General features: G+C 48.9%; 112 protein-coding genes and 3 tRNA genes (1 of these 115 running past the window's edge). 53 read left to right on the plus strand and 62 right to left on the minus strand.

The genetic code is table 11. The features are described 5' to 3' along the window. Positions 1-551: hypothetical protein (locus OMP95_RS00005; protein WP_266324579.1), on the minus strand; the 551-nt coding region annotated here is incomplete at its 3' end. 165 nt (positions 552-716) lie between these two features. Between OMP95_RS00005 and OMP95_RS00010 the strand changes: the two genes are divergently transcribed. The 7 genes from OMP95_RS00010 (at position 717) to fdhF (ending at position 9441) form a co-directional block, all read left to right on the plus strand. After that, positions 717-2423 carry a diguanylate cyclase domain-containing protein gene (locus tag OMP95_RS00010; protein WP_266324581.1) on the plus strand — a complete coding sequence of 569 codons (1707 nt, stop codon included), beginning with the start codon at positions 717-719 and terminating at the stop codon, positions 2421-2423. 196 nt (positions 2424-2619) lie between these two features. Further along, positions 2620-3129, plus strand: coding sequence for a type 1 glutamine amidotransferase domain-containing protein (locus tag OMP95_RS00015; RefSeq protein ID WP_266324583.1), 510 nt, complete (start codon positions 2620-2622; stop codon positions 3127-3129). Positions 3130-3179: 50 nt separating this feature from the next. Next, the gene (locus tag OMP95_RS00020) at positions 3180-3509 is read left to right on the plus strand and encodes a hypothetical protein (protein ID WP_266324585.1); all 330 of its coding nucleotides are present in this window, start codon (positions 3180-3182) and stop codon (positions 3507-3509) included. A gap of 130 nt (positions 3510-3639) precedes the next feature. Continuing rightward, positions 3640-5103: a TrkH family potassium uptake protein gene (locus OMP95_RS00025; protein WP_266324587.1), complete on the plus strand. Its 1464-nt coding sequence runs from the start codon at positions 3640-3642 to the stop codon at positions 5101-5103. Then, the gene (locus OMP95_RS00030; protein WP_266324589.1) at positions 5100-5744 is read left to right on the plus strand and encodes a potassium channel family protein; all 645 of its coding nucleotides are present in this window, start codon (positions 5100-5102) and stop codon (positions 5742-5744) included. Before OMP95_RS00025 ends, OMP95_RS00030 begins: the two co-directional genes overlap by 4 nt. A gap of 276 nt (positions 5745-6020) precedes the next feature. Then, the gene (locus OMP95_RS00035; protein WP_266324591.1) at positions 6021-6497 is read left to right on the plus strand and encodes a YbhB/YbcL family Raf kinase inhibitor-like protein; all 477 of its coding nucleotides are present in this window, start codon (positions 6021-6023) and stop codon (positions 6495-6497) included. Positions 6498-6633: 136 nt separating this feature from the next. Further along, positions 6634-9441: a formate dehydrogenase subunit alpha gene (gene fdhF, locus OMP95_RS00040; RefSeq protein ID WP_266324593.1), complete on the plus strand. Its 2808-nt coding sequence runs from the start codon at positions 6634-6636 to the stop codon at positions 9439-9441. A gap of 509 nt (positions 9442-9950) precedes the next feature. Here fdhF and OMP95_RS00045 read toward each other — a convergent pair. Continuing rightward, positions 9951-10262 (minus strand): BON domain-containing protein, encoded by a 312-nt coding sequence (locus OMP95_RS00045; RefSeq protein ID WP_266324595.1) that lies wholly within the window; start codon positions 10260-10262, stop codon positions 9951-9953. A gap of 529 nt (positions 10263-10791) precedes the next feature. Here OMP95_RS00045 and OMP95_RS00050 point away from each other — a divergent pair. After that, the gene (locus tag OMP95_RS00050) at positions 10792-12228 is read left to right on the plus strand and encodes an AsmA family protein (RefSeq protein WP_266324597.1); all 1437 of its coding nucleotides are present in this window, start codon (positions 10792-10794) and stop codon (positions 12226-12228) included. A 197-nt stretch (positions 12229-12425) separates the two neighbouring features. Here OMP95_RS00050 and OMP95_RS00055 read toward each other — a convergent pair whose 3' ends face one another. Beyond that, on the minus strand, positions 12426-12710 hold the full coding sequence (locus OMP95_RS00055) for a glycine zipper domain-containing protein (protein ID WP_266324599.1): 285 nt from the start codon (positions 12708-12710) through the stop codon (positions 12426-12428). A gap of 437 nt (positions 12711-13147) precedes the next feature. On the opposite strand from OMP95_RS00055, the gene OMP95_RS00060 reads away from it, so the two are divergent. The 3 genes from OMP95_RS00060 to OMP95_RS00070 all read left to right on the plus strand — a co-directional run bounded on the left by OMP95_RS00060 (position 13148) and on the right by OMP95_RS00070 (position 15718). Next, positions 13148-14017, plus strand: a complete 870-nt coding sequence (locus OMP95_RS00060) for an alpha/beta fold hydrolase (RefSeq protein WP_266324601.1) — start codon at positions 13148-13150, stop codon at positions 14015-14017. Between the two features lie 233 nt (positions 14018-14250). Continuing rightward, on the plus strand, positions 14251-14985 hold the full coding sequence (locus OMP95_RS00065; RefSeq protein WP_266324603.1) for a DUF2726 domain-containing protein: 735 nt from the start codon (positions 14251-14253) through the stop codon (positions 14983-14985). A 313-nt stretch (positions 14986-15298) separates the two neighbouring features. Next, on the plus strand, positions 15299-15718 hold the full coding sequence (locus OMP95_RS00070; RefSeq protein WP_266324605.1) for a hypothetical protein: 420 nt from the start codon (positions 15299-15301) through the stop codon (positions 15716-15718). Positions 15719-15814: 96 nt separating this feature from the next. On the opposite strand, the gene OMP95_RS00075 is transcribed toward OMP95_RS00070, so the two are convergent. From OMP95_RS00075 to OMP95_RS00110, 8 genes are all read right to left on the minus strand, one after another. Then, positions 15815-15891: transfer RNA gene (locus OMP95_RS00075), tRNA-Arg, on the minus strand. A gap of 47 nt (positions 15892-15938) precedes the next feature. Beyond that, positions 15939-16028, minus strand: a tRNA-Ser gene (locus tag OMP95_RS00080). Positions 16029-16083: 55 nt separating this feature from the next. Next, positions 16084-16269, minus strand: coding sequence for a carbon storage regulator CsrA (csrA, locus tag OMP95_RS00085; RefSeq protein WP_266324607.1), 186 nt, complete (start codon positions 16267-16269; stop codon positions 16084-16086). A gap of 229 nt (positions 16270-16498) precedes the next feature. Continuing rightward, positions 16499-17725 carry an aspartate kinase gene (locus OMP95_RS00090; protein ID WP_266324609.1) on the minus strand — a complete coding sequence of 409 codons (1227 nt, stop codon included), beginning with the start codon at positions 17723-17725 and terminating at the stop codon, positions 16499-16501. Between the two features lie 2 nt (positions 17726-17727). Then, on the minus strand, positions 17728-20331 hold the full coding sequence (gene alaS, locus OMP95_RS00095; protein WP_266324611.1) for an alanine--tRNA ligase: 2604 nt from the start codon (positions 20329-20331) through the stop codon (positions 17728-17730). A gap of 6 nt (positions 20332-20337) precedes the next feature. Beyond that, positions 20338-20769, minus strand: a complete 432-nt coding sequence (gene recX, locus OMP95_RS00100; protein ID WP_266324613.1) for a recombination regulator RecX — start codon at positions 20767-20769, stop codon at positions 20338-20340. Then, positions 20766-21812 (minus strand): recombinase RecA, encoded by a 1047-nt coding sequence (gene recA / locus OMP95_RS00105; protein ID WP_266324616.1) that lies wholly within the window; start codon positions 21810-21812, stop codon positions 20766-20768. The genes recX and recA overlap by 4 nt, the downstream gene beginning before the upstream one ends. Before the next feature lie 383 nt (positions 21813-22195). Next, positions 22196-22705 carry a CinA family protein gene (locus OMP95_RS00110; RefSeq protein WP_266324618.1) on the minus strand — a complete coding sequence of 170 codons (510 nt, stop codon included), beginning with the start codon at positions 22703-22705 and terminating at the stop codon, positions 22196-22198. A 16-nt stretch (positions 22706-22721) separates the two neighbouring features. Between OMP95_RS00110 and mutS the strand changes: the two genes are divergently transcribed. Then, positions 22722-25289, plus strand: a complete 2568-nt coding sequence (gene mutS / locus OMP95_RS00115; RefSeq protein ID WP_266324620.1) for a DNA mismatch repair protein MutS — start codon at positions 22722-22724, stop codon at positions 25287-25289. Here mutS and OMP95_RS00120 read toward each other — a convergent pair. The 4 genes from OMP95_RS00120 to OMP95_RS00135 are packed head-to-tail and all read right to left on the minus strand — an operon-like array spanning position 25286 to position 28008. Beyond that, positions 25286-25567 carry a YcgL domain-containing protein gene (locus OMP95_RS00120; RefSeq protein ID WP_266324622.1) on the minus strand — a complete coding sequence of 94 codons (282 nt, stop codon included), beginning with the start codon at positions 25565-25567 and terminating at the stop codon, positions 25286-25288. The two genes, mutS and OMP95_RS00120, sit on opposite strands and share 4 nt — an antisense overlap. Further along, positions 25567-25959, minus strand: coding sequence for a VOC family protein (locus OMP95_RS00125; RefSeq protein ID WP_266324624.1), 393 nt, complete (start codon positions 25957-25959; stop codon positions 25567-25569). The genes OMP95_RS00120 and OMP95_RS00125 overlap by 1 nt, the downstream gene beginning before the upstream one ends. After that, positions 25959-27599, minus strand: a complete 1641-nt coding sequence (locus tag OMP95_RS00130) for a DUF885 domain-containing protein (RefSeq protein ID WP_266324626.1) — start codon at positions 27597-27599, stop codon at positions 25959-25961. Before OMP95_RS00130 ends, OMP95_RS00125 begins: the two co-directional genes overlap by 1 nt. Next, complete coding sequence (locus tag OMP95_RS00135; RefSeq protein ID WP_266324628.1) at positions 27589-28008, minus strand: OsmC family protein; 420 nt, start codon at positions 28006-28008, stop codon at positions 27589-27591. Before OMP95_RS00135 ends, OMP95_RS00130 begins: the two co-directional genes overlap by 11 nt. A gap of 119 nt (positions 28009-28127) precedes the next feature. On the opposite strand from OMP95_RS00135, the gene crp reads away from it, so the two are divergent. Then, a complete protein-coding gene (gene crp, locus OMP95_RS00140) occupies positions 28128-28814 on the plus strand; it encodes a cAMP-activated global transcriptional regulator CRP (protein WP_266324630.1) in 687 nt (228 codons plus the stop codon). Here the strand turns inward: crp and trpC are convergent. The 6 genes from trpC to rpe are packed head-to-tail and all read right to left on the minus strand — an operon-like array spanning position 28794 to position 34133. Beyond that, the gene (gene trpC / locus OMP95_RS00145) at positions 28794-29594 is read right to left on the minus strand and encodes an indole-3-glycerol phosphate synthase TrpC (protein WP_266324632.1); all 801 of its coding nucleotides are present in this window, start codon (positions 29592-29594) and stop codon (positions 28794-28796) included. The two genes, crp and trpC, sit on opposite strands and share 21 nt — an antisense overlap. Positions 29595-29608: 14 nt before the next feature. Then, positions 29609-30622 carry an anthranilate phosphoribosyltransferase gene (gene trpD, locus OMP95_RS00150; RefSeq protein ID WP_266324634.1) on the minus strand — a complete coding sequence of 338 codons (1014 nt, stop codon included), beginning with the start codon at positions 30620-30622 and terminating at the stop codon, positions 29609-29611. A 12-nt stretch (positions 30623-30634) separates the two neighbouring features. Then, on the minus strand, positions 30635-31213 hold the full coding sequence (locus tag OMP95_RS00155; RefSeq protein ID WP_266324636.1) for an anthranilate synthase component II: 579 nt from the start codon (positions 31211-31213) through the stop codon (positions 30635-30637). Between the two features lie 2 nt (positions 31214-31215). Next, positions 31216-32757 (minus strand): anthranilate synthase component I, encoded by a 1542-nt coding sequence (gene trpE / locus OMP95_RS00160; protein ID WP_266324638.1) that lies wholly within the window; start codon positions 32755-32757, stop codon positions 31216-31218. A gap of 9 nt (positions 32758-32766) precedes the next feature. Next, positions 32767-33435, minus strand: coding sequence for a phosphoglycolate phosphatase (locus OMP95_RS00165; protein WP_266324640.1), 669 nt, complete (start codon positions 33433-33435; stop codon positions 32767-32769). 5 nt (positions 33436-33440) lie between these two features. After that, positions 33441-34133, minus strand: coding sequence for a ribulose-phosphate 3-epimerase (gene rpe, locus OMP95_RS00170; protein ID WP_266324641.1), 693 nt, complete (start codon positions 34131-34133; stop codon positions 33441-33443). Between the two features lie 137 nt (positions 34134-34270). On the opposite strand from rpe, the gene OMP95_RS00175 reads away from it, so the two are divergent. The 8 genes from OMP95_RS00175 (at position 34271) to OMP95_RS00210 (ending at position 41778) form a co-directional block, all read left to right on the plus strand. Continuing rightward, complete coding sequence (locus OMP95_RS00175; protein ID WP_266324643.1) at positions 34271-35173, plus strand: DUF3530 family protein; 903 nt, start codon at positions 34271-34273, stop codon at positions 35171-35173. Further along, complete coding sequence (locus OMP95_RS00180; RefSeq protein ID WP_266324645.1) at positions 35173-35979, plus strand: spermidine synthase; 807 nt, start codon at positions 35173-35175, stop codon at positions 35977-35979. Before OMP95_RS00175 ends, OMP95_RS00180 begins: the two co-directional genes overlap by 1 nt. Continuing rightward, positions 35979-37169 (plus strand): cation:proton antiporter, encoded by a 1191-nt coding sequence (locus OMP95_RS00185; protein ID WP_266324647.1) that lies wholly within the window; start codon positions 35979-35981, stop codon positions 37167-37169. Before OMP95_RS00180 ends, OMP95_RS00185 begins: the two co-directional genes overlap by 1 nt. Before the next feature lie 2 nt (positions 37170-37171). Next, positions 37172-37606, plus strand: coding sequence for a CBS domain-containing protein (locus tag OMP95_RS00190; RefSeq protein WP_266324649.1), 435 nt, complete (start codon positions 37172-37174; stop codon positions 37604-37606). Then, the gene (locus OMP95_RS00195) at positions 37603-38166 is read left to right on the plus strand and encodes a L,D-transpeptidase family protein (protein ID WP_266324651.1); all 564 of its coding nucleotides are present in this window, start codon (positions 37603-37605) and stop codon (positions 38164-38166) included. The genes OMP95_RS00190 and OMP95_RS00195 overlap by 4 nt, the downstream gene beginning before the upstream one ends. Positions 38167-38297: 131 nt before the next feature. Next, positions 38298-40481 (plus strand): YgiQ family radical SAM protein, encoded by a 2184-nt coding sequence (locus tag OMP95_RS00200; protein ID WP_266324653.1) that lies wholly within the window; start codon positions 38298-38300, stop codon positions 40479-40481. A gap of 123 nt (positions 40482-40604) precedes the next feature. Further along, on the plus strand, positions 40605-41150 hold the full coding sequence (locus OMP95_RS00205; RefSeq protein ID WP_266324655.1) for a cytochrome b: 546 nt from the start codon (positions 40605-40607) through the stop codon (positions 41148-41150). A 52-nt stretch (positions 41151-41202) separates the two neighbouring features. Further along, the gene (locus OMP95_RS00210) at positions 41203-41778 is read left to right on the plus strand and encodes a YceI family protein (RefSeq protein ID WP_266324657.1); all 576 of its coding nucleotides are present in this window, start codon (positions 41203-41205) and stop codon (positions 41776-41778) included. Here OMP95_RS00210 and OMP95_RS00215 read toward each other — a convergent pair whose 3' ends face one another. Further along, entirely contained in the window at positions 41779-42018 is a 240-nt protein-coding gene (locus tag OMP95_RS00215) for a hypothetical protein (RefSeq protein ID WP_266324659.1), read from the minus strand. Positions 42019-42274: 256 nt separating this feature from the next. On the opposite strand from OMP95_RS00215, the gene tsaB reads away from it, so the two are divergent. From tsaB to cmoB, 3 genes are read left to right on the plus strand one after another with little or no spacing between them, the layout of a single operon-like run. Further along, the gene (gene tsaB, locus OMP95_RS00220) at positions 42275-42961 is read left to right on the plus strand and encodes a tRNA (adenosine(37)-N6)-threonylcarbamoyltransferase complex dimerization subunit type 1 TsaB (protein WP_266324661.1); all 687 of its coding nucleotides are present in this window, start codon (positions 42275-42277) and stop codon (positions 42959-42961) included. Beyond that, the gene (gene cmoA / locus OMP95_RS00225) at positions 42958-43692 is read left to right on the plus strand and encodes a carboxy-S-adenosyl-L-methionine synthase CmoA (protein WP_266324663.1); all 735 of its coding nucleotides are present in this window, start codon (positions 42958-42960) and stop codon (positions 43690-43692) included. Before tsaB ends, cmoA begins: the two co-directional genes overlap by 4 nt. Next, positions 43689-44660: a tRNA 5-methoxyuridine(34)/uridine 5-oxyacetic acid(34) synthase CmoB gene (gene cmoB / locus OMP95_RS00230; protein WP_266324665.1), complete on the plus strand. Its 972-nt coding sequence runs from the start codon at positions 43689-43691 to the stop codon at positions 44658-44660. The genes cmoA and cmoB overlap by 4 nt, the downstream gene beginning before the upstream one ends. Before the next feature lie 20 nt (positions 44661-44680). Here cmoB and OMP95_RS00235 read toward each other — a convergent pair whose 3' ends face one another. Both OMP95_RS00235 and OMP95_RS00240 read right to left on the minus strand, forming a co-directional pair. Then, positions 44681-45067, minus strand: coding sequence for a hypothetical protein (locus tag OMP95_RS00235; RefSeq protein ID WP_266324667.1), 387 nt, complete (start codon positions 45065-45067; stop codon positions 44681-44683). A gap of 293 nt (positions 45068-45360) precedes the next feature. Further along, entirely contained in the window at positions 45361-46128 is a 768-nt protein-coding gene (locus OMP95_RS00240; protein ID WP_266324669.1) for a zinc-dependent peptidase, read from the minus strand. A 407-nt stretch (positions 46129-46535) separates the two neighbouring features. Between OMP95_RS00240 and glgP the strand changes: the two genes are divergently transcribed. Then, positions 46536-48224 (plus strand): alpha-glucan family phosphorylase, encoded by a 1689-nt coding sequence (glgP, locus tag OMP95_RS00245; protein WP_266324671.1) that lies wholly within the window; start codon positions 46536-46538, stop codon positions 48222-48224. A gap of 48 nt (positions 48225-48272) precedes the next feature. Further along, positions 48273-49628: an MBL fold metallo-hydrolase RNA specificity domain-containing protein gene (locus tag OMP95_RS00250; protein ID WP_266324673.1), complete on the plus strand. Its 1356-nt coding sequence runs from the start codon at positions 48273-48275 to the stop codon at positions 49626-49628. A gap of 79 nt (positions 49629-49707) precedes the next feature. Here OMP95_RS00250 and OMP95_RS00255 read toward each other — a convergent pair. Next, positions 49708-49797: transfer RNA gene (locus tag OMP95_RS00255), tRNA-Ser, on the minus strand. A 160-nt stretch (positions 49798-49957) separates the two neighbouring features. Between OMP95_RS00255 and OMP95_RS00260 the strand changes: the two genes are divergently transcribed. From OMP95_RS00260 to OMP95_RS00275, 4 genes are all read left to right on the plus strand, one after another. Beyond that, positions 49958-50629 (plus strand): Bax inhibitor-1/YccA family protein, encoded by a 672-nt coding sequence (locus OMP95_RS00260; protein ID WP_266324675.1) that lies wholly within the window; start codon positions 49958-49960, stop codon positions 50627-50629. A gap of 74 nt (positions 50630-50703) precedes the next feature. Beyond that, positions 50704-50919 carry a DUF2892 domain-containing protein gene (locus tag OMP95_RS00265; protein ID WP_266324677.1) on the plus strand — a complete coding sequence of 72 codons (216 nt, stop codon included), beginning with the start codon at positions 50704-50706 and terminating at the stop codon, positions 50917-50919. Positions 50920-50934: 15 nt separating this feature from the next. Further along, positions 50935-51945: a GTP 3',8-cyclase MoaA gene (moaA, locus tag OMP95_RS00270; protein WP_266324679.1), complete on the plus strand. Its 1011-nt coding sequence runs from the start codon at positions 50935-50937 to the stop codon at positions 51943-51945. Continuing rightward, positions 51929-52744: a formate dehydrogenase accessory sulfurtransferase FdhD gene (locus tag OMP95_RS00275; protein WP_266324681.1), complete on the plus strand. Its 816-nt coding sequence runs from the start codon at positions 51929-51931 to the stop codon at positions 52742-52744. Before moaA ends, OMP95_RS00275 begins: the two co-directional genes overlap by 17 nt. 49 nt (positions 52745-52793) lie before the next feature. Here the strand turns inward: OMP95_RS00275 and OMP95_RS00280 are convergent, their stop codons facing one another. The 7 genes from OMP95_RS00280 to OMP95_RS00310 form a co-directional block, all read right to left on the minus strand. Next, the gene (locus tag OMP95_RS00280) at positions 52794-55247 is read right to left on the minus strand and encodes a heavy metal translocating P-type ATPase (RefSeq protein WP_266324683.1); all 2454 of its coding nucleotides are present in this window, start codon (positions 55245-55247) and stop codon (positions 52794-52796) included. A 34-nt stretch (positions 55248-55281) separates the two neighbouring features. After that, entirely contained in the window at positions 55282-55860 is a 579-nt protein-coding gene (locus tag OMP95_RS00285) for a DUF2231 domain-containing protein (RefSeq protein ID WP_266324685.1), read from the minus strand. Then, a complete protein-coding gene (locus OMP95_RS00290) occupies positions 55853-59008 on the minus strand; it encodes an efflux RND transporter permease subunit (RefSeq protein ID WP_266324687.1) in 3156 nt (1051 codons plus the stop codon). The genes OMP95_RS00285 and OMP95_RS00290 overlap by 8 nt, the downstream gene beginning before the upstream one ends. A 4-nt stretch (positions 59009-59012) precedes the next feature. Continuing rightward, the gene (locus OMP95_RS00295; protein WP_266324689.1) at positions 59013-60509 is read right to left on the minus strand and encodes an efflux RND transporter periplasmic adaptor subunit; all 1497 of its coding nucleotides are present in this window, start codon (positions 60507-60509) and stop codon (positions 59013-59015) included. Further along, positions 60502-61857: a TolC family protein gene (locus OMP95_RS00300; protein ID WP_266324691.1), complete on the minus strand. Its 1356-nt coding sequence runs from the start codon at positions 61855-61857 to the stop codon at positions 60502-60504. The genes OMP95_RS00295 and OMP95_RS00300 overlap by 8 nt, the downstream gene beginning before the upstream one ends. 116 nt (positions 61858-61973) lie before the next feature. Continuing rightward, a complete protein-coding gene (locus OMP95_RS00305; RefSeq protein ID WP_266324693.1) occupies positions 61974-62330 on the minus strand; it encodes a hypothetical protein in 357 nt (118 codons plus the stop codon). Positions 62331-62341: 11 nt separating this feature from the next. After that, positions 62342-62737: a hypothetical protein gene (locus tag OMP95_RS00310; protein ID WP_266324695.1), complete on the minus strand. Its 396-nt coding sequence runs from the start codon at positions 62735-62737 to the stop codon at positions 62342-62344. Positions 62738-63206: 469 nt separating this feature from the next. Between OMP95_RS00310 and OMP95_RS00315 the strand changes: the two genes are divergently transcribed. Next, positions 63207-63461, plus strand: coding sequence for a DUF5676 family membrane protein (locus tag OMP95_RS00315; protein WP_266324697.1), 255 nt, complete (start codon positions 63207-63209; stop codon positions 63459-63461). A gap of 255 nt (positions 63462-63716) precedes the next feature. On the opposite strand, the gene OMP95_RS00320 is transcribed toward OMP95_RS00315, so the two are convergent. The 8 genes from OMP95_RS00320 to OMP95_RS12490 form a co-directional block, all read right to left on the minus strand. Next, positions 63717-64337 carry a class I SAM-dependent methyltransferase gene (locus OMP95_RS00320; protein WP_266324699.1) on the minus strand — a complete coding sequence of 207 codons (621 nt, stop codon included), beginning with the start codon at positions 64335-64337 and terminating at the stop codon, positions 63717-63719. Between the two features lie 122 nt (positions 64338-64459). Next, complete coding sequence (locus OMP95_RS00325; protein WP_266324701.1) at positions 64460-64690, minus strand: DUF2933 domain-containing protein; 231 nt, start codon at positions 64688-64690, stop codon at positions 64460-64462. 115 nt (positions 64691-64805) lie between these two features. Then, positions 64806-65519, minus strand: a complete 714-nt coding sequence (locus OMP95_RS00330; protein WP_266324703.1) for a lycopene cyclase domain-containing protein — start codon at positions 65517-65519, stop codon at positions 64806-64808. Positions 65520-65678: 159 nt separating this feature from the next. After that, positions 65679-66170, minus strand: a complete 492-nt coding sequence (locus OMP95_RS00335) for a hypothetical protein (RefSeq protein ID WP_266324705.1) — start codon at positions 66168-66170, stop codon at positions 65679-65681. A 273-nt stretch (positions 66171-66443) separates the two neighbouring features. Beyond that, complete coding sequence (locus OMP95_RS00340) at positions 66444-67169, minus strand: hypothetical protein (protein WP_266324706.1); 726 nt, start codon at positions 67167-67169, stop codon at positions 66444-66446. Continuing rightward, complete coding sequence (locus tag OMP95_RS00345; RefSeq protein ID WP_266324707.1) at positions 67150-67452, minus strand: heavy-metal-associated domain-containing protein; 303 nt, start codon at positions 67450-67452, stop codon at positions 67150-67152. The genes OMP95_RS00340 and OMP95_RS00345 overlap by 20 nt, the downstream gene beginning before the upstream one ends. Before the next feature lie 173 nt (positions 67453-67625). After that, entirely contained in the window at positions 67626-68018 is a 393-nt protein-coding gene (locus tag OMP95_RS00350; RefSeq protein WP_266324709.1) for a hypothetical protein, read from the minus strand. Continuing rightward, positions 68011-68235, minus strand: coding sequence for a GDCCVxC domain-containing (seleno)protein (locus tag OMP95_RS12490; protein WP_323135095.1), 225 nt, complete (start codon positions 68233-68235; stop codon positions 68011-68013). The genes OMP95_RS00350 and OMP95_RS12490 overlap by 8 nt, the downstream gene beginning before the upstream one ends. A gap of 285 nt (positions 68236-68520) precedes the next feature. On the opposite strand from OMP95_RS12490, the gene OMP95_RS00355 reads away from it, so the two are divergent. Together OMP95_RS00355 and OMP95_RS00360 are read left to right on the plus strand one after the other, a co-directional pair. After that, positions 68521-68931 (plus strand): MerR family transcriptional regulator, encoded by a 411-nt coding sequence (locus tag OMP95_RS00355; protein ID WP_266324711.1) that lies wholly within the window; start codon positions 68521-68523, stop codon positions 68929-68931. A gap of 223 nt (positions 68932-69154) precedes the next feature. Further along, positions 69155-69649 carry a methylated-DNA--[protein]-cysteine S-methyltransferase gene (locus OMP95_RS00360; protein WP_266324713.1) on the plus strand — a complete coding sequence of 165 codons (495 nt, stop codon included), beginning with the start codon at positions 69155-69157 and terminating at the stop codon, positions 69647-69649. Between the two features lie 233 nt (positions 69650-69882). Here OMP95_RS00360 and OMP95_RS00365 read toward each other — a convergent pair whose 3' ends face one another. From OMP95_RS00365 to OMP95_RS00390, 6 genes are all read right to left on the minus strand, one after another. Further along, positions 69883-70242 carry a hypothetical protein gene (locus OMP95_RS00365; protein WP_266324715.1) on the minus strand — a complete coding sequence of 120 codons (360 nt, stop codon included), beginning with the start codon at positions 70240-70242 and terminating at the stop codon, positions 69883-69885. Beyond that, positions 70235-70978 carry a DnaJ domain-containing protein gene (locus tag OMP95_RS00370; RefSeq protein ID WP_266324717.1) on the minus strand — a complete coding sequence of 248 codons (744 nt, stop codon included), beginning with the start codon at positions 70976-70978 and terminating at the stop codon, positions 70235-70237. Before OMP95_RS00370 ends, OMP95_RS00365 begins: the two co-directional genes overlap by 8 nt. Positions 70979-71243: 265 nt before the next feature. Then, positions 71244-71663: a MazG nucleotide pyrophosphohydrolase domain-containing protein gene (locus tag OMP95_RS00375; protein ID WP_266324719.1), complete on the minus strand. Its 420-nt coding sequence runs from the start codon at positions 71661-71663 to the stop codon at positions 71244-71246. Between the two features lie 2 nt (positions 71664-71665). Continuing rightward, the gene (locus tag OMP95_RS00380) at positions 71666-72064 is read right to left on the minus strand and encodes an RNA-binding S4 domain-containing protein (RefSeq protein WP_266324721.1); all 399 of its coding nucleotides are present in this window, start codon (positions 72062-72064) and stop codon (positions 71666-71668) included. An 87-nt stretch (positions 72065-72151) separates the two neighbouring features. Further along, positions 72152-74116, minus strand: coding sequence for an acetate--CoA ligase (gene acs, locus OMP95_RS00385; RefSeq protein WP_266324723.1), 1965 nt, complete (start codon positions 74114-74116; stop codon positions 72152-72154). Positions 74117-74284: 168 nt separating this feature from the next. Next, positions 74285-75805 carry an aldehyde dehydrogenase family protein gene (locus OMP95_RS00390; protein ID WP_266324725.1) on the minus strand — a complete coding sequence of 507 codons (1521 nt, stop codon included), beginning with the start codon at positions 75803-75805 and terminating at the stop codon, positions 74285-74287. 156 nt (positions 75806-75961) lie between these two features. Between OMP95_RS00390 and OMP95_RS00395 the strand changes: the two genes are divergently transcribed. Further along, positions 75962-76885 (plus strand): helix-turn-helix domain-containing protein, encoded by a 924-nt coding sequence (locus OMP95_RS00395; RefSeq protein ID WP_266324727.1) that lies wholly within the window; start codon positions 75962-75964, stop codon positions 76883-76885. A gap of 244 nt (positions 76886-77129) precedes the next feature. Here OMP95_RS00395 and OMP95_RS00400 read toward each other — a convergent pair whose 3' ends face one another. The 4 genes from OMP95_RS00400 to OMP95_RS00415 form a co-directional block, all read right to left on the minus strand. After that, positions 77130-80267 carry an efflux RND transporter permease subunit gene (locus OMP95_RS00400; RefSeq protein ID WP_266324729.1) on the minus strand — a complete coding sequence of 1046 codons (3138 nt, stop codon included), beginning with the start codon at positions 80265-80267 and terminating at the stop codon, positions 77130-77132. 9 nt (positions 80268-80276) lie between these two features. Beyond that, on the minus strand, positions 80277-81506 hold the full coding sequence (locus OMP95_RS00405) for an efflux RND transporter periplasmic adaptor subunit (protein WP_266324731.1): 1230 nt from the start codon (positions 81504-81506) through the stop codon (positions 80277-80279). A gap of 3 nt (positions 81507-81509) precedes the next feature. Further along, on the minus strand, positions 81510-82787 hold the full coding sequence (locus OMP95_RS00410; protein ID WP_266324733.1) for a TolC family protein: 1278 nt from the start codon (positions 82785-82787) through the stop codon (positions 81510-81512). Positions 82788-82849: 62 nt separating this feature from the next. Beyond that, a complete protein-coding gene (locus OMP95_RS00415; RefSeq protein WP_266324735.1) occupies positions 82850-83173 on the minus strand; it encodes a hypothetical protein in 324 nt (107 codons plus the stop codon). A 246-nt stretch (positions 83174-83419) separates the two neighbouring features. Here OMP95_RS00415 and OMP95_RS00420 point away from each other — a divergent pair, with 246 nt between their 5' ends. Then, complete coding sequence (locus OMP95_RS00420; protein ID WP_266324737.1) at positions 83420-85144, plus strand: autotransporter assembly complex protein TamA; 1725 nt, start codon at positions 83420-83422, stop codon at positions 85142-85144. Further along, positions 85144-89166: a translocation/assembly module TamB domain-containing protein gene (locus tag OMP95_RS00425; RefSeq protein ID WP_266324739.1), complete on the plus strand. Its 4023-nt coding sequence runs from the start codon at positions 85144-85146 to the stop codon at positions 89164-89166. Before OMP95_RS00420 ends, OMP95_RS00425 begins: the two co-directional genes overlap by 1 nt. Before the next feature lie 132 nt (positions 89167-89298). Here the strand turns inward: OMP95_RS00425 and dksA are convergent, their stop codons facing one another. Continuing rightward, positions 89299-89721 (minus strand): RNA polymerase-binding protein DksA, encoded by a 423-nt coding sequence (gene dksA / locus OMP95_RS00430; RefSeq protein ID WP_266324741.1) that lies wholly within the window; start codon positions 89719-89721, stop codon positions 89299-89301. 109 nt (positions 89722-89830) lie between these two features. On the opposite strand from dksA, the gene OMP95_RS00435 reads away from it, so the two are divergent. From OMP95_RS00435 to OMP95_RS00460, 6 genes are all read left to right on the plus strand, one after another. Continuing rightward, the gene (locus tag OMP95_RS00435; RefSeq protein WP_266324743.1) at positions 89831-90601 is read left to right on the plus strand and encodes an HAD family hydrolase; all 771 of its coding nucleotides are present in this window, start codon (positions 89831-89833) and stop codon (positions 90599-90601) included. Beyond that, on the plus strand, positions 90582-91757 hold the full coding sequence (locus OMP95_RS00440; protein ID WP_266324745.1) for a pyridoxal phosphate-dependent aminotransferase: 1176 nt from the start codon (positions 90582-90584) through the stop codon (positions 91755-91757). The genes OMP95_RS00435 and OMP95_RS00440 overlap by 20 nt, the downstream gene beginning before the upstream one ends. A 371-nt stretch (positions 91758-92128) precedes the next feature. Then, entirely contained in the window at positions 92129-93004 is an 876-nt protein-coding gene (locus OMP95_RS00445; RefSeq protein WP_266324747.1) for a toll/interleukin-1 receptor domain-containing protein, read from the plus strand. Between the two features lie 65 nt (positions 93005-93069). Then, a complete protein-coding gene (locus OMP95_RS00450; RefSeq protein ID WP_266324749.1) occupies positions 93070-93504 on the plus strand; it encodes a hypothetical protein in 435 nt (144 codons plus the stop codon). 532 nt (positions 93505-94036) lie between these two features. Beyond that, entirely contained in the window at positions 94037-94675 is a 639-nt protein-coding gene (locus OMP95_RS00455; protein ID WP_266324751.1) for a dihydrofolate reductase family protein, read from the plus strand. Positions 94676-95314: 639 nt separating this feature from the next. Then, positions 95315-95929, plus strand: a complete 615-nt coding sequence (locus OMP95_RS00460) for a cation transporter (RefSeq protein ID WP_266324753.1) — start codon at positions 95315-95317, stop codon at positions 95927-95929. A gap of 4 nt (positions 95930-95933) precedes the next feature. On the opposite strand, the gene OMP95_RS00465 is transcribed toward OMP95_RS00460, so the two are convergent. Next, positions 95934-96143, minus strand: coding sequence for a hypothetical protein (locus OMP95_RS00465; RefSeq protein WP_266324755.1), 210 nt, complete (start codon positions 96141-96143; stop codon positions 95934-95936). A 317-nt stretch (positions 96144-96460) separates the two neighbouring features. Between OMP95_RS00465 and OMP95_RS00470 the strand changes: the two genes are divergently transcribed. Both OMP95_RS00470 and OMP95_RS00475 read left to right on the plus strand, forming a co-directional pair. Then, complete coding sequence (locus OMP95_RS00470; protein ID WP_266324757.1) at positions 96461-98572, plus strand: TonB-dependent receptor family protein; 2112 nt, start codon at positions 96461-96463, stop codon at positions 98570-98572. A 117-nt stretch (positions 98573-98689) separates the two neighbouring features. Beyond that, positions 98690-99196 (plus strand): glutaredoxin family protein, encoded by a 507-nt coding sequence (locus tag OMP95_RS00475; protein WP_266324759.1) that lies wholly within the window; start codon positions 98690-98692, stop codon positions 99194-99196. 22 nt (positions 99197-99218) lie between these two features. On the opposite strand, the gene OMP95_RS00480 is transcribed toward OMP95_RS00475, so the two are convergent. After that, positions 99219-100907 (minus strand): hypothetical protein, encoded by a 1689-nt coding sequence (locus OMP95_RS00480; protein ID WP_266324761.1) that lies wholly within the window; start codon positions 100905-100907, stop codon positions 99219-99221. Positions 100908-101246: 339 nt separating this feature from the next. Here OMP95_RS00480 and trhA point away from each other — a divergent pair, with 339 nt between their 5' ends. After that, the gene (gene trhA, locus OMP95_RS00485; RefSeq protein ID WP_266324763.1) at positions 101247-101903 is read left to right on the plus strand and encodes a PAQR family membrane homeostasis protein TrhA; all 657 of its coding nucleotides are present in this window, start codon (positions 101247-101249) and stop codon (positions 101901-101903) included. A 15-nt stretch (positions 101904-101918) separates the two neighbouring features. Here the strand turns inward: trhA and OMP95_RS00490 are convergent, their stop codons facing one another. After that, a complete protein-coding gene (locus OMP95_RS00490) occupies positions 101919-103277 on the minus strand; it encodes an alanine/glycine:cation symporter family protein (RefSeq protein ID WP_266324765.1) in 1359 nt (452 codons plus the stop codon). 254 nt (positions 103278-103531) lie between these two features. Between OMP95_RS00490 and OMP95_RS00495 the strand changes: the two genes are divergently transcribed. Both OMP95_RS00495 and OMP95_RS00500 read left to right on the plus strand, forming a co-directional pair. Next, the gene (locus OMP95_RS00495) at positions 103532-103681 is read left to right on the plus strand and encodes a DUF3096 domain-containing protein (RefSeq protein WP_266324767.1); all 150 of its coding nucleotides are present in this window, start codon (positions 103532-103534) and stop codon (positions 103679-103681) included. 72 nt (positions 103682-103753) lie between these two features. Continuing rightward, on the plus strand, positions 103754-103948 hold the full coding sequence (locus tag OMP95_RS00500) for a (2Fe-2S)-binding protein (protein WP_266324783.1): 195 nt from the start codon (positions 103754-103756) through the stop codon (positions 103946-103948). Positions 103949-104055: 107 nt separating this feature from the next. Here OMP95_RS00500 and cysZ read toward each other — a convergent pair whose 3' ends face one another. The 3 genes from cysZ to queF are packed head-to-tail and all read right to left on the minus strand — an operon-like array spanning position 104056 to position 106472. After that, entirely contained in the window at positions 104056-104790 is a 735-nt protein-coding gene (gene cysZ, locus OMP95_RS00505) for a sulfate transporter CysZ (RefSeq protein WP_266324785.1), read from the minus strand. 8 nt (positions 104791-104798) lie between these two features. Then, positions 104799-106079, minus strand: a complete 1281-nt coding sequence (locus OMP95_RS00510) for an FGGY-family carbohydrate kinase (RefSeq protein ID WP_266324787.1) — start codon at positions 106077-106079, stop codon at positions 104799-104801. Between the two features lie 3 nt (positions 106080-106082). Further along, on the minus strand, positions 106083-106472 hold the full coding sequence (queF, locus tag OMP95_RS00515) for a preQ(1) synthase (RefSeq protein ID WP_266324789.1): 390 nt from the start codon (positions 106470-106472) through the stop codon (positions 106083-106085). A gap of 366 nt (positions 106473-106838) precedes the next feature. Between queF and OMP95_RS00520 the strand changes: the two genes are divergently transcribed. Genes OMP95_RS00520 through yjgA form a run of 5 tightly spaced genes read left to right on the plus strand, consistent with a single transcriptional unit; the run spans position 106839 to position 111611 of the window. After that, on the plus strand, positions 106839-107609 hold the full coding sequence (locus OMP95_RS00520) for a cell division protein ZipA C-terminal FtsZ-binding domain-containing protein (RefSeq protein ID WP_266324791.1): 771 nt from the start codon (positions 106839-106841) through the stop codon (positions 107607-107609). After that, entirely contained in the window at positions 107593-109611 is a 2019-nt protein-coding gene (gene ligA / locus OMP95_RS00525) for an NAD-dependent DNA ligase LigA (RefSeq protein ID WP_266324793.1), read from the plus strand. The genes OMP95_RS00520 and ligA overlap by 17 nt, the downstream gene beginning before the upstream one ends. A gap of 2 nt (positions 109612-109613) precedes the next feature. Beyond that, on the plus strand, positions 109614-110660 hold the full coding sequence (locus OMP95_RS00530; protein ID WP_266324795.1) for an anthranilate phosphoribosyltransferase: 1047 nt from the start codon (positions 109614-109616) through the stop codon (positions 110658-110660). Continuing rightward, complete coding sequence (locus OMP95_RS00535) at positions 110660-111076, plus strand: secondary thiamine-phosphate synthase enzyme YjbQ (protein ID WP_266324797.1); 417 nt, start codon at positions 110660-110662, stop codon at positions 111074-111076. The genes OMP95_RS00530 and OMP95_RS00535 overlap by 1 nt, the downstream gene beginning before the upstream one ends. Before the next feature lies 1 nt (position 111077). Beyond that, positions 111078-111611 (plus strand): ribosome biogenesis factor YjgA, encoded by a 534-nt coding sequence (gene yjgA, locus OMP95_RS00540; protein ID WP_266324799.1) that lies wholly within the window; start codon positions 111078-111080, stop codon positions 111609-111611. Between the two features lie 29 nt (positions 111612-111640). Here the strand turns inward: yjgA and OMP95_RS00545 are convergent, their stop codons facing one another. The 5 genes from OMP95_RS00545 to OMP95_RS00565 all read right to left on the minus strand — a co-directional run bounded on the left by OMP95_RS00545 (position 111641) and on the right by OMP95_RS00565 (position 115032). Continuing rightward, on the minus strand, positions 111641-112993 hold the full coding sequence (locus OMP95_RS00545; protein ID WP_266324801.1) for an ATP-binding protein: 1353 nt from the start codon (positions 112991-112993) through the stop codon (positions 111641-111643). Beyond that, entirely contained in the window at positions 112980-113663 is a 684-nt protein-coding gene (locus OMP95_RS00550) for a response regulator transcription factor (RefSeq protein ID WP_266324803.1), read from the minus strand. The genes OMP95_RS00545 and OMP95_RS00550 overlap by 14 nt, the downstream gene beginning before the upstream one ends. 6 nt (positions 113664-113669) lie before the next feature. Next, positions 113670-113960: a PepSY domain-containing protein gene (locus OMP95_RS00555; protein WP_266324805.1), complete on the minus strand. Its 291-nt coding sequence runs from the start codon at positions 113958-113960 to the stop codon at positions 113670-113672. A 110-nt stretch (positions 113961-114070) separates the two neighbouring features. After that, positions 114071-114475, minus strand: a complete 405-nt coding sequence (locus OMP95_RS00560) for a c-type cytochrome (protein WP_266324806.1) — start codon at positions 114473-114475, stop codon at positions 114071-114073. An 11-nt stretch (positions 114476-114486) separates the two neighbouring features. Beyond that, on the minus strand, positions 114487-115032 hold the full coding sequence (locus OMP95_RS00565; RefSeq protein ID WP_266324808.1) for a glycine zipper 2TM domain-containing protein: 546 nt from the start codon (positions 115030-115032) through the stop codon (positions 114487-114489). A gap of 235 nt (positions 115033-115267) precedes the next feature. On the opposite strand from OMP95_RS00565, the gene OMP95_RS00570 reads away from it, so the two are divergent. Beyond that, a protein-coding gene (locus tag OMP95_RS00570) for a putative bifunctional diguanylate cyclase/phosphodiesterase (RefSeq protein WP_266324810.1) crosses the window boundary here: on the plus strand, positions 115268-115343 show its beginning. 2255 nt of this gene lie beyond the right edge of the window; only the first 76 of its 2331 coding nucleotides appear in the window; it begins with the start codon at positions 115268-115270; its stop codon lies beyond the right edge, outside the window.

Below are 115343 nucleotides of genomic sequence, written 5' to 3' on the forward strand. Positions count from 1 at the left end.
TTTTCTAATGCGTGTGAACACTGCAGATCAATCTCAACATGGCTGACAAACCCACACCTTAACATCATCACCTGTATATCGTTTTTCGGGTTGTAGTTTCTGAGGCAAAAATCTATTCCTTTATCAAAAAGCCGAGCAGCGTTCAAAACAGATTTATGGCAAACGCGTGTTGCCATTTTTTTTGTCGGTTGAATGCTGAGTATTATTTTGAGACCGCATTTTTTCAGTCGGCCGGCAAGTATAATCAAGTCGGTGATGTTCATATCAAGCGCGAGCATGGAATCAAGCAGGTTGAAAATAACTAACTTGTCAGATTGCGTTGAATAAGATTTGTTTATGTTGATTTCCATCAATGAAGCATGATGAATGAAGTCATTAGCTTCAAACTCCAAATTCGGCTCCACTAAATCCGGCTGGCAAATTGCTTGAGACAGTTCGGAATGTAAACTGGGGAAGTAGCTCCAGACATGTCCGGCCATATCACGATTTCGGTCGAAAAGCTCTTCACTCATGAGGATCATGTTGTTGATATTGTCGTGCTCTATACCCATGGCAATGGTCCTTATAATCCAAGATCTGGGATATTTCAGAAACAACATTATCAATCCTGATGAACTTATATCTTACATAGGCTTACATAACACAACATAACCGCTACTAATCAACTAGGTGAGCCAATTCGGCATATTATGTATTCATCCGGGAAGGTGAATAATATGCACAGACTGAATATTGAAGAAAAGCTGAATGTCCTGCATCGATGTGTCGATGCCAGTATTAATGGCGTCATCATTACCAAAACTACCGAAGAAGACTTTGAGATTATTTTTGCAAACAAACGCTTTTTAGCCATAACCGGTTATAGCATGGACGAAGTATTAGGAAGGAACGGTAAATTTCTTAATGGGAAGATGACCTCCAGAAAATCCTTAAAACAGCTCAAGCAGTCGATACTTGATGAAAAAGATATCGAGATAAGACTTATTAGTTATCGTAAAAACGGTGAACAATTCTGGAATAGTCTGTATGTGTCACCGGTATATGACTCTCATCAAGAACTGATTAATTACATTGGTATTATCAACGACATTACAGAAGATGTTGCGCTCCAGAATCGGCTTGAATTCAACGCAAAGTTCGATAGTCTGACCGAACTTGTCAACAGGCAGACACTCGAAGAAGAAATAGCTCAAACTCATAAGCAGGCTTTGAGTGAGAAATCGGCCTATTACATCATTTTTATTGATCTCGATGAGTTCAAATCTATCAATGATACGATGGGGCATTCTGTGGGCGATGCGGTTTTAAAGTCAGTTTCGGGCAGGTTAAAAAGCATAAGCCGGAACTTGGACATGATAGCGAGAATCGGCGGTGATGAGTTTGTCATGCTGCTCAAGAATGTATCCGAGAAGGCTGATGTTACGAAAATTGCAGAAAGAATTATAGAGAAGATTTCCGAGCCGATTAAAGTTAACAACCATACCCTACAGATTTCGGCAAGTTTAGGCATTGCCTCCAATCATCATGCTACTTATGATCCCGACGAAGTTCTGCGCAATGCTGATATGGCAATGTATAAAGCTAAGAACTCAGGCAGAAATCAGTATTGCTATTTCAATGATGAACTCAGTGACAATCTGAGACAGCGCCAACATGCAAAAAGCCTGATTTCCCTGTCACTCCTGGGCGACCACTTTCACCTTATATATCAACCGATTATTGAATGTGAAGAGCAGACCATTTTTGCCGCTGAGGCGAAACTTGGGCTGCAGGTAAACAATCAGACCTTGGCACATGGAGAAATATTCAAAGTTTCTGATACATCGGGACAACTATTTCGCGTCAATGAGATTCTGGTCAGCAAAGCTGTTCGCAGCTACTTCATTAACAGCAAAAATAGCCATGTTCCAATTCCGCTACTGATACCCATATACAAAAATTATTTCAAACATCATGATTTTTCAAAAAATGTCGGGCAAATTTTTGCGGATTATGCCAGTCAGGATCACCTGATTTATTTTGTACTGCCGGATGGGCTGCTCACTGACGATGAACTGGAAACCAGGTCGAAGATAAATACACTTCTCGACTTGGGTGTTAAAATCTGCCTCTGTAATTTAAGCAATTCTTTCGCAATTCTTCGAAACATGGATGAAAAGATCATTTCTGCAATTACTGTAACCAAAGCACTTACGAAGAATACGAGGGATAGCCTTATCGACCGGACAATTATGGAATCGCTGATAAAAATTGGCCGCCAGTTGTCGATCGATATTATTTTTAGTGGTGTTGATAAAAATCAGCAGCTGTCAGCGTTAAGAGATATCGGTGCTGAGCTGATTACCGGCAGAGTGTTCAAAGCCAGTACTAGTCTGGCAGTCCTGAAGGAGCACTATTCTCAACATTGTCAAAATGCCATATGAACAATGACGCCAGTTTGAAAATCCCGAGGTTATCCTCTGAGCGGTTGCTTTTGTTTATGTTAGATCGTGACCAAACCAAGTCGACGCCCCGGCTTTTGGGGAGCGGTGTGTAAAACTCGCTTATTGAGGCATACAATGGGATTGATCGTGCTGACCAGATGAGCGTTGGGTAGGCCGACAGCCAAGGGTGAAAGTTATGCGAGCTATCATGCTGAGTGAGGAAGCGTTCGAAGACAGCGAGTTGCAGCAACCATACGAGCGGCTGAAAGCGGCTGGCGTTGAAGTCGATATTGCCGCAACGCAGCGAGGTATCTTCCGGGGTAAGCATGGCTTGGAGGTCTCTGCCAATCTGACACTTGATGAAGTGAAGCCGGACGATTATGGTCTGTTGTTACTTCCGGGGGGTAAGGCGCCAGCCCGATTGCGTCAGGAACCGGCCGCAATTGAGATTGCCAGGCACTTCTTTTCAGCTGATAAACCGGTCGCGGCAATTTGCCATGGTCCGCAGATCCTCATTTCCGCGGGCTTGCTGACAGACAGGACCGCCACATGCTATCGCGAAGTTGCATCAGAATTACGTGAGGCAGGAGCGCATTATCTGGATCAGGCGGTGGTGGTTGATGGCAATTTGATTACATCAAGACACCCTGGCGATCTGGATGCTTTTATCAACGAAATATTGAAAACAATTAAAGTAGCTGGCTGAGGTTTGATTATGCGGTACAAGTCAGATTATCCAATACAGGAGATATAGCTATGAACAAGTACATTCTGACCTTGTTGTTTGTCCTCGCTACTGCTTTGTCATTTAACAGTTATGCTGAGCCGGGCAAGGGTGGTGGAAAAGACAAGGCCCAAGCCGAACAGGGCGAAATGAGCGGGCAAATGCGTGAAGAAAAAATGGAAAAAGGCGAGCAGATGAAGGAACAGATGCGAGAACATCAGGACGATGCCCAAGGAATGGAAAGACAACGAGAACTGAAAAGCGAGCAAGAACAGAAAGAATTGGGTAAAGGTTCGGAACAAGGACAGGAGTCACGCGAACAACGCAAAAAATGGTGGCAGTTCTGGAATGATGAAGAATAAGTCATTGGTTTTGTTATGATGATATCGGATAAACAGCCAGTCACGAGCAATGTGGCTGGCTGTTTTTTTGTGGCAGGGGTGCAGACTTTTTGATTCATGCCAGTATGACGGCATTACTGATGATGAGGAAATGGAAGCCAAGCTATCTACACTGACTTATGCGGTGCGACTGCCGGTTATCGCCAAGTACACCGGACAGCTGCTTTTTCTGCTCGCCATATTGAGTTTACCGCCAATGCTAGTCGGCGTGGTTTTTGGCGAATATGGCATTGCCTTACGCTATGCACTGGTCTGTTTGGTTTTGGTGCTTGTAACCATTCCGCTTTCGCGGCTTGCGGTTCCTACCCATATCCAGACAAATGAGGCTTTGGTGATTACCAGTCTGGCTTTTCTGTTTTCACCATTGATCATGACCTATCCACTGATGGCCAGTGGGCTGCCATATATCGATGTTTTGTTCGAGGCCGTTTCGGCTATCACCACTACAGGCCTGACCACCGTGACCGAATTACAGGCTCGTCCGGCGACATTCCTGTTTGCCCGTGCCTGGATGCAGTGGTATGGCGGTCTCGGAATTGTGGTGTTATCGATCGCCTTGTTGATGGGGCATCACCTGGCTGCACGGCAGTTGGCCGAGCCGCTCAGAAGTGAAACGATGGCAACTACAGCAAGCTATCATGCACGGCGCATGCTGGTGATATATCTGATTATGACGGTATTCGGCCTGGGACTGTTATGGGCCTTGATGGGAGATGGGTTCCACGCGTTGCTGCACGTATTAAGCGCGGTTTCCACTGGCGGTTTTGCCCCTCACGATGCCAGTCTGGCTGTATTCGATAGTCAAACCGTTCGTTTTGCAATTATCATGCTGGCGCTGCTGGGAGCGGTGCCGTTGCCGCTGTATTATTTCGGCTGGCGCAAAGGCTTCAGTGCTTTCGTTACCGATATCGAGTTGCGCGGTCTGCTGCTTATGACCATCATCATTTGTTTGCTGCTAGTGCTGCTGATGTATTTCAAGTCGGGCTTCAGTTGGCAGCAAAGCATTTCTCATGGCCTGTTACTGGGCATTTCTGCGCAGACGACCAGTGGTTTCAGTTCTATGGCTATCAACAACTTAGGCGATAGCGAAAAGCTGGTCATTGTGCTTGCGATGCTGACAGGCGGCGGGCTGGGCTCGACGGCCGGCGGCTTCAAAATCATCAGATTGTTGATTCTGATAAGACTGGTTCATCTTTTGATAATCCGGACTAGCATACCGAGCCATGCCATGGTGAAATCGAGTCTTGGCGGCCGAACGCTGGATAATGAGGATTGCCAGCGTGCCATGCTGCTGGTTTTCCTGTTTATCGTCACCGTTCTGTTATCCTGGCTTATATTTTTATGGTTCGGTTATCCGCCATTGAATGCTCTGTTTGAAGTGGTTTCGGCTACCGGTACTGTTGGTCTTAGCACTGGTATTACACAGCACGAACTACCTGCGTTGCTCAAGATGGTGTTGTGTTTCGATATGCTGTTCGGGCGTCTCGAGATTGTGGCGCTTCTGATCTCGCTGTATCCTCGTACCTGGATTGGAAAAAGGGCGAATTTAACATGAGAGCAGTGTTTATCGGAGGTTCCGCCCTCAGTGTCATGACAGCAAGCATCCTAACAAACCGCGGACATGAAGTAGTGATAATCGAACACGACAAGGAGCGTATTGATGCCCTGTCCGAAGATATGTCCTGCGGCTTCCTGCTTGGTGACGGTACTCGTCCCGCTTTGCTTAAGGAGGCCGATCCGTCCCAAACCGACATCTTATTCTGCCTGACCAGTAATGATCAGACCAATATCATTGCCAGCCTGGTCGGCTTGTCTCTGGGCTTCAAGCGAGTAGTGACCGGTATCGAAAATCCCGAATATGAACATATCTGTATCGAGCTTGGGCTTGAAGATACTATTATTCCGGCCCGTACCATAGGCAGTTATCTAGCCGACATGTTAGAAGGGCAGGATCCACTGGTATTGTCGACAATGATCCGTGATGAGGCGCGGGTATTTTCCTTTGTGATTCGTAAAGAGGATGCCGGTGCTATCAGTGAACTCGAATTGCCCTCGGAAAGCCGCGTGGTATGCCTGTATCGCAAAAACAAGTTTATCGTTCCCGAGGAAGACACCGAGCTCAAGGCGGAGGACGAAGTGGTGATCGTTACTCACAGGCGCAACCTGGCTGAACTCTCCCGGCGTTGGGGACTGTGAGTCAGGTATGAAGCACTTGCCTAATGTCCGACGCTGAACATTCCGGATCCAGAGCGGCACAAAACGAAGTCTGGATATAAACAGTTTGCAAACAATTTAGTTACTTGTTTCCCCAAAAGACTATGAGTGATTTGCCCTTGCCTGCCTTAGCCTTCAAGGTCGACAATATAACTGTAAGCAAGTCGGTTGCCTTGTCTGCTAAGACAAGTTCTCTTAACCACCCTCAGGCATATCAGTATTCTGCCTGTGAGTTTTATTGTCAGAGGGGGAGAGCCAATGTCTTTTAGTCTGAAATCATCCACCTTTACTCACGAAGCTCAAATGCCAGCGCTCTACACTTGTGAGGGAAAAGACATTTCACCACCGTTGTCATGGCAAGATGTGCCGGAAGGCACACGCAGTCTGGTTCTTATCGTCGATGACCCGGATGCGCCCGATCCCCGGGCACCCAAGATGACCTGGGTACACTGGGTTATCTATAACCTGCCAGTTGATATCGCAGAGCTTGCCGAGGGGGCAAGCCCGGATAATCTGCCTCCCGGTACACAGGAAGGCATCAATGACTGGAAAAGAACGGGTTACGGCGGTCCATGCCCGCCTGTGGGCAATCACCGTTATTTTCACAAGCTGTATGCGCTGGATATGCTATTGAATTTTAGAGGCTCGCCGGACAAACCTGCTGTCGAAGCGGCGATGGACGGCCACATTCTCGAGCAGGCCACCCTCATTGGCTATTATCAGAAATCCGGCTAATGATGATGCGCATTCTGCGCGCGAGGAAAGCTTGTAATTGAAGACGTTTTAGGCTGCTTGTAAGCCTTCATGAGCAGCCTGTTGCGATTTATTAGCGGCTGTTTTCATAGCCTTGTTGACGGGATGAGTTTGCTTTATGAGCGATAAATCTACTAGAAATAATCAGATCTTTATCAATGATCGGCCAGTTTCGGTGAAGGATGGAGAACTATTGATCGATGTGCTATATCGGGAAGGTATAAAAACACCGTCATTATGTTACAGCCCCGGTCTTAGCAAACCGGGATCATGCCGGGCTTGTCTGGTGGGAATCGAAGGAAGGCGTGGCTTTACCCCTGCCTGTGAAGTCAATGTTGAGAGAAATATGCGGGTCACAGCGCAGTCTGCGGAATTGGAGCAGGAACATAAAGCTGTTCTCTCCCTGTTGCTCGAGCATTATGTGGATGATGACTTTAATGCTGCTGGATGTGTCGATGAAACTGAGTTTGATTACTGGCTGCGACGTTATGAGCTGACACCAGCGACTTCCGCTAATCATGAGCCCTTGTTCAAAGCTGATAGCGATCCACATCCTGCCATACGTGTGGATATGAACAAATGCATTTTATGCACATGCTGTATTCGTGCCTGTGACGAAGTGCAAGGTCGCTTTGTATGGGGATTGGCTGACCGCTCTCGGGCCACACGGATAATTGCCGGAATAGATGAATCCATGCTGGAAGCAAGGTGTGAGTCATGCGGTGCCTGCGTTGCTTATTGTCCCACCGGCGCTTTGTCCGACCGTAACAGGCCGATTGGTTTTGTTGCAGATGAAAAAGTCATGACCACCTGTGCTTACTGTGGTGTCGGTTGTAACTTTGATATGCATATTAAAGATGGCAAATTGCATCATGTCACCTCCAATCCGCATGCGCCGGTGAACGGCATGCATCTGTGTGTGAAAGGACGCTACGGCTTTGATTTTGTCCATCACCCGGATCGTTTGACCCAACCTTTGGTAAGAGAATGGTTGTTAAATGACCGTGAAAGGCCTGGAGGCGGATCGCGCGGTGGCTGGGTGGCAGTCAGCTGGGAACAGGCGCTGGATATTGTTGTGCAACGCTTCAGCAGTATTATTGACGAGTCCGGGGCGGATGCGCTTTCCGTGTTTTCTTCCGCTAAATGCACCAATGAAGAAAACTATCTGATGCAGAAGTTCGCCCGCCAGGTTCTAGGCACGCATAATGTTGATCACTGTGCACGCTTGTGTCATTCATCCACAGTGGCTGGCCTTGCAGCGGCATTTGGTTCCGGTGCCATGTCCAATACGATGGCTGATGTGGCAGAGCAGGCCGAGGCACTGTTTGTTATTGGTTCCAACACGACCGAGCAGCATCCTGTTTTCGGCTCCATGTTGCGACAGGCTATTTATCAACGTGGGGTAAAACTGGTGGTCGCCGATCCACGCCGAATCGACCTCACTGAATTCGCAATACTGCATTTGCGCCATAAACCCGGGACCGATATCGCGCTGGTCAATGGCATCATGCACCTTATCGTGGAAAATGGCTGGCAGGATCATGAGTTCATTAACCAGCGTACGGAAGCCTATGCCTTGCTGCTTGAATCACTGAAAAAATACACCCCTGAGTATGTCAGTAACGTTACCGGGGTGACAGTCAAGCAACTTGTGGAAGCGGCCTCTATACTCGGTACCAGCAAACCGATGGCTGTGATCTGGGCCATGGGCATAACTCAGCATACTGTCGGCGTGCAGAATGTGTTCAGTCTTGCCAACCTGCAAATGCTGACCGGCAATATGGGCATAGCCGGTGGCGGCGTCAATCCGTTGCGAGGTCAGAACAATGTGCAGGGTGCCTGTGATATGGGCGGGCTGCCGAATGTCTTCCCTGGTTATCAGCAAGTGACAAATGCGGAGAGCCGTAACAAGTTTATGGAAGCCTGGGCACTGTCCCATCGCGTTCAAATGTACGGAAATACACCAGGACTCACGATTACCGAAATGGTCGATGCTGCTCTGGTTGGTAGCGTTCGTGGCTTTTATATCATGGGGGAAAACATGATGATGTCCGATCCCGACATCAACCACGTACGACAAGCAATGTCTAATGCCGAATTCACCGTTCTGCAGGAAATCTTCCCGTCAGAAACTGCTGACTATGCCGATGTATTACTACCCGGTGTGAGCTTTGCGGAGAAAGACGGTACTTTTACCAATACCGAGCGTCGCGTCCAATTGATTCATAATGCGGTTACCTCTCCGGGACAAGCCAGGAAAGACTGGGAAATCATTGCTGATCTCGCAAGGCGTATGCTTTCATACCGTTGTCAATCTCCCCAAGGCCCATATGCCGGCTGGGATTATGAAACAGCTGCCCAGATAATGGATGAGATTGCGGCATTAACACCTTCCTATGCTGGTGTTTCCCACGAACGATTGCATAATGGCGAGCAATTACACTGGCCGGTCAAGGACAAACAACATGCCGGTACTCCCATTCTGCATAAAGGGCAATTTACACGAGGCAAGGGCGTGTTTCATGTAGCTGAACACATGCCGCCCGAAGAGCTTCCTGACGCAGATTTTCCATTATGCCTGACGACGGGACGCGTACTTTATCATTGGCATGGCGCTGAGATGACTCGACGTTCGCAGCCACTGGCTGCGCTGTATCCGCAGACCTTGGTGGAAATTTCCCGGGAAGATGCCGTTCGGCTGGGTATAAAAGATTCGCAAGTCATTCGTGTCGTATCAAGGCGAGGCGAAATGATTGCAATGGCGGATATCAGCGAACGCGTCCCGCCAGGACTGATCTTTGGCAATTTCCACTTTCCCGATGAGGCCAACGTCAACAACCTTACGATTGGGGCCGTTGACCCTGTCGCCAAGATTCCCGAGTACAAGGTTTGTGCCGTCAGAATTGAAACTCAAACCGATAGCTAGCATGTTCCAAAAGAAGCAACTATCTCAGGGTCAGTAAGTTTGAGCGAAAAGGGGAACCGGTCACATACGGCTAGTGATTTTGCTACGTGCCCAGTCTGGTCTTCAGGTCGACACTATAATTGTAGAAAGTCATTTGCCTTGTCTGCCAACATAAGTTTTCTTAACTACCCTCAGGCATGGCAGCATTCTGCCTGTGAGTCTTATTGTCAGAGGGGGTGAGCCAATGTCTTTTAGTTTGAAATCATCCGCTTTTAGCCACGGAGACCAAATACCGGCAATCAATCCACAAAAATGTCGGGAGTTATGCTTCACTCCCGAACTACAACTTCCTACTCTATAAATAGCCTTTGGCCGTCAGGTTTCGTGATGATTTTATCGTTGCTAAAAAGAAGGGCTGCCTGTTGTTGGTTTCGATGTCGGATTCTGACACCTTCACAACACAGGCAACCCTCTCTTTTCCAATGGCAGTGTCAGATAGGTTCTGAGCGCATCCAGATAAACCGGCCAAGTCACTTCAGATGCATATCAGACTTGACGGCTCGCACACCTTCTACATTGCGAGCAATTTCTACTGCCGTGTCAATATTTGCCTGAGAACTGACGAAACCACTCAATTGAACGACACCTTTGAAGGTCTCGACGTTTATTTCTGATGCTTTTAACGAAGGTTCGTTGAATATAGCTGTCTTCACTTTTGTAGTAATAACTGTATCGTCAACATATTCGCCAGTACTCTCTTGTGTGGGCGTTGAGCCACAGCCCAATAGTGAGACAAATAAAATAGTGACTAAGAAACTAATGAAATATCTAGAGTTGGTCATGATGATGCTCCTTGTGTCTAAGGAATCGAACATCCCGCCTGTATAAACAAAGCGGGGCATAACCACTTGATTTAGCGAAAGGTCAGGCTGTCGCCTTGATCTTTAAGCAAGCGCAACAGAAATAACAAGCCGATGGCACCGATTATTGCGACGATCAAGGCATCGAGACCTTATTTGTCAGTGCATGATTTATGCTATTCCCTAAGTTGTTAATTGTAAATAGATTTTACCGATGCGCTCCCTGTGCTGGTCTACTGGCAATCTAAAGTTGCGTAAAACGGTAAGCGGGGCATATATTCCAGTGTAGTGGTCGGTGTTTCCTAACGGCCTGGCCGCCATGACCACATGAGTTGAGCAGTGATTATGATTCGACTCATTGAAGGCCTGATGTTCGTATAGATTCAACGGGGCTACTCAGCTGCGTAATGAGAACAGACATCGTGTTGTTCTATTTATATGATGATGCAGCGGTGAGAGTGGATGTTCGAGTCAGGTGCTTGCAGCAACAGCACCTCACAGGAGCAGCATCATGACCAAGCCAATTAAAATTATGCTCTTCTCCATCAGCGGCTTCTTGGGGCTACTCATTATCTGCACGCTGCTACTGATTTCTATTGTGGACATCAATAGCTACAAATCTGAGTTGGAAACAACCGCATCGAGAGCTTTAGGGATGGGGGTCAGCATTAACGGCGGAGTGGAAATTGGCTTGTTTCAGGGTTTGCTCATCACACTTGCTGACGTGCATATTCGCAATAATGAGGATCGGGATATTGCGTCTGTCAGTAAGATCAAGCTTGGAATTGACCTTTTACCTTTGTTGAAAAAAGAAATCAGGATCGTTTCAATCACGCTTAAGCAGCCCAGCATATCTCTGGAGACGGACTCGGAGGGCAATTTCAACTTCCGGCGCCAGCAAACAGCGGCAGCCAGATTGCCAGTGTTGAACCTGAAAGACATTTCCTTTTCAGACGGAACGTTTTACTACGCTAACAAGCAATCCGGGGATAAGTTTGAAGCCAGCGAGTGCAGCATGGACATGAGCCAGTTGCAGTTTGCGGGTGGGCAGTGGGCCGACCTGATGAAAAACCTTTACCTCACGGCAGAACTCGACTGCGAGGTGGCGCGAAGAAATGATTTTGCAATGTCCGATTTTAAGCTTAAGGCCGACGGCAATAACGGCATGTTCGATGTTGAGCCCATCACGATGCAGCTTTTCGGGGCGCAGGGGACGGGAAGTATTCAGGCGAATTTTTCAGATGCTGTACCTCGTTACGAGGTCAGCTTCTCACTGCCTAAGTTTCGCATTGAAGAGTTTTTCAAAACGCTGTCGCCTAATAAAAAAAAGGTTGCTGAAGGAGAAGTGGATTTCTCCGCAAACCTGTCGATGCAAGGTAAGGCAGTCGACCAGATGAAACAGACTATGGGAGGCCAGTTTTCATTACGGGGTGATAATCTGACCCTGTTTGGCAAAGATATTGACCAAAGCCTCTCACAGTTCGAGGCCAGTCAGTCATTCAATCTCGTTGATATGGGCGCCTTTTTCTTCGCTGGTCCCCTCGGCACGGTAGTCACCAAAGGTTACAGATTTGCCAGTATCTTTCAGGGAGATGGGGGCCGTAGTGACATCCGGACACTGATCTCCGATTGGAAAATGGAGCATGGCGTAGCGCAGGCCCAGGACGTCGCCTTGGCGACAAACGAGAATCGAATCGCGCTTCGAGGAGGACTCGATTTCATCAATCAGCAATACGATGACATGACTGTGGCGGTGATTGATGAAAAGGGGTGCGCTAAGGCTCAGCAAAAAATACGGGGCAGTTTCCAGCAGCCAGTGGTAGAGAAGCCGAGCATCCTTGAATCCCTCTCTGCACCACTAATCGACTTGTTGGAAAGAGGGCGGGATCTCTTTTCTGATGGGGAGTGCGAAGTGTTCTACGCCGGCTCGATAACCGTGCCGAAATGAGAATCCTGCAGCACAACCCCTACATCAGTAAAAGGTAAATGCTGCAGAGTGGGAATAACAGATTGGTTACACAACAGAGGCTAATCTGAGTTAAGCGACGTAAGACACGTTCGGCATTATCCACCAATCACTTTTCTTAGTGCATCAAATGGCGGAAATGGGAACTTAGGGTTCTCATGCGATGAGGCAATCGTCGATCAACAGTTGCCTTTTTTCGCTTGACCAGGCGGGCAGTGATAACCGTTAACTCTTCTCGGTCCGGAGTCATGATCATGGTGGTCATCAGTCGTAACGGCAGCCCCGACGGCTCCACCGAGCGCCCCGCCAACAATGGCACCATCACGACCGGCAACTTCATTACCAACGGCAGCACCGACCGCACCACCAATGCCACCGCCAATTGCGGCATCAAGTGTTGAACTGTCAGCATTCGCCTCAACAGCTAACAAAGCAGCCGCCAAAAAAAGATAGTGCATCTTCATAATATTTAAACTCCAGTAGGGGTTAATTAAACGCTCATATTATCGTTACTTACGCCGGTTAATATCGTGATGGTCATCACACCTGGATGTTAAATATCTGAGACCGGCTGGGAAGCTTTAAGGGATGGCATAAAGCAGTGGGAGCAGATCAAATAACCAACACTATGTTTCAATAAAGTTTTAGTAATGGCAGTATTTAAGCAACAAGATGTCAACCCTTTACCGAGGATGAATCATAATGAAAGTCTTGGGATTCTACAGTCTTGGCTTGACACAGCAATCACCGGACTTTGTTGAGACAGATGTAGTTGTTTTCCTTGCCCCTACAAGTATAAATAACCTCGACTCCATGGGGATTATCAAATCAGGAACAGGCTTATGAGTGGTAGTCCGGGCGTTAAAAACAGATAAGAAAATATCCCCTGAGATAGCTGCCTATGTCAGAGAAAGAGTATCGAATAAACCTGGATGATGGGCGTATGCTTGCCTGCCTGGAACTGGGTAATGCCAGTGGTGAGGCGGTCATTTATTGTCATGGTTACCCGGGCTCTCGTCTGGAAGCCAGGCTGGCCGAGCAGGCCGTCAAGCGCCTTGGACTGAGATTGATTGCGCCTGACCGTCCCGGCTTTGGCGAATCCAGCTTTCAAGCGGGGCGGACGATTGGCGCCTGGGCAAATGATATTAAGCAGCTGGCTGATCAGCTGGGGTTGGAGCGTTTCTCCATTCTTGGTGTTTCAGGCGGCGGGCCTTATACCCTTGCCTGTGCTGCAGGCATTCCCGAACGTATAAATCAAATCGCCCTAGTCGGTGCGCTTGCACCGTTGTCCGGGATGCACTCCACCCGGGATATGGTGGCATTTAATCGTATGGTGCTGACCCTCGGCACTTGGTATCCCGCTTTGGCGCGGCGTGTCGTTGGCTTGATGGCGCGATGGTTTCGCAGACAGCCGGAAAGTCTGTTTAAGTTTATGCTAGCCGGTGCACCAGAGGCCGATAAAAAGGTGATTGACGATCCGGGTTTTAAGGTGATTTGGCTTGCAAGCGTGAAAGCGGCTCTGCTTCAGGGAGGGCAAGGTGTCGCCTGGGAGCTGCCGTTGCTGGCTCAGCCTTGGGATTTCAATCTGGAGCAGGTGCTTGTCCCGGTTCAGATTTGGCACGGCTTGAGCGATACCGTGGTGCCGGCGACGATGGCTCGTTATCTGGTCGAGACATTACCACACAACAAGGTCCATTATCTTCAAGGCGAGGGGCACTTCTCACTGATGGTCCGTCACCTTGATACTGTGCTTGAAGACCTGTGTCGATAGTGAGAACTTTTTGTCCTTTTTTTGCGTGCGCGGTAAGGTTATAACCATCAGCCTCCTGGATCGTGGTTTGCACTGAAAATGATGAGTATTTTAATTAAAACAATTAGTTATGTGTGCGGAAAAATTATTTTTAGCCTACCAAGGATGATTTCTAATCCTATTGAACAATAGGTTGGTTATATATGGCTACATAAACTAAACTGCTAATATTCATTATTTTTGGAAGCTTGGAAATGGAATTTCTATTTATCATAATTTTTGTGGCTGCAATTGCAGTTTTTTTCATAAAGTCATTTCATGGCACATCAAAAGACTCAACTGAAGAACCTCAATACCCCTATTTCAAAAACTCATCACTTCTGACGCCAGCAGAAATATCCTTCAAACACGCTTTGAAAATAGCTGTTGCTGATCAGTATGAGATCAATATAAAAGTCCGGTTGGCCGATTTGATTTCTGTTCATAAATCACAATCAAAGTCTGAGTGGCAAAAATCATTCAATAAAATACAGTCGAAGCATGTTGATTTTGTCCTGACCGACAAAGACACCTCAGAAATTTTATGTGCAATTGAGTTAGATGATTCGTCGCACTCTAGAGCTTCCAGACAAAAGCGCGACAAGTTTCTTGATAATGCATTTAAATCAGCAAAGCTACCTCTGATCAGGTTTCCTGCTAATCGGGCTTATCAATCACAAACGATCGTCGACAACATCAAGGAGATGCTAGAACCTGTTACTATCATTGATGAGCAAAAGGCTGACTCAGATGCAATCAAAGTTTATCTGGAGCCACAGACTGAGTTTTTTGAAGCTGTTCAAGAAACGATCTCGGATAAATGCCCGAAATGTGGTTCCCTGTTAGTCGAGAGAGCTGCAACTAAAGGAAAATATGCCGGTATCAGGTTTCTAGGATGTTCAAATTTTCCTCAATGTCGTTATAGATCAGTTTCTGGTGAGAGTACCTAATTTGTAGCTTGCCATGAAACGGGGTGAATTTGTAATTAAAACAATTGCTTGTGGATACAACTTAAAATTCAAACCTTGCTACGGTTATAGATAAATTAGTGCTGTTTAGTTACGAATTCTCAATATGCCTCATGTAGTGGTTCATGCCTCCTCAAGGAGGGAGCTGATATTTACCGCAGCAATATAGGAAGGTGTCATGCAATGGCTTGGATATTCCTCCTTAGTAAAGACTTATCTATGTATATAGAAGAAAACTCGGGGTGATAACATCGTCTTGTCCGGGAAGGGCTGTAGAAATTAAAAGGAGTGAGGAATGAACATCAATATGGATGAGGACATCAGACAGGCCCATGCCAGAATCCCTGAAAGCAAGCCTTCGATATCATTATCGCAGTTACTTTTTATCATTGTTTTAGGGGTATTCATAGCCAATATGCTCTCGTGGGGGACTCAAAGAGGTATAGAGTTTGTAGTCGCCAAAGAAATGTTAAAACGAGCTACTAATGAGCTTGCAGAATTCAATGCTAAAAATAAGGCTAAATCAGATGAGACGAGAAGACTAAATGCCGCTATTGCAAAACAAAGACAACTAGAAAATGAAAAAAGGGAAGCTGGCCTAAGACAGGCTCTGGAAACGTGTAATTTTTGGCGTGATCAATATAGAAAAGGGAGTACCAGCCAGAACAAATTTCAGCGTGATCAGTCGTGTAATTTTGTGAATGAATTTAGATAAAAAGCGGATCTATGGGACAGTGGGGAGTCTACAGGGCAATACATAAAAAAAGCAGTTACCAAATTAATGATAACTGCTTGATTTATATGCTTTAAATGGCGCGCCCGGTACGATTCGAACGTACGACCGCCTGGTTCGTAGCCAGGTACTCTATCCAGCTGAGCTACGGGCGCTAAAACCGTGAATTATACTGACATTCAATGATGTCTGCAATAATTATTGGCGGAGAGCGAGGGATTCGAACCCTCGATAGGGGTAAACCTATACGCCCTTAGCAGGGGCGCGCCTTCAGCCTCTCGGCCAGCTCTCCATCAAAGCCGCCTATTATATCAGCTGATATTTATTTGGCTAGTGATATATAGCAATTAACCGGCATTCGGATGATCTTTTTCCGCTTGAATGCGGTCATAGATTTCTTCACGGTGGACGGAGACATCTTTAGGCGCATCGACACCAATTCTGACTTGGTTGCCTTTGACTCCGAGAACGTTGACTACGACGTTATCACCAATGATGAGTGATTCGCCGACTCGGCGTGTAAGTATTAACATTGTTTTTCCCCTTTACTCTCAAAATAAGGCTCGAGGATTGGTAGGAGAAAAGTGACTCCCTTCATGCGTGTAGGCCTCGTGCCTTTCCTGTTTTAATTCCTGTCAGAGCTCTTGTCGTCTCTTTGATCATGGACTATCGAAATGGATAGATCTATCCTCAGACCTCGATTTATTTTATCAGGAAGTTTAGTTGTCCGCGACAGTAATTGTTACAGCTTGGTAACAGGGCTTATATTGTCGGGCTTTGTTCCAGATGAAAGGCTTTGTGCAACGCCCTGACGCCGAGCTCAAGATATTTTTCATCCACGACCACGGAAATTTTGATTTCAGAAGTGGAGATCATGCTGATATTAATATTTTCCTGGGCCAGTGTAGCGAACATATTGCTGGCAATGCCTGCATGCGAGCGCATGCCTACACCCACAACTGAAATTTTGGCAATGTGTTCATCACCGTTGACTTCACGTGCCCCCAGTTTTTCAGCAATCTGCTGCAGAATTTTCAGCGCGGTTTGATAGTCATTACGATGAACGGTAAAAGTGAAATCTGTGGTAGCGTCATGACCGGTGTTTTGAATAATCATGTCGACTTCAATATTTTCAGCGGCGATCGGGCCAAGAATTTGCGAGGCCACACCCGGATGATCCGGAACACCCAGAATAGTGAGTTTGGCTTCGTCACGATTAAATGCAATACCTGAAATAAGAGCTTGTTCCATTGAGGGGTCCTCAGCCGCGATTAATGTGCCACCGCCTTTGGTAAAGGAGGAGAGCACACGTAACGGGACGTTATACTTACTGGCAAATTCAACAGAGCGAATTTGTAATACTTTTGCACCGAGGCTGGCCATTTCCAGCATTTCTTCGAAAGTGATATGGTCGAGGCGGCGTGCTTCCGGCACCACACGTGGATCGGTGGTATAAACACCATCAACATCGGTGTAGATCTGACATTCATCTGCTTTCAAGGCCGCGGCAAGTGCCACTGCGGTGGTATCGCTGCCGCCACGACCGAGCGTGGTGATATTACCGCTTTCATCACAGCCCTGAAAACCCGCGACCACAACCACTTTACCCTGGCTTAAATCATTATGGATTTTGTTATCGTCAATTTGCATGATACGCGCTTTGTTATGCGCGTTATCGGTAAGAATGCGAACCTGAGTCCCCGTATAAGAATTCGCAGGCATGCCCATTTGTTCCAGCGCCATACAGAGCAGGGCGATGGTGACTTGTTCACCGGTAGACAGCAACACGTCCAGTTCACGACCGCGAGGGTGGTCATTCAAGTCTTTCGCCAAAGCAATAAGACGGTTGGTCTCACCACTCATGGCAGAAACCACAATCACCATGTCATGGCCCTGATTACGGTGAGCGATGACTTTTTTGGCGACTTCTCTGATGCGCTCTACAGAGCCTACGGAAGTGCCGCCGTATTTTTGTACGATAAGTGACATGCTTACTTTTCCAGCTTAGATCCTACCCAGTCTGAAACAGAAGCAAGTGCTGCTGCCAGGTTCTGAGGTTCATTACCGCCGCCCTGAGCCATATCGGGACGACCGCCACCTTTACCACCGACCTGACTGGCCACATGGCCAACCAAATCACCGGCGCGGATTTTATCGGTAATGTCCTTAGTTACGCCAGCAATAATTGTAATTTTTTCGTCTTTAACCGAAGTCAGAACCACGGCAGCGCTTCCCAGTTTGTTTTTCAGTTGATCAACGGCTTCCCGCAAAGCTTTACCGTCAGCGCCTTCCAGGGTTGAAGCGAGTACCTTGATGCCGTTAATGTCTTTTGCTGAGTTTGCCAGGTCGTCGCCGGCACTGCTGGCCAGTTTGGCTTTCAGGCTTTCCAGTTCTTTTTCCAGTTCACGGCTGCGTTGAACCAGTTGTGATGCCTTGTCCTGAACATTTTCGGGTTTTGCCTTGAGTAACTCTGATACTTCCAGCAGGCGGGATTCGATGTTGTTGATGTAGTCGAGCGCAACATTACCGGTGACGGCTTCAATACGCCGTACACCTGAAGCAATACCTGTTTCCGAAATAATTTTAAATACGCCGATATCACCGGTATAGCTAACGTGAGTGCCGCCACATAATTCCACCGAAAAGTCGCTCATGCGTAAAACACGCACTTCTTCATCATATTTCTCACCGAACAGGGCGATGGCACCACTGCGTTTGGCTTCTTCAATCGCCATCAGTTTGGTTTCGACGGGATGATTAAGTCGGATTTGTTGATTGACCAGGCGCTCGATCTCGCGCAGTTGCGTTGGCGTCACGGGTTCAAAATGTGAGAAATCAAAACGTAACCGTTGCGGATTGACCAGCGAGCCTTTCTGGGTGACATGCTCACCGAGGATTTTTCTTAATGCGGCATGCAGCAAGTGGGTAGCTGAGTGATTGAGCGCAGTGGCCTGACGACTGTTTTCATCAATTTGAGCGGTGATTTGCTGATCGACCTGGAAACGGCCATGTTCACACACGCCGATATGCATGAAAGCCTTGCCTTGTTTGCGAGTGTCTTTGACGGTGAAGCTGGCTGAGTCGCTGGTGATTTCACCCTGATCCCCGACCTGGCCGCCTGATTCGGCGTAGAAAGGGGTGTGATCCAGCACAATAATGCCTTCCTGGCCTTCGGTCAGACTGTCAACGTGTTCACCGTCGACGATGATAGCGTTGATGGTGGCATCATCCTGAGTCAAGTCATAACCGCAGAACTTTGTTTGCGCATCAATCGTAATTTGTTCTGCCGGGCCGCCAGCAAACTGGCTGGCACTGCGGGCACGGGTGCGCTGCGCTTCCATGGCACGCTCAAAGCCGGCGATATCAATGGTTAGACCCCGTTCACGTGCTATGTCTGCTGTCAGATCAATCGGGAAGCCGTAGGTGTCGTAGAGCAGAAATACGGTTTCGCCCGGAATTTCCTTGTCAGACATTTCTTCAATGGCCTGATCAAGGATACGGAGCCCGTTATCCAGCGTATCAGCGAAGCGGTTTTCTTCCTGCAATAAAGCACGTTCAACCAGTGGCTGAGCTTGTGCCAGCTCCGGAAAGGCTTCGCCCATTTCTTCTACCAGTGGCGCGACCAGTTTATGGAAAAATGCGTCTTTTAGGCCAAGTTTATGACCGTGACGGATGGCGCGGCGGATAATACGGCGCAGTACATAACCGCGGCCTTCGTTGGATGGTTGTACGCCATCAGCAATCATAAACGAACAGGAACGAATGTGATCGGCGATAACACGCAGTGAAAAGTTGGCGGAATCTTGGGTACCTGATAGTTGCTGAATTGATTTAATCAGATGCTGGAACAGGTCAATTTCGTAATTATTGTGAACGTTTTGCAACACGGCTGCGAGACGCTCCAGCCCCATGCCGGTATCGACAGAAGGTTTGGGCAGGGGCGTTAAAGTACCGTCTGCTGCCCGGTTATATTGCATGAATACCAGGTTCCAGATTTCGATGTAACGATCTCCGTCTTCCTCCGGTGTGCCGGGCGGACCGCCGGCAATATCAGGACCGTGATCATAAAAAATCTCGGAGCAGGGACCGCAAGGGCCGGTATCGCCCATCGACCAGAAGTTGTCTTTGGCACCGATACGGGAAAAGCGCGAGGCATCGACACCGATTTCGTTCAACCAGATAGCGGCTGCTTCATCGTCTTCTTCAAATACGGTGATCCAGAGTTTGTCGGCGGGCAAACCCAGTGTTTCAGTCAAAAACTCCCAGGCATACTGAATGGCTTCACGTTTGAAATAATCACCGAAGCTGAAATTACCGAGCATTTCGAAGAAGGTATGGTGGCGTGCAGTGTAGCCGACATTTTCCAGATCATTGTGTTTACCACCGGCGCGGACACAACGTTGTGTGGTCACGGCACGCGTGTATTTGCGTGTTTCCTGACCCAGAAAAACTTCCTTGAATTGCACCATGCCTGCATTGGTAAACAGCAGGGTAGGATCATTGGCAGGCACCAGCGGGCTGCTGGTAACAACTTCATGTCCTTTGCTTGCAAAAAAGTCGAGGAACAAATTGCGAATATCAGCGCTACTTTTCATTGTCGGTTAATTAAAACTTTCCGTTATCTGTTCATGAGTAAAACCACGATATTGTAAAAACCGTTGCTGTTTTGCACGACTTTTATAATCTTCCGGGTTCTGCTCGCCAAAACGTTTGCATCGTACTTCAGCTGCAAGCGCAAACCAATCAATCTCTGCATTAAGCAGACTGTCTGTAATGATGTCTGGATTCACACCACGTTCTTTCAACTCGCTTTTGATACGAACACTGCCGTAACCCCGGCCGGATCGTGAGCGAATAAAACTTTCTGCAAAGCGCTGGTCACTTTGCAATCCTGTCTTTTGGAGTTCAAGCAGGGTTTGTTCGATTTCTATCTCGTCAAAACCGGCATTGTGCAGTTTGCGAGTCAGCTCCAGCGCACTGTGTTCGCGATTAGCCAGTAGCGCTACAGCGCGTTCGCTGACTGAGCGCTTCACGCCTGCAGATCGTCCTCAATGACATCGTCATTTCCGGCTTCTGCTTTGATTTTTTTCGGCAGCATGACTTCGCGAATTTTAGCTTCTATTTCGCTCGCCATTTCAATATTTTCTTTCAGAAATACCCGGACATTGTCCTTTCCCTGGCCGATGCGGGTGCCATTGTAGCTGTACCATGCACCTGATTTTTCAACTACATTTTGCTGCACGCCCAGATCAATCAGTTCACCTTCACGGGAGATACCTTCACCGTAGAGAATATCGAATTCGACTTGTTTGAATGGCGGTGCCACTTTATTTTTGACCACTTTGACACGGGTTTCATTGCCCAGAATTTCATCACCTTTTTTGATGGCACCGATGCGACGGATATCAAGACGAACGGAGGCATAGAATTTGAGTGCGTTACCGCCGGTGGTTGTTTCAGGGTTACCGAACATGACACCGATTTTCATACGGATTTGGTTAATGAAAATAACCAAAGTATTGGAGCGTTTGATGTTGGCGGTGAGCTTACGTAAAGCTTGTGACATCAGACGGGCTTGCAGCCCCATATGGCTGTCGCCCATATCGCCTTCGATTTCTGCTTTGGGGGTCAGCGCAGCGACTGAGTCGACGACAACAATATCCACGGCACCGGAGCGCACCAGCATATCGGTTATTTCCAGTGCTTGCTCACCGGTATCAGGCTGTGAAACGAGCAGATCATCAATGTTAACGCCGAGCTTTTCGGCATAAGTCGGATCAAGCGCATGTTCAGCATCGACAAAAGCAGCAGTGCCGCCCATTTTCTGCATTTCAGCAATGGCGTGTAACGTCAGGGTGGTTTTACCCGATGATTCAGGGCCGTAGATTTCAATCACCCTGCCACGGGGCAGGCCACCGATCCCCAATGCTACGTCGAGACCGATTGAACCGGTAGATATCGCATCAATATCGCGTGTTGCAGCGGAATCTCCCAGTCGCATGACGGCACCTTTACCAAATTGTTTTTCTATTTGGCCAAGTGCTGCCCCGAGAGCTTTCTTCTTGTTGTCGTCCATTGCACCACCCCTGAACTTGATGAGTAAAGTCAAGGATTATCCCATAGATAGCACTCAGTCTCTAGTGTTCTTTCAAGGTGATATCGCCGGGTTCAGTTGGTCTGGCAGTGTTCAGGGCAAGGCGCCGCTCGCAGCTAATGATCCCTCCCTTTGCGAGAGCTGCAACACCGCCATGGACGCTGACAGGCCAACCCTTCGGGCGCCGCTGTGGTGTCCCGCCGCGGCGTTACGATGCTTGATAAGGGAGTGGCTCTTATCTGTGCACCGTGCCTTGCGGCACCAAACCTCCTGGAGAGGTTTTGGACGCGCTTCAGCGCGCCTGTAAGGGGAAAAACAGGGATGTTTTTCCTCCAAACACCACAGGGACGCTGAACACGGTAATATCAGCCTGGTAGAGCACTAGCATTTTTGATGACTCCTTCCAACGCCGCTAAAACGGCCTGACGTCTGATACTTTCCCGGTTTCCTTTGAAGTGGTAGCAGATGCTATGCACACTTTTATTTTTGCCGGCCCAGCCAATCCATACTGTGCCGACGGGTTTGCTCTCAGAGCCGCCGTCAGGTCCGGCGATACCGGTGATAGCGACACTGATATCGGCATTGGAGCGAGAAAGGGCACCGAAAGCCATTTCTTCAACGGTAGCCAGGCTGACGGCACCGGTTTTAATCAGTGTGGCTTCAGCCACACCGAGATCGGTTTGTTTGGCTTCATTGCTGTAGGTGACAAAACCACGCTCGAACCATGCCGAGCTGCCGGGGATATCGGTACAGCATTTTGCGACCCAACCGCCGGTACAAGATTCCGCTGTTACCAGTTTTAATTTTTTTTCTATTAACAGCTCAGCGAGCTTCAAGCTGATTTGCTGGAGTGATACGTCAGAAATCGTTTGCATGATATAAACTACACCGATGACTAAAAATCAAAATCATACTCCAATGATGCAGCAATATCTGCGTATTAAGGCCGAACACCCCGAATATCTGTTGTTCTACCGTATGGGCGACTTTTATGAGTTGTTTTTTGATGATGCCCATAAGGCCGCGGAGTTGCTGGATATTACTTTGACCGCCCGTGGTAATAGTGGCGGGGCGCCGATCCCGATGGCCGGTGTGCCATACCATGCTGCAGACAACTATCTGTCCAGATTGATCCGGATGGGTGAATCGGTCGCAATATGCGAACAGATTGGTGATCCGGCTACAAGCAAGGGTCCGGTGGAACGCAAGGTGGTGCGTGTGTTGACACCCGGGACCTTGACAGAAGAAGCCTTGCTCGACAGTCGAAATGAAAATCTGTTGGTGGCGGTTAGTCAGCAACATGAACGCTTTGGACTGGCAGCTGCCGAGATAAGCAGCGGCCGTTTTTTTGTGTCAGAACTGGACACCATGGTTGAACTTCAGGCTGAACTGGCTCGCCTGCAACCCGCCGAGGTTCTGGTCAACGATAATGATTTGGATCAGTTTCAGTTTTTCAGCAAACGACTGCGGCCATTGCCCGAGTGGCATTTTGATAAAAAGGCTGCCAGAAGACGTTTGTGTGAACATTTCAACACTACCGATTTGAAAGGGTTTGGCTGCGATGATCTGGAACTCGCGATCAGTGCTGCCGGCTGTCTGGTGAATTATGCCAAGCAGACACACCGGACCGCATTACCTCATCTGCGTAAGCTCACTGTGGAATATACCCGTGACAGCATCCGGCTTGATCCGCAATCCAGACGCAATCTTGAACTGGAGCAAAATTTAGCGGGCGGCCAGGACAATACGCTGTTATCGGTGCTTGACAAAACAGCCACCCCGATGGGTGCCAGGCTGCTCAGGCGCTGGCTGATGAGGCCTATCCGGGACCAGCGCATACTCACACAGCGTCAGCAAGCCATCCAACAATTTATCGATCTGCAGAGTTATACAACTTGTCACGATCTGATGCGGCATCTTGGCGATATCGAGCGGATTCTGTCACGTATGGCATTACGCTCCGCCAGACCCCGGGATTTCATGCATTTGCGCCAAATGCTGATATTACTGCCCGAACTGCATCAGTTATTGCAGCTGATGCAATGCCGGCATTTGAAACAGTTGGATCGTGAACTGGGCACCTTTAGTGAATTGTTAACATTGTTGCAACAGGCGATTATTGAAGAGCCACCGGTTTTGATTCGCGATGGTGGGGTGATTGCCGCAGGTTATGATCCTGATCTGGATCGTCTGCGTGATTTGCACAGTAACGCCAGCGGCTTTCTGGATCAGCTCGAACAACAGGAGCGGGCGCGGACCGGTGTCAGCAGCCTTAAAGTCGGTTATAACAAAGTGCATGGTTATTATATTGAGCTCAGTCGTGCCCGTGATATAGATGTACCGATGGAATATGTGCGCCGGCAGACTCTGAAAAATGCCGAACGTTATATCACGCCGGAATTGAAAACGTTTGAAGAGCAGGTATTAAGTGCCAATGAGAAAGCGCTGGCCCTGGAAAAAGCCTTGTATGACGGTTTATTTGACAAACTGGCACCTGAATTAACCGCATTGACGCATTCGGCTGCAGCACTGGCAGAACTGGATGTGCTGGCAAACCTGGCAGAGCGGGCCGAGACGCTGGATTATGTTGCTCCTGAATTTACCAATGATGCCGGTATTGCTATCGAAGCCGGACGCCATCCCGTGGTGGAGGTCTGTCATGATAGTCCGTTTTGTGCCAATGACTTGAGCCTGACAGAAAAGCAGCCGATGCTGATTATTACCGGCCCGAATATGGGCGGGAAATCGACTTATATGCGGCAGACTGCTTTGATCGTGCTAATGGCGCATATGGGCAGTTTTGTGCCGGCTGACAGAGCGGTAATCGGCCTGGTGGATCAAGTGTTCACGCGTATTGGTGCATCGGATGATCTGGCCTCCGGCCGCTCTACCTTTATGGTGGAAATGAACGAAGCTGCCAATATCCTCAATAATGCCACCTGTCACAGTCTGGTACTGATGGACGAGATTGGGCGTGGCACCAGCACTTTTGACGGGCTGGCACTGGCCTGGTCTTGTGCTGAGAAACTGATCCGGGACATCGGCGCTTATACGTTGTTTGCCACCCATTATTTTGAAATGACGCAACTGCCCGAATTGTTTGATAAAGCCAGAAATGTGCATCTTGATGCCATTGAACATGGCGACAAGATTGTATTTTTGCATCAGCTCAAAGAGGGCGCGGCCAACCAGAGTTACGGCTTGCAGGTTGCCCAGTTGGCGGGCGTGCCGACAGATGTGATCGTGGCGGCCAGACAGAAACTGATGCAACTGGAACAGAGCCGTTATCAGCATGAAGACATCCAGAATCTGCCACAGCCGGATTTATTTGTGAGCCATGAAAAGTCCGAACTGGAAAAAAGGTTCGAACAGCTAAACCCCGATGAGCTGAGCCCGAAACAGGCTTTAGATCTGTTGTATGAACTCAGCCTCTTATCGAAACGAACTCAGGTCCTCTAGTGCAGATGCTGCTTTTTCGGGTCGATAAACTCGCCCAGTTTTTCCGGCCGTGGCGGCATTTGTACATGGAAACCACGGGTTTTCAGGTTGTTTATCACTAGATTGACATCTTCCCGCGCCAGACTCCGATCAGGGCTCAGATCCAGTTCCATTACAAACTGGGGCTCATTGCCCATTGAGTCATAAAGCGGTTGAGGGACTTCGGAAAAATCATCTTTTTTCGCCAGATACAGGTAAAGGCCGTCTTTTTTGAGACTTTTATAGATATAGGTTTTCATTATGAAATAGGTGGGTGGTAAATAATCTGCACCAGCGTGCCGCTGGGATCATAGCAGTAAAAACTGCGCGCGCCATCACGGTGAGTGCGGGGTGCATTACGCATTTTAACATCATGCTGCTGCAGGAATTCAAACCAGACATTCACTTCATCGAGGGTCGGGATAATAAAGCCGATATGATCGAGTCGTTGCTGGCCTTCATTGGCCTTGAGGTTGTCCGCCCGGTGCAGGGCGAGGTTATCGTTGCCTGAGGTAAGGTAGACATTATTCTCATCCGGGCGCCATTCCACCTCCATGCCCAGCAGATCGACATAAAACTTTTCACAGGCAGCTAAATCATTGACGAACAAAGCGACATGGTGCAATCCACCTGTTTTGCCGGGACGTTGCATTAATTTTCTCCAAAAACATGCTGACAGCATTGCTGCCAGATTTGATAACCAAATTGATGTTCAATCACCAGTGGCAATGCCACAGAACCGCAACTGAGCAGTTTATCATGAAAGGTTTTGAGTTCTTGCCGGTTTGCAGGTTGAATAATATCCCTGAGTGCATTGATCAATGCCCAGCCAACAGCGTAACTCATTGGCACCGTAGGCGCCTGACTATACCAGTTGCATTCAGCCTGGGCTTGTTGCTGACTGAAGCCGAGTTTTGACACCATTTCCGCTATTGCCTGTTCCAGCGACCAGTCACCGGTATGGATTTTAACGTCGACGATAATACGTAATGCCCGCCACAGACGGTCACGTAACATCACCTCTTTCTGTCCGCGGTAACGTTCAAACCCCTGTTCCAGCATCATTTGTTCACAGTACAAAGCCCAACCCTCATAGAGCGTCGCACAGGGGAACAATCTTCTGAGGAGGGCACTGCCCTGGCCGGACTGATTAGCGGTGACAAATTGCAAGTGATGGCCGGGCCAGGCTTCGTGCACACTGGTCTGGGCAATGGCGGCATAGTTATGTTCGGCTAATTCTTCCGGAGCAAGCACTGGCGTCACGTAATAAAGAGCGCTTTGGCTCAGATCAGCAATACTGGGGTCCAGATAGGCGGCAAAAGGGATTTGATGCCTGAGAAAAGCCGGGGTATCGACCACGTTCAAATGCTGTCTGCCGGGCAGGGTTACCAGCTGGTTTTCCTTGAGAAAATCTTTCGCGGCCTGCATTTCTGTCTGATAAGCACTGAGCAGTTGATCAGCGCTTGGGTGATATTGACGTATATCTTCTAATGACAGTCCGGATTCAGCGATAGCCTCATCAAGTTGCTGCTGGGTGTCGGCAAACAATTTCTCGCCAAACTGCAGCAGCGCCTTGGCATTGACCGGCAGAAAGTGTCGCTGTTGCAACAGTCGCTCAAAATGCTCGCGGCCGCAGGCAAAGTCACCTTGAGTTGAGCCGGAAAGCCGTTGCAGAACATGTTGCAAACTTTCCAGTGATTTGGCCGCTTCCTGAATGGCCGGTTCGATATGTGCCTGATGAACAAGTGCCTGTTTGACTCGCGGGTGTTCTATTAAATGATGGCAGAAATGCACACCTGCTTCACACTCCTGTAAGGTCATTTGCAACCAGACAGCAGGAATCAGCGCAGGAGCTGTGTTCAAATAGGTTTTGGCTTCACGGACCCGGTTGGGAATCTTTTCCAGTCGTGACAACAGTGCCTGATTAAAAGTCTCGAGTGGTCGTATCGTTAACTGATGCAAGGCATTGATTGGCAGAAAACGTGCCGGATCCCGATAACGCCAGTCGTGATCCATCAGCTGATGATGTTCGATTGAGGCCCAGCCGTGCAAAATACGGTAATGCATCAGGCGATCGGCATCCAATACCGATTCATCAATTTCATCGAGCGCAGCCAGGCATTTTTCGTTAAGCACCAGCTGTATACCCAAAGCGGTGTCATCACAAGGGGTGAGTTCGCCAGCGTAATCTTCCACACCGGCATCCAGCGCTGTCTCAGGATTGAAACGGCACCAACTGCTCAGGTAACTCTGTTCGATGCGATCGAAAGTCTGACTGTTGTCAGTCGACATTAATGATCTCAAAGTCGTGGGTGATGGTAGCGGTTTTACCCAGCATCAGCGTCGCTGAACAGTATTTCTCGGTAGACATTTTGATAGCCCGCTCAACAAAGTTGTCTTTAACGTCTTTGCCGGTGATTTTGTAGTGAACATGGATATTGGTATAGACCTTGGGGACTTCTTCACTGCGGTCACCATCTATTTCGACGATGCAGTCGCGAATGTCCTGACGTGATTTTTGCAGAATTTCGACCACATCATAGGCGGTACAACCGCCCAGACCGAGCAGCAGCAGTTCCATCGGACGCATGCCGGTGCCATGACCGCCGGCTTCTTTCGGACCGTCCATAACGATGGTATGCCCGGTTCCTGATTCACCCAGAAACAAGACATCCTCAACCCATTTCACTCGTGCTTTCATTAAAATGCTTCCTAAAGTTGATGAATAACTTTAATTTTGCCATATTTGTGAAACCAAAGACGAATTATACCGTTTTACGGCTGTATACTAGTACTGGGGTTTCTTACTTGGAATACTGAATGGAATATCATAAACATAAAGCTATTGAAGAAGGTCTTGCTGACTTTTTTCACTCTTGCCACAGCAAGTTTTATCCGGCTAAAAATATCATCATTCGTCCCGGTGATCCTGCTGATACCCTCTATTACCTTCGTGAAGGTTCTGTCACCGTCTGCATGGAAAATGAAGAAGGTGAAGAATTGATTGTGGCTTATCTCAATCAGGGCGATTTCATCGGCGAGATCGGATTGTTCTCAGAAGTTGGCGACCGCATGGTCACTGTGCGAGCCAAAACTGACTGCCGCACAGAAGAGATCAGCTACCAGCAGATCCGTAATCTGGCCGATACCCAACTTAAAAACTGCTATGCAACCTTGCTCTATACCATTGCTGAGCAGATGGCAAAACGCCTGTTGACCACAACACGTAAGGCCAGCGATCTGGCATTTCTTGACGTGGCTGGTCGTGTTGAATCGGCACTTGAAGAGCTGGCCTCACAGCCGGATGCGATGCGTCACCCACAGGGCAGGCAGATTAAAATTACCCGCCAGGAAATCAGCCGTATGGTGGGTTGCTCACGTGAGATGGTAGGGCGGGTATTGAAAGAATTACAGGAGAGCGGCACAGTCTGGGCGCATGGTAAGACAGTCATTGTCTATGACGAAGCTCACCGTTACAAAAATCCCTTAGTAAAAAAGCTTTCCTAACTGCAGACCGGGATCTTCGGCACGCATAAACGCCTCACCGACCAGAAATCCGTTAACCTGATTGGCACGCATTAATTTGACATCATCGGGAGTGTGAATACCGCTCTCGGTGATGACAATGTGTCCGTTGGGTATGCGCGGCAACAAGGAGAGCGTGGTATCCAGTGACGTGTCAAAGGTACGTAGATCACGATTGTTGATGCCAATCAAGGGCAGGTTCAACACTAACGCCCGTTCCAGTTCATCAAGATCGTGTACTTCTACCAGCACATCCATGCCCAATTGTAAGGCCAGTTGGCTGAGTTGTTCCAGCTGGTTGTCGTCAAGCGCAGCGACAATCAATAATATGCAGTCAGCACTGATAGCACGCGCCTCGAACACCTGATAAGGATCGATAATGAAGTCCTTGCGAATCACCGGCAGCGAGCAGGCTTTGCGTGCCTGTTGCAGATATTCTTCGTGACCCTGAAAGAAATCGCGATCGGTTAATACCGACAGGCAGGCCGCGCCATGTTTTTCGTACGAAACAGCAATGTCTGCGGGCACAAAATTTTCTCTGAGCAAACCTTTGCTGGGTGACGCTTTTTTGATTTCTGCTATTACCCCCGGTTCACCGGCAGCGATTTTTCTGGCAATGGCATCAACAAATCCTCGCACCGGATCAGCCTGTTCCGCCAATTGTTGCATGATGGCCAATGGAATTTTTGCCGAGCGCTCAGCAATCTCTTCCTGTTTGCGTTGCAGGATTTTAAGCAGAATATCGGGGGTGTTTTCAGTCATTATTTTGATTCATTCTATGAACGGCTACAAACAATCAGGGCATTGAGCTTTTGACCGGCTGCGCCAGAGTCGATAACTGACTGCGCCATTTCAATACCTTGGTTAAGAGAAGAGGCCAGATTGGCGGCGTAAATTGCTGCTCCGGCGTTAAGTACGACGATATCCCGAGCCGGACCGCGGCTGCCTGAAAAAATATCTTTGATAATTTGCAGGCTGTCATTGGCATTTTTGACGGTCAGCTGACCGATATCGCTGCGAGCCATGCCAAAGTCTTCCGGCTTGATGGTGTAGCTGTGAATCTGACCGTCTTTCAGCTCGGCAATATAGGTTTCCGCGCCAATGCTGATTTCATCCAGACCATCTTCAGCATGCACTACCAGTACATGTTTACTGCCTAGTTTTTGCAGAACCTGGGCCATCGGTTCAACCCATTTTTTATCAAATACGCCCAGTACCTGATGGGCGGCCCTGGCCGGATTGGTAAGCGGCCCAAGCAGGTTGAAAATGGTACGAACGCCCATCTCCCGACGCGGGCCAATCGCATATTTCATCGCTCCATGATGTTTTTGCGAAAACATAAAACCAACACCGACACTGTCGACACAATGCTGGACTTTCTCCGGTGTCAGTTCCAGATTGACCCCTGCAGCTTCCAGTACATCAGCACTACCTGAGCTGCTGCTGATGGAGCGGTTACCATGTTTGGCTACTTTGGCTCCTGCCGCTGCGACCACAAAAGCACTGGCAGTGGATACATTGAATGTGCTGGCGCCATCACCGCCGGTACCACAGGTATCCACCACATGATCACCCTTAATCGTGACCGGCGTGGCGAGGTTACGCATCACACTTGCGGCAGCGGCGATTTCAGTGACCGTTTCACCTTTCATATTCAAACCGACCAGAAACCCACCGATTTGGGCAGGCGTGGCGTCACCGGTCATGATTTGATTCATCACATCGGTCATCTGCTCTGCACTGAGATCCTGATGCTGAATAACAAGCTTGATGGCTGATTGAATATCCATTTTCGATGCGCCTTAACGTTGCAGGAAGTTTTTCAGCAATTCATGACCTTGCTGCGTCAGGATGGATTCCGGATGGAACTGAACACCTTCGATGGGCAATGTTTTGTGTTCAATGCCCATGATCTCATCCAGTTCTCCCGCGTCGGTTTCAGTCCATGCCGTTATCTCAAGGCAGTCGGGCAGGGTGTTTTTATTGATCACCAGAGAATGATAGCGGGTGGCTTCGAGCGGATTGTTCAGACCTTTGAATACGCTGGTATTGTTATGGTAAACTAGCGAGGTTTTACCATGCATGATTTTCCGTGCGTGGACGATTTCACCGCCGAAGACCTGACCGATGGACTGATGTCCCAGACACACTCCCAGAATCGGTTTTTTGCCGGCAAAATGTTTGATGACTGCCATCGAAATGCCGGCTTCATTAGGTGTGCAGGGACCGGGTGATATCACGATCCGTTCCGGATCCATCGCTTCAATATCAGCGATACTGATCTTATCATTACGATGTACTTGCACATCTTCACCCAGTTCGCCGAAATATTGCACCAGGTTGTAGGTGAACGAGTCGTAATTATCAATCATTAACAGCATATCTATGTCTCTGTTTTGCGAGTCGTGTGCGCTAGCGCACCCGGTTCGTTACTGTCAGCATGAGGATTGGCTTCGAGCCCCGCTTCTGCCATTGCCACTGCACGGAATATTGCGCGGGCCTTGTTCATGGTTTCCTTCCATTCCAGTTCCGGTACCGAGTCATAAACAATGCCGGCTCCTGCCTGAATATGCAGGGTTTCGTCTTTGATGACAGCTGTGCGAATGGCAATAGCGGTGTCCATATTGCCTGACCATGACAAATAACCGACGGCACCGGCATAAACACCGCGCTTGACAGGCTCCAGTTCGTCAATGATTTCCATCGCCCGTACTTTTGGCGCACCGCTGACCGTGCCGGCAGGGAAGGTGGCTCTTAAGGCATCAATTGCGGTCATATCCGGTAATACCTTACCGGTGACATTGGAGACGATGTGCATAACATGAGAATAACGTTCGATCACCATTTTATCGGTGAGTTCGACGGTGCCTGTCTGACTGACACGACCGATATCATTACGGCCCAGATCAATCAACATCAGGTGTTCTGCGAGTTCTTTAGGATCGGCGAGCAGATCCTGTTCAAAGGCCAGATCTTCTTCTTCAGTCCTGCCGCGGCGACGGGTGCCGGCAATCGGTCTGACCGTGACTTCACTGTCTTCCATACGCACCAGAATTTCCGGTGATGAACCCACTACATAAAAATCTTTCAGGTTCAGATAATACATATAAGGAGAGGGGTTCAGCGTCCGTAAAGCCCGATACAAGTCCATCGCCTGTGCGGCAAACGGAATGGACAGGCGTTGCGACAGCACCACCTGCATGATATCGCCGTCAGTGATGTATTGTTTGGCTTTTTCCACTGCCTGGATAAAGCCGTCATGGGTAAAGCCGGAAACGAAATCCTGTTCCTGAACCTGTCTGCGAACAGCATGATTCTGAAATTCGGGAATGGTGGTTCTAAGCGTGACAGTCAAATCATCAAGACGCTGTTGTGCGTTTTGATATGCGTTGTCCTGCTTCGGATCGGCATGCACAATCAGATACAGGCGACCGCTGAGATTATCAAATACCACCAAGTCATCAGACACCATTAACAAGATATCAGGGCACTGCAACGGATCTGAGGTCGGGCTGTTACCCAGACGGGGCTCAATGTAACGCACGGTATCGTAACCGAAATAACCGACCAGACCGCCATTGAACTTGGGCAGGTGGTCAATTTCAGGCACCTTATAGCGCAGCTGAAATTTTTCAATCCAGGCCAGCGGGTCGTCACTGGAATCCGTTTCAACCGTTTCGCCCTGATGTTCGACTACTACATCCGTGCCGTGGATTTTAACGACCGTGTCACAAGGTAAACCGATAATCGAATAACGACCCCATTTCTCTCCACCATGAACTGATTCAAAGAGATAGGAATAGGGCGCATCTGCCAGTTTCAGGTACGTGCTGAGCGGGGTGTCCAGATCAGCTAATACTTCGCGGGCAAGCGGGATGCGGTTATAGCCTTCACTGGCCAGTTGTTCGAATTCTGCCTGTTTCATCGCTTCTTTCTAAAATAAGCTTTCCAGCTCTGCAAATGTATCAATCACGGCATCTGGTTCAGCAGTGCGGATATCAACACCGTGATTGTAGCCGTAGCTCATGCACACGATGCTGAATCCGGCCGCTCGCGATGCTTTTACATCACTGATTGAGTCGCCGATCATCATCGCTTTATCCGGCGTGACGCCGAAAAATTCTGCACCGTGTAATAAAGGGGCAGGGTGGGGTTTCTTCAACGGCAATGTGTCGCCACTGATGACTATTTCAAAAAAATCGGCTATGCCCAGATTCTGCAGGATGGGCAAGGTGAACTGCGCATCCTTGTTGGTCACGCAGCCTAGTCGAATGCCGTTGTCTTTCAGCCATTGCAAACCTTCTCTGACATGCGGATAAAGCTGGCTGCGTTCACTGGGGTTTTCAGCATAAAGCGCCATAAATATCGGAGCGGCTTTAGCATAAAGCACTTCGGCAGGTTCGCCTTCGAGCTGATCGAGCAACGCTCGTTTTATCAGACGCTCGACACCGTTTCCCACCCAGTTTCTGACTTTGGTTTCTCCCCGCACCGGCATACCCAGCGCTTTCATCATTTCGTCGGTACACCAAGCCAGATCAGGCACGCTGTCAACCAGCGTGCCATCCAGATCGATAAGCGCGATCTCAGGTTTTTTGAGTGGCATAAGGTTTAAACTTTAGCTTTAGCCAGTTCTTCACGCAGGGCAGATATAATGCTTTCATAGCGGTTTGGATCACTGTCTTTGGCGGCACCGAATACAGCGGAACCAGCCACGAAGGTGCGGGCACCCGCTTCGGCGATATCACGAATATTGTCGAGATTGACACCACCATCAATTTCCAGATCGATGTCATAACCGCTTTCGTCAATCATTTTGCGGGCTTCACGCAGTTTGTCCAAAGTGTGCGGGATGAACTTCTGACCGCCGAAGCCGGGGTTGACTGACATCAGCAGGATGCGGTCGACTTTGTCCAGCACGTGCTGGGCCAGGGACAGCGGGGTTGCCGGATTAAAGACCAGACCGGTTTTACAACCTTCAGCTTTAACCAATTGCAGACTGCGATCGATATGTTCAGAAGCTTCAGGGTGAAAAGTAATAAAAGTTGCGCCAGCTTTGGCAAAGTCAGGAATAATACGATCAACAGGCTTGACCATGAGATGTACGTCAATTTCATGCGTTACACCGTGCTTGCGTAATGCGTCACAAACCAGTGGCCCGATGGTCAGGTTAGGCACATAGTGGTTGTCCATCACGTCGAAGTGAACAATATCCGCGCCTGAAGCCAGCACATTGTCGACTTCTTCACCCAGACGGGCAAAATCTGCGGAAAGAATAGACGGAGCAATTTTGAATTCAGCCATTTTAATCTCTCTTAAATCTGTTTATAAGTTCTGCGTAAACCCGATACTTTACCGTATCAGCAGCCATTTTTCAGCTTTTGAAATCAATCTGCTGTGATTATACTTGAGCGAGCATTATCAAAGTAATGGAGTGGCAATTGCTAAACAGATTCAATGGCCGGTCAAATTGGTTGAGCCTGATCTTTCTGGTGTCACTGTCAACCAGTGCATTGGCAGAAGAAATAACCGAAACAAATGAACAAGCGCCTGCGAAGGGTGATGTGTTTTTGCAGCGACATGAAGGTTCAGTGGCAGGCTATTTGTCACTGCCGGTCGGGCAAACCTCGGTGGACGCGACATTTATGCCGGAGATGCTTGGCCGGAATCATGGCAAAGTGCTGATTCTGCATGATGTGGATGGAGATATAGATGGCGCGGGAATAGTGCATAATTTACGTCATGCGTTAACAAAATCCGGCTGGTCAACCATGACTGTCGCGCTGACTTACCCGTATCAGCCCAATCTGTTTCCTTCAGATGATGAACAGATGCAGCAAAAGCCGGATGCTTCACAGGCAGCGGCTATCGTGACCAATGAAGCAATGGAAAACAGCAGTGAGCCTGCCAAAGAGCAAACCGATACTGATGACGTGGATAATGCAGCACGAGTGGCAGCAGCGCTGACTTATTTAAAAGCACAAGCGCCGGGTCCGCAGATTCTGCTGGCCGTAGGCAAGGGCGCTGAAGTGGCGGCAGCCGCTTTTAGCCGTGATTCACAAATTGCAGCGGGGCTTATTGTAATTGCAGCAGATGCCGACATTGAAACGTTTACCGAGTTGCCGTCAGCGTTGATGCTGCTGGATATTGTCGCAACTGAAAATGTTGATTCTCGCAAGCTGGCGCAATTCAGGCGAGTCGAAATGATTCGTGTCGGACAATCTGGCTACGCACAGCGTTCGGTTGCGGCCAGCAGTAATGATTTTTATGGCTTTACCGAACCGGTATTCAGCCTTGTCAGAGGCTGGTTGCACAAATATTTTGTTGATAAGGCGGATAGCTAATGCGTCTTTATGGTGATGGTCTGGTTGTTCATCAGGCTCAATCTGATGAAGGTGTTATTGAAGTTGTTGACTATGGCGACAGCCGTTCGCTGCATTTTGGCACCTACCCGCGCCAGAGTACGATGCGAATGAGTGCACCGCACAGACTGGAGCTTACTTATACACAGTCGATGATGGCTTGTCTGTTACTTAATCCTGCCCCCAAGCGCGCGCTGGTCGTCGGTCTGGGCGGCGGATCTTTGGTGAAGTTTCTTTTATATCATTTTCCTCAGTGTCAGGTAGATGTTGTCGAATATCGGCAGGATGTGGTTGATGTGGCACAGCGCTTTTTTGGTGTATCCACTGATAATCCCAATCTCAATATTCATCTGGGTGACGGTTACCTGCATGTCAAACGCTGTTTTTACGATAGTGATTTGAGTTATGACTTGTTACTGGTTGATGCTTACGATCACAATGGCATGGCAGCCAGCGTCGGCGTGCAAGCTTTTTTTGATGCCTGTGCCGGAATTCTGACTGCTAACGGTGTGATGAGCATTAACCTTTGGGGCAGTGACCGGTCCACGTTCAACCTCACCATGCAACGTATCAATCAGAGTTTTGATAACCGTGCCATGATTCTGCCGGTTGAGAACAAGGGTAATGTTATTGCGCTCGCCACCAACTTCTATGTCAAACACAATGATTTGAAACAGTTACGGCCCCAGGTTGATGTGATGGAAATGCAACTCAATATCAATCTGCCCAAGTCGTTGCAGAATTTGATCCGGCAAAATCGCAATTTTATCAGCCGGTTGTTTGCCTGATGAATTCATCTGTACTGCTGGTGTTGGGCCTGTTATTGGTAACGGGCCTGCTGTTGAGTTTACTGGCGGCACGTACCAATACACCACGCATTGCAGCTTATGCTGTTGCCGGCTTGCTTTGGTCGCCGGATTTGCTGGGGGGGTGGTTGGGGCTGGATATGACCAGTTGGTCGGGCCCACTGACTGACAGTGCACTGGCGATTGTCGCTTATCTGATCGGCGGTTCGGTCACTGCAACACAACTACGTCGTCTTGGCAAAACCATTGTGTTTTGCACAGCGGGAGAAGTGATAGGAGCAGTTGTATTAGTGACAGTGTCGATCTGGTGGTTGATGTCAGGTCAGACAACAGATGCACTGCTACTGGCCGTTGTGTTAGGTACGCTGGCTGCCAGTACTGCGCCAGCTGCGACGGTTGCGGTAATTTATCAATATCGGAGTAAAGGCCCTTTAACTACCACGTTGCTGGGGGTTGTTGCACTTGATGATGCGGTGGGCATTGTTTTGTTTTCATTGATGCTGGTGTGGGTCACCGGCAGCAGTTTGATGAATGCGGCTGTCAGTGCCGGTACCGAAATTCTGGGGGCTTTGATACTGGGTGCTTTGATGGGGTGGTTGCTGGCTTATTTAGGTCGCCGGGTGCGTAATCGCAACTTTTTCCTGCCCATGGTGCTGGCTTCCTTGTTATTGAGCCAGGGGTTGGCGCAACAATGGCATTGTTCACCTTTACTGACGGCGATGGCCATGGGTTTTTTTGCGCGGGCCACATTCAAATCAGGTGGGGAACGCTTGTTTGCGCCGATAGAATATCTGGAAGAGCTGGTGTTTCTGACCTTTTTCACACTGGCTGGTGCCCATTTCAAATTGAGCGTGTTGATGCAAGGGATTGAACTGGTATCGATTTATGTGCTGGCGCGGGTTATCGGCAAAGTGCTGGGGGCAAGACTGGCAGCCCAATTGTGTGCTGCGCCGGAGAGGGTTCGAAATTATATTGGCCTGGCTGTGGTGCCTCAAGCAGGGATTGCTATCGGTTTAGCACTGTCATTGTTGCATCATCCTGTTTTTGCCGACACAGGGTTGTTGATTGTTAATGTTATTTTGGCCAGTACGCTTATCTATGAATTGCTCGGCCCGCTGGCAACACGGTTTGCTTTATTCAGGGCGGGCGAAATAAAAAGTGGGGCGTCATAAATATGACCTGTCAGATTATTGATCTCACGGTAGGCGAGTGGCTGCAGTTGCACCAGGCTGAGCCGGTGCTGGTATCAGCAGATATGCCGCTGAAACAAGTCGCAGAGCAGATGTTGATACGAGGGCACCGTGATGCCTATGTCGCCCGTGAACAAACTATTCTGGGGCATCTTAATTTCAACAAGGTCATTAATCATCTGTTTGCTCATGAACGGCCCATCCATACGCACAGGCAGTTGTTCGCACGCGTTACAGAAGCTACCGCCTCCGAATTGATGGATCCGCATTATGCTTATTGCCGGGAAAATGAAGTATTGTGTGATGTGCTGCACCGGCAACTGGAGAGCGATATTGATGATTTGATAGTATTAGGCTCTGATAATATGCTGTGCGGTGTGATAGTACTCAAGGAACTGGTGCGGGAAAGTCTTAAATGAAAAAGCTGATAGCCGTTACATTAACGATGCTGGCCATGGTGAGCTGGCAGCAGCCAGTTATGGCTAAAGGTGATTATGAGCTGGTGATTAAACGCTCTGAGAAACGATTGGTTATCCAGAAAGATGGTGTGACTTTACGTTCATTCCATGTGGCGCTAGGCAGTGGTGGGCGTAAAGCCAAAATCGAAGCAGGGGACCGCAAAACGCCACTGGGTAAATATCATATTGTTCAGCTACGTGACAGTGATCGTTTTCATCTGTTCCTACAACTGGATTATCCCAGTGTTCGCGATGCAATAAGAGCTTTGAAGACGAATTTAATCAGTCGCGATGAGTACCGGGCTATTCTTGATGCCCATATTTATGGTGGCATCCCGCCGCAGGATACCGCCCTTGGTGGCGCCATTGGCATACATGGCATCGGTGCGGAAACTGAAAACAAACTTGAAATCCATCAATTTGCGAACTGGACGCAGGGGTGTATCGCCTTGCGTAATAACGAAATCGAACAGCTGATGCGTTATGTCGATGTCGGCACACAAGTGATTATTACCGACTAAAATCCTGTTTATCATTTCACGATAATTGCGGTTTTCGTAAGGCCAGAGGCCGGGATCTGATTAAATTTCTCGGGTAGGCAGTTGAATTTGGTAGAATAATGCACGTTTCTGCCGAACCTTCCCGAGGACTTATGCAAGCCGCGCCTGAACTCTTTTCTTATCGCAAATTCTGGGCACATCGTTTTGGTGTGGCGCCTGAGCTGCCGATGTCACGCGAGGAAATGGACGCGCTGGGCTGGGATGCCTGTGACATTATCATTGTGACTGGTGATGCCTATGTCGATCATCCCAGTTTCGGGATGGCGCTGATTGGCCGTTTGTTGGAAGCCCAGGGCTTTCGTGTCGGCATTATTTCACAGCCCGACTGGACCAGCGCTGAAGACTTCAAAAAACTGGGTAAACCCAATCTGTTTTTCGGGGTGACCGGCGGCAATATGGATTCTATGGTCAACCGCTATACCTCGGATAAGCGTGTGCGCAGTAATGATGCCTACACGGCGGGCGGTGAAGGGGGGAAACGGCCTGATCGCAGCGTGGTGGTGTACAGCCAACGCTGCCGGGAAGCATTCAAAGGTGTGCCGGTCATTATCGGTGGCATTGAGGCCAGCCTGCGCCGTATTGCCCATTACGACTACTGGTCGGAAAAAGTGCGGCATAGCGTGATTATGGACTCAAAAGCAGATTTGCTGGTTTATGGTAATGGCGAGCGTCAGGTGGTGGAAATCGCCCATCGGCTGGCGGCCGGCGAGCCGATCAAAGCATTGACCGATATTCGCGGCACGGCATACACCACTAAACACGGACAACGCGAAGGCTGGTGGGAAAAAGACTCCAGCTCTGTCGATACGCCGGGCAAAATCAATCCGCCGGTCGATCCCTACCAGATGCAAACCGAGGAAAGCTGCGCGGAAGAAAAAGCCAAAACGCCGCAACAAACAGCGGATAAACCGGCACCCAATGTAATTCAGATTCACCGGGTATCGCCACGCCATGCAGCCCGTACCGTGATCAGGCTGCCTGCTTACAAGCAGGTCAAAGATGATCCGGTCATGTACGCACACACCTCGCGGATTTTGCATCTTGAAACTAATCCCGGCAATGCGTTGGCGCTGGTGCAGCAACATGAAGAGCAGGATGTCTGGCTCAATCCGCCACCGATTCCGCTGACCACCGCCGAAATGGATGCGGTGTTTGACTTACCCTACAGCCGTTTGCCACATACCCGCTACGGGCAGATGAATATTCCTGCTTATGAAATGATTCGTTTCTCGGTCAATATCATGCGCGGCTGTTTTGGCGGCTGCACATTCTGCTCCATCACCGAACATGAAGGTCGTATCATTCAGAGCCGCTCTGAAGATTCGATTATCAAGGAAATTGAAGCGATTCGTGATACCACCCCGGGGTTTACCGGCATCATTTCCGATCTGGGCGGACCTACCGCCAATATGTATCGGCTGGCGTGCAAAAGTGAAGAAATTGAAGCCAGTTGTCGGCGCCTTTCCTGTGTCTATCCCGGTGTCTGTAAAAACCTCAATACTGACCATACACCGCTGATTGATCTGTATAAACGTGCTCGCTCTTTGCCGGGTATTAAAAAGATTCTGATCGCCTCCGGTCTGCGTTATGACCTGGCGGTGTTGTCACCTGAGTATGTGAAAGAGCTGGTTACCCATCATGTCGGCGGTTATCTGAAAATAGCACCGGAACATACCGAAGACGGACCGTTGTCACAGATGATGAAACCGGGGATCGGCACTTACGATAAATTCAAGGCCATGTTCGACAAGTACTCGAAAGCGGCCGGTAAGGAGCAATATCTGATCCCTTACTTTATCGCTGCCCATCCGGGTACGACCGATGAAGACATGATGAACCTTGCTTTGTGGCTCAAACGTAATGGTTTCCGTGCCGATCAGGTGCAGGCTTATCTACCGTCGCCCATGTCTGCTGCAGCGGCCATGTATCATTCCGGCAAGGACACTTTGCATAAGGTCAGACGTCAGGGCGGGGATATTTCGGTACCGAAAGGTCTGAAAGTACGCCGTCTGCACAAGGCCTTTTTGCGTTACCACGATCCGGAAAACTGGCCCATGCTGCGTGAAGCGCTGAAAAACATGGGGCGCGCCGACTTGATCGGCAACGGCAAAAAGCATTTGATTCCTAATTGGCAACCTGTGGGCACGGGCGCTAAGGGAGAGGGCAGTCGTGTCAGTCGCAAAGCGCATAAACCTGTTGAGGGTAAATCATTCCGCACCCAGCATACCCGACCTAAACCGGGCAAAAGCAAAGCCGGTAGACGTCGGCAGGGTTAGGGGCTGAAACGGCAACAGATTCCTAAGCGAATAAAAAATATTCTGCCGGGCGCGAACATTTTTGACTGAACGTGGTCTTTGTCTTTGATTTGGACTTTAATCTGACTGGATATAAGGATATTGATGCGTTCTCAACACCCGGCGACACGCTACGATTTGTTTTCCATCCTGTTGCACTGGCTGATTGCAGTTATCACCATCGGTTTGTTCGCCTCCGGCATCTGGATGGTCGAGCTGGGCTATTATGATACCTGGTACTACCGCGCTCCCTGGTGGCATAAAAGCCTGGGCGTGGCCATCTTTATGCTGGTTGTTGTCCGCTGGCTGTGGGGCTTGTTTCGGGCCACGCCGCCGCCCATCCCCTCTATTTCACAATGGCAGCGCATCCTTGCCAAATCGGTTCACGGGATGATGAGTCTGTTCATCCTGTTGCTGGGGTTCAGCGGCTATCTGATAGTGACCGCCAAAGGCGACGGTCTCAGCGTGTTTGACTGGTTCAAGATTCCCGCTTTCTTTACTGGCAATGGTAGCCGGGTTGATCTGGCGGGCACAGTACATTTGTGGTTGGGCTATCTGATCATTGCTTGTGCCGTTTTTCACGCATTGGCGGCTTTGAAACATCATTTTATTGATAAGGACACCACGCTTAAACGCATGTTATACCCGTGATAGACGTATTTCCGAGTATCACGGTATAGAACTTAAACCCAGGAGATAATCTATGAAAAAAACCTTTTTAGCCATGTCATTTCTCAGTTTGTCGGCTTTGGCGCCGGTTCATGCCGCTGACTATGTGATTGATACCGAGAAAGCACATGCATTTATTGATTTTCGGATACAACATTTGGGTTTTAGCTGGATGAGTGGCCGCTTCAACGATTTTTCCGGCAACTTTAGCTATGATCCTGAGCAGCCAGAGGCATCTGCAATTGAAGTCAATATCGATGTTGCCAGCATCGATACCAACTTTGCCGAACGTGATAAACATTTACGTAGCGCCGAGTTTCTGAACACCGACAAGTTTCCCGAGGCCTCATTTAAATCAAAAAAATTCCAGCAAAGGGAAGACGGCAGTTTGGTGATGGTGGGTGACTTTACTTTGCATGGTGTGACCAGGGAAATGACCATACCTGTCAAAAAAATCGGTGAAGGCGATGATCCCTGGGGCGGTTACCGCGTCGGCTTTATGGGGGAAACCAAATTTACCATTGCCGACTACGGTATTGATGTCAGTAAACTGGGTCCCAGTTCTCAGGAAGTCTATCTGACATTGTCTATTGAAGGTGTCAGACAGTAATCATATCTGTTTGGCCAGTTCGTAGAGCCGGTCAAACTCATCAGGCAAGCTGTTTGCTGGTAATGTTTGCCCTGCGCGTTTGTACCAGTAAGCAGCATTGCTGGTATCTCCTTCTACTCGGTGCAGGTAGCCATGCACCAGACAAGACAACTCATCCTCATAAATCTGGATCAGACGGTGAGCGCCATCCCAATCGCCTTGTGCAGCGAGTTCCAATGATTGTAAGTGTTGTGTTGCCATCTCAATCTCTCCTGGTGTTGATATGACAACTTTATGTTATAACAGTTTGAATTTAATTAAAATTCTAATTTTGCCTTCCCAGTAGCAGTAAACTGCCAATCAGTGCAAAAGGTGAGGTCATCACTACAAAAAGCAGTTTGATCAACTCGCGGATGATATAAATCACATCGATGATAAAAGCCATGTTTTCCTCCTTTGAAACTGGCGCTTTGAATTATAATGAACGGTTATGACAGTCAAATGACCTAAAATACTAATGAATATTCTTGCTTTAGATACCTGTACTGAAATGTGTTCCGCCGCGTTGCTGTTCAATGGCAAGCTGTATCAGCGTGCTGAGCTGACGCAGCGTGGTCATTCAGAAAAAATACTCGGCATGATGGATGCGTTACTGGCTGAAGTCGGCTGTACGGTGTCTGATATCGAATTGGTGGCTTTCGGTCGGGGGCCGGGTTCCTTTACCGGTGTCCGGATCGGGGTAGGGGTGGCGCAGGGTATTGCTTTTGCACGTGATTTGCCGGTTGCCGCAGTATCTTCGTTGGCTGCTGTCGCACAAACTGTAATGGATAAATATCAGGTCAGGCAGGTGGCGGTCGCCATGGATGCCCGTATGGGTGAAGTCTATTCAGCTTTTTTCAAAGCTGAAGCTGGTTTGGCTCAGCTTGTCGATAAGGAACAGGTTTGCACGCCGGACCAGTTCAAGCCGCTGGATGACACACACTGGTTTGCTGCCGGCACCGGCTGGCAGGCTTATGAAACAATGTTGATGGACCAGTTCAACGCTCATATCGATGGCGTGGAACCCGAAGCTTATCCGCAAGCAGCGGCCATCATCAAGCTGGCACAACATATGGCTGAGACGAATCAGCTGGTGGCTGCCGACCAGGCCATTCCCGTTTATCTGCGTGACAATGTAGCCAAGAAAAAAGGTGCCCAGTCATGAGCGATGAACAGGACAAAATTTACGCATCGCCGCTGGATAAAATGGTGGACTTCCGGTTTGATGAGAAAGTCGTAAGTGTATTTCCGGATATGATTCAGCGGTCGGTGCCCGGCTATGCCACCTTAATTTCCAATATCGGCATTCTGGCGGCTCGTTATGCCCAGCCTGCCAGTTATTGTTACGATCTCGGCTGTTCGCTCGGTGCGGTGAGTTTGTCGATGCAGCAACGTATTACTGCAGCAAACTGCCACATCATTGCTGTAGATAATTCTCAGGCAATGATTGAAAAAGCCCGGCAGAATTTTCAGCAGGAGAAAACCGCATCGGTGCCGGTTGAACTGGTTTGTGCGGATATTGCCGATGTGGCAATTGAAAATGCTTCCGTGGTGGTGATGAACTTTACCTTGCAGTTTATTCCCTTAGCTCAGCGTCAGGCGCTGATCAGTCGCATTTATCAGGGTATGGACCCGGGCGGAATATTGATTTTGTCTGAGAAGCTGACATTCCAGTACGCAGAACAAGAGCAGTTTCATATCGAATCGCACCACGCTTTCAAACGTGATAACGGCTACAGTGATTTGGAAATCAGTCAGAAACGCTCGGCACTGGAACAGGTATTGATCCCGGAAACACTGCAACAGCATGAAGCCCGTTTGCAGCAGGCCGGCTTTGGTTTCGTTGAAAAATGGTTTCAATGTTTTAACTTCGTGTCTCTGGTAGCGGTCAAATGAGCGTTTATCAGCCTTTTTATCAGCACCTGGATGCGATGGGGCTTGCCAGCTGGCGGCAAATTCTGGCGCAGCAGGTTGAGGAAAAGCTGGCTGTCGACAGGCACGGAAAAATGCCAATGTGGCAGGAAGCATTGAATGCTTTGCCACAGGTCAACCTGTCCAGGCTGGAGCTCAAAACAGCCGTAGAGGTCGGCACTGAGGCCGATTTGGCTGGGTTCAGCCGGGAAAGTCTTATTGAACTGTTAAAAGTCTTTCATCCGTGGCGTAAAGGCCCTTATAGGCTGTTTGATATCGAGATTGATACAGAATGGCGTTCTGACTGGAAATGGGACAGGGTGTTGCCTCATATTCAATCTTTGCATGGCAGGCGTGTATTGGATGTCGGCGGCGGTAACGGTTACCACGGCTGGCGTATGTTAGGCGAAGGGGCGGAGCTGGTAGTGGGGATCGATCCCACTGTGGTATTTGCCATGCAATATCAGCTGATGCAGCATTTTATCCAGTCACCCCGGCATTTTGTGTTGCCTATAGGCATTGAGCAGATGCCCGATAATCTGGCCTGGTTTGATACGGTCTTGTCCATGGGGGTTTTGTATCACAGGCGCTCTCCGCTTAAACACTTGATGGAATTACGTTCCTGCCTGCGCCCCAAAGGTGAACTGGTGCTGGAAACATTAATTATCGATGGTGAACAAGGCATGAGCCTGATGCCTGAAGGGCGTTACGCCAAGATGAAGAATGTCTGGTTTATTCCTTCAGCGGCAACCATGATGCTGTGGATGAGAAAGTGCGGATTCAGAGATGTGCGTTGCGTGGATATCAATGTGACATCTGTCGAAGAGCAGCGGCGTACTGAATGGATGACGTTTGAATCGTTACAAGACTATCTTGACCCGGCTGATATAACCAAGACTATTGAAGGTTATCCGGCGCCAAAACGGGGTGTTTTTATTGCTACGGCACCTTAGGTGTTTAGTCCGACTGACTCCTAGAGCGCGGTGGCTCCGGAGGTAATGGAGATCCATTGGCCGCTGCTGTTTTTGCAGGCGTCCAGCGGCTTGGTTTCGATGATGTCATTCTTTTTGATAATGAGTTTGTAGGCCAGGCAGGGGTAATGACCGTAAGAATAATGATGATGGATCAGAATTTCGTATGAGGTTCCGGTTTCCTCATTAATCCAGAAATGGCGCGTACCGACAGCCTCTGTCGATAACACTTTTTGTGTTTGTTCCAGATCACTGGTGGTCATAGCGGTATCTGTTTCAATGCCGGCTTCAACGCCGGCAAGCAGATCCAGAGAAGCTTCGGTGCTCGTGATGATCGTGAATGAAGCTACTGAGGCTATGCCTAAACAAATTAGCTTTTTAAACAACATACACATCCATGATGAGATACAAGTGAACCATTAGAATACGGTTACGGGTTTCACGGATGAGCAAATCATCCCATAAAATCGGGAGTTTTTTCCCAATCCAAACAAGCGTATAGCTGAGAATGCCGATATATCGATTATCTCTGGAGCGGTTTTTCACTGAACACGGCACCCCTCTCTCCCGATAAGCTCCTTGTTCAAGCCGCCTGTATGCAATCAGCTTATGTTCCTGTAAAAGTGCAGTTTTACGATAAAGGCCCCTGCGCTTGTCGCGATTTGATGGGATATGTCATTTATCAGTCGATATGCGGCGGTGCTTGTCGGAAATAAGCTGTTAATTGCCGATACACATCAGGACAATACTGCTGCAAAACGGCAGGTGCGGTAAAAAAGTATTCGCAGATCACGGCAAAAAATTCAGCGGGGTCGGTGGCAGCATAGATATCGATATAAGCAGTCTGCTGCTGCGCTATACGGTTGTGCAAAGCGGTCCAGGCGAGACTCAAGGCATCGGTCCATTGTGACAACGGCATATCGGGGTGTAGGGGTGGCATACCGTTGGCGCGTCCTGATTGCATGTCCAGTTTATGGGCAAACTCGTGCAAAACCACATGATGGCCGGGATGCAATTGATAACTGTCACGCTGTACATCCTGCCAGGAGAGGATCAACGGCCCTTGTGACCATGACTCACCACTGAGCCCGTGTGCTTCAGCATGGACGACACCGCTGGCATCGGTCACATTTCTTCTGACCAGAAACGGGCCGGGATAAACAATGACTTCAACCCAGCCGTCAAATGAATCCAGCCCCAGATAGAGAATTTCGATACAGGCCTGGGCGGCGATAGTGATTTTCATCTCCAGCGTGATATTGAGTCCGTGCGTGCCACTGAACGACTTTTTATGGAGAAACAAGGTAGTGAGCAGGCGCAAGCGGGCACGTTCACGAACTGTTCTGGCCTGGATCAGGGGTAACTGTTTTGTGACTTGATGCCAGCTATGAAACGGGATGGCATGTCGTCGCAGTGTTCTTTGGGTCAGATAGCGTTGCAAACGATTCATATTTATACAGATGATAACAAAACAATCAGATAACCAAGTTTAAGAATAGCAAACCGATAACGGCTATCGGGCAATATTGATTGGCTGCCTTGGTTCATCTGACCGCTGGTTTTTTAGGCAGATATACATGATTTGAGTGGAGTCCCGATTCAATATGCTGACCAGTAGTGGTTTTTGTAGGCGATAGCCTTGCCCGTTTGGACTCATAAAATTCAGCTTATAGCGGGCGGTGACAATCAGTTGACCATTATCACGGCCGCCATCGGCAAAGAGGTACGGAATAAATGCGGTTGCTGCTAACCTGATATATTTAAAGTTATGGTATCTTCGCCATCATTACTGCTGGTGCAATTGTTGTTGATTGGGTATAGAGCAGACGATCAGAATAAGAACAAGGATTGAAAGTTATGAATAATGAATTCATGCATCCTGAGCGTATTGCCTATTTCACAATGGAGATCGCGTTGCGATCCGATATTCCCACCTACAGTGGTGGTCTGGGCATACTGGCCGGTGACACCGTACGCTCGTGTGCCGATCTTGAGCTGCCGCTGGTTACAGTGAGTCTCGTCAGCCGCGCCGGTTACTTTCGGCAGTATCTTAACGATAGCGGCCGTCAGAGTGAAGCGCCTGACTTCTGGGACCCGGCAACCTCGGCACGGCCGTTACAGGCTCGGGTTGCCGTACCGATTGAGGGCAGAAATGTCTGGGTGGGCGGTTGGCTTTATGTGCTGGAAGGTCATATGGGCGGGCGTCAGCCGGTGATTTTGCTTGATACCGATTTGCCGGAGAATACCCCGGCGGACCGTGAGCTTACTCATTATCTTTATGGCGGTGACGAAACTTACCGGCTCAAGCAGGAGATCGTGCTAGGTATCGGTGGCGCGCGCATGCTTCATGCTCTCGGTTTCCGGGTGCGTCAGTTTCATCTGAATGAAGGCCATGCTGCCTTGTTGTGTCTGGAATTGCTGAACCGTCACGCATATCCCAGCCAAGATTTGCAGTTCGGCGACACCCCATACGATATTCCGCGCGTTCGTGAATTGTGTAACTTCACCACCCACACTCCTGTAGAGGCCGGTCATGACAAGTATTCCTATGACTTGGTTCAGCGGATACTGGATGATTTTGTGGATCTGGTAACGCTGAAACGGCTGGCTGGTGCAGATGAGCTTAATATGACTAGGCTGGCAATGAACAGCAGCGAGTATGTCAATGGCGTCGCAAAGCGTCATGCTGAGACATCACGTCGTCTGTTTCCTGGTTACCGTGTCAGAGCGGTAACCAATGGTGTGCATCCTTTTGGTTGGACACATCCGGCGTTTGCCAAGCTCTATGATGCTCAACTGCCGGGCTGGTGCCATGAACCTGAGTTGCTGGTTCGTACCGACTGTTGCATTGCTGATGACGATATCTGGCAGGCACATTTAAAGGCCAAACTAGCACTGCTCGAGCAAGTGGAGACCCTGACTGGCGTGCAGCTCGATCCAGATATATGTACTCTCGGATTTGCCCGACGCATGACGGCCTATAAACGCCCGGAGCTGTTATTCAGCGATATCAAACGTCTCAAGACCATTGCGAAGAAGCGGCCTTTTCAAATCATCATGGCTGGCAAGGCACATCCGCGTGACCAGGAAGGTAAGCGTGCCATTGAAGTGATCCATGCGCATATCCGTGAACTGGCAGGAGATGTCCCCGTGGTTTTTCTGCCTGATTACAATATGGCGCTGGCCGCTGCCATGGTCGCAGGTGTCGATGTCTGGCTTAACACGCCCTTGCCGCCATGGGAAGCGTCTGGTACCAGCGGGATGAAAGCCGCGTTTAACGGTGTGCCCAACCTGAGTGTGTTGGATGGCTGGTGGTCCGAGGGCTGTATTGAGGGCGTGACTGGCTGGGCCATCGGCAATGGCGAACCGCGAGAGGATGATGCAGACTCTTTCTATCACAAGCTTGAGAAGGTGGTGTTACCGCTTTTTTATGACAATCGCAGCGGCTGGATCGCCGTTATGAAAAGCGCGATTGCCAAAAACGCTTCCTTTTTCAACAGCCACCGGATGATGCGCCGCTATGCCAGCGATGCATACGTACGTTAAGCTTGATGGCAGGTATCTGATACTTACTGGGTTGGCGGAGACTGGGATATGAGAATCACTTTCCTGGGGGGGACCGAAACCGTGACCGGCTCCAAGTTTTTAGTGGAGAGCGGGGAGACAAAAATCCTGGTCGATTGCGGTTTGTTTCAGGGTTACAAATGGCTGCGTGAACGCAACTGGCAACCGTTGCCACTGGATATCGACAAGCTGGACGCTATCGTATTAACGCACGCCCATCTGGATCATTCCGGCTATATTCCCGTGATGTACCAACATGGCTATCGCCACCCCGTTTTTACTCATTCGGCGAGCAAAGATCTGTGCAGTATTTTATTGCCGGACAGCGGCCATATTCAGGAGCAGGACGCTGAATTTTATGCACGACATAAACTGAGCAAACACGCAAAACCGGAGCCATTGTATGACCGCGCTACTGCCGAACGTTCAATGGAGCTGTTTAAGACCGTCGAGTTTGGAGAAACATTTTCAATAGGTGATCTCACGTTGTACTTGCAGGGAGCGGGACATATTCTGGGAGCAGGCAGTCTTATTATTGAGGTTGAGGGCAAACGCATCGGGTTCTCAGGTGATGTCGGCAGGTCGAATGATATATTGATGAAGCCGCCTGAGCCGCTACCCGAGCTCGATTTATTATTGATGGAATCGACCTATGGTGATCGTCGCCATTCAGATATCGACCCATTTGATCAGCTTACCGCAGTAGTTAATGAAACGGCTCAAAATGGCGGCATATTGTTGATACCGAGTTTTGCGGTGGGTCGTGCTCAGGCCTTGCAACATTTGTTGGCAGTGTTGAAAGCTTCAGGTCGTATCCCCGCCTTACCGGTTTACCTGGACAGCCCTATGGCTATCAGCGTGGCCGATATCTACTGTCATTATGCGCGTTATCACCGGCTGAGTTCTGCACAGTGTCACGATATGTGCGAAATAGCGACCTATACACGCAGCGTGGAGGAATCCAAGGCACTGGCTGATTTGCAGTATCCCCATATCATTATTGCAGGCAGTGGTATGGCGACAGGTGGTCGTATTCTGCATCATTTCAAACGACTGCTGCGCAACCATCGCACCACGGTATTGTTCACCGGATTTCAGGCGGGCGGTACCCGCGGCGCCAAAATGCTTGCCGGTGCCGAAACGGTCAAGATTCACGGTGACTGGATTCCTGTCAAAGCCAGGATTGAAGTTATTCACGGCTTATCGGGCCATGCCGACTATGTCGAAATGCAAGATTGGTTGCGTCGGTCAAAACTGAAAAAAAATACCGCCATCAAACTGGTCCATGGTGAACCCGATGCGCTGGAAGCCATGCGGGACCATCTGCGGCAAACAACAGCTTATGATGTTGAAATAGCTGATTACCGGAGTATTCTGAGATTATAGGCGCTGGAGAAGGCGTAATAAAAAGGCGTATTTCATCAGCTGTCTAGCCAGCAAACAAAATACGCCTTTTTGAGTGTGATGGCGGAGGGTCAGGGATTCGAACCCTGGGTGGGCGTTAACCCACGCCGGTTTTCAAGACCGGTACATTCAACCGCTCTGTCAACCCTCCAAGACGCGAAATAATACAGATAATGCCCCTGTAACACAACCGTCAAAATAAACTTTATCGAATCAATCACCAGCGCTATTGCCATTTAGAACTTATAGAGTAGGATGTTGTCAGTTCAATAGACATTAATCATCAACATAACAGTAATGGAGACACTCTGATGAATTACGATGCTCAATCGACCGTTGTACGTTCACAACAGTCAGTTATTCAGACCAACAAGTTGCTGCGTAACACATATAGCTTGCTGGCGATGACGCTGGTATTCAGTGCTATGACAGCGGGACTGTCGATGGCGTTTAATCTGCCACATCCGGGCATAATCATTACCCTGGTAGGTTATTTTGGTCTGTTGTTCCTGACCGCGAAACTGCGTAACAGTGCCTGGGGCTTGGTATCTGTATTCGCATTAACCGGTTTTATGGGATTGACGTTAGGGCCCGTTGTTAACGCCTATCTGGGACTGCCGAATGGTCATGAAATCGTGATGCAGGCCTTGGGTGGCACCGGTATCATTTTCTTTGGCTTGTCAGCTTACGCGGTGAAAAGTCAGAAAGATTTCAGCTTTATGGGCGGTTTCCTGTTTGTCGGTATTCTGGTTGCGTTCCTGGCCGGAATGGCTGCCATTTTCTTTGAAATGCCGGGCCTGTCTTTAGCTGTATCAGCGATGTTTGTTTTGCTGATGGCAGGTTTGATCCTGTTTGAAACCAGCCAGATCGTCAACGGCGGCGAAACCAACTACATCATGGCGACTGTGACTTTGTATGTCAGTATCTACAATCTGTTTATGAGCCTGCTGCATTTGTTGGGCGCATTTTCCGGTGATGACTGATTGAACTGAGTCAAGTTCATTTTTAATTAAATAAGCCCTGCAATAGCGGGGCTTGTTTATATGGGGCGTGCACAATGAACAAGAACCTGGGCAATGTCGATCGTCTTTTACGGATTGCAGTGGGGACAGCTATAATAGTAGCTACCCTGTATTATCAGAGTTGGTGGGTGTTATTGGGCCTGGCGCTGCTGATAAACGGTCTGACCGGTCGTTGTGGTGCATACGCCTTGTTTGGGTTTTCAACAGCGAATAAAAGCTGTGATGTTCCCGAACATAAAGATTCGGTCTGAATTATAGAGAGACAGATGGCTGACAAAACAAAAACACAATTGATTGATCGCTTCGAGCGGAAGGTGACATACGTGCGTATGTCCATCACCGATCGTTGTGATTTTCGTTGTGTTTACTGCATGGATGAAGAAATGACCTTTCTGCCGCGTCAGCAATTGTTGACCCTGGAGGAAATTGTCTTTCTGTTGCGTGCGTTTTGCGAGTTGGGTGTGGAAAAGGTGCGTATTACCGGGGGCGAGCCTTTGGTAAGACGTAATGTTGACTGGTTGTTTGAGCAGATCGGCCAACTGAAACGGGATACAGCACTGAAAGAATTGACGCTGACCACCAATGGTTCACAACTGCCCAAACATGCACAATCGTTAGTTGCTGCCGGCGTGGATCGTATCAATATCAGCCTCGATTCGCTGCAGCCTGATCGGTTTAAAGCGCTGACTCGAACCGGTGAACTCGATACGGTGCTGGCGGGTATCGACGCGGCAAAACAGGCTGGTTTTAAACGGATCAAACTTAATGCGGTGATTATGAAAGGCCGCAATGATGATGAAATTACCGATTTGGCTAAATTTGCCATCGACAATGAGATGGATATTTCCTATATCGAAGAAATGCCATTGGGCCATGTCGATCACGAGCGCGGTGAGAGTTACTGTTCCAGTGATGAAGTGTTGAGAACATTGCGGCAACACTTTGATTTGCAACCGAGTATTACTACTACTGGCGGTCCTTCTCGTTATTATCAGATGGCAGGTACTGATAGCCGTATCGGTTTTATTTCACCACACAGCCATAATTTTTGTTCAAGCTGTAACCGGGTTCGTGTTACCACTGAAGGACGTTTGTTACTGTGCCTGGGACAAGAGCACTCAATGGATCTGCGTGATATTATCCGTCGTCATCCCGGCGACAGCGACAAGCTGAAACAGGCTATCATCAAGTCTATGGATATCAAACCGAAAGGCCATGAGTTTGATATTCAGGCGCAACCGATTATTTTCAGGCATATGAATGTTACAGGTGGCTAATTACCGTCCCCAAATGACCGATGCCGGCATACATAGCCTGCATACCACCCAGGTAGTGGATGAAAATGGTCAATTCCGCGAGATGTCGCTGACCGGCGAGCGACCGTTAACCGTTTATCTGGACAGCCATGAAATTGTCACGTTGATGACTTTGGGCTCACAGCCAGAATTGTTGACTTTGGGCTATTTGCGTAATCAGGGGCTGGTAGATCGTCTGGAAGATATCGAGTCGATTCAGGTCGATTGGGATGTGGAAGCGGTGGCTGTCACTACCCACCGCCAGAAAGACAATATCAAAGAACTGACTTCAAGACGTACCGTAACCAGCGGCTGCGGTCAGGGCACCATGTTTGGCCATGTTATAGATTCATTGTCACAACTCAAACTCGATTGTCCGGTTTTCAGCGCGGAATCAATTTATGCGGTCTTAAAAGCGCTGACCGAATACAACGAAATCTACAAACAGGCCGGGGCAGTACATGGCTGTGCCCTGTGCAACGGCGATAAAATCGAGATTTTTGTCGAGGATGTCGGTCGCCACAATGCGGTTGACGCGATATCCGGCTGGATGTGGCTGAACGGCATAGCAGGCCATGACAAGGTGTTTTATACCACTGGCCGCCTGACCTCGGAAATGGTAATCAAAGTAGCGCAGATGCAAGTGCCTTTATTGTTGTCCCGCTCCGGGGTGACCGAGATGGGCCTGAAGCTGGCCCAACAAATGGGTATCGGCATGGTTGCCCGTGCCAAAGGCCGGCACTTTCTGGTTTATAACGGGTTGGAACAGTTTCAGCATTAAATGTTGTAGATGGCCAAACTTCTTTGACCATCAACCGATACCGACAGGATTACAACCTTGCCCGCCTTAATCTGAGTGCATTAGAGATAACCGAGACCGAACTTAAACTCATTGCCGCGGCAGCAATCATCGGTGACAGCAATAAGCCGAAGAAAGGATATAAAATCCCGGCTGCCACCGGCACCCCTAAAGAGTTATAAATAAAGGCGAAAAACAGGTTTTGCCTGATATTGACCATGGTGGCCCGACTTAGCCTTAACGCCTGATTAATCCCGCGTAAATCACCTTTAACCAGCGTGATGCCGGCACTTTCCATTGCGACATCGGTTCCACTACCCATCGCGATACCAATGGTGGCCTGGGCCAGTGCAGGGGCATCATTTATACCGTCACCGGCCATTGCGACAATTTTGCCCGCTGCCTGCAGATCTTTGACAACCTGGCTTTTTTGCTGAGGCAAGACATCAGCCTGAACTTGATCAATACCCAGTTTGTCGGCCACGGCTTTAGCCGTCACATGATTATCACCGGTCAGCATAACTATCGTGATACCTTCCTTGTGCAGGGCTTTGATGGCTTCTTCGGTGGTGGATTTTATCGGATCGGCTACGCCAATAAGGCCGGCAGCTTTGCCATCTACTGCAACCAGCATCACAGTCTGACCTTCAGATCGTAATTGCCGGGCCCGATCCTCCAATTGCTGCACGTCGATGCCCAGAGTCTGCATTAAGCTACTGTTGCCCAAGGCAACTTGCTGAGTGTCGATCTTGCCACTGATGCCCTGACCGGTATGGGATTTGAAGTCAGTGATTTTTGAGAGCTTTATCTGCTCAGATTTAGCGCCTTCTACTATCGCCGCTGCCAGCGGGTGTTCACTACCTTGTTCCAGGCTGGCAGCCAGTTGTAATAAGGTCGTTTCAGACAGCTTGTTCACGACTTCAACGCTGACCAGCTTGGGTTTACCCTCGGTGAGTGTGCCGGTTTTATCCACGACTAAGGTGTTGATTCGTTCCATGGCTTCCAAAGCTTCAGCGTTTTTAATCAACACGCCGGAAGACGCACCGCGCCCGGTGCCGACCATGATCGACATAGGGGTGGCTAAACCCAAGGCACAGGGGCAAGCGATAATTAACACAGCCACTGCATTGATAATGGCATGCGCCAGTTTCGGTTCGGGCCCCCAGAAAAACCAGACAATCAGTGTGATGATCGCTATCAACACTACAGCAGGCACAAAATAAGCCGCCACTTTATCCACCAGTTTCTGAATAGGCGCGCGGGAGCGCTGGGCTTCAGCCACCATGGTGACAATCTGGGATAACAGGGTTTCCTTGCCAACCCGTTCGGCGCGCATCAGTAAAGTGCCGGTAGCGTTAACGGTGGCGCCGATCAATTTGTCATTGGCTGTTTTTGACACCGGTATCGGTTCGCCGGTGACCATGGATTCATCGACTGTACTCTCACCTTCAACTACCACGCCATCCACCGGGATTTTCTCGCCGGGACGAATACGCAGTTTATCGCCGACTTGTACTTGTTCCAGCGGAATATCTTGCTCATGCCCCTCATCTGTGACAATACGGGCCGTTTTAGGGGCCAGCCCCAGCAACAGTTTGATAGCGGCATTGGTCTGGCTGCGTGCTCTTAGTTCTAAAACCTGACCCAGTAATACCAAAACGGTAATCACCGCCGCGGCCTCAAAATACACGGCAACGGTTCCGTCTGCATGGCGCATGCTGTCAGGAAACACGCCGGGAAGGAGCAGGGCTATCACACTGTATAGCCAGGCGACACCGACCCCCAGACCTATCAGCGTGAACATATTCAGGTTCATTGTTTTTACTGATAGAACGGCGCGGACAAAAAACGGCCAGCCTGCCCATAGGACAACCGGGGTAGCAAGTAAAAACTCAAACCACTGAACCTGGTGCAGGTTGATTGTTTCTGGCAACCACTGTGGAGCCAGATCCATGACCATCGCTATCACAAATACCGGCAAAGCCAATACCGCCCCGATCCAGAAACGGCGTGACATATCTTTCAGTTCGGCATTATCTTCTTCCGCTTCAACGGTGCGTGCTTCCAAAGTCATGCCGCAGATAGGGCAGTTGCCGGGATGGTCCTGTACCACTTGCGGGTGCATGGGGCAGGTATATTCAGTCTTGCCGGCGGCATGCAAGGGCGATTCGGGTTCCAAAGCCATGCCACACTTGGGGCAGGACCCCGGGCCTTTCTGCCGGACACCTTCACACATCGGACAGATATAATCACTGTCCTTGTCGGCTGATATCTCGTGAGCATGAGAGTGAGAATGAGGTGCATGGCCATGGCCGCCGCAGCAGGATTTTTCCCTTTTGTTATCATGCAGATAATAAGCCGGATTCGCTTTGAAATTGTTCATGCAATGCTGTGAGCAGAACACGTAATCCTGATTGTTATGTCTGGCGTGATAGAGTGCGGTTTCCGCGTCTACCTGCATACCGCACACCGGATCTGTGGCCATATGGGATACTCCCGTTGCTTAGGCTGTAAATGGTTTAATGAGTGTGATCATGCTTATGTTCGGGCTCGGCTGCAACCGCTTCTTTATCGTGATTGTGTTGTTGTTGATCTGTCTCATGATCTGAATGGTTATGATTGTGATGGGCCGAATCGGCTTCGACATCAGGCAGCGACATCACGCCGATACCATGACGGTAAACGACTTCGGCACCAAGGTAAGCGGTAATCAGCAACATGATTGCTGCGACAGCTGAAAATGAAAGAAACCGCCAACCCGGTTTTTGTTGTTTCCGAACCAGCATGATCGCAGCAATACCCAAGACAATAAACAAAGCCGCGGTCGGCAAGGCCCAGTTGCGATGTAATGACATGGCGGTATGGGAAGTACTGTCATGGTCGACGGTGTTAAAGGCAATAATGCCGGCCAAAACCGTGGCTACCGTAAACAGACAACCGGACCACAAACTCCAGTTGGCCATCTGAAGCCACTGCTGCCGCCAGGGATGTTGCTCAGCAAGCAAATTGCGGGCTAAATAAAACAACACGGCGGTGAACAACAGCCCGACGGTAAAGTGCACCAGAATAGGGTGCCAGTTGGGAATAATTTCAATCATGATTCTTCCTTAGTTCTTTTATTTGCAATACCAAAGCATAAACAACCGGTAACACGAGCAAACTCAGTATGGTGACACTGATCATACCGCCGACCATCGGCGCCGCTATGCGTTGCATGACATCGGAACCGGTACCGCCGCCCCACATAATCGGCAACAGACCTGCGGTAATCGCCGTGGCGGTCATCACTACCGGCCTGACCCGTTCTGAAGTGCCAGCCAATGCCGCCTGCATGATTTCCTGTTTGCTGAGCCTTTGCTCAGTATCGGTTTTTTGTTGGCGGAAATGGGCGATTTTCTGATCAATAAAGGTCAAAACCAGCACCCCTATTTCAGCGGCAACGCCCGCCAAAGCAATAAAACCAACGGCAACGGCGACGGATAGATTGAAACCGAGCAGATAAACTAGCCACACACCGCCTGCGCAGGCAAACGGAATCGACAACATCACTACCAGCGGTGCGCTGATATTGCGGAAGTTCATATACAACAGTAAGAAAATCAACAGTAAAGTGACCGGAATCACAATACGCAGTCGCTGCGCAGCACGTTGCAGATATTCAAACTGACCTGACCATGACAAGGTATAACCGGCGGGTAACGAGATCTGTTCATCAACAAGTTGTTTGGCATGGTTGACATAACCGCCGATGTCGTCGGTCCTGATATCCACATACACCCAGGCATTGGGGCGGGAATCTTCTGTTTTTATCACCGGTGCACCGCGGCGTAATTTCAATTCGGCCACCTGGGTTAATGGAATTTGGGCGCCGGTTGGGGTGGCGATCAAAATCCGTTGCAATTCATTCAGGTTGTCACGCAAATCGCGCGGATAACGTAGGTTAACAGGATAACGTTCCAGTCCTTCGACAGTGTGTGTGATATTCATGCCACCGATTGCGGTCTGAATCACATCCTGCACATCGGCAATATGCAGTCCGTAACGAGCGAGTTGTTCGCGATTGATATCAATATCAACGTAATAACCGCCTGCTGCTTTGTCGCCGAAGGCTGACAAGGTATCCGGTAATTGCTTCATAAGCCGTTCCACTTCTCCTGCCAGTCGCTCCAGTTCATTGATGTCGGGTCCGCTGATTTTGATGCCGACCGGTGTTTTAATACCGGTCGACAGCATATCGATACGGGTTTTGATCGGCATGGTCCAACTGTTATTCAGGCCCGGAAACTGAATTGCTTTATCCATTTCGTTCATCAGCTCACGTGTGCTTTTATCGGGATTGGGCCATTGGCGACGATCTTTGAGCTTCACCGTAGTTTCAAACATCGACAGGGGGGCTGGATCGGTCGCTGTTTCAGCGCGACCGGCTTTACCGAACACCTGATCGACTTCTGGAAAAGTACGCAGAATTTTATCGGTCTGTTGTAATAATTCGCGTGCTTTGCTGATCGACAGCCCCGGGTTAGTGATCGGCATATATAAAATATCACCTTCATCCAGCGGCGGCATAAATTCGCTGCCCAGTTTGGTAAACGGTGTAATGGTGACAGCCAAGATCGCGATGGCCAGCAGCAATGTAAGCCAGCGCCAGCGGATGGCCAGTCGTAGTATCGGGGTATGAACAAAATGCAAGAGCCGGTTGATCGGGTTCTTGCTTTCGGCGAGGATTTTGCCGCGAATAAAAAGCCCCATCAGCACCGGTATTAAAGTAATGGCCAATAGCGCCGCCGCCGCCATCGAATAGGTTTTGGTAAATGCCAATGGACCGAACAAGCGGCCTTCCTGGGCCTGTAAGGTAAATACCGGCAGGAAAGACACGGTAATAATCATCAGCGAGAAAAACAGGGCCGGGCCGACTTCCATGGCAGCATGACTGATGTTCAGCCAGCGTTCGGGTTCGGTCAATGGCTGTTTCTTTTCCCTGGTTGCGGCTTCCAGATGTTTATGGGCATTTTCTATCATGACAATCGCACCATCGACCATCGCCCCGATTGCAATAGCAATGCCGCCCAGCGACATGATGTTGGCGTTGATTCCTTGCCATTTCATGATCATAAAGGCGAGCAGAATGCCTATCGGCAAGGTGATGATTGCGACAAATGCAGAGCGGGCATGTAACAGGAAAATGATGCAGATCAGACTTACAATCAGTGATTCTTCAATCAGTTTCTCTTTCAGGTTATCCACCGCCCGGTGAATCAGTGTGCTGCGGTCATACACCGGCACAATCTCAACCCCGGCGGGCAGACCTTTTTCCAGTTCGCGTAATTTGCTTTTGACATTGTCGATGGTGGTCAACGCATTTTCGCCGTAACGCATGACGATGACGCCACCGGCGACTTCACCTTCCCCATTTAATTCGGCCAGGCCCCGGCGCAACTCCGGGCCAAGCTGAACCTGGGCGATATCTTCAAGCCGAATCGGTGTGCCGTCTTCCGTCACGCTGATGGCAATGGAACGGATATCCTCCAGTGACTGGATATAACCCAAACCGCGCACCATATATTCGGTTTCGGCCATTTCTATCAGCTTGCCGCCAACATCCATATTGGAGCGCTGAATTGCCTGTTTTACCTTGGACAATGGAATGTTGTAGTTGAGCAGGGCATTAGGATCGACTTCTACCTGATACTGTTTAACAAATCCGCCGATAGCGGCGACTTCTGCGACACCATCCACGGTCTGTAAAGGATAGCGAAAATACCAGTCCTGAATCGAACGCAGTTGTGACAGATCATGGCGACCTGTTTTATCAATCAAGGCATATTCATAAACCCAACCGACCCCGGTGGCATCCGGCCCCAGTGTGGGCGTGACTTCCTTGGGCAGTCGGCCGCTGACATAGTTAAGGTATTCCAAAACCCGTGATCGCGCCCAGTACATATCGGTACCGTCTTCGAAAATAATATAAACAAAGGACAAGCCGAACAGGGAATAACCCCGTACCGATTTGGTTTTAGGCACTGCCAGCATCGCCGTGGTCAGTGGGTAAGTGACTTGATCTTCCACTACCTGCGGTGCCTGACCGGGATATTCGGTCAATACAATAACCTGAATATCGGATAAATCCGGTATTGCATCCAGCGCGATATTTTTGACGGCCCAGACACCTCCGATTATCAGTAATATCGTGGTGAGTAAAACCAGGAATTTTTCCCGTATTGAAGCTGCAATAATCTGTTTAATCATCTTATCACTGCTCCTTGCCAGGTTGTTGTTCTTTCATATCCATCGCTGGCTGGGTATCCGGCATGGTCATGGCGTCGTCAATATCCGCCTTTTCAGCTTGCATCGCTTCCAGCATCTTGGCGGTGGATTCGCGCAGTTTGGATTCGGAGTCGATCAGGAACTGGCTAGAGGTGACGACTTGTTCACCTGCCTTAACGCCTTCCAGGACCTGTGTCATGCCATCAGCCGCCAGCCCGGTTTGTACCGGTCTCGGCTCATATTTTCCCGGCCCGCGTACCACGAACACCTGCTCTTGTTCTCCGGAGCGGATAATCGCTTCTGATGGCACCGTCACCGCATCCATTTGTTGCTGTGTTTTGATGGTCACATTGGCAAGGGTATCGGGTTTCAGCAGCAAATCAGGGTTATCAAATACCAGTCTGACCTTGATAGTACGGGTTTTGGATTCGGCATAAGGGTAGATATAGGATAAAAATCCTTTAAAAACTTTACCGGGAAAGGCGGTGAGGCGCATCTCCACCGGATCATTTACCTGCACCCAGGGCAGATCAGATTCGTAAACCTGGGCAATCACCCAGACTTTGCTTAAATCAGCCAGCATGAAGAGTTCGGTTTGGGGGGTAACATATTGACCTTCACGGGCACCGATATGAATAACCGTGCCATTGAAAGGCGAATGAATATGCAGATCCTTTTGAATATTGCCGGTTTGTTCCAAATCACGAATCTGATGTTCAGGCACATCAAGCAGCTCCAGTCTTTCACGAGCTGAACTCGCCATTTGCTCAGCACTGAGACGAATGTCCTTAAACGGACTTTCTTTCAGGGTCTCAGCGCTTTTCAGTGCCAAAAGGTATTCCTGGCTACTGGTCACCAATTGCGGGGAATAAATACTCAGTAGCATGGTGTTTTTCTTCACTGTCATACCGGTTTTGTCGACAAATAGTTTCTGGATCCAGCCTTCCGTTTTTGGATGCAGGCGAGTGATACGTTCTTCGTTATAGCTCACCTTGCCGACGGTACGAATATTGTGCGACAAAGCTTGAACTTTGGCTTCAGCGGTACGGACGCCGATATTTTGTACAGTGACCGGATCGATTCTGACGGTGCCGATCGCTTCGTTTGGCGGTATCGAATCATCGTCGGCATAAACCGGAATATAATCCATGCCCATATCATCTTTCATCGGTACCGCTGAGGTGATGTCCGGGTTCATCGGGTGACGGTAAAACAATATTTTCGGCTTTTTTGTCGTTTGTTTTTGTTTATCGTCGGCATAAACCGGAATGTAATTCATGCCCATATCATCTTTCATCGGTACCGCTGAGGTGATGTCCGGATTCATCGGGTTGCGATAGAACAGGGGGTTAGCTTCTTCAGCAGGCATCTGATCCCGATCCGTCATGGGCGTGGACATGTGCTGGTTGTACCAAAACAACGCCCCCGCGCCGGTAGCAATACCGATAAGCAGAAACAGCAAGGCAGTGATAATTTTATTCATGGAGATCGTCCTCACCAACACTGGCAGTCAATTTGGCGAGCGTCGTTTTCGCTTCGCTGATCACCTGCCAGAGCGTGGTTTCGTAGTTATAGAGGGTAATTTGGGCGCGAACCAGGTTGAGAAAGTCGACCTTGTTCACCTGATAACCTGCCAGCATTGAGGCCACGGTTTGACGGGCCTGCGGGATAATGCCGGTTTGCAGTAATGCCTGCTGCTTTCTGGCCTGCTGATAGGCGGTTATTGATGTGCTGATGTCCGACTGCACTGACGTCCATTCATCCTGCAACGCAAACTGTTGTCGTTTCACTTCGCTGTTACGCTGGGATATCGCCATTTTCTGCTTGCGCTCGGCAAACAAAGGCACACTGACACCGAGTTGCAATGACAGAAAATCACTGCGGGATGAGCGATCAATATCATGGCCCCGACGCAGACCGTAGCCGGCAGACAGTTTGAAGTCCGGTAACAGATCTTTTTCAGCGAGTTGTTTGCGTGTTTGTGCGGCATCAACCAGCCGCCGTTGCTGTTCGAGAACGGGGCGGTTTTCTTTGGCCAGTTCAAAGATTTGGTGCCTGGGTTTCAATGCCGGCAGTGCCAGTTCGTTTTGTTCCTGCCGAGGTAATTCAATATGCGTGTCAGTGGGGCGGTTCAGCAAGGCATTAAGACGGGCAGCTTCCTGCTCACGCATGCTGAGCAGTTGAATATCACGGTCGATTAGCTTCGATAATTCCAGCTGAGCCAGTAACACGTCCTGCTGTAAACCCTGGCCGACGCGGTATTTTACCTGGGCGATTTCAACAAATTGCCTGAGCAGGGTTTTATTCAGATCGACGATACCAATGGCTTTATCGAGATAGAAAAGCCGCCACCATAATGTTTTCACATCACGCAGCAGATGCTGACGAAATTCGGCTGTATCTTGAACAGCCGCATCAGCAAGCAGGCTGGCAGTTTTTTCCTGTAATGCCAGTTTGCCGGGATAAGGCAATTGCTGACTGATACCGAGCTGCCACTGGGTCATCGGTTCCTGACCGATATCGAAACTGTCTACCGGCATATTAGCCAGACCAAAACTGATAACGGGATCGGGCAGGGTGCCGGCCTGTGAAGGAACAGCTGCCATTGCCTCCGCCCGGGCCTGCATTTCAGCCAGCCCGGGATTATCCTGTTCAACCAGTCTTAACGCCTGTTCAAGACTCAGCGATTTTGTGGTGATTGACTGTTGTTCAGTCTGTTCGGTTTGTTCCGGCAGGGCCAGGTCCAATTCGTCTGCAAAAGAGGGCGTTACCACTATAAATAGCAGAGACAGGCATAAAGCTTTAGTTAATAAATGATGTAAGTTACACATGATCTTTTACCCTGAAATAAGGATAAATACAGCGTGATAAGCACGCAGCGACTCAGCTTTCAGTCGGGCAGATAAAGCATGGGCTTTATCGACACCATTAAAAAAGCAGGATCAGATCAGGCGGATATAGGGGGTCTGAATAACAGGGAGATTACTTGCAGGGGATGTTTATCAGCCACTGTCAGGGGGGCAAGATACAGGCTCCGGACAACAGACAACTGATAAGTTTGGGTGGCTATGGCAGTGCTGGTGAAACAGCCGCTGTGAGAAGCGTTGCACTTATGCGTATCATCGCAATGACCGCATTTCTTGTTGTCTTGCTGGTGATGGCAGGCGTTCATATCCATCTCGGCCATCATCGCTGCATTGTCGGCTTCAGCGGGCATATCAGGCATGGCATTGGCCATCAGCGGTGATAATGACAACACCATCGCCAGATAAATCAACATCAAATTTTTAGCCAGTTTAGCCAAACTTGATTACCTTATTGTGCTCGCTGTTGTTTGAACTCTGCTTCGATGATTTCCAGCGTCGGCGGAATCGCATCACAACTTGTCACATCGCCTGTGCATTTGATGCATTCAAAAGCTTTCCAGCCGGTGGCGATATATTTTTCTTTATTCGGGCTATCCAGACGGTTAGCAATGCCTATTGTAGCCTTAGCTCGGGTAGAAATATAGCCAAATTCCGACTGACAGGCTTTCAACTGAGAAAGATCGTTATTAACATCATATTTTTCATGGATTTCCTGACCAGCCTGATGAAGATAATGTAACTCTGAATAGAGTTTTTGCAGCGTATCATCACTATGACGATAGACATTACCCGCCTGGGCGGCGAATGAGATAAAAAGCAATGAAATGATAAGGCTGAATTTCAATGAACTGCTCCCTGTTAATAACTTGGATATAGGCACATCATAATCGAATAAGTTCTGTGCGGGCTATAAATGGTTTTCACGGTCCTGCATGGGAAGTCCTATGATTAACCTAGGGTGTCCCAGACAGCCCGTCATTTCAACCACGAGGTGACAAACCGCAGTGGGATGCAATCCAGTCCCACTGTGATAACCAGTAGATACTCTGTTTCGACTCCTGGGGCTTTTGCTTTTTACGTAGTTGCATAGGCTTAGTTATAAGGGCCCCAAATTATCGGCAGCATTGTGCTAGATACTTATTAATTAGTTGATGTTCACTTTCTTTCCAGTCTGCTTTTTAGGATCATGATTTTTCAACAATAACGAAGCTCTGTTTGTATGGTAAGCCTTTGGTTTACATGATCATCCTGTTCTATACCCTTTGGGCTGGCAAGGGTAATATAGGACTTGGGATAAGGTAAAGGAGAGTGTTATGAAACTGGATGCAATAAAGTTCGGTCTGGCATGGGCGGCTACCTTTGCGATTGGCTGGGTAATATGTAGTTTGTTAGTCATCGCCTTACCTGGCAGCATGATGCAAATGTCAGGACATATGCTGCATAGCGACTTATCAGGTATGCAATGGCATATCGGGCCACTTGTGTTGTTTTATGGCCTGATTGGCTGGACTATCGTTGCCGGGGTAACAGGCTGGTTGGTAGCGTTAATCTATAACAAACTGCTATAACGTTCTGCTAAATACTATGAACGGCCGGCAACTGCTGGAGGCGTATCTTTTTGCCAGCTGATTTGCTCATAGAGACCGATTCAGTAATAACCGTAATTGGCTGCGGACAGTATTTCTTAATTCCAACCCTAAAATCACTATGATATAGAAATAAAAAAAGGGCTTGACCGCCAGGACCACGACGGTGAACAGAATGACAACCGGTTTCTCGTGAAACCAGCGGCAGGAATCAATAGGGTCATTGATTTCAACATTCTACGGAACAGTTTTCCGAAATAAACAGTAGATAAAACTTTGCTCATTACCTGTTGGAGTCTGGTGCAACTCGCGCTCATGGCCGAGCAGAAGAAACGAGTCACCAACTTCTGCATGTAGTTCTTCAACGCTATAGCGCATAACGGGAAGACCGCTGCATGTGGTCGGGCCGTCTTCTGCAAAGGTCGCGATGATGATGAGCCCGCCTTGTTTGACCGAACGAAGCATGGTTCTGATATAGGTGTGCCGGTCCTCCGGACTGGTGAGAAAATGGAAGACAGCCCTGTCATGCCAGAGATCGTATGCCCGATCAGGAAGCTCGGTATCCAGGATATTGGCCTCCAGCCACTGCACTTCGGATTGTCGATCGCCCAGTCTGGTTCTGGCAGAGGATAACGCTTCTCTGGCGATATCAAGCACCGTGATGTTTTGATAACCATCAGCCAGCAGCTCGTCAACGAGTATTGAGGCGCCACCGCCCACATCAATAATTGAGGCTGTTGCTGGCGTGTTGGCTTTTCGGATTAACTTCAGCGAATGTTCCGCATGCTGCTGAAACCAACTGACCTTGTTTGTGGCCTTTGTTGAATAGATTTTTTCCCAATGTTTTTTCGTGTGCATAGAACTCCGGATAACTTTCAGGCAGACTGTTTTATTTGTCTATTACTTTCAAATTGCAGTTAACAGCATGTCTGGGAAACCAGGGGGGTAACAAATCAAGCTGGGTGGCCTCTTGAGCTCTGTTATTCATCAGTTGATTCTTTGCCATGATGTTTACCATGTCCGTGACCGAAAATATGCATCAACGGACAAGCCAGCAGGATTAAATAGGGCAAGAACAGCGCAAAGTGATAAAAATGCTCGGTCAGTAACCAGTAACTGATCGCTGCCAAAACAACAGTCAGGACAACGCCGCGCCATGACAAAAACCAGGCAACAAAACCTTTAGGTACGGTTTGATGATGTGGATGCATGTCATTATTCCTTATCAGTGAAAATCATGTTGGCTGACCCTTGAGCCTTGAGCCTTGAGCCTTGAGCCTTGAGCTTAGCGTTAACCCATACCAGCAGCTTAAAGCTGCTTTATCGTTATACGGCAGAGGGCACGGCAGGGGTATCTTTTTGCCAGCTGATATGTTCATAGAGCCCGGTCCAGTAATAACCGAAACTGGCTGCAAACAGCATTTCTTCAATTGGAATACCGAATACAAACAGCTCGCTTAACACTGCCAGATTCCATACCCGTTCGATATAGCCGGGCGCCAGCCACTCCAGTCCGACGATAAATACAGTGTAATAAGCCAGGAATAAAGCGCTGCCTATCAGACTTTTCAGAGCCAGATCCCGCCGGCATAAACTGTTGGCGATGCCGCCCGCCACCATGGCGATAATAGCCGTGTAAATAATATTCCAGGGAGCCATTACGGCTAAAATCGGGAACACGATAAACGGTATGCTGATGGCCAGCAGATGATAACGATGTACAGCATGATGCCGTTCCCAAGGTGACACGGGATATAAGTTACGTCCTGACACTATATTGTAAAAAACGGCACCGACACCCCCGATTCCAAAGCAGAAAATCAGGCTTTCGAGATCAAAGCCGGTCTTGATGGCGAGATTAAAGAGGCTGGGTGGTGACCAGTATTCGGGGACAAACAACGGCTCGGTCAAACCAAACAGCATGGTGATAAGGCTCATTCTGAACATGACAGCCCGGTAACGGGGAAACCACCCATACAATATCAGCCAAGGTATTAAAAATGCGGTTGCCCAAAATAACCAGATATATTGTTCGTCCATTTTTTGCCTCGTGGCGTTCAGTGTTACGTGGAGGTAATTGTGTTGCAGCAGATTGCCTTGTGATAAGTAGCTATACAGAGATGGTTACAGTCTCTGAAAATCATAAGCCGCCGCCTCCTCTGAAGAAGCATCTGGAGCTAAACTCGAACGGGCTAACACTCAGCTCAGTGGAGGAACGATATCAGCGTCCACCGGGGCTGCTTGTTCAGCACAGAGCCTTGCATATACCTGCTCAACCAGACTGCCTACCAAATCCATTTCTTCTTTAAGCATATCCATGCATTTTTGTGACTCCGATAAGAATACCTCTAGTTCTTGTTTTTTTTCCGCCAAATACTGATCGTCTTTTTGTTCGTCGCCGGTTAGTAAGAATCCTTGATGAGCGCAGAAGTCACGATGATTCTTGATGATTCTGAGCTGCTTGATTAAAGGTTCATTTTTGGTAAAAGCCTTGTATTGATCGATAAGCCGCCCTAATGCAGCATCATCAATACTTTTTAACTGAACTTCATAAGGCAGTATGTCCCACAGTCGAAATTTAATTATCGCTTGGCATCGGTAGAGGCAAAACTTAAGGCTTTCCTCTACGAACTGATAATTAATCATGCATTTGGCCAAAGTGTCTGTGTATTTTGCGAGGTGTCGAGACATAGCTTTACTCCCTGGACGCTGAACACTAACTTAATAAGATCTTCTACCGCATAATTCCATATTTTATTTTCTGGGTGTGAGAAACTATGAAAAATATTATTTATTCTGGCTCGTTATTCGGTGCAAAAGTGAATAAAGAGATAACTTATTTTTCTCAATCCGTTAACGGGATGCTTTAAGTCAACGTATAACAGGCCGTGTGATTTGTCTATTGTTTAACGTGGTCAGCATCCATGGAGTATGCGGGAGAGCAGGGAAGTTAATCTGCCGATATTAAAAATGGAAACGTGTGCTTAATAGATAAATCAGGCCGTTATCATGATCGATATCGTTAACTATCCCACCTTCTAACACCCATTTTTGATGTATCCACTGCAGGCCGGTGGTGAGCTGGTTGGTGGTTTCATTGCCCTCAAGCCAGCGGCCATTGAGTTCGATAACGCCATAGAGTTCCGGCACGAGCCCCCAGTCCGGGCGATCAACCGGAGAAAGTCGATATTGCCAGGATAGATCGTAACGACCACTGTCGGGTCTTTCGTCCAGACCCGCCTGATATAAAGCATCGATATCGATTTCATAACGGCCTTTAAAGTGGGTATAGACAAAGCCGGCCTGGGCAGCGGCATCACGATCATGTTCCGTTGGCATGATGGCGCCACCCAGTAGGCCCAACCGTGAGGTCGATGAGGCTTTATCGTCCTGCCATACAATATGCCGGTACAGCACGGAAAAATCACCTTGGCGGTCCTGGCCTGCGGGCGATAGCCGGTAAGGCATGCCCAGCAGCAAAGTTTGATGGCCGGTGAAGCCGTATGCTGCATTTGTGGTCATGATATTAATATCGGTTTCTTTTTCATGCTCGTAAGAGAAACGAACCACGGTACCGCCTTTATCAACAGGCAGGGCGACGAACGAGCGCAGTCCCATAGCGGTGGCGGCGGGCATGATTGCCAAGCCTGACAGAAGCAGCAGACAAGCCTTAATTTTGTTCGTCTTCATCGCTCAGTATCTCGATATGAACAGGGGTAAACCCGGTGTCGAGAATTGTCTGCCGGATAGTGTCGATGCTGGGCTGATTTTCATCCGTTTTAAGCCGGATTTTATTCGATTTAAGGCTGATTTCGACGCTGGAAACAGCATCCATGTTTTTAAATTTTTTCTCCAGACTGTCGACACAAAAGGCGCAGGTCATGCCGTGTACCTCTATTTCTATTGTTCTGGCCATGGTTGTTTGCAGCAGCAGTGCGCCGGCCAGCAGCGTTGTCATTATTAAGGTTTTCATTATCCACCTCCCCAGGAGACTGTCCGAGAACAAACTAACCTACTGCGAACAAGGCCTTTTGCCCACACCCCGATAATTTTTGTTGAAGAGAGTCCGCTATTTGCCAAAAATGATCGAAAACTGAACTCAAAATTCCTTGCCCTCGCTATGGTCGCTGTTCTCGGGACAGGCTTCTAGCCGAATAATTGTCGTAAAGGCAGCAAGATAACGCTGAAGAAAAAGCCGACTGACCAAATAGAAACGCTGATCCAGAATATGCCTTTGTTCCAGCGTTGGGCTTGTACGCAGTAGTCTGCCAGCGCAGGCTCGCTCGGGCAGCTTTGGCCGGGACGCCAGATAAACCAGGCCAGTAGTCCCAACAGTAAAGCTGCGAGCGTTAAAGTCCAGTATTTATGTTCTGACAAAAATATCAGGAAAGGCCAGTCGTATCTTAACCCGGCAACAAATGCGCCAGAACCGAGTGTGACCAAAAGAATTGGCAAAGTGCAGCACAACAGCGTCGTGCTGCTGGTCAATAATGTCAGCCAACGTAAATAGGGTTTGGTACTCCAGTGAAGTTTAATCACAGTGGCAACCTCCCTCATTGATATTCATCTGAACCGGCGGGCAGGGGGCCGAACCATAAGAGCAGAATACGCAGCAATCGCCATGTTTCGGTTTCAGTACACAGTGGCAGTGAACGCATTCATAAAACCACTGGCAGGCATCGCTCGGCATCAGGCAGGTTTGCTGCTGGCCGCATTCGGGACAGGTTAATTCTGAATACAGGATGATGTCTTTCATAAGGGTACCTCTAAAAATTAGAATTTTTTCGTGAGGGCAAGGCGGCACTGCGCGGAGAACCGCAGTATACAAATGAGTACATGAGGATTCGAGTACAGCGACAACGCCGCCATCGCGGACCAATTCGCAGGAGCAAATTGGAACAGCCCCAGCTGGCCTCGAAGAGGCGTAGGGCAGGATGCCCGGAGTAAAAAGGCTGTTTTTAGAGGTGCCTATAACTTTTTCTTCCTCATTCGGTCTATTGTTAGTATGAAACCCGTAGTAACTACAGGATCAAGTGTTTCGATGAAAAATATCTTTACTACCGGACAGCTGGCAAAACAGGCAGACTGCAACGTTGAAACCGTGCGTTTTTATGAACAAAAAGGGCTGATGCCGGAACCGTCGCGAACGGCAGGCGGCCATCGGGTTTATAATTTATCGCACGTTAAACGGCTTCACTTTATCCGCCGCAGCCGTGAGCTGGGATTCAATATCGAGCAGGTTCGTGAGTTGTTGAAATTTATTGACGAGCCGGATCATAACTGCGGTGAAGTCAACGTCATGGCTACCACGCAAATCAGTACGATTGAAAAGAAAATTACTGACTTGCAGCGATTGCAGCGGGCATTAAGCGACATGGCTGATCGATGTCAGGGGAGCGGCTATTCAATCAATGATTGTCCGATTATTGATGCGCTTTATGTCGATAAATAAAGAAAGCAAGACTTTGGTCTGGCTCCCATGCTTATTCACATGGATGTGATGGCCGCTACCGCTATCCTGCTAACGCAGCATTTGGGCATCCTGCCCATCATATGCCGATAACGCAGGAGCAGTTTGCGTGGGAGTCTGTCAGGGTGAGGTTTCCACGGAAGGCGATGGGAACCAGTCCAAACCTGTCCGATAACAAGTCTCAGTGGAGGCGGGAGCAGATAAAATGATCAAGTTCGATTTGGGTGAGAGTTCCTTAGGTTGTGTATTGGTCGCCTGCAGTGAAAAAGGGGTATGTGCCATTTCGCTGGGCGATGATCCTGATATTTTGGTGGCGTGGTTATTGAAAAAATATCCACATGCTGAAAGAAACAGCGAAGATACCAATTTACAGCAACAACTTAGTCTGGTTTTAAACTACGTAGAAGATCCGACACGGCCGTTGAATATAGTGCTGGATCTCCAGGGAACGGCGTTTCAGAAACGAGTCTGGCAGGCTTTACAGGCTGTGCCAAATGGCGCGACCAGCAGTTACAGTGATATTGCCGAAGCGATCGGTTCACCGCATGCGGTAAGAGCCGTCGCCGGTGCCTGTGCCGCGAATCCACTGGCTTTAGCGATACCTTGTCATCGTGTTGTCAGCAAAGACGGTAGTTTGTCCGGTTACCGCTGGGGAGTTGACCGCAAAAAAATATTGCTGGATAGAGAAGCGTTTCGCTAAGTCTTTGATTGCGGTTTGGCCAGAAAAACTTTGCGAAATTGTCAAGCACTGAATGGATGGGGCTGGTTAAAAAATGACCAATGGCTAAAGCTTGTCACAAAAGAGTCACTTAGCGATTTACCAGAAAGTTATCCACATGCTTTTCCACAGTTATTGTGGGTAACGTGGATAAAGTTTTTTATTTATTTTGTGCCTGTTTTTACGATGCTCAGCTTGATAGGAGTCTGGCAGAATTAGACAAACCAGTCAGAAGTCGGGCCTTTGTCTGAATTATCAGATTGATAGACGTTTGCCAGTCGATTCGATGGCTCGGCTTTCTTGTATTTTGAGTGTTGTGTAACAGACACAGTGTAATCGTTGGCTTCTTCCCCATGCCAGTTATCGCTATAGTTCAAACCAAGCTCAGCCCGTAAGTAACCTATATCGGTCAATGTGGTATTGAGTCTGTCGTAAGCCAGGCGGTGCATATCTTTAAGCAAGACTTCTTCGGCGTCCGCTTTAAGTGATGGGTTAGCACAGGTAGCAATAGCAGATTTGATTTGTTCCTGTGAAGAAGTCGCAGGGATACCTAGTCTTGAGTATAGATTACGCATGGGACACCAGATGATCATAAGCTTGTTTAATACGCGCAAATGTTATTGTTGCCGCTGCAACAGATTCATTGCCTAACGAAGTAAACCGGTCCGGATGATGAACCTGCGCCAGCCAATGGTAGGCGTGTTTTATTTCTTCTTTGGACGCACCATCAGGTAGGCCGAGGATGGCATAGGCCTGTATGGTTTCCGGAGCTTGTTGTGAAGCGGGCTGCTGCTCTTTGGCCGTATGCTGAGCCTTTGCTTTTTGCTTGCCTGCTGAATGCTGCTTAGCATGCCAGTAGCTGGCCATGCTGGGATCGCTGGGTTCAGGCATCGTTCTGCCGGTGACTTTAATAAAAAGCGTATTTAAGCTGTTACGGGAAATGCCCAGTAGATCGGCCAGGAAACGCAGGATGTAATTTTCAGTCGCGAATAAATGACCATCCGCCAATGCCATACCGATTGCCATTTCGAGAAACAGGTCGGCTTTTTCTCCCTGAAAGTGGTGTTGTATGATTTTACATGCAAGCCGGATTGCATCCCGGTTTTTATTTTTTGCCCACGCCAGGAATACACTGACATCATGATCGCGTTTGGAGGCTACCGAGATTTCAACGATTTTTCTTTTCTCGGCATCATTGATGGAACCGGTACTCGCTGCAATCCAGGTGAGAATCAGCAATACGCAGCTTCCTAGCTGATTATCGCTCTGCAATAAGAAACGTTCGAATTCAGACAACTCCGAAGCTTGCATTTGGGATCCTCCCTGCAACTTTTCGGTATGCATAAATTATGTATGAAATATTAAATCTGTTTTCTATGCAGGTTCAGGTTTAACGCTTACATGAATGCATAAATGTACCTATGAAAATGATAGCACCAACCTGGTGCATAAGGAATGATCTATATCAATAATATCAATAACATAAATAATGTGAAAAGGGATTGCTTGATTTATAAGAGGCATAATCCGTTTATCTTCGCCAGGATTCGGTTCGAAGGTTAAAACGGTTTGTTATTCAGTCGGGTTTTTCCCGTTGCTTGGCTTCATCCCAATAACTGTCCAGCTCGCTCAACGGACAGTCTTGCAACGTTTTGCCCTGGGCTGATACTTTGGTTTCCACATAACTGAAACGCCGCAGGAATTTCTGATTGCACTGGGCCAGGGCCTGCTCCGGATCGATATCCAGATGCCGGGCAAGGTTACAGCAGGCAAATAATAAATCACCGAGTTCATCTATCAGTCTTTCGCGGTCAGCGCCATGGCGGAGTTCATCGCTGACTTCCTGTAATTCTTCAGCTATTTTATCGATGACGCCGTGGATATGAGGCCAGTCAAAGCCGATTTCAGCCGCTTTTTTCTGTAAAGCGACGGCATAACTCAAATTACTGTGAATGGCAGGGTTAACCTGGCTGAGTAATAAATCTTTGTCGGTCATTGTTATGTCTGGCGCGTGAATTTGATGATGTTGCGCCTGTCTCGCTTGTTAGGGCGGCCTTTTTGCTGTCTGAAACCCAGCGGTTCATCCTTGAGCTGTTGTTTGAGTTGGGCTCGTTTGTCCTGGCTTGCTTGGGTCTCCTGATACAGCGTTTGAGCTTCACTGGCGGGGCGGCGTTGCAGGTTCAAAGCCTGCACAGTGATTTCAAATTCATAAGGGGCTTTGGATATAGTCAGCGTGTCACCCACGCGCACAGTGTGGCTGGGTTTTATCCTGTGGCTGTTGAGATGAACTTTACCGCCGCTGATGGCTTCAACGGCGAGGCTGCGGGTCTTATAAAACCGCGCAGCCCATAACCATTTATCTAATCGTTGTGTGTCAGAATTAGTACTTGGATTCATAAGTTATGACCGGTTCAGTGGGAGTTAAAAGTCCCGGCAAGGCGCTCGCTGAAACAGTCATAATCTTACTGGATTCCTGTTTCGTGATTAAACCTTACCTTGAAGTTGCAGAAGTATCGATTCGTTTTCCAGTGTCGAGGTATCCTGCGTGATTTCTTCTCCTTTGGCAATGGCACGCAACAGTCGGCGCATGATTTTGCCGGAACGGGTTTTTGGCAGGTTATCTGAATAACGAATATCGTCCGGTTTGGCAATCGGACCGATTTGTTCACCGACCCAATTACGTAATTCCTGGGTCAGTTCATCATCAATGCCACCGTCCGGACGCTCGCCTTTTAAGACCACGTAAGCAAATACGGCTTCCCCTTTTATATCATGGGGACGGCCGACGACAGCGGCTTCTGCTACGCGATCATGGGCAACTAAAGCGGATTCGATTTCCATGGTGCCAAGACGGTGCCCGGATACATTAAGCACGTCATCAATCCGGCCCATGATCCAGAAAAAACCGTCTTTATCACGTCGGGCGCTGTCGCCGGCAAGATAATATTTGCCACCGAAATAAGGCCAGTAAGTATCTTTATAGCGCTGATCATCACCCCAGATAGTCTGAATCATCGAAGGCCAGGGTTTTCTAATGACCAGATAACCGCCCTGGTTGGGCGTGGTGATTTCTTGCCCTTCATCATTGACGATGGCGGCATCGATACCGGGCAAGGCACGGGTACAGGAACCCGGCTTGGCTTCAGTCACACCCGGAATTGGTGCAATCATGTGGGCACCGGTCTCGGTTTGCCACCAGGTGTCAACAATCGGACAGCGGCTACGGCCAATCACATTGTAGTACCACATCCAGGCTTCCGGATTGATCGGCTCGCCGACGGTACCCAGTAAACGTAATTTGGATAGATCATATTTAGCAGGAATCTCGTCACCCAGCTTCATCAAAGCACGGATAGCAGTGGGGGCAGTGTAGAAGATCGTCACACCATGGCGTTGGCAGATATCCCAGAAACGACCGGCATCTGGTACAGTCGGCACCCCTTCATAAATGATACTGGTGGCACCGGTAGCCAGTGGTCCATAAGCAACATAGGTATGACCGGTAACCCAGCCTACATCGGCGGTACACCAGAACACATCCGAGTCTTGAATATCAAAAACCCAGCGCATGGTGGTAATGGCATTCAGCAGGTAACCGCCGCTGCCATGTTGAATGCCTTTGGGTTTGCCGGTAGATCCTGAGGTGTAAAGCAAAAACAGCGGATCGGCGGCATCCATCCATTCAGGTTCACACGCTTGGGGCAGACCGCGAGTGGCATCTGTCCACCAGATATCACGGCTGGGGTTCATGCGCACATCATGACCGGTACGTTTAAACACGATAACGGTTTCGACACTGTCGCAGCCTTTTTCCAAAGCATGGTCAGTGGTGGCTTTCAGTTCGACGATTTTACCGCCGCGATGGCCGCCATCAGCAGTAATCACCAGTTTGGCACCGGTATCTTCAATCCGATCTTTCAAAGAGGATGCAGAAAAACCGCCAAAAACAACAGAATGAATGGCACCGATACGAGCACAAGCCTGCATCGCGATCACGGCTTCGGTAATCATGGGCATATAAATAATGACCCGGTCACCTTTGTTAACACCCTGTTTTTTCAGCGCGTTAGCAAAGACGCACACCTTGGCGTGAAGTTCACGATAAGTAATATGCTCGACATCACCTTGCTCACCTTCAAAGATAATGGCGGTTTTATCGGCATTTTTCTCCAGTTGGCGATCCAGGCAGTTGTAGGACACATTGAGCTTGCCATCCGGGAACCAGCGATAATGCGGCGCATTAGTTGAATCGAGGGTGGTGGAAAAAGGTTGATGCCAGTCGATTTCCCGCCGGGCCTGTTCAGCCCAGAACCCTTCATAATCCTGTTCGGCTTTGCTGTACAGTGCCTCTAATTGATCAGCATGCAGTGAAGCCGTTTTTACAAAATCCGCACTGGGGGGAAACTGACGTTCTTCGAGTAAAGTAGATTCGATATTTTCCTGAGCCATATAGCAGCACCTTTATCGTTATTCTCGTAGCTAAGAGTATAGCCTTCACCTGATGAGAATTATAGTTAAGCAGATACAAAAAACTCTCCCGTAAGACGGACTTAAGGGAGAGTTTTTGCTAATACCCGTGATACGCGCATTTCCAGGTATCACGGGTATAGAGGATTTTTAGAAGAAACCCAGCGGACTGGTGCTGTAGCTGACCAGCAGGTTTTTGGTTTGTTGGTAGTGCTCCAGCGCTATTTTATGCGTTTCACGACCGACACCCGATTTTTTGTAACCACCGAATGCTGCGTGAGCCGGATAATGATGGTAGCAGTTGGTCCATACACGGCCCGCCTGAATGTTGCGACCCATGCGGTAGGCCAGGTTCATATCACGTGTCCACAGACCGGCACCCAGACCAAACTCGGTGTCATTGGCAATAGCCAGTGCTTCCGCTTCATCTTTGAACGTAGTCACTGAGACCACGGGACCGAAGATTTCTTCCTGGAAGATACGCATTTTGTTATGACCTTTCATCAGGGTCGGTTGAATGTAATAACCGCTGTCGAACTCCGCCCCCAGCTGTTCAACTGCACCGCCCATCAATAATTCGGCCCCTTCCTGTTTGCCGATTTCGACATAACCCAGGATTTTCTCGAATTGCATTTGAGAAGCCTGTGCACCAACCTGTGTTTCGGTATCAAGCGGGTTGCCGCGTTTGATTTGTTTGGCACGCTCGATAACGATAGCGATGAAATCATCATAGATGCTTTCCTGAATCACGGCGCGGGAAGGGCAGGTACAGACTTCGCCCTGGTTGAAAAACGCCAGCACCAGTCCTTCCGCACATTTATTAATGTAGTCTTCTTCCTGTTGCATGATGTCTTCGAAGAAGATATTAGGTGATTTGCCACCCAATTCCACCGTAGAAGGAATGATGTTATCGGCTGCACATTTCAAAATGTGTGAACCGACAGGGGTTGAGCCGGTAAAGGCAATTTTGGCAATACGGGTGCTGGTTGCCAGCGCCTCACCTGCGACCCGGCCCGGACCGTTAACTATATTAATAGTGCCTGGCGGCAGCAAATCACCGATGACTTCCATCAATTTGAGGATGGAAACCGGTGTGGCCTCAGCAGGTTTCATAACGACACAGTTACCCGCGGCCAAAGCGGGTGCCAGTTTCCAGGCCGCCATCAGCAATGGGAAGTTCCAGGGGATGATTTGACCCACCACTCCCAGCGGTTCATGGAAATGATAAGCGACGGTATTTTCGTCGATTTCACCCATGGTGCCTTCCTGGGCACGAATACAGCCGGCAAAATAGCGGAAGTGATCAGCGGCCAGCGGAATATCAGCTGCTAATGTTTCACGAATAGCTTTACCGTTATCCCATGTTTCTGCTACAGCCAGCATTTCCAGATTTTCTTCAATGCGATCAGCTATTTTCAGCAGAATGTTGGAGCGCTCGGTGACAGATGTTTTGCCCCATTTGTCTTTTGCAGCATGAGCTGCATCCAGCGCCAGTTCAATGTCTTCTTCAGTGGATTCAGGGATTTCACAAATGACTTCACCGGTCACAGGTGTAATATTAGTAAAATACTGACCTTTGACGGGTGCAACCCATTGACCACCGATGTAGTTTCCATAGCGAGCGTCAAAGTTGACGACCGCGCCTTCTGTTCCCGGTTTAGAATAAATCATGGTTATTTCTCTCTCTGTCTAAGTGTTTTATGTTGGGGTGATGATGCAGGATAAATCTGTGTACGATCACATTGCTTGACTATTATTCCCAATCGCTTGACTTACAGTCCAGAACCGTTCCAAAATCGTTTTTACAACATCAATAAAGATAACACGATGCAGATTGAGAAACACTCGCGGGAAAAACGACGAGAAAAACGACAATTACTGATCGAGAACAAGCTGAGATTCGCAGGACCTGAATCCGAGCTGAGTATTTACGATACCTACCACACCGCTACCGGTGTGGCGCTTGATGCTGACCAGCTACTCTATTGCGGCATGGTCAGTGGCCGTAAAGTCATGCACGATCTGCATCATCACAACGGGGAGTTATTTCTGCCCCATGAGTCCTATGTTATGCCTCCTGGCGAACATGTGGAAATTGATTTTCCTGATGCCAATGAAACTGCGCCTACCACATGCCTGACAATTGAAATATCCAGAGATCGTATCGAACAATTGTCCGAGCGTATGCGCGATCTGACCAAACTGGAAGCGGTGGAGCACGATTGGCAATATCAACCGAGCATTATTCACAAGCACCACACCGGCGATACTCAGCAATTGCTGGAAAAAATGGTCTCCCTGTACACGCATAATCACCCGGACAAAGAACTTATGCTGGACTTGGGCGTATCCGAACTGGTTATCCGGCTTTTGCGTGAACAGGGCAGGGATGTGTTGCTCAGCTATTGTCGTCAGGCGCCGGACGCTAGCGGTATCACAGCCGCGATTCATTGTCTGGAACAAAATCTCACCCTGCCGCTGGACATTGACCAGTTATGCAGTAAAGCCTGCATGAGCCGCAGTCGGCTTTATGTTGAGTTCAAGAAACAACTGGGGTGTACGCCAGGTGAGTTTCAACAGCAGATTCGGCTGAAATCCGCGGCTGACGCGATTCAGTCCGGTAAAAGTGTGACAGACGCCTGTTACAGTTTTGGTTTTAACGACCTCAGCCACTTCAGCCGGCGTTTTACCCGTTTCTTTGGGTGTTCTCCAAGCAGCTTCCGCCAGAAAAACGCCGATACCGACGATTGATTCTTTACTATCATGGCCTGTAACGAAATAACTGTTACAGATTGCGCCTGATATTCGTTTGTCATGGCGCATAGTCAGTCTATGTAATCTGAGCTGTGTATAAGACAAAAAGAACTAAAATCACTAGTGGTACTGACGCCAAAATTGCCCCAACACAGAACTTCACTTGGATATTTCTGAAATAGCGACGATCAGCACTGCACTGGCAACAAGCTTGGTGCCGTAGTACCACATAGGACTATCTTTAAGATTGACGCCGCTTATCTTCACGACGATGCGCTAGCAGATAGAGTGCCGGCAACACGACCAGCGTCAACAGGGTGGACGAGATAATCCCTCCTACAACGACGGTTGCCAGAGGCCGCTGGACTTCGGCGCCAGTCCCGGTATTGAGAGCCATAGGCACAAAACCGAGACTGGCTACCAAAGCGGTCATCAGAACCGGGCGCAGACGCTGCATGGCACCGCTTCTGACAGCGATGAGCAAGGTTTCGCCTTTGTCACGCAGTTGCCTGATAAAAGAAAGCATGACAATGCCATTCAAAACAGCAATACCGGAGAGGGCGATGAATCCGACTGCTGCTGATATAGACAGCGGCATGTCCCTCAACGTCAGAGACAGAATCCCGCCGGTCAGGGCTAAAGGAATACCGGTGAAGACCAATAACGCGTCTTTGACCGATTTGAATGCGCTAATCAACAGGCTGAGGATAAGCAGCAAAGTCACCGGCACGACAATGGAAAGTCGTTTAGTGGCTGATTGCAATTGTTCAAAGGTGCCGCCATAGTCAACCCAGTAACCAGCAGGCATGTTTAGTTGTTCACTCATCGCACTCTGAATATCACTAACAAACGTTCCCAAGTCACGTTCAACGACGTTTGCAGAGACCAGCACATGACGCTTGCCACTTTCGCGATTGATTTGATTGGGCCCAATATTTTCTTTGATATCAGCAATCTCACCGAGTGGCACATAGGAAAGCTCAGGATCCTCACTGTGAGTGAGTGAAACTGGTAACTTGGACAGAAAATTAATGTCCTGCCTTTGTTCATCGGCCAGTCTGATCACCAGTTTGAAGCGCCTGTCTCCCTCATAAATGAGCCCGACATCCCGACCACCGATGGCTGTCTGAATCGTTTGCTGCAGATCGCTGACGCTCAGACCCAACAAGGCTAAATGTTCACGATCAGGCTCAATCGACAGCATGGGCAGACCGGTAATTTGTTCCATGCGGACATCGGCTGCGCCATCAACAGTGGAAATGATGTTGATGGCCGACTCGCCAATACGGTTAAGCTGGTCCAGATCATCGCCGTAGATTCGAACAGCAACATCAGCTCTGACGCCGGCAATCAGTTCGTTGAAACGCATTTCAATTGGCTGAGTGAACTCATATTTATTACCCGGCACGGCTTCCACGGCCTCGCGTAAATCAGCCAGAAACGCCGCCTTGGTTTGTGTTGGATCAGCCCATGCGGAACGAGGTTTGATAATAAGAAAGGTGTCAGCAACGCTCGGTGGCATCGGATCAGTGGCAATATCCGGTGTGCCAATCTTGGAAAAAACACGCTCCACCTGATCAAAGTCACGGATCACGGATTCCAGTTGATTTTGCATCGTGACAGCCTGTTCCAGCCCGGTTCCGCTTATGCGCAGGGCATGCAGGGCAATATCACCTTCGTCCAGTTTAGGCAGGAACTCATTTCCCATCCGGCTTGAAAGACTCGCAATCCAGACAACAAAAACAACGGCCAGAACGGTGATAATCAGCGGCATCCGTAGCGCCACCCCCAGAAAAGGCCGATAAACAAAACGGGCGCCACGCATCAGAAAGTTTTCACGATGTTTGACTTTTCCCCTGACAAATACAGCCACTGCCGCCGGTACAAATGTCACGGCAAACACCAATGCACCGGTCAGAGCGGCCACCACGGTAAAGGCCATCGGCTCAAACATCTTGGCTTCCACACCACCCAAAGCAAACAAAGGCAGATAAACCAGCATGATGATAAGCATGCCGAATACAGCGGGGTTAAATACTTCACGGGTACTCTCCGTAACCTCCTGCAGCCGCTCCTGAAGCGTGAGTAGGCGACCAAGCCGTTCCTGGGCGATCCCCAGTCTTCTCAGCGCATTTTCGACCACAATCACCGCACCATCGACAATCAGACCGAAATCTATCGCCCCCAGACTCATCAGATTACCCGAGACACGGTTATTGACCATACCTGTCACGGCAAACAACATGCTCAGTGGAATAATCAGCGCCGTAATAAAAGCAGCACGGAAGTTACCCAGTAAGGCGAACAGCACAACAATAACCAGTAAGGCACCTTCCAGCAGGTTTTTCTGCACGGTGGCGATGGTCTCTTCCACCAGCGTGGTGCGAGTATAAACTGCTTCGGCTTTCACCCCCTCAGGCAGGCTGCGATTAACGGTTTCCAGTTTTTCGGCCACGGCCTTGGCAACAATCCGGCTGTTTTCCCCCATCAGCATAAATGCTGTCCCGAGGACGGTTTCTTTACCATTTTGAGTCGCAGCACCGGTACGAAGCTGCTTACCCAACATGACTTCGGCGACATCAGCAACCGTAATCGGCATATCGTCTCGCTTGGCAATAACGACTTGACAAATGTCATCGAGCGTTTGTAACTGGCCGGGCGATCTGACCAGCCATTGTTCGCCATGCCGCTCGATATATCCCGCGCCGACGTTTTGGTTGTTCTCTGTCAAAGCTGCTGAAACATCGGCCAAAGTGAGCTTATAGGCAATCAGTTTGGCCGGATCGGGCGCGACCTGATATTCACGCTCAAAACCACCCACGCTGTTGATTTCGGTCACCCCCGGCACTTTGACCAGTTGCGGGCGGATGATCCAGTCCTGAATCGTTCTCAGATCTTCAACCGTGTAGGGTTGGCCATCTTCATTAACTGCGCCTTCTTCGGCACTGATGGCATAGGTGAAGATCTCACCCAGACCACTTGCTACCGGCCCTAATTGAGGTTCAGCACCATGCGGCAACTCACCACGAATACCCAACAGTCTTTCGCTGATTTGTTGGCGGCCCAGGTAAATGTCGGTGTCATCCTCAAACACTACAGTCACTTGCGACAGGCCGTAGCGGGAAATAGACCGCGTATATTTGAGTGCTGGTAGCCCTGCCATGGCATTTTCAACCAGATAGGTCACTCGTTGCTCTGCCTCCAAAGGCGAATAACCGGGTACCTCGGTATTGATCTGTACCTGTTTGTTGGTGATGTCCGGCACAGCGTCGATCGGCAGTTTGTAGGCGTTATAGACACCGAGGCCTGCAATGAGCAGGGTTAACACCAGCACCAGCCAGCGCTGATTTATCGCAAAGCGAATAATCAAATCAATCATGAATCGCTCCTAGTGATCGTGGCTGGCGCCATCTTTCAAGACTTCCGCCTTGAGCAGATAGCTGTTGCTGGTGACATATTCGGTACCCGGTTTGAGGCCGCCAGTGACTTCTACATACTCGGCGTCCTGACGTCCGAGTTGCACCATTCTGACTTCAAACACATTGCCAAAACGGGCAAACACCACTGGCATCTCCCGAAATGACTGTAGTGCAGAACGTTTGACTGCCAAGGGTACTTCGACACGATCAATGATGACCTGGGCTTTGACATGCATACCGGGCCGCCAGATGCCATCAGCGTTGGTGATAGTCGCTCTGGCCCTGGCAATATGGCCACCGGTCATTTGTGGCGAAAGGTAATCCAGCTTGCCTTGGGCAGAATGGTCGTCGTGCAGATCCTTGACCAGGACATTCATGCCTTTGGCAATCTGCTCAATGTCCTTGGGAAACATCGACATTTCGACCCAGACAGTGGATAAATCACTGACTTCAATCAAGGTGCCCATATCCGTATGGTCGCCGCGTTTGACGGGCCGCATTGTGACTTCACCCGAAGCCGGGCTGGTGACAGAATAGCGCTGCAGTGTTTGTTGATTAAGCACGGTCAGGAGACGCTGCCCTTTTTTGACCTTGTCTCCGGTTTCTACATACACCGCTTCGACAATACCGGGGTAGGGGGCATGAACATGGAAAACCTGATCTTCAACTTTGTTGACAATGCCATAAACGGTATTTGTCATATTGAGCATTCGAGGACCCGCAGATTCGGTCTTAACCTCTGAAAGCTCGAGCAAACGCTCGGGTATTTCGGCGCGACCTTCATAGCTCTCGAAGTGCCAATGGTAGTTATTGTCGTTGTGGTGAGCTGATACCTCTACTTCAAATGAGTGGGGCTCGGCGATTTCGAGGTCGCCCAGCAGGTAATCACCCTCAGGGCTAAAATCAATCAGGTCTTGCTGGCCGCCGGTACGATTAAGCTTCACCGTCATATTGATTTCGTCCGGGGAGAAGGCAGTGCCATCGGCTTGGTAAGGATAAATCCGCATTTCTGGAGGAACGCCAGACTCAAAAATGGTGATTTCCAGATTCAGGCCATCACTTTCCAGCAGACGACCGCCATGTGGACCCTCAGGATGTTCTTCATGGGCTTCATCGTCATGGTCGTGATCACCATGACCGCCCGCTGCAAACAGGGGAGAGTGAAACAACAACGCTAAGATAAATAAATAAATTTTCATGGTTTATTCCTTGTGAACAGCCGGTGGCGCATTGGTAGTGACCAGGCTGGTTCCGCTCAGACGTTCTAATTCGAGAAACTGCAGGTGCACGGCGTGTTGGGCCTCGATGAGTTCGCGTTCGATGTTGAACAGTTCAGCCTGTGCATCCACCCACTGCAGAACACTGTACTGGCCTAATTGGTAACCACGCTGGACCTCTTTCAATAGTGAGCCGGCAACAGGGTGCAGATCAGTTTGAAGACGCTGTACCTGGTCAAGGTTGTTCTGCATCGCTGACTGAATGCGAGCCAGTGCAATCTCAAGTTGAGACATCAACAGTTCCTCATTCGCCAGTTTTTCCTGGTATTGAGCCTGAGCGGTGGCGATGTTGCCCTGGTTACGATCCTGCCACTGCAAGGGCACGGAAAAGCTGAAGACAAGCGCAGTGTCGTCATTGGCTTCCAGGCGTCTGACACCCGCACCAACAGTGACGTTGGCCTTGCTTTCAGCCTGCGCTAATGACAGCCGTGCTTCATTAATACGTGTTTGAGCCACTGCGAGCAGGTAGTCCGGTGTTTGTTTCAGCGCAGCGGTCAGCATTGTTTCGCTGGGTAAAGCGGGGAGCTGTTCCAAGTCGCCTTCAACTTGGGTGAAGTCGGGCGAGGCTGCCCAATTTGCCGAGAGCACTTTCAGAGCGAGCGTATGCTGAGCAGTCAGCTCTGCTTGCCTGGCCTCAGATTTGGTAAGGCGAAGTTGCATACGCATCACATCGGCTTGCCCGACAACACCGGCTCTTGCACGACGTTCAATGACCTGCACTGCGACTTTTTCAGCCTCGATACGCTGTTGATTCCATTGACTAAGGTACTGAAGCCGCAGGGTGTCGTAATAATCACGCATCATGCCGGCAACAACATCCAGGCGTTTGACTGCATAGTCATGCTGCAAGGCGGCGGATTTACGGTTGACCACATCAGCCCGTCTTTCAGGTTTGCCGCCGAGTTCGATTACCTGGCTCAGTGACAGCGTGAGCTCACTTCCGCTCAGAAAGCGACTGTCTCCGGTACCAAAGGCGTTTTCCAAATCAACATTCAGCCTTGGATTAGGCTTGAGCCCCGCCTGCAGTGATTCACCTTCCAGGGCACGGACGTGATAAGGATAAAGTTGTAACTGCGGGTTCGACTCAAGCGTTCTTTGAGCAGCCGTCGATAGATCGATAGCGGCAGAAACGCCTGGCAAAGCCAGCCATAGCATTAAAGCGATGACATTCAGCAATCGCCGTTTTAAATTGAATAGTCTCATGTTCCATTCCCATAGCAATGCCCACGCGCAGCAGGCGTTTAGATGTAACTCGAAGCTATGGTTCAGGCGTTAGGTGGGGGGAGAGGGGGCAGGTAAGTACGGGAAATCAGGCGTGAGTATGAATCATCACCGAAAGTATAAGCATTTTTAGAGAACGAAATCGGGTCATATTCGACCAAATCACCAATCACGTGCAGGTTGAAATGATGACCATGGTCTGCCTCTATGTCTGCATTATGGTCGTGGTGGTGTTCAGCACCGGCATGATGATGCTCAGCATGAGGTTGAACGTGCTGATGTTCATTCAGATGCAGGAAGACTGCAGCACTGGTCGAGAAGACCATGCAGACAATCAGAAATAATGATGCTAAGTAATTTGGTTGCACAGTAAACGCTGTAAATTGAGTGCTCTCATGTTAGGACTTGATGGACAGCAAAGCAAATTTCTTTATTCAATTCAGGACTCATGTGATTCTTAACTAAAACTGTAGTGGTCAGCTTATCCCGTGTACGGAATTAGCTGACCACTACAGTTTTATTTGACAGGCCTTTGATATCGGCAATCGCGCCTGACACTGTCATAATGAGGGTGTTTCCAATGCTAATTTGTTACGGGACTCAATTTGCACACTATGCGTTTGTATTTAATTGTTTTACTGCTGGTATCGATGGCTGCCAATGCACAGAGTCCAGTGTTAACAGTCGAGATTTCCGGCATTGATACTGATTTGGCGCAAACCCTGAAAAACGGTTTGACGATAGAGCGCCATAAAAACAGCAGCCGTCTCAGCCAGCGTTATATAGAAAAGTTACATCAGGCCGGTTTTGATGAATTGAAACAGATGCTGACGGTGTATGGTTATTATCAGCCTGAGATTAGCGGCGATTTGACACGGAAAGATGATAACTGGACAGCTCATTACCAAATCAAAACAGGCGAATCGATTAAGATTGGCTTGCTGAAAGTACAAATTGAAGGCGAAGCCGAGGACGACCCGGCTTTTCAAAAACTGCTGAAAAACTTTCCACTCAAGCCGCAGCAAACGTTTAATCATCTGCACTATGAAAATGCCAAGAAAGAGATTTTACGACTGGCCGCCAGCCGGGGCTATTTTGATGGCAAATTTACTACTGCAAAAGTTGAAGTCAGGCCTGATGAATACTCTGCAAGTGTCTATTTAATATACAAGTCTGGCATTCGCTATCGCTTCGATAAAATCATATTCCCAAAAACAGCAGTCGGTGAACCCTTACTGGAAAAGCTGCTGCCATTTACAGCCGATAGCCCTTATCTGGATGAAAAGGTCCTGACTTTGAGACGCAATCTGAGCGATAGCGGCTATTTTGAATCCGTCTCTGTCAGAGCACAGCGGGAACAGCGTGCAGATGGCAAAGTGCCGCTGGCAATCAAACTTGAACCCAAACCCAAACATCTTTACACCGCCGGTATCGGTTTTGGCACTGATACCGGTGCCAGATTGGGACTGGGCTGGGAAAACCGCTATGTGAATAAACGCGGGCATCGTGTAAACACTGATGCACGATTGTCACAGGTGAGCAACAGTCTGTTGGCGGATTACGTGATGCCATTCTGGAGTGAAACCATTCATACCGTTGGTTTCATTACTGAATTCAAACAACAGGATACCGATACCAGCGAGAGCCAGTCTTATACCCTCGGCAGCTACTACAAACGCCAGCGCTTGGGTTGGGATGAAACCGGCTCGCTGAAATTGTTGCAGGAAGACTTTGATGTGTCCGATGACGATGAATCATCTTTGTTGCTGATTCCCGGTATTGCCTGGAGCCGAACCTGGGCTGATAACACGATATATACCCGCCATGGTGGTCGTTTATCGCTGGCTTTATCCGGTGCATCCGAGTCGCTGCTATCAGACGTAACCTTTGGTCAGATTGTTGTGAGGGGCAAATATATCCGCTCATTGGGCGCAAAAGGCAGGCTGATCACACGTGCTGCGGTTGGCGCTACCGAAGTCAGCGATTTTTCACAGTTGCCGAGTTCATTGCGTTTCTTTGCCGGTGGCGATAACAGCATACGGGGGTTTGATTACCAGGCGCTGGGGCCGGAAGGCAAGGATGGTGAGGTGACAGGTGGTCGCTATCTTGTCGTAGGCAGTGTTGAATATGAGCATATGTTTCTTGATAAATGGGGCGCCGCCGTGTTCAGTGATTTTGGTAATGCCTATAACAGCTTCAGTGATCCTATTGAATATAGTGTCGGCATAGGTGTGCGCTGGCGCTCGCCCGTTGGTCTGATCCGTGTTGATCTGGCCAAAGCGTTATCCGATGCCGATGAGCCGATTGCCCTGCATATCGTGATAGGGCCGGATTTCTGATGCGCCGTAAATTTATTGTTTCGTTGCTGGCACTAATCTTTATTATTGCAGCAGCCCTGATCTGGCTGGTGTCGACTGAATCCGGCCTGCACAGCAGTGTGTCCCTGCTGCAAAAAATAATACCGGCCATACAGATAGGGCAGGCACAAGGACGGCTGATTGATAACATCGATTTACAGCAGCTCAGCTACCAGCCGGAAACCGGTACTGCCGTTGAAATTGATCATATCCAGCTGCAATGGCAGGCCAGAAACCTGCTCAAAGCCACGGTTGCGGTCGAAAAACTGTTTATCACAGGTTTACGTATTCAGCTTGCAGACTCAGAGCAACAGGAAACGGAAGCGACTTTGCCTGAGTTGAACTTGCCATTTCGTGTGCATATCGCCGAGTTACAACTTGAAGAGGTACAAATACAAACCGCTGGCGAGGCGGAAAATAAAGTGCTTAATCACTTACATTCAACATTAATATTAAATTATAACACTCTGAAAATTGATGAGTTTAAGCTTGATGGTGATGATGCTTTATTCGAGATGACAGGGCAGATTGCGTTACAGCCGCCTTATGCAATGGATCTCAGTTATAAACTGAATCTGCCCGCGATCCTGACAACACCACTGACAGCAAATGGCCAAATAAGCGGCGATGCGACGGAACTTGAGCTTAAGCAAACTTTGGGCGCACCGTTGGTTTCGTCACAGACGATCACAATCACCGATGCGCTTAATAATCTTCACTGGTCATTAGAGGCAACGGCCAATCAAATAGCGCTGCAAGCAGTGTTACCTGAGCAACAAACAATCTTTAATGACTTTCAGTTTAATGCCGAGGGAAATTTAAACAGTTTGACCGCCAGTGTTAAAACAAAGCTGCTGCAGCCGGATATGCCGGAAGTGTCTGTCACGGCCGATGTTCACAGTGATGATTTTGCCAACTGGGTGATTGACTCAGAGCTGGCCCTGTCTGAACAAAGCCGCTTGCAAGTCGCGGGCACCGTTGATCTGACAAAAGACCGCCCGACTGCAGAAATAGCAACAAAGTGGCAGAACCTGCAATGGCCTTTACAAGGCGAACCCGCCCTGATCACAAGCCCCGAGGGTGAATTAGCGTTTAAGGGTTCTTTAAAAGATTACATCATCAACCTGAACACCCGGCTTGACTGGCAGCAACAGATGATTGCGATTGCCGCTGATGCTAAGGGTAGCGATGTGGCGCTTAATATTACTGACTTGACTGCGGCAGGAATGGGAGGCGAATTGACGGCCCAAGGCATGCTCGACTGGCAAACCGCACCGCTGCAGTATCAGCTTGCGGCCGACTGGCATGATATTCGGTTGCCCCCTTCACTGAGCACGAACGCCGTGCAACTGACCCGGGGCAATATCAATCTCAGCGGTAATCCGGCATCACTCACGCTGCAATCTGAGGCTGATGTCTTGCTCGATGATATAAAAATAGTCGTCAAGGCGGATGCAGCGGGGCAAACCGCTTCCGGCTTTGAGCAAACCAGTCTGAATATCAAACTGGCACAAGGACAGGCCTTGTATCAGGGTAAGGTTTTATGGGCTGATAAAGGCCTGATCACGGGCAAAGTCAAACTTAATAAGCTTAACCCAGGGGTTCTGGCAAGTGAATGGCCGGGTGAATTATCAGGCGGATTTGATATTTCTTTGACTGGTTTTAACACGCCATCAACCCAGGTCAATATCGCTGCGCTGGATGTTCAGGGGACATTACGCCAACGTCCTGTTAAGGCAAAAGGTGCGTTAGCTTATGCGGATGATTTGCTGAACGTGTCTGGCCTGGCGATTAACTCGGGCCGCTCAAGCCTGTCTGCAAACGGTCAAATGCAGCAAGACAAGATGAATTTCAACTGGTCATTGAAATCACCTGATTTGCAGGATCTTTACCCGGATCTTGCCGGTGCTGCCGATGCCAGTGGACAGGTTTCAGGGACAATTGAACAGCCTGCGCTGAAAGCAGATATCAGGGCAGTGAATGTGCGTTATCAGGATTATTCAGCACAGAGCCTCAACAGCGATATGCAACTTGTTATCGGCCAAGACCCGCAAATTCAGCTTACCAGCGCCATGAGCGGGTTAAAGCTGCCTCAGCTTTTGGTGGAGCAGCTGAATGTTGATATTGCCGGCAAACAAACCGCACATCGGATCCGGCTGAAACTGGACTCCAAGCCGCTGAATCTGTCGGTGATAACCGAGGGCGGTTTAGCAGAAAAAATATGGCGCGGTAAGCTGACACAATTCGACCTCAGCAATGATGAAGCCGGCAAATGGCAGCTGACGCAGCAGGGTGAAATATTGCTGAGCGCCAGCGAGCAGCAGTTGCCCCGGCACTGCTGGTCATCCGCAAACGGCGAACTTTGTCTGCAAGGCAATTATAAAGATCACAACTGGCAGGCTGCCGGTGAGTTTGCAGCGGTGCCCGTCAGTCTGTTTGCCATTGTTGCCGCTGAACTGGACCAGCTTGAAGGAGCATTGCGCGGGCAATTTAATCTTCAATCCGGGCAAAATCAGGCGGTCAGCGGTGAGGGGGAAATTTATCTGGATGATGGCCGCTTGCAGCTGGAGCAAGCAGCATTCAACCAGCAACGCCAGATACAGCTGAATAATACTTTTATGCGTTATCAATTAGGCGTCACAAATACCGAGGCTGTTTTCCATACTGAGCCGGCTATTGACGGTGTTTCAGCTATTAATGCCGAAATTAAAACCGCTGCTATCGAGACATTACTGGCTAATCCTGAACAAGCATCATTGCAAGGAAGCCTCAATGCTGCAATCAAGGATTTGTCTCTGCTGGAGCTATCACATCCTGCTTTTGATGATCTTCAGGGGGAATTAAGTCTCGATCTGGCAATAGGCGGCACAGCGGCCCGGCCCGATATCAACGGGCAAGCCAAGCTTGCAAACGGACAGATAGCTGTAATTGATGCAGGCATTGTACTGAAGCAGGTTCAGGCGGATATCAGTGGTGATCTGCAAGAGGTAAATTTCAATTATCAGGCGCAATCCGGTAAAGGGACTTTAACAGGAGAGGGGACTTTTGATTTAGCAGACACTGGTTGGCGGTTGAATACCCACATGCAGGGGGAACAGCTGGAAGTGATGAATACACCGGAAGCCCTGGTTATTGCTTCACCGGATTTGAGTATTCAGGTCACGCCCGAATCATCGCTTATCACTGGTAAAGTCTCGATTCCAAGGGCTGACTTGGAACCGACACAATTTAATACCAGCGTGAGCCCCAGTAAGGATGTTGTTATTATCAGTGACCAGCCAGCAGCTCAGGAACAAGGGCCAGCAACTGAAATAGATATTACTATCAGCCTCGGTGACAAGGTAAAACTGAAAGCCCTGGGGTTTCAAGGCAGGCTGACAGGCGACTTGCAAGTCACTGGCAATACGCAGGAATTACTGCTGGGCACTGGCGAAATTCTGGTTAAAGACGGTAGCTATCAGGCATATGGTCAGTCACTGAAAGTCGAGGATGGCAGTATTCGTTTTGCCGGCGGCGCGATTGATAATCCTGAATTGGATATCAAGGCAGTGCGAAAGGGTAAGGACTATCTGGCCGGTCTGCATATTGAGGGACAAGCTGCAGCGCCACAGGCGACGCTATTTTCAGAACCGGATATGAGCCAGGACGATATTCTGTCTTATATTTTATTGGGCAAACCGCTGGAACAGGCGAGTGCTACTGATGCAGCCTTGCTGGCTTCAGCTGCCACGGGTATGGGCTTACAAAATGGGGCAATGATTGGTGATCAGATCGCCAGTACCTTTGGTCTGGATGAGTTCTCTGTCAGCGGCGACAGTGCAGAAAATGCTGCTTTGCAAATCGGCAAATATCTGTCACCGAAATTGTATCTGAGTTATGGCATTGGTGTGTTTGAATCAGTCAGTACCGTTGAACTGCGTTACCAGCTGAGCAAAATATGGGCGTTGAAAGCGGAATCAGGCACCGAAAGCGGGGTCGATCTGCTGTACACGCTGGAACGCTGATACGCGCATCTTCAGCTGTCACGGGTATAAAAAAAGCCCTGCCTGGCAGGGCTTTTTTTACCACAGAAAAGTGGCGAATATGAGGTTTAAAGCATTATGTCGCTCACAAACTACTCGATAATCGCGACAAAATCAGATGCGGTTCTTTTCCCTGATTTCATCCAGGGTTTTGCAGTCAATACACAGAGTAGCCGTAGGACGCGCTTCCAGGCGACGGATACCGATTTCAGTACCACATGATTCGCAGAAACCGTAATCCCCTTTGTCCAGATCGACCAGCGATTCATCAATTTTCTTGATCAGTTTACGTTCGCGGTCACGGGTACGCAGTTCCAGCGTAAACTCTTCTTCCTGTGTAGCGCGATCGTTAGGATCAGGAAAGTTAGCCGCTTCATCCTGCATGTGATGTACGGTACGATCTACCTCTTCCCGCAGTTGCGATCTCCAAGTCTCCAGGATATGGCGAAAATGCTCAACTTGTTCAGCATTCATATACTCCTCGCCATCTATCTCCTGGTAAGGAGTGAACTTTGTGTCGGTTTGAGTGTTTTCCATCTTAAAACCTCATACTTTCTAAAACCAAGGGCGAATCTATACCAGATGAACCCCGCCTGTGCAAAACTAAAGTAATATTTTATCTTATTTTTAACTGGAAAAATGCCTAATGAAGCAATTAAAAGCGGTTATTTTCGATGTGGACGGCACCCTCGCTGAAACCGAGCGTGACGGGCATCGTGCCGCCTTCAACCGCGCATTCGAAAGCGCCGGTCTGGACTGGTACTGGGACGAACAACTCTACGGCGAACTGCTAGCGGTCACCGGTGGTAAAGAACGTATTAAATTCTATCTGGAAAACTATCGTAAGAATCTTGATTTTAAAGGGGATTTGTCTGAACTGATTAACCGCTTGCATGCCGATAAAACCCGTTTTTATGTGGATTTATTAGCGTCAAAAGCCATAGACCTGCGTCCGGGTGTGGAACGGCTGATCCATGAAATACGGGAAACCGGACTGCGTTTAGCTATTGCTACCACCACTACCCCCGCTAATGTGACAGCTTTATTAAACAGCACATTGGGGACAGAATCGGTGCACTGGTTCGACTGTATTGCGGCGGGCGATGTGGTTGCGGCTAAAAAGCCGGCAGGCGATATTTTTATCTATTGTCTGCAGCAGCTTGGGCTTGATGCATCAGACTGTCTGGCGGTGGAAGATTCCGGTAATGGTGTCAAAGCGGCCGTGGCTGCCGGGCTGCCCACGATTGTTACCACTAGCAGTTATACCGGGCAGGAAGATTTCAGCGGGGCGATCAGCGTTTTCGATACACTGGGCGACGATAGGCATCCATGCCAAACGCTGACTGGTATAAAGATTGATAACACCATGGTCACCGTGAACGACTTGAAGGATTTACATGAAAAGAACCCTCGCTAACCGCGCTGCAGAGATTGCCCCTTTTCATGTGATGGATATTCTGGCGCAGGCCAAGCAACTTGAAGCGCAGGGCAGGGATGTGGTTCATATGGAAGTCGGCGAACCCGACTTTGAGACCCCGCAACCGATTATCGACGCCGGTATTAAGGCTTTAAAAGCAGGTAAAACCCATTACACCCCCGCATTGGGCTTACCCGAGCTCAGACAGGCGATCGCAGACTGGTATCAGTCCCATTATCAGGTCAATATTGCTGCAAAACGCATAGTGGTCACACCGGGGGCTTCCGGGGCTTTATTGCTGGTTATGGGCGCGTTACTCGAGCAGGGTAAAAAGATTATGCTTGCTGATCCCGGTTATCCCTGTAACCGGCATTTTGCCCGTTTTGTTGAAGGACAAATCAATTCGGTTGCGGTCGATGCTGACTGCCATTATCAGCTCAATGCCGGCCATGTCGAGCAATATTGGGATGAAACGACCACAGCCGCTTTGGTGGCTTCGCCCTCCAATCCGACAGGTACAGTCCTGAATCGCGACGAACTGATCGCTTTATCCGCTGCGGTTAAAGCCAGGCAGGGCACACTTGTCGTGGATGAAATCTATCATGGTCTTACTTATGACGGGTTTGAAGCGCCGACGGCGTTGTCGATAGATGATGACGCTTTTGTGATCAACAGCTTTTCCAAGTTTTTTGGCATGACCGGCTGGCGTCTGGGCTGGCTGGTTGTGCCGGAAGAATTTGAACCGGTCATGGACCGATTGGCCCAAAACCTGTTCCTGGCAGCACCCACCATGTCGCAATATGCGGCCCTGCAAGCCTTCAAAACCGACACGCTGGCGATTTTGGAACAGCGCCGGCAAATTCTGGAGCATCGCCGTAACGCTTTGTTACCGGCGTTGCGGGATCTTGGTTTTGTTATTCCGAACACGCCGCAGGGTGCGTTTTATCTGTATGCCGACTGTTCCGATATCCTGAACGAACATATCCCGGACAGCATGGCCTTATCCCGTTATCTGCTCCAAGAAGCCGGCGTCGCCATTACGCCGGGCCTCGACTTTGGTTGTTATCGGGCCGGGCAACACTGCCGTTTTGCCTATACGACGGATGAGGCGCGGTTATTGGTCGCGGCCGAGAGGATAGGGCGGGCATTGCGTTAAGCGTATGTTTCTTCTTATTAAAAATTATGAAATACTTAATTCAATACAGGTATGAGTCAATGGTTCTGCGGCTGTAGCGTCGAACTGCCATAAACTCCCGAATGGAATTGAGAAGAGATGATGACATGGAAACGACCTCCTCCCTGAAGTTTCACAAACTTGCAGTCAAGCTTGGCTTTACTGAAAAAATAATCGCGAATCATTCACGATTATTTAACTCATTAAAATCCTATCTCAAAAACACTATTTATTTCAATGGTATACAAAGTAGGATTTTCTACAGGCCCATTTATGGTCCATTCACGCTAATAATTATTATGAGGTCGAAGACCTCATTAACACACTGTTATGCGAATAAAGGAAAATTTTAGATGACGGTAAGCGTGTTTTTAAGTCATAACCATCGCGATAAGGATTTTGTAAGAAAGCTTGCGAGAGACTTGGAGAGCCATGGTGTTCATTATTGGCTTGATGAAGCGGAAATGAAAATAGGCGATTCATTGATACAGAAAATACGAGAAGGTATTGATTCTGTAGACTTCTTCGCCGTTGTCTTATCTCCAAATTCTGTTGAAGCACCTTGGGTTGTAAATGAGCTTGATGTTGCTATGAATCACCAGATAAACGGAAAGCCTATTAAAGTGCTCCCCATTCTGCTCAAAGAGTGTGAGCTTCCCGGCTTTCTGGTTGGGAAGCTGTATGGGGATTTTCAGAACGAAGATCAGTACGAAGACTCATTTAGAACGCTCATTAACAGTATCGGCTTGGTCTTCAATAAGACCGTTATGGACTCTGAAAGAAGCTCAAACAGTCTTGGCACTGCGCTAGATAAAGCCTTCTTGAAAAGTTTGCCTCTAATGTCAAAACCTTTTCATCGGCCATTTCAGTATATGGGAATGCCCATCCACAAGGCTGAAGCAGAGGTTGGAGCCACTGCGAACTCCGTAGGTAACATTATCGTCGAGAATGATGATTGCAGAATGCTCCTAGAGGCTGAAGGAAACTTTATTAGCTATGTAGAAGTTGATCTGAAAGCCACTGCTCCACATGACCAAAATCAAGAATTCGACTCAGAGCCAGTTCTTGGTGCTTTAAGCATTGGACTGACGGAACTTGATTTAGAGAGGAAGAAAACCCATTACCACACCTACTATGATCATAGAAGAAAGCTCAAAATCAGCGTCTCATGCCTTTATGATGGAGCGCCGCTTACAGTGGCATTTAGTTCAAAATACTATGGAATGTAAATCGCATAACAAGCATTGCAGCGGATAAACCGCTGAATGCGGCGTTATATTTCAGGAGACTAAGCATGGATGAACCTAAATCAACACTCAGCTTTTCAGGCATTGGCCTTGGGGCAATTGCCCTTCTTCTCGCAATTCTGCACTTCTGGGCAGGCCCTTTTTCACCCCAAGCCAGTATTGAACAAACCGTTGCAGAAAAAGCAATTTCAATAAAGCAAGCAACAATTGCTGCTCTTAAAAGTGAAGAGGCTGCTCCCTCAACACAATCTCGCCTAATGGATCTTGATCAAGTTGCTAGCATTGCTACGGCTACTCTAGGCGGGCTTGCCATCATTTTTGGCGTTATTGGCTTTGCTAAGAAAGAGCCCCTGCGTGTTGCTGGAGGTGCAGCTGTCCTGGGAGGCAGTGCAATCGCGTTTCAGTTCGCAGTTATGGCGCTGGGAGCGATAGTGCTGGCAATACTTGTTGCAGCGGTGTTATCACAAATAGGAATTGGATAAACAAAATATAACAAGTCATCGCAGCCGACCGCTAACGCGGCGGCTGAATAGAAGCGTTATATGTGGTTAAAGAAAGGATTCTTGAAATGTATAATCGGTTCGTAGCTATGTGTGTTACCGGAGCATTATTGCTCTTGCTCATTGAGTTACTAAGAGCCTCAACAGGTTCAATACCAGATGCGATAGATTGGTTGTTCTCTCCGGCAGGAGGAATATTACTTATTCCAATACTCTGGTTTATTTCCCCAACATTAATGTGAATAATTGGTGTAGAGCAGCGTTCTGATTTAACAGTGAATGGTCTTTATCTATTTGGTTTGGGATTTGTGTTAATTCTGATTACTTTATTTGTGTCGTGGGTGTTGTAAATACATATCACCAGTCACTGCAGCCGACCGCTAACGCGTCGGCTGAATTGTAGTGTTAGGCCATCATTCTGATTCAGTCGAAAAATTCTATTTAGTATGTCGATTATTCAATGACAGCTTCGACTAGGTGCTGCATACAACGTGAAAGCTTGAGGAACAGTGCAATGAGCAAAATATTTGTAAACATCGGACTTAGTCTAGACGGCTACATGGCACCGAAAGGAATGACCATAGAGAATTGGAATAGGCCTGAGTTCAAGGACTGGGGAGCGAAGTGGGGTACGATGATGAGCTGGATTCTTAAACAGCAATACTTCCGCGAGAACCTCAAGTTCGGGCCAGGCGGAGAGACCGGTCCGGTTAATGACCTGCTTCGTTACACCATGGAGCGTAGCGGCGCAAACATCATGGGCAAGAGAATGTTCGAGCAAGGCGAGGTCTCATGGCCCGATGAGGCTCCGTTTCACACTCCAGTATACGTTCTTACCCACGAGAAGCGCGAACCCTGGATCCGGCCTGGCGGGACGACGTTCTACTTCGTTAACGACGGCCCGGAGAGTGCCCTTGAGCAGGCTAGAGAGTCTGCAGGCGGTCGCGATATTCGCATCTCTGGTGGCGCGGACGTAATCCAGCAGTATTTAAACTTGGGTGTCATTGACGAGCTAGAAATTGCCTTAGCGCCAGTATTATTTGGCGGTGGAAGACGATTGTTCGAGAACCTGCACGAGGCCATGCCAAAGTTTCGTGTCGACGAGGTACTCAATACTCCAGATGCTACACACTTGCGGTATGTACGTGCATAAGGCCGGCCTCACAAGCGCATGTTGCCGGACTGGTTTTCCGCTACGCTCCAAACCAGCCGCAAATGCGAGCGTTATGCATAGATACCACCATCAGAATTTACACGAATATAAGGATTAAAGATGTTTGTATCACGGTGGAACTGGGCATGGAGCTGGAGCCCAAGTCCTAAAATACATTTTTCCATTGCGCTAGTTATGACCCTAGTTGCGCTTATCCTATTTTTTGTCTCAATTTCATATTCATATAGACAAGTTACGCAGAATCCAATTGTGGATGGCATCGTAGTAAAGAGCATTCCTGGAGCTGATGGTGTTCACACTCCCGTCATTGAGTACAATATACCTACTGAAGGGGCCAAGAGGTTTAAGTCAAAGCTTTCCTCAAGGCCAGAATCATATTTCGTAGGTGATTCTGTAAAAGTTATATTGGTCGGTCCGGAATTAAAACCAAAACTCAACAGTTTTTTTAGCGTTTATGGATTAAGCGCTTTTTTCTTATTGTTTTCTTCGATATGCGCTATTGGTACGACAGTAATTTACTTTACTCGAGTTAAGGCCGGGGAATCAATAGAGTCAGACTGAACCTCCGCTTCGCAGCTCCTTACCCAAATCGTTAAGATTGTCAGTGAGATTTATAAAATGGCTGGTTGCTGTGATGACGATTATGCAATAGATGCCCTTCGCGAAAGGCAGCGTGGAACACTGAAAATTGTGCTCGGCGTCAATGCCGTATTGTTCCTGGTTGTAGTGATAGCCGCGCTTTATGGCCAGTCATCGGCGCTGCTCGCCGATAGTCTTGATAACCTCGGGGATGCTTTGACATATGGTCTTAGCCTGTACGCTGTTTCCAGAGGTGCTGCGGTAAAGGCCAAAGTCGCCTTGTTTAAGGGCGGTCTGATTTTCTTGGCAGCTTGTGCGGTGCTTGCTCAAATTATCTACAGGGTTTTCGTTCCAAGCGTCCCTGTGTTTGAAGTTATGGGTACGTTCAGCCTTCTCGGCCTGGCGGCAAACTCATTCTGTCTTTATTTGCTTTGGCGGCATCGTTACGAAGATGTAAATATGAGTTCAGTGTGGGAGTGTTCACGTAACGATATTGCATCGAATCTTTCGGTTTTTGTGGCGGCCGGGGCTGTCTGGTTTACCGGTTCGGGCTGGCCCGATATCGTGGTCGCTATCGGTTTGGTGTGGTTGTTAATGCGTTCCGCTATTCGTGTTATCACTTCTGCCATGCATGAACTTCGTTCTGCAAACTGATAGCTCACTGCGGATGGATAAGTCGGTGGGGCAGGCCATTTCCAGCATGGAAAATATCCTGCGGCAGGGAAAGCATCGAATCCAAATCTTTTCCAAATCTTTCGAAAAACTGCCGATATTGTTTGCAATGGATGCCAAGCTCGCTATTCCTGATGGATTTAAATACGATTTGGATTGAAAAAAAGCAGGCAGCAACGCCTATTGTGCCGGTCATATCGGTTGCAGCTCAGGTGGTGGTAGCGGTTGCGCCGGTGATTCATCGGGTTGCGGTGGCGATGAGTCACGCAATTCAACCTTGCAATCAGCGCAGGAAGGGGCATGAGCCGGTTTCAGTTCGTAGCAGCTTGAATTTTCTTTAGCTACGCTCCTCAAAATAAACTTTCAAAAAATCATAGGGTTAGTTTTGCTTGGTAGTGGGTTGCCTATATCGCGACACCATTTTTTTTAAATTGTTCCTTGATACATATTGTATTCGTATAGATAATGATAACGATTATCATTTAGTTTACAGATGAGAGGAGCAAAATTTAAATGAATCAAAATGGTGCTGTAAAACAGGGACTAACAAGCCTGTTTCGGAAGAAAAAGCTGGCAGTGGCGGTGACCTTGCTGGCAACGGCAGGAGGGTATGCCCATGCCGCAGAGAGCGGAGAGACAGACCCTGCAAAGCTTGGCTCTATCGTAGTCAGCTCTGACTGGCTAGGTGAGGCGTCAGAAGAAAGCGTCAAAGTCTATCCCGGTTCACGTCAGTTGCTGACCAGCGAAGATCTGCATGAATCCGGTGCTTTGAACCTGGAAGATGCCTTGCGTAAAGTCAACGGTGTACAAGTGCTGGATGAAACCGGCACCGGCATTTTGCCAAACATTGGTATCCGCGGTCTGAATCCGCTGCGCAGTGAAAGACTGCAAATGCTGGTTGATGGTTATCCCGTAGCGATAGGTCCATATACAAATACGGGCGTATCGCTGTTTCCAGTGACATTGCCCAGTATTGAAGCAGTCGATGTCGTACGTGGTGGCGCCGCCGTACATTACGGCCCGAATAACGTCGGCGGTGTATTGAACCTGGTCACACGGCCGATTTCACGTGACTTCGAACAAACTCTCCGTGAACGTATAACCATTGCTGACCACACCGGTAATGTGTTTTACGATACTTATTATCGTGCTTCCGGTTTTGTTACTGATGACTTCGGTTTGCAGTTCCAGGCCAATATTCAGGATGGCGAGGGTTTCCGCGACCACTCCGATACCGATGTGAAAAACTTTATTCTCGACGCGCAGTATTTTGTCAATGACGCCAATGATCTTGCCATGCAGTTGCAATACTATGATGTCGAAGCTGATCTGCCCGGTTCATTGAGTCCGGCGGCCTATCGCGATGATCGGACGCAATCACAGCGCCCGCATGATGCTTATGATGCCGATATGCTGCGCGGCACGTTGACCTGGACCTTCGCGCCCAGCAACGATGTTGAGTTTCAATGGCGTAACTTTGCCCATAAAGCGGATAGAACCTTCTTTTTCGGTCAGGATCTGACCAGCGGTGGTAACTGGGCTGACCCGGCCGGCACGGCATCGCATGTTGCCGATTCACCGCGTGTGTTTCATGTTTACGGCACCGAGCCACGCTTAACCGTGCGTAGCGGCATGCATACGGTCACTGCCGGTGCCCGTTTTGTTAAAGAACAGGTCAGTTTTGATGTTAATCGTTTGAATCTGGCAAGCGGCGATTACAGTGAAGTGCGTAACTGGAACTTTGATACCGAAGCCGTCGCGTTATATCTGAGTGATTCGATGACGTTCCTCAATGACAGGCTGACCGTCACACCGGGTGTGCGTTATGAAGATGTCAGCACCGATTTTGAAGACAGAGTCAGTGGCTTTAATGATGAGAATGACACCGATAAATTCCTGCCCGGCCTGACCATCGGTTTGCAGGCGACGGATAACTGGTTCCTGTTTGCCAATGCGCAGCGCTCACTGGTGCCGGTGCAAACCGCTCAGGTGACCCGTGAAGGTGATGTCGCCAACGAACTGGCCTGGAATTATGAAGTCGGTGCCCGTACTCAGGTCACACCGGATCTAAATGTCAGCGCGACCTTGTTCCGTATCGACTACAAAGATCAGATCCAGTTCAACTCTGGCACCAGCAAGTTCGAAAACCTTGGCGAAACCCGCCATGAAGGTATCGAGCTGACTGGCGACTGGCAGGCGACGCCACATTGGAACTTTGGTTTGGGTTACACCTACCTGGATACTGAGCAACTGGCTGGTGACAACAAAGGTAATGAATTGGCCAATGCACCGGAACACCATTTCAGCGCTGAAGCCAACTACCGTTATCAAAACTGGCAGGCCAGTCTGACCGGTCTGTATGTCAGCGAAAGCTTCAGCGATGCGGCCAATACCGAAGAAGAAACCGCCAACGGCAGTGCCGGTGAATTGCCGTCATACACCTTGGTCAATACCCGCATCAGCCGTGACTTTGCTATCAGTGGTGATAAAAAGCTGCAACTGGCCTTTGCGGTTAACAACCTGCTGGATAAAGAGTATTACTTCCGCGGCGTCGATGTCAGCCCGGTTGGCCGTTTGCCGGCTCCGGGGCGCTCGTTCATTCTGGAAGGCAGTCTCGACTTCTAGTATTCAGAGCGTAGCTCGATAAAGAAAAGGCAGCGTAATGAAAGTTACGCTGCCTTTTTTATATGCATTAAATGGTTGTTTGTTAATTACCCCAACTTGTTTTTGGACGATTGCCTTATGGCTATCAGTATGGAAGTATTAAAAAACAAATGCCCTTGTCTGGCCGGGGACAATATCAAAATTTACAGGGAAGTTAAGATGAGAACATTGTCACTGACTTTATTAATTTTGTATTTGTCTATGAATACTTCTTATGCGGAGATATTCAAATGGGTGGATGAAAACGGCGACGTTCACTTTTCAGATAAAAAACCCGAAACCGCAGCCGCGGATCAAGTGGCGTTAAAAATTAATACATACACGCAGGTCAGTATCGATAATTCCATATTCGATGTCGGCCCTGAAGTAGTGATGTATTCCACTGAGTGGTGCGGGTTTTGTAAAAAGGCCAGAAAGTATTTCAGAGATAATAATATTGCCTTCACTGATTACGATATCGAAAAGAATTTGGCAGCAAAACAACGATATGACCAAATGGGAGCAACCGGTGTGCCTGTCATTCTGGTTGAAGACAAAAGAATGAATGGCTTTAATGTTGAGGGATTTAAACGGATCTATCAATAAGCATTGAGATAGCTCAGCAAGACTATTCATACTCACCAGCACGCAGCAATGGCAGAAGTTCTCTTAACGGTCTTTCGGGAAGGTTAACTAATATTTCATCGTTGGAACCTTCAATTTCCAGCAAACGAACCAAGCCATTGAGACCGTGACAAACAGCATCGGTACGTACAGTCCGGGTATTGAAATTGGTAATAAAACCGCCTAAAGCCCGCTCAGGATTTTTGATATTAAAGCTGTTTGTTTCGTTATAGGCATTTTGCACTAGCCAGCGGCTGGTATGTCGCATGGCTTGTCGATAAGGTTGGCAGTCATCCGAGGCTTGTGCCTTGCAGAATTTGTGCAATTCTCCCATGACTTCGTTGATCCAGCCGTTGCCACTGGTTGTCATGGCATCAAGGTAACGGCCATGGTTAAAAGCATCATCGGGATTATCAATTTGCCTTGATAGCAGCATATCTGCAATCTGATTGATGGTAGTCAGGTAAGCCGGTGCAGGGTCGACTTTTGCCAGATCAAGGAGTGACATCATGACCCAGCTGGATGAAATCGAGTTGGGCGGGCGATAGTCATCGGCGACAAGCGGCCCCTGGGTGGCGACGTCAGTAAGAAATAGCCCGGCAATCTTGCGGGCACCATCAAGATAGCGTTCGTCTTCAGTTTGAGCATATAGCCTTGAGAGGGCGGAGAGAACCTGGCCGGTGTAAAGAAAGGAGTGTTTGTCTTCGGATTCCGACTCTTCACCATTACATTTGGCAATCGGCGTGACATGGCCGTCTTCTTTTATCGTAGACAGTAACCAGTCTCCAGCTGCCCTGGCCGCATCAAGGTACTGTTTTTCGTCCGGGTAGAGCTCATGCATTAACAGTAAAGTGAACACGGTTTTTGAGGTAGTGCCCACCACAATACGACAGGTGCTTTCCTGTGTTTCCGGGTTAAAACCATACTCAAAGCCGCCTGCGTTGGGGCCGGTTTTCAGTTGCCTGTCCAGAAGAAAACTGGCGATATCTTTAAAGTAAGATTCCAGTGCCAGGTCTTTTTGGTACTGGTACAACTTGATAAGCGTGTACAAGGCGGTAGCTGTGTAGGTGGTACGCAGTAAGGTTTGGGATGTGTCCTTATCGGCATCATAGAATTTAAAGAAACCGGCATAATCGGGATGCATATGACGCAACAAATATGCCTGGCTGTCCTTGATTTGCTTTTTAAGCGCTTCAACATCTAGTTGCCTGACTGCGACGCGGTTTCCCAGTAACTCCAGGCCATGATCTTGATAATCTATCAGGGTGTAGCTTTTTGCGGGGTGATAATCAAAATTAACTTTGAAACGATAGTCTTCAAGGGTCGATGCTGCGGTCTTGTCAGTGGCTTGCATGGCAAGGTTTGTGGCTTGTTTCAGCGTGCTGGTGAGGTCCTTGCCTGTCGCCTCGCCTTGGCCAGCCAGTTGGCCTTGATAATAAGCTGTGACTTCAATATTCCAGTGAGTTAGCTGATAGCTGTTATTCCATTGCTTTTCCAGTTGATCAAGTTCTTCAAAAGGCACGTCTGAAAAATGCTGAGAGGCAAAGCCTTTTACAAAATCTATCACTTGGGCGCGGAATACCTGATGGCCAACATCAGGGACAAAAACAGTTTTGTCTTCTACTGTTTCGATGGCCGCAGCGGGGCTGAGTAACATCCCGAAGAGCATGAACAAGACGAAGAATCTGGACATATCGCTACTTCCTTAAGATGTCTGATTCTACCACCAACCACCATAAAAATGATGGGCTGAATATAGCTGCCGGCAGTCAGATTACTTCTCCGGTCAGACCATAAAATAACAAAGGCAGTCAACTTGGTTTTTGGTCTGCTGGGGAGTGGTAGTAAACTGTTTTTTATTGAAAAGGTGTACGCTATCATTCAGTAAAAAAAGAATCCTGTAGTCCCTATCCGAAAGGCAGAGTAGAGATGCCTGACTGGATGCACCAGTTGAATTCAATAGTATCCGTAAGCTTAGTCGGAGGCGGGATGGGACGGCGGCTTTGTCAACAGGCTTTGAAAGGAACTTGTTATGCGCATACCGCTTGCAAAACCCTGGCGTGAGCAATCTCATGTGGAAGAGGTCGCGAACAGCCTCAGCCACGGTATAGGTCTATTTGCTGCACTTGTCGGCGTGCCGTTTCTTATCATGCATGCAACACGGCACGGAGATGTCGCGTTTGTTGTCGGTGCGAGCATCTTCTCCGCCACCATGATATTGCTTTACCTTTCCTCCACGCTCTACCACGCATTACCCCGTGGCAAGGTTAAGCGTGTTTTCCGAATCATCGAACATTCCGCGATCTTTCTTCTTATCGCCGGTACCTACACACCGTTCACGCTTGGGGTACTTAACGGCACATGGGGCTGGACACTTTTCGGACTTGTTTGGGGGCTTGCTATTGCCGGTGTGGCACTGAAGATATTCGAGAAAAAAGGCCATCCCATATTTTCTACCTGCCTTTATCTGCTGATGGGGTGGATTATCGTAATCGCAATTGATCCGCTACTGGCCAGAGTGCCTTCAGCGGGCGTGCTCTGGTTGCTTGCGGGCGGCTTGTTTTACACTGGCGGTGTCGCCTTTTTCGCAATCGGTTCACAACTGCGGTATGGACACTTCATCTGGCACCTGTTTGTGATTGCCGGTACCGTATGCCATTATTTTGCCGTACTCTGGTATGCGGCTTAATCGTTGGGTTACAAGTTATTTGTTCTCAGCAAAATACGTCTTGGTAAGCTTGAAGACCACCGGACTCAGTAGTAATAGAGCAATTAGGTTCGGCAGTGCCATCAGGGCATTTAAGGTATCTGCCACCAACCAGATAAACGATAAATTGGCGACGGCACCTATGGGCACAGCCACTATCCATAAAATACGAAAAGGGGTGATCGAACGTACGCCAAACAAATATTCCACACATTTTTCGCCGTAAAAACTCCAGCCGAGAATGGTGGTAAAAGCAAAAAGACACAGACCAAACGAGACAATCATCCCTCCCAGTCCGGGTAAAACAGATTCAAATGCCAGTGATGACAAACTTGCTCCGGTCTCACCACTGGTCCAGGCACCCGATACAATAATGACCAAACCGGTAATTGAACAGATGATGATGGTGTCAATAAAGGTGCCTAACATCGCTACGCTTCCCTGGCGGACGGGACTATTGGTCTTGGCGGCTGCATGAGCAATAGGGGCACTGCCTAAACCGGCTTCATTAGAAAAAATGCCGCGAGCGACACCAAAACGAATAGCGGCCCATACTGCCGCTCCGGCAAAGCCGCCGGTAGCGGCCACAGGCGTAAAAGCATGCACAAAGATGAGCTCAAAAGCTTGGGGAATCACTGCGGCGTGCATTATTAAAATAACGATACCTGCCAGTACATAACTGATCGCCATAAATGGCACCAATTTACCGGCTACCACGGCAATACGTTTAATGCCGCCAATCAACACCAATGCCACCAGAACAGCCATGGTAAGGCCCGTTATTAATGGCGGAACCCCCAAGTTTGAAGCTAAAACATCAGCCACCGAATTAGCTTGAATCGTGTTGCCAATTCCAAAACCTGCCATTGCGCCGAATACGGCAAAGGCTGTGCCCAGCCAGGCAAAACGACGACTCAGGCCATTTTTTATGTAATACATCGGGCCGCCGATTTTATTGCCCTTTTTATCGGTTTCACGAAAATGTACCGCTAATACGGCTTCTGAATACTTGGTTGCCATGCCGACCAGGGCTGTCATCCACATCCAGAATAGGGCTCCCGGTCCGCCCAGAAAAATCGCCGTTGCCACCCCCGCGATATTACCGGTGCCAATGGTTGCCGACAGTGATGTCATCAGGGCATTAAACGCTGAAATATCACCTTCACCCGCTTGTTTGCTGATATCACGGCCGCGCCACAGCATTTTCATACCATAGGTCAGCTTGGTAATGGGCATGCCTTTCAGGCCAATCATTAACACTAAACCCGTGCCAAGAATCAGCACTAACATCAATGGGCCCCATACGAGGCTATTAAGCTGGGTAATCAGATTGGTAAGCAGTGCGGTTATATCCATTAATTATCCTAAGACCTATTAACACTAAATTGAAGCGTTGTTATCGTATCTTACCTTTGCCGCGCTGTCAGATAGTTGGTTTGAGAACCCTGTTGATGATGAAAACGTTAGCATTCGTTGAACTAGGGCCTGCTGAAGGGATTGGGAAACGTGCGAATCAAATCACAGTTGTGTTTTTTCACTGTTGTCCGGTACCTTGCATGGCGTCGTATATAACTTATAATTCACTTAACTTTATTTACAAGGATATGAGTATGACTATCGCGCTAACACCGCTGCTTTCCCTGATTGCCGGCATTTTGATTCTGCTGGTGCCGCGTTTGCTGAACTATATTGTTGCCATTTATCTGATTATCATCGGTTTGGTGGGTATTTTCGGTGGCAGCCTGCATTTTACGCCATAGATTTTTGCTTTATATCGTTTGCTATATTCGCCATATGGCCATTGTGTATCGATTGTTTTTTGGAAAACATCCGTGAATCAACCTTGCCCCGACCTGGCCGATGAAGTCGTTTGTGACTGTAGTGGAACTACGCGTGGCAAAATCGAGCAGCTAATCGGGCAAGGGGTTGATACTGCCGATGCGATTTCGAGAAAAACCGGGGCCATTTCAGGCTGTGGTTCCTGCGAGTGGGATATTGACGATATCCTGAATGACTATAAGAAATAACGGTTTATATCGACATTAAACAAACAATCCGCGGCATATGTTGCACCGGGCAGTGTCGAAGTATCGGCGGAAAATACCATGGAGGGTATTTATCTGAATCACTATCCTTAATCCGGTTTTAGATTCTCAAGATATAAGGCTGTAGCCCCGGCGACTGCTGCTGGAATCACCAGAAAGTTCAAGATTGGAATCATGGTTGCGCCCATTGTCGCGAGACCGAAGCCCAAAGCCAGTCCACGTTTTTGTTTTAATACCATCCGTTGCTGATTAAACAGCAACTGATGGTTACCCATCGGGAAGTCGTGGTAATCCAGCGCCAGGATCCAGCTGGAAAACAACACCCACAACAGCGGCGAAACAATGTTGACAACCGGGATAAACGACAGCAGCAGCAACGGAATCATCCAGATCAATAAATAACCCAGTTTTCTGATTTCATTGAAAATCATTTTGGGGGTGTCTTTGATGATCCGGGTCCAGGCCATGGCCGGTGGCGCTTGACCGGAAAGTTTGATTTCAACGGCTTCGGCTAATGGCCCATTAAATGGCGCGGCAAGCATATTGGCGATAATCGAAAAGGTGAAAAACACAATCAGAACCAGCAACAGCAAAAATATCGGCCAGAGGATCCACATTAATGCACTGGCCAGCCATTCCGGCAGCCAAGTTGGCATCAAGGCGTTCATCCACGGATCAAATTCACTGATGCCAAACCAGATCGCGATACTGAACAGCAAGGTATTAATCGCCATAGGTAAATAGGCAAAACGGCGTACCCCCGGCTGATTAATCAGGCTGAAGCCCTGTATTAGATAGCGTGCTCCTTTGACCAGATCCTGCATGTTATACCTCAGTAATTTTTTAGTTTGTCCTTAGCTAACAGGGCGGTGCCGAATGCCGCTTCTGTCTGTGTCAACTCAAGTAAGGGAACCTTGAGTTTCTGCTGGCGAATGCATTGCCATATCTTATTTTCTGCGCCGCCTCCCGTGGTTCGGACTGATTTTAATTCACAGCCGGCAAGCGCGGTGAGCAGGTGATATCCCTGCATTTCAATATCCGCCATTGCAGTGAGCAGACCATGCAAAAAAGCGGCATCGTTGGCAGGCCGCGGGCTCAACAATGGCTCTAGTTGTGGGTTATTAAACGGAAACCGTTCACCTGCTGTCAAAAGCGGGTAATAAGTCGGTGGTGTTTGATTCAGATCGATCTGCTGGCTCAAGTGGCTGAGTTCGTCATCGCTGAAGAAATGTCTGAGCACCGCACCACCGGTATTGGAGGCGCCGCCTGTTAACCACAATGCGCCCAGTTTGTGACTGTAAATACCGTGTTCAGGCTGATAGACGGGGCGATCAGCAATCAGTTTTAACACCAGCGTCGACCCCAGAGAGGTGACGGCTTCACCTGTTTTGCTGGCACCGGTTGCCAGCAAGGCCGCGATGCTGTCGGTAGTGCCGGCAATTAACTCGGGTGAATACGTCAGCCTTAGTTCTGCTTGTAGTTCGGGGATTAAGTTGCCAATCACGGTTCCCGGACTGACAACCCGGGGCAGACAGTTGGTATCTATTAGTGTATCCAGCCATGAAGGCCATTGCAGCTGAACCGGATCAAAGCCTGTTTTGAGCGCGTTATTGTAGTCGGTGACACCGAGTTCGGCGCCCAGCTTGAATAAAATCCAATCGGCCTGATGCATCAGCTGATAGTCAGTGGGCAATTCAGTTTGTTGTTGCAGATAGAGTAGTTTAGCCAGGCCGCTACTGACCCCATGCGCCGCAGAGTCGGCTGCTGCGACTTTGCCAATCATCTCGGCCTGTTGCTTTGCACGGGCATCGTCATACATCAGAAGAGGGGTAAGCGGCCGGCCTTGCTTGTCAGTCAGCAGAATTGAACCGGAAGTGGCGTCGACGCTGATAGCCCGGATTCGGAAGTTTTTCAGGTCTGCCAGCAGGGACAACAGCAGTTGTTTAACATACTGCCATTGTTGCTGAGGGTTTTGTTCGGAAGCGGGAGCGGTGCTAACTGAAGGCGGAAAAGAAAGGTGTTGCTGCGCGACAATATTGTCTTGTGCATTGATAACAACAGCCCGGCACCCGGAGGTGCCGAGATCGATGCCAATCCAGGCGTCAGATAACACAGATCAGAGCAGTTGTACCGGTGTTGGTGCGACCCAGCCTGGTTTGCGGTGTTCGGCAACTACGGTGGTATAAACACCGCCACGTACATTGAAAATACCGGTCACACGCATAAATCGTGGATCGCAGGCTTCAACCAGATCATTGAGGATCGTATTGGTGACTTTTTCATGGAATGCGCCTTCGTCACGATACGACCAGATGTAGAGTTTGAATGATTTCAGTTCGACACATTTTTGGTCGGGAACATATTCAAGCCTGATCGTGGCAAAATCGGGCTGGCCGGTTTTAGGACACAGGCAAGTAAATTCGGGTGATTCTATACGGATGGTATAATCACGCTCCGGTGTCGCATTTTTGAAGGTTTCCAGTTGTTTGCTTGGTTTAGTGGACATGGATAATCTCAATGTAATAAATGAAATATTCTCGTTCAGGGTCGGTTGACGTTTGTCTTCGTCTCCATTGATACAGAAAAAGCGCCGATTACATCCCTATAATTCACCCCTTACAGGATTTGCGCTCAAAAACGTTTCAGACGTTTTTGTGACCATTGCAAATAAGTGACGGGCAACAGCGGAAAGGCGCTTTTTCAAACACAATCCAACGGGGCTGAAGCTATTTTTGCGTCCAGCGTCGTTGCCAATCCCTTATGTAGTATTATACTACACCACGTGCTTTCCACCTTGCCGGGCCGTAAAAATAAGCCTCCAGCAGGAGAAAACAGAAACGTCAACAGACCCTGAATAGCAGACTAAATTTAAGTGTTAGAAATCATTGTCCTCACAATCGTTATTATCGTCGCGTTTATCGCGGCCAGCTGGTATGCACATCAACGCAGTCAGGAACGGGCGAGAGCATTTGAAAGAGAGCTGGATATCGATGAATCGCGGGAAGGTGACAGTTTCCAGCAGCGCTTTGATGCATTGTTTGAACAAGAGTCTCACTTGGACGAAGCAGAATCTGAAAACAATGAGCAGCTGACAGCGCATCCTGAAGCTGACTTGTTTACAGAAGCCACATCGGAAACAGTTCAGGCAAATACAGAAGCGGCTGAAACTGAAGTGACCGAAGCTCAAGACTGGGATATGGTCATTGCTTTGACTATTATGGCACCGGCGTCTAATGCGTTCACAGGCCGTGCTGTTAAAGCGGTTCTGGATAACCATGATCTGCATTTTGGTGATATGCAGATTTACCATCGCCAGACCCAGGGCTCTCGCAAGCAGACTTTGTTCAGTGTGGCTAATATTCTTGATCCGGGCACATTGTTGCCGGACAAGTTTGTGTCGATGACGACGCCCGGCTTATTGGTCTTTGCACGACTTCCGGGCCCGATCAATGGTATGGCCTTGTTTGATGATTTGCTGGAAACCGCACGGGGAATGAACGAACAGCTGGGCGGTGTTTTATGCGATGATCAACGCCAGCCAATCAGTGACAGTGGTTTGGAAGCGATGCGCGGCCGCATCCTTGACTATCAAATGTCTGTTCAGGCAGAGAATAACCAACATTCGAATGACTATTTCAACTGAGATCCAGCAGCGCGCTGAAACACTGCGTGAGCTTATCAATCACTATAACTATCTATATTATGTTGCTGATAACCCTGAAGTTCCTGATGCGGAATATGATCGACTGTTTCGTGAGCTGCAACAACTGGAGCAGGATTATCCACAACTGCTGACTGATGATTCTCCGACCCGCCGGGTCGGTGGCGCTGCATTGGATAAATTTGCCGAAGTTGAACATGCGCTTCCGATGTTATCGCTGGACAATGTGTTCGATCAGACGGAACTGGAAGCCTTTGATAAGAAAGTGCGTGACTGGCTGAATACTGACCAGCCACAAGTTTATGCGGCCGAACCAAAACTGGATGGCTTGGCCATCAGCATCCGTTATGAAAACGGCGTATTAGTACAGGCGGCCACCCGCGGGGACGGCACTACCGGTGAAGATGTGACCGCCAATGTCCGCACGATCAAATCGGTGCCGTTGCGATTAAAAGGCGATTCGATTCCCGCGGTAGTGGAAATCCGTGGTGAAATCTTTATGCCAAAAGCCGGGTTTGAAGCCTTGAATCGTGCCCAACTGAAAAATAACAAGAAAATCTTTGTTAATCCTCGTAATGCCGCCGCCGGATCGTTGCGACAACTGGACTCTAAAATCACCGCGATCAGACCGCTGGATATTTATTGTTACGGTTTGGGTTATATCGAAGGTGCCGCCAGACCTAAAAGTCATACTGCGGCGATGAACATGATTGCCGGCTGGGGTTGCCGGATTTCACCTGAGTTGAAAAAACTGACGGGGCTGGAGGCTTGTCAGGCTTATATTCAGCAGTTGGGTGAGCGCCGGGACAGTTTGACTTACGATATTGATGGGGTGGTGTTTAAAGTCGATGACACTGCTTTGCAGGAACGGTTAGGATTTGTTTCCCGCGCCCCGCGCTGGGCGATTGCCTATAAATTCCCGGCGCAGGAAGAAATGACTACGGTGGAAGATATTGAAGTACAGGTCGGCAGAACCGGTGCTTTAACGCCGGTAGCGAGACTGAAGCCGGTATTTGTCGGTGGTGTGACGGTCAGCAACGCAACTTTGCACAATGAGGACGAAATCCGCCGTAAAGATGTACGTATTGGCGATAGGGTGATTGTGCGTCGTGCCGGTGATGTTATTCCGGAAATCGTTAAAGTGGTCACTTCACAACGCCCCGACCACACCCGTGAATTTGTCATGCCGGCACAGTGTCCTATTTGTGGTTCCGATGTTGAGCGAGAAGAGGGTGAAGCCGTTTCACGTTGCAGTGGCGGGTTGTTCTGCCCCGCGCAGCGTAAGGAAGCAATTAAACATTTTGCCTCGCGCAAAGCGCTGGATGTGGATGGCCTCGGCGATAAGCTGGTCGAACAGATGGTGGATGCCGGTCTGATTAAAGATGTGGCAGATCTGTTTTTGCTTGAAGCTGAACAAATTGCCGGACTGGAGCGGATGGGGCAGAAATCCGCTGACAATCTGGTTAAGGCTTTACAAGCCGCCAAACAAACCCGTTTCGGCCGTTTTCTTTATGCCTTGGGTATCCGGGAAGTCGGGGAAGCAACGGCCCGATCGCTGGCCAGTCATTTTATGACGCTGGATGCCTTGATGCAGGCTGATGCCGAAGCATTAATCGAAATTGAAGATGTCGGCCCTGTTGTCGCCCACCATGTTGAAACGTTCTTCCAGCAGCCGCATAACCGTGAGGTGATTGAAAGACTGCTGGCTGTCGGCGTGCACTGGCCTCAGGAAGAAAAAACGGCTGCAGATTCTGAGTTGAGTGGCAAAACCATTGTTTTGACCGGTACGCTGGAACATATGTCGCGTAGTGAAGCCAAAGAGAAACTGCTGGCGCTGGGCGCTAAAGTGGCAGGCAGCGTGTCCCAGAAAACCGATTATGTGGTCGCTGGCCGTGATGCCGGTTCAAAATTAACCAAAGCCGAGTCACTGGGTGTCACCGTTGTCGGTGAAGACACCTTGCTGGCCTGGCTGAATCAGGAATAACCATGACTGCAATTGCAGATGCCATTAAAAAAGTCGCGACCGGTCCGCACTTGAGCAAGGATTTAAGTACTGAAGAAGCTTATGCGGCCACAATGGAAATCCTTTCCGGTGAGGCTGATCCGGTACGTGCCGCAATATTCTTTATTGCGATGCGGATGAAACGCGAAACCAATGAAGAAAACCTGGGGATTTTACAGGCTTTGCAGTCGGTCACCGATCAGCAGCAGGCGGATGTAGAACAGTTACTGATATTTGCTGATCCTTATAATGGTTTTAACCGGCATTGCCCGGTGACAGCGTTTTTACCAGCGGTATTGGCTGCTTGCGGCTTGCCGACGATATCGCAAGGTGTTTTTGAAATGGGACCCAAGTTCGGCGTTACCCATGCCCAGGTTTTGTCGCTGGCAGGCATTGATGTCAATCAGTCAACTGCGGCTGCAACAACTGCCATCAATAACAAAAACATCGGCTGGGCTTATATTGACCAGGCCCAGGCCAGTCCCAAAGTATTTGCGTTGCAGCAACTGCGTACGCAAATGATTAAACGTCCCAGTCTGGCGACGCTGGAAAAAATGATTATGCCGGTGAAAGCCAGCAAACAAACGCATCTGGCAATCGGCTTTGTGCATAAGGCATATCCGCCGATTTTATCATGGCTGGCTGATAAAGCGGGCTTTGACAGTGCCTTGATTGCCCGTGGTCTGGAAGGCGGTATCGTGCCTACGCTGCGCGAGGTTTCCAATAATTTCAGCATGAGAGGTGCCGAGATGCACGAACTCAGCCTTGATCCTGAGGATTTTGGTATTGAGCAGGACACCCGGGGCGTCACCAGCGAACATGAGTCGGTCACGGCAGAAGAAACTCTGGAGCAGGGCATGCGTGCCTTAGCGGGCCAGTCCGGACCGGCTTTTGATACGCTGGTTTATGGTGCTGCCATTGCCTTGTGGCACACCGGTCTGCAACCAACGCCGGCACAGGCCGCGGCGCATGCGCGTGATGTTATTCGCAGCGGTCAGGCCAGTGCGCATTTTGAATCAGGAAAAGCATAATGGTTTATCAACAGACACTGATTTATAACAATGGCGGTCGCGGCACCAGCAATATCACCCGTGATGTACAACAACAGGTGGCTGACTCCGGCATCACTACCGGTACCTGTCATGTGTTTGTACAACATACCAGCGCCTCTTTGATGTTGTGTGAGAATGCCGATCCGGACGTGCGTCATGATTTGGAGACTTTTATGCAACATATCGTGCCTGATGGCGATCCGATGTTCCGGCACCAGGATGAAGGTCCCGATGATATGAGTGCGCATATCCGCACGGTATTGACTAATCCCGACTTAACGGTGCCGGTCAGTCAGGGACAATGTGATCTGGGGATCTGGCAGGGGATCTATCTTTGGGAGCACCGGGCACACCCTCAGCGTCGCCGGGTAATTGTTACGGTACAGGGCGAATAACATGACTGAATTTGAACACGATAATGCAGACGAATCCTGGCCGGAAGAGTGGGGCACAGAGAAAAGCAAGTCACAGATAAAGCGTGAACTTGATGCTTTAAAAAGTCTTGGCAAGTCATTGATTGAACTGCCTTTAATAGATCTTAATAAGCTGAATTTACCTGAAGATTTGTATGACGCTATTGTTAAAGCACATGGCATGAGCAAAGGGGCATTAAAACGTCAGGTGGGTTTTATCGGTGGCATGATTGCCAATGAAGATTATGAAAAAATTGAGCAGGATCTGGCTGCACTGCGTCAGCCGCATCAGGGACAGGTGAAACAGTTTCATCAACTGGAATCGTGGCGCGATCGGCTGTTACAGGGTGACAAGGAAGTGTATGGCGAGCTGATTGCAGCATTTGATGATTTTGATGTGCAACATGTCAGACAACTGGTGCGCAATGCTGAGCGTGAAGCCAAACAGCAAAAACCACCTAAATCAGCACGTCAGCTGTTTCAATATCTGCAGGCGCAGCAGAATACAGTGAAATAAATAACCTGAAACGCGCATTTCCAGATTGGTCAGTGACGTGGTAACTCAATCACAAAACTGGCACCACCCAGGTGCCCGCGTTCCAGATTGATATTGCCTTCATAGGCCATGATGATGTCGCTGACGATAGCCAGGCCCAGGCCCTGACCTTCAGCCTGGGTATCAATACGGTGACCGCGTTTGATGACATAACCTTCAGCACGGCTGGGAATGCCACTGCCGTCATCTTCGACCCGTATTTTGATGACGTCATCGACAGAACGGACAATCACATGTACTTGTCCGTAACAGTATTTATAGGCGTTCTCCAGCAGGTTGCCCAGCAGTTCGTACATATCACCTTCATCGGCATGAATGTAGGCGTTACGCTCAATTTCACACTGGGTCCGAACATTTTTGCTCTGGTATACCTTGTCCAGACTGTTAATGATTTTAGAAATAATTTCCCCGAGTGAGACCGGTGCCAGTAGACTGCTTTTACCTTCAGTTGAGGCCCGCTGCAGTTGGTAATCAACCAGGCCGCTGATCCGGTCAAGCTGTTCATAACCGGTTTCTTTCAATTCATCCAGATTACGACTTTGCTCCAGTTCACCACGGAATACCGACAACGGTGTTTTGAGGCTGTGTGCCAGATCTGCCAGGGAGTTTTTATAACGTTGCCGTCGTGATTCTTCATGATCAAGCAATGCATTGATATTGTTGGTGAGTTGCTGCAACTCTTTGGGATATTGCTCATTAAGCCGTTTGTGTTCGCCGGTTTCGATCGCATGCAAGTCAATCGCCACATCATGCAGTGGGCGTAAACTCCAGCGCAGAATAATCGACTGGGCAATCAACAGCATCAGGCCCGTGCCGCCCAGCCAGTACCAGAGATTACGCTGAAAACCTGCTGTTTGCTGATCCAGTGTGTGAATATCCTCGGCAACATTGATGGTGTAACTGATTTCCTGGCCGGACTCCGTCTCCCAGACAATCCCAAAGGCCAGATTGACCAGGGTCAGACCTGATTCCAGCTCCAGCACCGAATATTCCTCGTTTGACGGGCCGGGATGGAAGGGTAAAGCCAGAAACAGGCCGATAGCAGAAGGGGACTGCCATACAATACGGTTACCGCTGGTGATTTGGGCGTACAGGCCTGAGTTGGGAATAGCAAATTTAGGCTCGGCCAGATCCTTCGCCAGAATGAGCTTGCCATTGTTGTTAAGTTCGGCCGCTGTCAACAGGGTGTAAACATAGTTTTTCAGCCTTTTTTGCTGCTCTGTTTTGGCGCTGCTTTCAAACGCATTGTTGAGACTGATGGCAGACAGGCCCAGAAAAGCTGTCAACACCAGGCTGACAGCAATTAACAGCCGGTTGGAGAGTGAAAAACTAAAAACTCTCACGAGGCAGGTTCAATCTGTAACCGCGACCACGCAAGGTCTCAATCGGGTTGAGCTCTTTATCGGGGTCAAGTTTGCTGCGCAGACGCTTGACGAAAACTTCAATGACATTGCTGTCACGATCCTGATCCTGTTCGTAGATGTGGTCAGTCAGCTCGGTTTTGGATATGACTTCACCGGCATGTAACAACAGATAGTGCAGCAAACGATATTCGTAAGCGGTTAAATCAATCACCTGATCGTTTTTGGTGACCTGCTGGGTACTGGGGTTGAGACTGATTGGGCCGCAGCACAGGGTAGGATTCGCCCAGCCGGAAGCCCGGCGGCACAGGGCATTGAGGCGAGCCATCAGTTCTTCAAAGTGAAACGGTTTAACCAGATAATCATCAGCGCCGGATTCGAGACCTTCCACTTTATCCTGCCAGCGGCCGCGGGCGGTCAGAATAAGAATAGGGAAGTCATGGCCTTGCTGCCGCAGTTGTTGAATCACATCGATTCCGGACAGTTTGGGTAAACCCAGATCAATGATGGCAACATCGTAAGGGTATTCGGAGCCCATAAACAGGCCTTCTTCACCGTCGGCAACCGCATCAACGGTCAGGTTCTGTTTTTTCAGTTGTTGTTCGATCTGTTCCCGCAGATGAATTTCGTCTTCTATAACTAAAACGCGCATGAAGCCTCAGCGAGCTGCATGTCCGGTATCACGATCGATACGGTGGACTTTTACTTTGCCATTATTATGCAGTACTTTGACCCGGAAAATAATGTGATTGTTGCGACGCTCCTCATCGACGGATAAAACCTTGCCGCCCGTTTCAATACGGGCCAGTTCGGCAGCCGTATGTTTGGTCAAGGGTAACGCAATCTCGTTGATGCTGGTGCCGGGTTCCAGATCATAGGGCAAATGATCTGCCATCGCCGGCAGGCTCGTCAGCATAATAATCAGTGGCAGATACCTAAAATTCAACATCAAACGACCTTAACATCCGTGAACGTGTATTTATACCGAAACAATGTTGTTTCGGTATATAACAATATCTGCGTGTAAAGCAAGTTTCGGTTTTCATAACCAGGTCTGCTTTATTTGGCTTTTTCAGGTTTGACTTCACCAATTGCTCCATCAGCACGGGCCTTAAGATAGCTGTAGATATATTCGCGGCCTTCCATGACACCGGGGTTGGCTTTCCATGCCGGCATACTGCCGATAGTGCCTGTTTTACCGTCTGCTACGGTGGTCATGAATTCATCTCGACTAATTTTATTCAGGCTTTGAGCCAGATTAGGTCCGGCCAGACCCTGGCCGTAGGTGCCATGGCAGCGGGCGCACCAGTTACGGTAAAGTTTGAAGCCTTTATAACTGTCTGCATCAAGCTGATTCCCATTAGTCACCGTATAGGGGCGTTCCTGTGCCTGCAGCGGCAGACTGGTCATCAGACCCGTAGCTGACAGACACAGCATGACTGTCATTAATTCACGTAATTTCATTTCAATTCCTCTTAATAATAGCGATGGTGACGTGGCTCTACGTGAACATCAACCGGAATAAATTTACCCGGATGATGATCCATGTGAGTAGTGTAGGTTTGACCGTGATAACGATAAGTTACACGGTAGCCATCAATGCGGCGTTCATGATGATGGGATTCAGTGACCCTGCAACGCTCTTCATAGCGCGCGTGATAACTATCACGATTGCCAACATCACGGCCGACAGAGCCTCCCAGCAGGGTACCGGCAACGGTCATGGCTGTTTTACCGCCACCACTGCCAAACTGATTACCGATTACACCGCCAATAATGCCACCGGCTATGGTACTGGTGTATGAGCCGGAACCACGTCTGTAAGCAGGTTCATCCCAGCACTCGCGGTGTGGTGTAGTCACATGCACTGTGCTATAGATAGGTTCGACATGAGTGACACGTGCTTTTTCATAACGATCATAATCGTGATGGTCACGATAATAACGATCACCGGCCATCGCACCGGCTGATACCAGCGTAAGCGCGGTGGCCAGCGTTAATGTTTTGATCACGTTTTTCATGACAGCTCTCCTCTTTTGTTAGCTGTTGACTGCAGATTAGCAGAGCTAAACTGAACCAAAACTGAATGACTTGATACATTTGTTAGCTGATTTTCGATGTATCTGAGAAATAATGTGAACCAGTCGACATTTTTTCATTCATCGCTATCTGCATTAACTGCTACACTGTGATGTAGTTCACAATTACGAAAAAACGGAAATATATTCAGGAGCGAATTTGAACACGGCTTTTAGCATGAATAGGGATTCTCGTGCTGTCGATCAACAACAGATTGACAAGATGCGATTGCAAATTTTGTTGCAGCAAGGCC

It is taken from the genome of Methylophaga sp. OBS4 (assembly GCF_026319305.1).
GTDB lineage: Bacteria > Pseudomonadota > Gammaproteobacteria > Nitrosococcales > Methylophagaceae > Methylophaga.

What these genes read in the sequence shown, in the direction of transcription:
- OMP95_RS00200 (WP_266324653.1), top strand. Translation starts at nt 38,298, where the DNA reads ATGCAAGCCGCGCCTGAACTCTTTTCTTATCGCAAATTCTGGGCACAT.
- OMP95_RS00240 (WP_266324669.1), bottom strand. Translation starts at nt 46,128, where the DNA reads ATGAATCGTTTGCAACGCTATCTGACCCAAAGAACACTGCGACGACAT.
- OMP95_RS00475 (WP_266324759.1), top strand. Translation starts at nt 98,690, where the DNA reads ATGGCTATCAGTATGGAAGTATTAAAAAACAAATGCCCTTGTCTGGCC.
- OMP95_RS00165 (WP_266324640.1), bottom strand. Translation starts at nt 33,435, where the DNA reads ATGCCACTCAAAAAACCTGAGATCGCGCTTATCGATCTGGATGGCACG.
- mutS (WP_266324620.1), top strand. Translation starts at nt 22,722, where the DNA reads ATGACTAAAAATCAAAATCATACTCCAATGATGCAGCAATATCTGCGT.
- OMP95_RS00355 (WP_266324711.1), top strand. Translation starts at nt 68,521, where the DNA reads ATGAAAAATATCTTTACTACCGGACAGCTGGCAAAACAGGCAGACTGC.
- OMP95_RS00465 (WP_266324755.1), bottom strand. Translation starts at nt 96,143, where the DNA reads ATGACCGGCACAATAGGCGTTGCTGCCTGCTTTTTTTCAATCCAAATC.
- OMP95_RS00210 (WP_266324657.1), top strand. Translation starts at nt 41,203, where the DNA reads ATGAAAAAAACCTTTTTAGCCATGTCATTTCTCAGTTTGTCGGCTTTG.
- OMP95_RS00420 (WP_266324737.1), top strand. Translation starts at nt 83,420, where the DNA reads ATGCGTTTGTATTTAATTGTTTTACTGCTGGTATCGATGGCTGCCAAT.
- OMP95_RS00360 (WP_266324713.1), top strand. Translation starts at nt 69,155, where the DNA reads ATGATCAAGTTCGATTTGGGTGAGAGTTCCTTAGGTTGTGTATTGGTC.
- cmoB (WP_266324665.1), top strand. Translation starts at nt 43,689, where the DNA reads ATGAGCGTTTATCAGCCTTTTTATCAGCACCTGGATGCGATGGGGCTT.
- glgP (WP_266324671.1), top strand. Translation starts at nt 46,536, where the DNA reads ATGAATAATGAATTCATGCATCCTGAGCGTATTGCCTATTTCACAATG.
- cysZ (WP_266324785.1), bottom strand. Translation starts at nt 104,790, where the DNA reads ATGCAGGATCTGGTCAAAGGAGCACGCTATCTAATACAGGGCTTCAGC.
- OMP95_RS00010 (WP_266324581.1), top strand. Translation starts at nt 717, where the DNA reads ATGCACAGACTGAATATTGAAGAAAAGCTGAATGTCCTGCATCGATGT.
- OMP95_RS00030 (WP_266324589.1), top strand. Translation starts at nt 5,100, where the DNA reads ATGAGAGCAGTGTTTATCGGAGGTTCCGCCCTCAGTGTCATGACAGCA.
- OMP95_RS00035 (WP_266324591.1), top strand. Translation starts at nt 6,021, where the DNA reads ATGTCTTTTAGTCTGAAATCATCCACCTTTACTCACGAAGCTCAAATG.
- recA (WP_266324616.1), bottom strand. Translation starts at nt 21,812, where the DNA reads ATGGACGACAACAAGAAGAAAGCTCTCGGGGCAGCACTTGGCCAAATA.
- trpD (WP_266324634.1), bottom strand. Translation starts at nt 30,622, where the DNA reads ATGGATATTCAATCAGCCATCAAGCTTGTTATTCAGCATCAGGATCTC.
- OMP95_RS00450 (WP_266324749.1), top strand. Translation starts at nt 93,070, where the DNA reads ATGGATGAACCTAAATCAACACTCAGCTTTTCAGGCATTGGCCTTGGG.
- rpe (WP_266324641.1), bottom strand. Translation starts at nt 34,133, where the DNA reads ATGGCTGAATTCAAAATTGCTCCGTCTATTCTTTCCGCAGATTTTGCC.
- OMP95_RS00480 (WP_266324761.1), bottom strand. Translation starts at nt 100,907, where the DNA reads ATGTCCAGATTCTTCGTCTTGTTCATGCTCTTCGGGATGTTACTCAGC.
- OMP95_RS00445 (WP_266324747.1), top strand. Translation starts at nt 92,129, where the DNA reads ATGACGGTAAGCGTGTTTTTAAGTCATAACCATCGCGATAAGGATTTT.
- OMP95_RS00455 (WP_266324751.1), top strand. Translation starts at nt 94,037, where the DNA reads ATGAGCAAAATATTTGTAAACATCGGACTTAGTCTAGACGGCTACATG.
- queF (WP_266324789.1), bottom strand. Translation starts at nt 106,472, where the DNA reads ATGTCCACTAAACCAAGCAAACAACTGGAAACCTTCAAAAATGCGACA.
- fdhF (WP_266324593.1), top strand. Translation starts at nt 6,634, where the DNA reads ATGAGCGATAAATCTACTAGAAATAATCAGATCTTTATCAATGATCGG.
- trpC (WP_266324632.1), bottom strand. Translation starts at nt 29,594, where the DNA reads ATGACTGAAAACACCCCCGATATTCTGCTTAAAATCCTGCAACGCAAA.
- OMP95_RS00395 (WP_266324727.1), top strand. Translation starts at nt 75,962, where the DNA reads ATGCAGATTGAGAAACACTCGCGGGAAAAACGACGAGAAAAACGACAA.
- OMP95_RS00120 (WP_266324622.1), bottom strand. Translation starts at nt 25,567, where the DNA reads ATGAAAACCTATATCTATAAAAGTCTCAAAAAAGACGGCCTTTACCTG.
- OMP95_RS00405 (WP_266324731.1), bottom strand. Translation starts at nt 81,506, where the DNA reads ATGAAAATTTATTTATTTATCTTAGCGTTGTTGTTTCACTCTCCCCTG.
- OMP95_RS00340 (WP_266324706.1), bottom strand. Translation starts at nt 67,169, where the DNA reads ATGAAGACGAACAAAATTAAGGCTTGTCTGCTGCTTCTGTCAGGCTTG.
- OMP95_RS12490 (WP_323135095.1), bottom strand. Translation starts at nt 68,235, where the DNA reads ATGAAAGACATCATCCTGTATTCAGAATTAACCTGTCCCGAATGCGGC.
- OMP95_RS00025 (WP_266324587.1), top strand. Translation starts at nt 3,640, where the DNA reads ATGGAAGCCAAGCTATCTACACTGACTTATGCGGTGCGACTGCCGGTT.
- OMP95_RS00065 (WP_266324603.1), top strand. Translation starts at nt 14,251, where the DNA reads ATGGAATTTCTATTTATCATAATTTTTGTGGCTGCAATTGCAGTTTTT.
- OMP95_RS00530 (WP_266324795.1), top strand. Translation starts at nt 109,614, where the DNA reads ATGACTGCAATTGCAGATGCCATTAAAAAAGTCGCGACCGGTCCGCAC.
- OMP95_RS00090 (WP_266324609.1), bottom strand. Translation starts at nt 17,725, where the DNA reads ATGTCACTTATCGTACAAAAATACGGCGGCACTTCCGTAGGCTCTGTA.
- cmoA (WP_266324663.1), top strand. Translation starts at nt 42,958, where the DNA reads ATGAGCGATGAACAGGACAAAATTTACGCATCGCCGCTGGATAAAATG.
- OMP95_RS00185 (WP_266324647.1), top strand. Translation starts at nt 35,979, where the DNA reads ATGAATTCATCTGTACTGCTGGTGTTGGGCCTGTTATTGGTAACGGGC.
- acs (WP_266324723.1), bottom strand. Translation starts at nt 74,116, where the DNA reads ATGGCTCAGGAAAATATCGAATCTACTTTACTCGAAGAACGTCAGTTT.
- OMP95_RS00380 (WP_266324721.1), bottom strand. Translation starts at nt 72,064, where the DNA reads ATGAATCCAAGTACTAATTCTGACACACAACGATTAGATAAATGGTTA.
- trpE (WP_266324638.1), bottom strand. Translation starts at nt 32,757, where the DNA reads ATGAAACAGGCAGAATTCGAACAACTGGCCAGTGAAGGCTATAACCGC.
- OMP95_RS00015 (WP_266324583.1), top strand. Translation starts at nt 2,620, where the DNA reads ATGCGAGCTATCATGCTGAGTGAGGAAGCGTTCGAAGACAGCGAGTTG.
- OMP95_RS00435 (WP_266324743.1), top strand. Translation starts at nt 89,831, where the DNA reads ATGAAGCAATTAAAAGCGGTTATTTTCGATGTGGACGGCACCCTCGCT.
- OMP95_RS00155 (WP_266324636.1), bottom strand. Translation starts at nt 31,213, where the DNA reads ATGCTGTTAATGATTGATAATTACGACTCGTTCACCTACAACCTGGTG.
- OMP95_RS00135 (WP_266324628.1), bottom strand. Translation starts at nt 28,008, where the DNA reads ATGAAAGCACGAGTGAAATGGGTTGAGGATGTCTTGTTTCTGGGTGAA.
- OMP95_RS00470 (WP_266324757.1), top strand. Translation starts at nt 96,461, where the DNA reads ATGAATCAAAATGGTGCTGTAAAACAGGGACTAACAAGCCTGTTTCGG.
- csrA (WP_266324607.1), bottom strand. Translation starts at nt 16,269, where the DNA reads ATGTTAATACTTACACGCCGAGTCGGCGAATCACTCATCATTGGTGAT.
- OMP95_RS00205 (WP_266324655.1), top strand. Translation starts at nt 40,605, where the DNA reads ATGCGTTCTCAACACCCGGCGACACGCTACGATTTGTTTTCCATCCTG.
- OMP95_RS00560 (WP_266324806.1), bottom strand. Translation starts at nt 114,475, where the DNA reads ATGAAATTACGTGAATTAATGACAGTCATGCTGTGTCTGTCAGCTACG.
- tsaB (WP_266324661.1), top strand. Translation starts at nt 42,275, where the DNA reads ATGAATATTCTTGCTTTAGATACCTGTACTGAAATGTGTTCCGCCGCG.
- OMP95_RS00410 (WP_266324733.1), bottom strand. Translation starts at nt 82,787, where the DNA reads ATGAGACTATTCAATTTAAAACGGCGATTGCTGAATGTCATCGCTTTA.
- OMP95_RS00490 (WP_266324765.1), bottom strand. Translation starts at nt 103,277, where the DNA reads ATGGATATAACCGCACTGCTTACCAATCTGATTACCCAGCTTAATAGC.
- yjgA (WP_266324799.1), top strand. Translation starts at nt 111,078, where the DNA reads ATGACTGAATTTGAACACGATAATGCAGACGAATCCTGGCCGGAAGAG.
- OMP95_RS00555 (WP_266324805.1), bottom strand. Translation starts at nt 113,960, where the DNA reads ATGTTGAATTTTAGGTATCTGCCACTGATTATTATGCTGACGAGCCTG.
- dksA (WP_266324741.1), bottom strand. Translation starts at nt 89,721, where the DNA reads ATGGAAAACACTCAAACCGACACAAAGTTCACTCCTTACCAGGAGATA.
- OMP95_RS00535 (WP_266324797.1), top strand. Translation starts at nt 110,660, where the DNA reads ATGGTTTATCAACAGACACTGATTTATAACAATGGCGGTCGCGGCACC.
- OMP95_RS00125 (WP_266324624.1), bottom strand. Translation starts at nt 25,959, where the DNA reads ATGCAACGTCCCGGCAAAACAGGTGGATTGCACCATGTCGCTTTGTTC.
- OMP95_RS00215 (WP_266324659.1), bottom strand. Translation starts at nt 42,018, where the DNA reads ATGGCAACACAACACTTACAATCATTGGAACTCGCTGCACAAGGCGAT.
- moaA (WP_266324679.1), top strand. Translation starts at nt 50,935, where the DNA reads ATGGCTGACAAAACAAAAACACAATTGATTGATCGCTTCGAGCGGAAG.
- OMP95_RS00055 (WP_266324599.1), bottom strand. Translation starts at nt 12,710, where the DNA reads ATGAAGATGCACTATCTTTTTTTGGCGGCTGCTTTGTTAGCTGTTGAG.
- OMP95_RS00365 (WP_266324715.1), bottom strand. Translation starts at nt 70,242, where the DNA reads ATGCGTAATCTATACTCAAGACTAGGTATCCCTGCGACTTCTTCACAG.
- OMP95_RS00300 (WP_266324691.1), bottom strand. Translation starts at nt 61,857, where the DNA reads ATGTGTAACTTACATCATTTATTAACTAAAGCTTTATGCCTGTCTCTG.
- OMP95_RS00285 (WP_266324685.1), bottom strand. Translation starts at nt 55,860, where the DNA reads ATGATTGAAATTATTCCCAACTGGCACCCTATTCTGGTGCACTTTACC.
- crp (WP_266324630.1), top strand. Translation starts at nt 28,128, where the DNA reads ATGGAATATCATAAACATAAAGCTATTGAAGAAGGTCTTGCTGACTTT.
- OMP95_RS00235 (WP_266324667.1), bottom strand. Translation starts at nt 45,067, where the DNA reads ATGTTGTTTAAAAAGCTAATTTGTTTAGGCATAGCCTCAGTAGCTTCA.
- OMP95_RS00495 (WP_266324767.1), top strand. Translation starts at nt 103,532, where the DNA reads ATGACTATCGCGCTAACACCGCTGCTTTCCCTGATTGCCGGCATTTTG.
- OMP95_RS00325 (WP_266324701.1), bottom strand. Translation starts at nt 64,690, where the DNA reads ATGCATCCACATCATCAAACCGTACCTAAAGGTTTTGTTGCCTGGTTT.
- alaS (WP_266324611.1), bottom strand. Translation starts at nt 20,331, where the DNA reads ATGAAAAGTAGCGCTGATATTCGCAATTTGTTCCTCGACTTTTTTGCA.
- OMP95_RS00060 (WP_266324601.1), top strand. Translation starts at nt 13,148, where the DNA reads ATGTCAGAGAAAGAGTATCGAATAAACCTGGATGATGGGCGTATGCTT.
- OMP95_RS00180 (WP_266324645.1), top strand. Translation starts at nt 35,173, where the DNA reads ATGCGTCTTTATGGTGATGGTCTGGTTGTTCATCAGGCTCAATCTGAT.
- OMP95_RS00130 (WP_266324626.1), bottom strand. Translation starts at nt 27,599, where the DNA reads ATGTCGACTGACAACAGTCAGACTTTCGATCGCATCGAACAGAGTTAC.
- OMP95_RS00375 (WP_266324719.1), bottom strand. Translation starts at nt 71,663, where the DNA reads ATGACCGACAAAGATTTATTACTCAGCCAGGTTAACCCTGCCATTCAC.
- OMP95_RS00110 (WP_266324618.1), bottom strand. Translation starts at nt 22,705, where the DNA reads ATGCAAACGATTTCTGACGTATCACTCCAGCAAATCAGCTTGAAGCTC.
- OMP95_RS00440 (WP_266324745.1), top strand. Translation starts at nt 90,582, where the DNA reads ATGAAAAGAACCCTCGCTAACCGCGCTGCAGAGATTGCCCCTTTTCAT.
- OMP95_RS00460 (WP_266324753.1), top strand. Translation starts at nt 95,315, where the DNA reads ATGGCTGGTTGCTGTGATGACGATTATGCAATAGATGCCCTTCGCGAA.
- OMP95_RS00315 (WP_266324697.1), top strand. Translation starts at nt 63,207, where the DNA reads ATGAAACTGGATGCAATAAAGTTCGGTCTGGCATGGGCGGCTACCTTT.
- OMP95_RS00265 (WP_266324677.1), top strand. Translation starts at nt 50,704, where the DNA reads ATGAACAAGAACCTGGGCAATGTCGATCGTCTTTTACGGATTGCAGTG.
- OMP95_RS00345 (WP_266324707.1), bottom strand. Translation starts at nt 67,452, where the DNA reads ATGAAAACCTTAATAATGACAACGCTGCTGGCCGGCGCACTGCTGCTG.
- OMP95_RS00390 (WP_266324725.1), bottom strand. Translation starts at nt 75,805, where the DNA reads ATGATTTATTCTAAACCGGGAACAGAAGGCGCGGTCGTCAACTTTGAC.
- OMP95_RS00045 (WP_266324595.1), bottom strand. Translation starts at nt 10,262, where the DNA reads ATGACCAACTCTAGATATTTCATTAGTTTCTTAGTCACTATTTTATTT.
- OMP95_RS00370 (WP_266324717.1), bottom strand. Translation starts at nt 70,978, where the DNA reads ATGCAAGCTTCGGAGTTGTCTGAATTCGAACGTTTCTTATTGCAGAGC.
- OMP95_RS00320 (WP_266324699.1), bottom strand. Translation starts at nt 64,337, where the DNA reads ATGCACACGAAAAAACATTGGGAAAAAATCTATTCAACAAAGGCCACA.
- OMP95_RS00335 (WP_266324705.1), bottom strand. Translation starts at nt 66,170, where the DNA reads ATGTCTCGACACCTCGCAAAATACACAGACACTTTGGCCAAATGCATG.
- OMP95_RS00565 (WP_266324808.1), bottom strand. Translation starts at nt 115,032, where the DNA reads ATGAAAAACGTGATCAAAACATTAACGCTGGCCACCGCGCTTACGCTG.
- OMP95_RS00260 (WP_266324675.1), top strand. Translation starts at nt 49,958, where the DNA reads ATGAATTACGATGCTCAATCGACCGTTGTACGTTCACAACAGTCAGTT.
- OMP95_RS00425 (WP_266324739.1), top strand. Translation starts at nt 85,144, where the DNA reads ATGCGCCGTAAATTTATTGTTTCGTTGCTGGCACTAATCTTTATTATT.
- trhA (WP_266324763.1), top strand. Translation starts at nt 101,247, where the DNA reads ATGCGCATACCGCTTGCAAAACCCTGGCGTGAGCAATCTCATGTGGAA.
- OMP95_RS00050 (WP_266324597.1), top strand. Translation starts at nt 10,792, where the DNA reads ATGACCAAGCCAATTAAAATTATGCTCTTCTCCATCAGCGGCTTCTTG.
- OMP95_RS00330 (WP_266324703.1), bottom strand. Translation starts at nt 65,519, where the DNA reads ATGGACGAACAATATATCTGGTTATTTTGGGCAACCGCATTTTTAATA.
- OMP95_RS00275 (WP_266324681.1), top strand. Translation starts at nt 51,929, where the DNA reads ATGTTACAGGTGGCTAATTACCGTCCCCAAATGACCGATGCCGGCATA.
- OMP95_RS00190 (WP_266324649.1), top strand. Translation starts at nt 37,172, where the DNA reads ATGACCTGTCAGATTATTGATCTCACGGTAGGCGAGTGGCTGCAGTTG.
- OMP95_RS00195 (WP_266324651.1), top strand. Translation starts at nt 37,603, where the DNA reads ATGAAAAAGCTGATAGCCGTTACATTAACGATGCTGGCCATGGTGAGC.
- OMP95_RS00020 (WP_266324585.1), top strand. Translation starts at nt 3,180, where the DNA reads ATGAACAAGTACATTCTGACCTTGTTGTTTGTCCTCGCTACTGCTTTG.
- OMP95_RS00250 (WP_266324673.1), top strand. Translation starts at nt 48,273, where the DNA reads ATGAGAATCACTTTCCTGGGGGGGACCGAAACCGTGACCGGCTCCAAG.
- OMP95_RS00550 (WP_266324803.1), bottom strand. Translation starts at nt 113,663, where the DNA reads ATGCGCGTTTTAGTTATAGAAGACGAAATTCATCTGCGGGAACAGATC.
- OMP95_RS00070 (WP_266324605.1), top strand. Translation starts at nt 15,299, where the DNA reads ATGAACATCAATATGGATGAGGACATCAGACAGGCCCATGCCAGAATC.
- OMP95_RS00290 (WP_266324687.1), bottom strand. Translation starts at nt 59,008, where the DNA reads ATGATTAAACAGATTATTGCAGCTTCAATACGGGAAAAATTCCTGGTT.
- ligA (WP_266324793.1), top strand. Translation starts at nt 107,593, where the DNA reads ATGACTATTTCAACTGAGATCCAGCAGCGCGCTGAAACACTGCGTGAG.
- OMP95_RS00280 (WP_266324683.1), bottom strand. Translation starts at nt 55,247, where the DNA reads ATGGCCACAGATCCGGTGTGCGGTATGCAGGTAGACGCGGAAACCGCA.
- OMP95_RS00400 (WP_266324729.1), bottom strand. Translation starts at nt 80,267, where the DNA reads ATGATTGATTTGATTATTCGCTTTGCGATAAATCAGCGCTGGCTGGTG.
- OMP95_RS00295 (WP_266324689.1), bottom strand. Translation starts at nt 60,509, where the DNA reads ATGAATAAAATTATCACTGCCTTGCTGTTTCTGCTTATCGGTATTGCT.